We start from the raw sequence: 108,639 nt of genomic DNA, 5'->3' as shown, positions 1-108,639 counted from the left end.
TTATGGCTAGGGGGTCATTGCGACTTACCAAACCATGGCAAACTCCGAATACCAGTACGTACTATCCGGGAGACACACGGCGGGTGCTAACGTCCGTCGTGAAAAGGGAAACAACCCAGACCCACAGCTAAGGTCCCAAATTCATCGCTAAGTGGTGAACGATGTGGAAAGGCACAGACAGCCAGGAGGTTGGCTTAGAAGCAGCCACCCTTTAAAGAAAGCGTAATAGCTCACTGGTCGAGTCGGTCTGCGCGGAAGATTTAACGGGGCTAAGCGATGAACCGAAGCTTGGGGTGCATACTTTGTATGCGCGGTAGAGGAGCGTTCCGTAAGCCGATGAAGGTGGATTGAGAAGTCTGCTGGAGGTATCGGAAGTGCGAATGCTGACATGAGTAACGATAATGCGGGTGAAAAGCCCGCACGCCGAAAGCCCAAGGTTTCCTTGCGCAACGTTAATCGACGCAGGGTGAGTCGGCCCCTAAGGCGAGGCAGAAATGCGTAGTCGATGGGAAGCAGGTTAATATTCCTGCACCTCGCGTAAGTGCGATGGAGGGACGGAGAAGGTTAGGCAGGCCAGGCGTTGGTTGTCCTGGTGAGAGAGTTGAGGCGGTCCCCTTAGGCAAATCCGGGGGGGCAACGTTGAGACTAAGGACCGGCCCATTAGGGCTAGGCTGCTGATATCACGCTTCCAGGAAAAGCTCCTAAGCTTCAGCTTACGCAGACCGTACCGTAAACCGACACAGGTGGGCAGGATGAGAATTCTCAGGCGCTTGAGAGAACTCGGGTGAAGGAACTAGGCAAAATAGCACCGTAACTTCGGGAGAAGGTGCGCCCTCCATGGTTAATAGCTGAGGGGGGCCGCAGTGACCAGGCCGCTGCGACTGTTTATCAAAAACACAGCACTCTGCAAACACGAAAGTGGACGTATAGGGTGTGACGCCTGCCCGGTGCTGGAAGGTTAATTGATGGGGTTAGCCGCAAGGCGAAGCTCTTGATCGAAGCCCCAGTAAACGGCGGCCGTAACTATAACGGTCCTAAGGTAGCGAAATTCCTTGTCGGGTAAGTTCCGACCTGCACGAATGGCGTAACGACAGCGGCGCTGTCTCCACCCGAGACTCAGTGAAATTGAAATCGCTGTGAAGATGCAGCGTTCCCGCGGCAAGACGGAAAGACCCCGTGAACCTTTACTATAGCTTTACATTGAACGTTGAGTTCGTCTGTGTAGGATAGGTGGGAGGCTATGAAACTGTGGCGCTAGCTGCAGTGGAGCCATCCTTGAAATACCACCCTGTCGTGCTTGACGTTCTAACCTGGGCCCGTTATCCGGGTCGGGGACCATGTATGGTGGGTAGTTTGACTGGGGCGGTCTCCTCCCAAAGTGTAACGGAGGAGCACGAAGGTACGCTCAGCGCGGTCGGACATCGCGCACTGTGTGCAAAGGCATAAGCGTGCTTGACTGCAAGATCGACGGATCAAGCAGGTACGAAAGTAGGTCTTAGTGATCCGGTGGTTCTGTATGGAAGGGCCATCGCTCAACGGATAAAAGGTACTCCGGGGATAACAGGCTGATACCGCCCAAGAGTTCATATCGACGGCGGTGTTTGGCACCTCGATGTCGGCTCATCACATCCTGGGGCTGTAGTCGGTCCCAAGGGTATGGCTGTTCGCCATTTAAAGTGGTACGCGAGCTGGGTTCAGAACGTCGTGAGACAGTTCGGTCCCTATCTGTCGTGGGCGTTGGAGATTTGAGAGGGGCTGCTCCTAGTACGAGAGGACCGGAGTGGACGAACCTCTGGTGTTCCGGTTGTCACGCCAGTGGCACTGCCGGGTAGCTATGTTCGGAAGCGATAACCGCTGAAAGCATCTAAGCGGGAAGCGCGCCTCAAGATGAGATCTCCCGGGAGCTCGACTCCCCTAAAGGAACCATCAAGACTAGGTGGTTGATAGGCAGGGTGTGTAAGTGCGGCAACGCATTGAGCTAACCTGTACTAATGATCCGTGTGGCTTGACCATATAACCTCAAGTGGCCTTGGACTCGACGACGCGTCGACACTCCAAACCAACACTGACTCGCTACATTCCAATCTATTCGCCGACAACGGGCACCAGTCCGTTGAAAGCAAACCAACGTGAGCGTGAGCGCAACTCAATCGATCGAGACCTGCGACCCTCCACCCTCTCCCTGGTGATAATAGCTGTGTGGAACCACCCGATCCCATCCCGAACTCGGAAGTGAAACGCACATGCGCCGATGGTAGTGTGGCTTAAGCCATGCAAGAGTAGGTCATCGCCAGGGGCTTTTCCCAGAAGGCCGGATCCCAAGGATCCGGCCTTCTTCTTTTGCACCGTCGAAAACATCATCGACGGCTGCGCCCCGAGAGTTTCTTCAGTGCACGCGTCTGTATCGAGACGCGCTCATCGCCTGTGCGGCGACGGAAAATAAAACGATTTCCCCTGGTCGCAGAGGCGACTGCAGGCCGGGGTTTCATCAGCGCCGTAACGGCCCGCGCCCCAGGCGCCACGGCGCGGCCGGTTACGCCGGCGTAGCGAATCGGACGACACTGGCACGACGCAACCCGTTATAGCGCCACTCGCTTACCGTTTGCTCGAACCAAGGCGCGAGACCAGCGCCCTCTTTTTCTCCACCCAAGAAACTTCGAACCTCGACAATTCCCCTGCGCGGGCGGTTCCGCGCGGGAATACGAGAACGAAGGGGTGTTCGAATGGAAAGAAGAAAGTTCATAGGCGTGCCGCTGGCTATGACCGCGGCCGCGGCGACGGCGGCATTGACTAGCGGCGCCTCGGTGGCCCAGCAGAGCTCGTTGGTCGATGCCAAGGACGTGGGTTACTCGCCTGTCGACGGTGGCACGGTCGCGCGCTCGGTCCAGAACAAGCTGCGCGAGGGCTTGAGCGTCAAGGATTTCGGCGCGATCGGCGACGGCGTCGCCGACGATTCGGGCGCGTTCGCGCAGGCGGCCGCGGCGGTGGGCCAGGTCTACGTGCCGGTCGGGGACTATGCGGTGACGGCCGAACCTGCGTTGGGCAAGTTCTACGGTCCTGGCCGGGTCAGGATCGGTTCGGCGCGAGCGTATGTACATCCGCTGCCGGGACCGGTCAACGAGATCCATGCCGACGTGTTCGGGCTTGCGGCCAACGAGTACGCCGACTCGGCCGCGGCGCTGCAGGCCGCGGTGGATTACGCCAACGATCGCGCGATCGCGTTGGCGCTGCCGGCCGGGCGCCGCATCCGCGTCGACGCCACCGTGGTGGTCAAGCTCGCGGCGGCCGCCGTCGGCGATCCGGCGCGTCGCTTCCTGCTCAAGGGCAACAACTGCGAAATCATGGCCAATGTCGCCGGACCGGCGCTGCATCTGGCGCCGCAGTGCCCGGTCGGCGGCGTGCCCGGTCTGGAGGTCGGCTACTTCCAGGTCGACAATCTGCGCTTCAACGGCTACTTCGCCAACGAGAGCGGCCTGGCCGGTCGTTGCGCGATCAAGATCGGCGAGATCGGCAAGAAATTCGCCGGCTTCCAGAAGTGCCAACTGCGCGATGTGTTCGCGCTCGGCTTTAACGCGCCGACGATCAAGCTCACCGGCGCCTTGACCCGGATGGTCAATTTCGACCGGGTCGTGGTCAACGACGGCGGCCTGGAGATCGTCGCCAACGAGGATGCATCGTTCATCGGCGATCTGGACTTCAACAACTGCCAATTCGGCGGAACGGCCGCGAACCCGCCGATCAGGATCGAGTCCGCCGGCGCGGGCGCGAGCAGCGAAATCCGCGGGGTGCGCTTCTACGGCTCGGTGATCTACGGCCCGGGCACGTTGCTGTACGCGCATCGCAAGGGTCGCATCGGCGATATCTGGTTCAACTCGATGCAGTGGGAAGGCAACAGCAACCCGGTCGGTGCCCATGCGCTGTGGATCGCCCTGGACAACAACGCCGACCTGTTCCAGGTCTTCATCAACGATCCCTACGTCGTCGGCTTCAACGGCAACGCCATGCTGTTCGAGCGCTTCGGCGCGGCGACCGTCAAGGCGGTGTCGGTGCGCGGGGCGAAGATCAACGAGATCATGACCGCGCAGTACCGCCCGATCGTGCTGACCCAGTTCGACAACACGTCGATCCTGGATTGCGATTTCTTCGGCCAGATCGCCGCGGATTCCTGCGTTTCGGTCTACAACGCGAGCAACGTGGCGATCAGCCGTTGCCGCTCGACGCCGAACGCGGCGACGCCGTACTTCGCCGAAATCAGCGGCAGCTCGAACCGGGTGTTGCTGGCCAACAACATCGCCGATACCCGGACCGACTTCGTCGCCAACACGGCCAGCGGCAGCGTGGTGACCGACAACAACATCAACTTCTGACCGCAGCGGCCGCGCCGGGCGGGAGCCGCCCGGCGCGTGTCGCCCGGTCCGGACGCGGTTCGGCCCGCGCGCTCGGAACGTCGTCGCCAGCACGCCGCGGTGCGCTTTCCGAGTCTGGCGCGTGCCGCCCGATTCGAGCGGGGCTTGGCCCGCGTGCTCAGGCTCGCATGCGGGGCGTCATCATCGGCATGCCGCGATACGCTTTCTTACCGCGGCGCGTGTCGCCGTACCCGACCGCGGTTCGGCCCGCGCGCTCAGGCCTGCGCCCGGAACGTTACGACCAGCACGTCGCGATGCGCTTCGCGCGAGGGATCTTGCGGCGTCACCGCGGTGACGCCGTGGAATACCCGCGCGTCGTCGACCAGGGCGGCGTCGAGCGGGGCGGTCAGGGTGAAGCTGCCGAGTTCGGTGCCGTCGCGGTCGTGGATGGTGGTGGTGCCGCTGACGATGTTGTGGCGGTCGATGAGCAGGACCAGCACGTAGTCGACGCCGTCGCGGTGCACGCCTTCGGGCGTCGGCTGGCCTTCGCGATCGGGGCCGGCCTCGATGCGGAACTGGTGCAGTTCGATGCGCCAGGCCGCGGTGCGCGGCGCCAGCGTGGAGAAGAAGTCGCGGCAGAAGCCGAGCACAGTGCCCAGGCTGGCGCCGTCGGCGATGTCCTGGCGCAGCGGTTCGAACCAGCGCTCGATATCGCCCTGCAGGGCGTTGTAGTTCAACGCCTGGTAATGCGGCTGGTGCGGTTGGCGTTCGATCGTGCCGTCGCGTCCGGCATGGAAGACGGCGTGGCGGCGACGGCGATGGCGGCCGACCTGGGCCAGGTAGGCGTCGGGCGCGAGGTCGTTCCAGCTCGCGGCGAACGCGTCCCAGTCGTCGAGCGAGCCGTGTTGCAGCAGGTGGGCGCGCATGTCGGCGCCGGCGACGAAACGGAAACCGCTGTCGCGGATGGAACGGGCGAAGTCTTCGTGATCGGACGGGGGCAGGGCGGACATGACGGGCTCGGTGCGTGGAGCGGCGCGCGGTTGCGCGAACGAAAGGCGGCTCAGAGCGCGGCTGGCGGCAGCTGGCGCGCGAGGGGACGGGCGAATGCGCGCCATCGCCATCGCCATCGGATCGGGCCGCCCCGGGCGCCGCTTGCCGCAACGCTCATCGTCGTGCGCTCCCGTCGCGGCTCAGATCGTGGCCAGCGCCGCCAACACCAGCAGCGCGACCGTGCAGGCGAAGCCGCCGGCCCAGACCGCGCTGCGCAGCGAGGCCTTGCCGGCGATGTAGAACACGCCGTGCAGGACGCGGAAGGCGATGAACGCCAGCGCGAGCACGTCGATCCAGCCGGTGTCCACGCCGGCCATCTGCGCGCCGAGCACGCCGGCGGCGAAGGCCGGGAAGGCTTCGAAGGCGTTGAGGTGGGCGGCGTACGCGGCCTTGGAGCGCGGATTGTCCTGGCGCGCCTGCCAGCCGCGCGGGTCGCGGTTGTCGTAGCGCTGGCCGTTGGCCTTGGCCAGCGAGGTCCACAGGTAGGGCAGCAGTGCCGCGGCCAGCAGGCACCAGTAGGCGATGGTCATCGACATGGGCCTTCCTTGCGGCCGGGCCGCGCGACTGCGGCCACACCAGCCTAGCGGAAAAAACGACGGCGCCCAGAGGCGCCGTCGTCGGATCGCTTTGCGGTCGCGGGCGGCCGGAGCGCCGTGCAGCCGGCTCGGCGGACTGCTGCCGGGCACGACGGGTCATGTCGAACCGCGGGCCCGCTGCGATTCGCATTGCGACCGCCGACGGCAGGACCGTCGAGGCCGCTGGCCCGGCTGGTTTCCAGCCCGGCGCAACGCGCCACGACGGTCCGCCGGACGACGGCGGCTTACTTCTTCGCCGGCGCCATCAGCTTGTCGTGGGCGGCGCGGAAGGCGTTGCCCTGGTACCAGTTCGGCCACTGCTCGTTGCCGGCCAGGACCTTGCCGACGCCGTACAGCGCGTCGAGGTCCTGGACTACGCCGTCGAGCTTCCAGTTCGGATCGAACTGGTCGGCCGGCTTGTGATAGCGGTTGTCGCGGTAATCGACCTGGGCCTTCTGCCCGGCTTCCACGCCGCCGTTGATCAGGTCGTCGCCGCCTTTGGCGTACAGCGCCGGCACGCCGGCCTTGGCGAAGTTGAAGTGGTCGGAGCGGAAGTAGAAGCCGTCCTGCGGCGTGCCCTCGGCATGCAGCACGCGGCCCTGGCCGTCGGCGACGGTCTTGAGGATGTCCTCGAGCTCCGAGCTGCCGTAGCCGACCACGGTCATGTCGCGGGCCTTGCCGATGATCGGCATGGCGTCGAGGTTGATGACGGCGACGGTCTTGTTCAGCGGCACGGTCGGGTGGGCGACGTAGTACTTGGAGCCGAGCAGGCCCGACTCTTCCAGCGTCACCGCCAGGAACAGCAGCGAGCGGTCCGGCGGCGGGGTCTGCTTGCTGAAGGCCTCGGCGATCTCGAGGATGCCGGCCACGCCGGAAGCGTTGTCGACCGCGCCGTTGTAGATCGTGTCGTGGCCCTCGCCCTTCGCCGCCGCCGCGTGGCCTTCGTGGCCGCCTTCTTCGGCGTGGTGCCCCAGGTGGTCCCAGTGCGCCATGTAGACGATCGCTTCGTCCGGGCGCTTGGCGCCGTCGAGCCGGGCGATCACGTTGCGCGAGGACTTCTCGCTGATCTTGCTCTTCAGGTCCACCGAGGCCTTGGCCTGCAGGGGAATGGCCTTGAAGCCGCGCTTGCCGGCGGCCTGGTAGAGCTGGTCGAGATCCTGGCCGAGGTCGGCGAACAACGTGCGCGCGGTGTCGGCGGTGATCCAGCCCTGCACCGGCAGGCGCGGTTCCGGATCGTCCTTGGCCGGCAGGTCGAACTGCGCGCCGGACCAGGAGTTCTTGACCACGTCCCAGCCGTACGAGGCGCCGGCGGCGTCGTGCACGATCAGCGCGGCCTTGGCGCCCTGGCGCGCGGCCTCTTCGAACTTGTAGGTCCAGCGGCCGTAGTAGGTCATCCGCTTGCCCTCGAACAAGGTCGCGTCCTGGCCGTGGAAGCCCGGGTCGTTGACGAACATCACCACCGTCTTGCCCTTGACGTCGACGCCGGCGTAGTCGTTCCACTGCTGCTCCGGCGCGTTGACGCCGTAGCCGACGAACACCAGGTCGCTGGCGTCGACCTTCACTTCCGCCTGGCCGGTGCGGGTGCCCACGACCATGTCGGCGCCGAACTTGAGCTCGCGCGTCTGTCCCTTGACGTCGAGCTTGAGCGTCGTGCCTTCGTCGGCGGTGGTTTCCACCATCGGCACGGTCTGGAAATAGCTGTCGCCGTTGCCCGGCTTCAGGCCGAGGCGCTTGAACTGCGCCTCCAGGTACTGGACGGTCTTGTCCTCGCCGGCGCTGCCGGGGGCGCGGCCCTCGAACTCGTCGGAGGCCAGCACCTTGACGTGTTGGGCGAAGTCGGCGGCGTTGATGGCCGCGTCGAAGGCGTGGTCGCCGGCGGGCGCGGCCGCGGCGGGGGCGGCCGGATCGGACGCCGGTTGCGCCGAGGCGGCGCCGTCGGCGGGCGTTTGCTTGCAGGCGCTCAGCGCAAGCGTCGCGACGACCAGCGAGGTCGCGGCGAAGAGCGGACTATTTCGGGACAAGGTCTGGAACCTCCAAGGGCGGCCAGCGGCCGGGGCGTGGGGGAGGTCCATTCTAGGTGCAGGCCCGGGCCGCGGCGGGCCGGGCCGGCTTGACCGATCCGGGCGCTTCGCCGGGCGGCGCGCCGGGGCGCGCGGCGGTAAAGCCCCCGCGGCGGGCGCCCTTCACGGCCAGGAGAAGGCGGCGCCCGCGGCGGAGGCGGAGGACCGCGATTACTGCGCCGGCGGGGTCGCGCTGCTGAAGGCGATGGCGGTGGCGCCGCGGATCGCGCCGGTCTTGGCGCTGGCGTGCACGTACAGCTTGACCGGGCGCTCGAACACCAGCGGGCCGTCCACGCGCGCGTTTGGGCCGACGATCACGATCGGATCGCGCTTTTGGAAGGTGAAGTTGCCGGTCGGCTTGGTGTACTTGATGCCGCCGGTGACGTGCGAATCGACGCCGACGGTGACGTCGCCGTTGACCGTCTCGATGCCGCCGGCCAGTTCGGTGGCGACCAGGCCGATTGAGCCGTTGACGGTCTCCACGTCGCCGCGCACGCGGCCGCCGCGGTCGACGAAGACGCCGCCGTTGACGGTCTCGATGCCGTCGCTGGCGGTGAGCTTGGTGCCGGCGCGGATGCTGCCGTTGACCGTCTCCAGGCGGCCGGTCTGGGCGCCGTTGCCGACGTTGATGCTGCCGTTGACGGTCTGCGCGTCCTGGACGGCGGCGTTGTCGCCGACGCGGATGCTGCCGTTGACGGTTTCCACGTCGCCGCGGCGCTGGCCGGCCTCGACGGTGATGCTGCCGTTGACCTTGCTGACGTCGTCGTCGGCCAGGGCCGCGGTCGAGGACAGGGCGATGAGGACGGACAGGCAGGCGGACAGCTGGGTGCGGGTCATGGCGGGTTCCGTTGTTCGGGTGGGCATGGCTTGTGATGCGGCGGACGCGCGGACGGTTTACGCCGCGGCGAAAAAATCCTCGGGGCGGTCGCCGCGGGGCGCCATCGTCGCCGTCGCGTCGTCGTCGTCGCGGTTTGCGCCGCCGTTCCCCGGGGCTTCATCGCCCGCTTCGCTACAATCGCCCAATCCGCGCGCCGCGGCGCCCGTCCTTAGTCATTCCGCCCTTCGTCATAGGAAACGCCCACGTGTCTGCGACCTCCCGCCCCAAGCCCGTAGTGCTGCTGATCCTCGACGGCTGGGGCCACCGCGACGACCCGGCCGACAACGCCCTGGCCCAGGCCGACCTGCCGAACTGGCGCGCGCTGCTGGCCAGCCAGGCGCACACCCTGATCCATACCGAGGGCCGCCACGTCGGCCTGCCCGACGGGCAGATGGGCAATTCCGAGGTCGGCCACATGAACCTCGGCGCCGGCCGCATCGTCTACCAGGACCTGACCCGCATCGACGCGGCGGTCGAGGACGGCAGCTTCTTCGCCAACCAGGAACTGCGCGCCGCCTGCGCCGCGGCCCAGGCCGCCGGCGCGACCTTGCACCTGCTGGGCCTGCTCTCGCCCGGCGGCGTGCACAGCCACGAGCGGCACCTCTTCGCGATGATCGAATTGGCCCGCCGCGAAGGCGTGGCGAAGGTCGCCGTGCACGCCTTCCTCGACGGCCGCGACATGCCGCCGAAGTCGGCCGCGCCGAGCCTGCAGCGCCTGCAGCAGGCCTGCGACGAGGCCGGCAACGCGCATATCGCCAGCATCGGCGGCCGCTACTACGCGATGGACCGCGACAAGCGCTGGGACCGCCAGCTGCGCGCCTGGGATGCGATCGTCGAAGCGCGCGGCGAACAGCATGCCGCGACCGCGCTGGAAGGCCTCGAAGCGGCCTACGCGCGCGGCGAGACCGACGAATTCGTCGCCCCCACCGTGATCGGCGACGCCCGGCCGATGGCCGACGGCGACGCGGTGGTGTTCATGAACTTCCGCGCCGACCGCGCGCGCCAGCTCACCGCCGCGTTCGTGGATCCGAACTTCGACGGCTACCAGGCGCGCACGCCGAAGCTGTCGCGCTTCGTCTGCCTGACCGAATACGACGCCAAGCTGCCGGCGCCGGTCGCGTTCGGCCCCGACGATCTGCGCAATACGCTCGGCGAATTGCTGGCCGAGCATGGCCTGAGCCAGCTGCGCATCGCCGAAACCGAGAAGTACGCCCACGTCACCTTCTTCTTCAGCGGCGGCCGCGAGGAGCCCTACGCCGGCGAAACCCGCGTCCTGGTGCCGAGCCCGAAGGTCGCCACCTACGACCTGCAGCCGGAAATGAGCTGCCCGGAAGTGACCGCCAAGCTGGTCGAGACGATCCGCGCGCAGGCGGTGGACGTGGCGATCTGCAACATCGCCAACCCCGACATGGTCGGCCACACCGGCGACCTGCAGGCCGCGATCCTGGCCGCGCAGGCGGTCGACAAGGCCATCGGCGCGATCGCCGCGGCGGTGCAGGAGGTGCACGGCGCGCTGCTGATCACCGCCGACCACGGCAACCTGGAGATGATGCGCGACGCCTCGACCGGGCAGCCGCATACCGCCCACACCGTCGGCCCGGTGCCGCTGGTGTACGTCGGCCCGCGCAAGGCGGCGCTGCGGTCCGGCGGCGCGCTGCGCGACGTCGCGCCGACCATCCTGGATCTGCTCGGGCTGCCGCAGCCCGAGGAGATGACCGGCCGCAGCCTGCTGGAGGGCTGATGCGTATCGCGTGCGCGTGGATGTTGGCGCTGCTGGCGGCGCTGCCGTTGGCGGCGCCGCCGGCGCGCGCCGCGGCGCAGCAGGGCAGCAGCCGCGAGACCGAGCGCAAGCTCGAGAAGATCAAGACCGAGTTGAAGTCGGTCGCGGCCGAGCGGCGCAAGCTGGAAGGACAGCGCGGCGATGCGGCGCAGAAGCTGCGCGCGGCCGACGAACAGGTCGGCCGTTCCAACCGGGTGCTGCGCGACACCGAGACGCGGCTGGCGCGCGAGCACGCCGCGCTCAAGCAGACCCAGGACCAGCGCGATTCGCTCAAGAAGAATCTCGGCGCGCGCCGCAAGGAGCTGGAACAACTGCTGCGCGCCGCCTACGCGCAGGGCAACGATGCGCCGCTCAAGGCGCTGCTGTCGCAGGACCGGGTCGCCGACAGCGGCCGCATCCTGACCTATCACGGCTATCTGCAGCGCGACCGCGCGCGCCGCATCGACGAACTGACCGCGCAGCTGCGCGAGCTGGACCGGCTCGAACGCGAGATCGTCGAGCGCCGCGCCAGCCTCGACAGCACCCGCAAGCAACAGCGCGCGCAGCTGGGCCAGCTCGAGAAGGACCGCAAGGACCGCGCCGTCCTGGTCGCCCAGATCAACGAAAAATACGAAGACCGCAGCACCCGCGAGCGCGAGCTCGGCCGCGACGCCAAGGGGCTCGAGCAATTGTTGGCCAAGCTGCGCGCGGCCGCCGCGCGCGCCGAGGCCCAGCGCCGCGCCGCGGCCAAGGCCCGCGCCGAACGCGAAGCGCGCGAGGCGCGCGCGCCGCCGCCCGCGGCGGCGGCCAAGGGCAAGCCCGCGCCGGTGCGCAAGCCGCCGGTCGCGGTCGCCAGCGCGCCCGCGCCGCAGGTCGGCGGCCTGGGCTGGCCGGTGTCGGGCGCGTTGCTGGCCGGCTTCGGCGGCACCATGCCCGACGGCCGCAGCAGCGAGGGCCTGCTGATCGGCGCGCCGGCCGGCGCCACGGTCAAGGCGGTCGGCGACGGCACCGTGGTCTATTCGGAATGGATGACCGGCTACGGCCTGTTGCTGATCGTCGACCACGGCAACGGCTACATGAGTCTGTACGCCAACAACGACGCCCTGCTCAAGGACGCCGGGGCGACGGTCAAGAAGGGCGACGCCGTCGCCACCGTCGGCAGTTCCGGCGGCCACGGCCGGCCGGCGCTGTATTTCGAATTGCGCCGCGGCGGGCAGCCGGTGAACCCGGGCGTGTGGCTGCGGCGTTGAGGCGCGCGGGTCGCTTGGCGGCGTGAGCGTCGTCGCGGCTTCGGTGCAGTGGCGTGGGCGGCGGTTTGCGCGGTCGGCGCGGCCCGGAACGTAGTGCGCGCCGCGGCGGACAGGCCGCGCGGGCCGGCAGCGGCGCGAGGGGCGCGGGTTTTAACGAAAGCTTGCAAGCGCCCCGCTTAACGTGCGCAGATAATCGACCGAACCCTGGCCGCCTCGCGCGGTCCGACTGCCACGGGCCGCCGCACGCGGTCCAACCGCCATCCGCTTCGGAGCGTCGTGCATGTCCCTGCGTCACCCCCTGCGTAGTCTGCTTCCGCTCGCCCTGGCGCTGGGCGCCGTGCCGGCCCTGGCCCAGCAGCCCGCGCCGCCCGCGCAGGCGACCCCGCCCGCCGCGCCGGTGCAGGCGCCGCCCGCCGCGTCCCAGCCCGCGCCCGCCGCCGACGATGCGGACGATGCCGACGCGCAGGACGACGGCCAGGCCACGCCGCCGGCGCAGGCGCCGGGCAAGCGCAGCGCCAAGGCCGGCAAGGACGACAGCGATTCGAAGGTGCCGATCGACGAGATCCGCCGCTACGTCGCGGTCTACAACGCGGTCAAGCAGGCGTATGTCGAACCCGTCGACGACGCCAAGCTGATGCATTCGGCGATCCGCGGCCTGCTGTTCGACCTCGACCCGCACAGCGTCTATTTCGACAAGGCCGACGCCGAGAACTTCGACGAACAATCGCGCGGCAACTACGACGGCATCGGCGTGGAGCTGCTGCGCCAGCCCGACGGCACGCTGCGGGTGATCTCGCCGATCGACGACACCCCGGCCGCGCGTGCCGGGATCAAGGCCGGCGACCTGATCACCGCGATCGACGGCAAGCCGTTCAAGGTCGACGAAGGCGACAGTTCCGGCCCGCTGCGCGGCGCGCCGGGCTCCAAGGTCGTGCTGACCATCGTGCGCGAGGGCCGCGACAAGCCCTTCGACGTGACCGTGGCGCGCGAGACCATCCGCGTGGCCAGCGTCAAGAGCCGCATGCTCGAGCCGGGCTACGGCTACCTGCGGGTGAGCGCGTTCCAGGCCGACACCGCGGCCGATTTCGAAACCCAGCTGCGCAAGCTCAAGGAGCAGTCCGGCGGCAAGCTGCGCGGGCTGGTGCTGGACCTGCGCAGCAATCCCGGCGGCCTGCTGACCTCGGCGGTGCAGATCGCCGACGACCTGCTCGAGCGCGGCAAGATCGTCAGCACCCGCGGCCGCATCGCCATCAGCGATGCCGAATTCAGCGCCACCCCGGGCGACCTGCTCGACGGCGCGCCGCTGATGGTGCTGGTCGACGCCGGTTCGGCCAGCGCCTCGGAAGTGCTGGCCGGCGCGTTGCGCGACAACGGCCGCGGCCGGGTGATCGGCAGCCGCACCTTCGGCAAGGGCTCGGTGCAGACGGTGTTGCCGCTGGACAACGGCGACTCGGTCAAGCTCACCACCGCGCGTTATTACACGCCCAGCGGCAAGTCGATCCAGGCGCTGGGCATCGTGCCCGACGTGACCCTGCGCGCGCCCAAGGACGACAAGAGCGACCGTCCCAGCTACACCGAGGCGGCCTTGCCCGGCCACCTGCACGGCGACGAAGAAGGCCAGCCCGGCAGCAACGCCGGCGAGGTGCTCGACGGCGACGGCCCGATCGCTTCGGCGCTGGCGGAGTTGAAGACGCCCGGCGCGACCAAGGCGGCGCAGTCGGCGAAGAAGCCGGCGCCCGCGGCCAAGCGCTGAACGAGGCCGCCATCGGCTCGAAAAAACGCCCGGCCTGCGCCGGGCGTTTTTTGTTGGCGGCTGCAGCTTTTGTGGGAGGGACTTTAGTCCCGATGCCTTTGTTTCAGCTCGAAGCGATCGGGCACAAGAGCGTCGGGACTGAAGTCCCTCCCACAGAAGCTGCTGCCGCAAAAGCCATGGACTTCAATGCGACAGCCGAGTTCGCGGCTCACTCGACCGGATCGAAGAACGCGCGCAGCAACCGGTAATGCTCGTCGCCGGGGTCGTCGCGGAAGCGCCGGTACTCGCGATAGCGCAGGTGCGCGTCCGACAGCCCGCGCTTGCGCAGGATCGCGCGCGCGGCGGTTTCGACCTCCTCGCCGTCGCCGTGCTGCCAGAAGCGCACTTCCTGCTCGACGAACGGAATCTGCAGTTCGATCCGGAACGGCATCTCGCGGCCGTAGTCCTCGTCCCAGTTGGCCTCGGCCAGGCCGGTCCATCGCAGCGCGAAGCGGCGGCCGTCGCGCGCGCCCAGGCTCAGCTCGCTCAGCGGCAGGCTCAGGTGCGAGCACAGGTACAAGGTCGGCAGGCTGTCGCCCTGGTCTTCGTCGTCCTGCCAGCGGAAGCGGCAGCGTTGCTGTTCCAGCTCGCGCCAGTCGCCGATGCGCAGCGGCAGCGATTCGTCGTAGAAGCGCGGCGCCAGTTCCTGCGCGAACTCACCGTCGCCGAAGCGGTGCGGGCGACCGTCCACGGCGATCGACCAACGCGGCTCGCCGTCGGCGTCCTCGTACAGCCAACCGTGCAGCTGCGCGCGTTCGACCGGGATGCGCAGGTCCTTGAGTTCGATCAGGCCTTCGCGTCGATCCATCGCGCCGATGTCCATGAGCGCCGGATCCGTCGCGTCAACGCGGCTTGGCCGGCAGCGGGAACGGCGTCACCACGCGCTCGCCCGAGGCCGCGTCGCGGATCGCCGACTGGCCCTTCCGCTCGACTTCCTCGATCCGCACGATGCTCTGCATCGGCAAGTGCAGCACGCGGGTGTTGCCGAACTCGTCGCGCAAGCGCTCTTCGGTCGGGTCGACCACCAGTCCGTCGTGCAGGTCGAACACCAGCTCGCTGACCTCGGTGAAGCCCCACAGCGCGCCCGCGCCGATCTTGCGCGCGTACAGCTCGTAGATCTTGCCGGCGTTGAGGAAGGTGACTTTGTAGAGCGTGGACATGGCGGGCGCGGAATGAAGGGAAAGAGGGCGGCGGGCGATCGAAAGCGCCTGGACCTGTGTCGAGCGTGGGGTTCGCCGGCCGCCAACGCAAGGGCGCAACCCGGCCCGCGTCATGCGATTCCCGGCTGCGGCGCCGGACTCAATACCCGCGCTTGCGCCGCAACCGCCGCGCGATGCCCGCGCGCGCGATCAGCGCGAACGCGCCGCCGAAGGCGAAGCCGGCCAGGTGCGCCGACCAGGCCACCGCGCCGAACGCCGGGCCGATGAAGGTGAACACCACTTGCAGCAGCGCCCACACCCCGATCAGCAGCGGCGCGGGCACTTTGACGAACTGCAGGAACAGGCCCAGCGGCACCACCACGCCGAGCTTGGCGCCGGGGAACAGCGCCAGATAGGCGCCGATCAGCGCCGACACCGCGCCGCTGGCGCCGATGATCAGCCGGTCCGGGGTGGCGATGGCGATCACCGCGGCGAGGTTGGCCACCGCGCCGCCGCACAGGAACAGCGCCAGCAGCCGCCAAGGTCCCATCGCCCGCTCGGCCGGCAGGCCGAAGATCAGCAGGAACACCAGGTTGCCGAGCAGGTGCGCCCAGTCGGCATGCAGGAACAAGGCGCTGAACAGCCGCAGCAGGCTGCCCTCGCGGACCGCGTCCCACCACGCTTCCGGCGAAGACAGGCCGCCGGACAGCGCGCCCCATTCCAGCATCAGCCGGCGCTGCTCCGGGTCGGGCAGGACCACGGCCGAAACGATGAAGCAGATCCACAGCAGCGCGAACAACAACGGGGTCGCCCAACGCAGGCGGGCGCGTTCGCGCGAGGGAATGGCGACGAACACGGCGTCAGCTCCGCGAGACCGCGGCCGCAGTTGCCCTATTCAGGCAAGAAGTCGGCGTAAGTGTCTGTAGGGACTGCGATTGCGACATCGGTACGAGACGAATTTGCCCGGTTGGGCGTATTGTTAGCGTTCGGTTAACGGCCGCGCTATAGTGCATACGGCGTCGTACGTCGGGAGGGGTTTCCGGCGGCATCGCAGTCCGCACAGCGGGGCGATGCACACGGCCGCGACAGACGAAAAAATACTCCAACGGAGAATACACGCATGCAACCCTCACACCGCACCATCCGCCTGACCGCGATCGCATTGGGCGTGGCCGGCGTCATCAGCTTCGGCTCGGCCGGCGCCACCGGTTTCCAGATTCGCGAGAACAGCGTCAAGAACCAGGGCCGCGCCTTTGCCGGCAGCGCCGTTTCGGAGAAGGACGCGTCGGTCGTCTCGAACAACCCGGCGGCGATGGTGAACCTGGACTCGACCACGATCCGTGGCGACGTCACCGCGATCGACCTGACCGCCAAATTCACCGGCAACGGCACCGCCGCGGCCGGCACCCCGCTCGCCCGTCCGATGACCGGCGGCAACGGCGGCGACCCGGGCGACGTGACCCCGGTCCCGGCGCTGTCGATCGTGGTCCCGCTGTCGGGCTCGTTCGAGAAGCTCACCCTGGGCGCCCAGCTCAGCGCGCCGTTCGGCCTGAAGACCGAATACGACCCGAACTGGATCGGCCGCTACAGCGCCATCGAGTCGGAAGTGAAGACCATCGACCTGACCCTGTCGGCCGCGGTCAAGCTGACCGACCGCTTCTCGGTCGGCGCCGGCTTCGTCTACGAGCGCGCCGAGGCGACGCTGACCAACGCCGTCGACTTCGGCGGCCTGATCTGCCGCATGCGCCCGGCCGCCTGCGCGGTGCCGAATACCCCGTACGGCCCGCAGCGCGCCGACGGCCTGGCCAAGGTCAAGGGCGACGACACCGGCATCGGCTGGATCCTGGGCTTCCAGTGGAAGCCGACCGACCGCCTGGCGATCGGTTACTCGCACCGCTCCGAGATCGACCACGACCTGGAAGGCACGGTGACCTTCACCAAGCCGGCCTCGGTCGCTCCGCTGCTGGCCAACACCGTGTACAACACGGCGCCGGGCGGCGCGGCGCTGACCACGCCGAGCACCGACACGCTGAGCGTGTCCTACGCCTTCTCCGACCAGTTCCGCATGATGTTCGATGCGCAGAAGACAGATTGGCACTCGCTGCAGACCGTGGAAATCAAGCGTTTCGACGGCATCGACATCAGCAAGGAAGAGTTCCAGTGGGAAGACACGATGATGTACGCGCTGGGCGCCGAATACGATCTCAATGATCGTTTCACCCTGCGCGGCGGCATCGCCAAGGACGAAACCCCGACCAACGACACCCACCGCACTCCGCGTCTGCCCGACAACGACCGTACCCTGTACTCGGTCGGCCTGACCTGGAACGCGAACGAGCACCTGAGCGTGGACGCCGCGTTCACCCGCATCCAGATCGACAGCCCGGACGTGGACATCGTCTCCACCAGCGGCTCGACCCTGGTCGGCAAGTTCAAGGGCCACGCCAACCTGTTCGGCGTCTCGGCGCAGTACAAGTTCTGATCGCCTAGCGATCCGGATGCAGTCGCGAAAGCCCCGCTTCGGCGGGGCTTTCTTTTTGCCCGTTCGCCGGCCAGGACTTGACCAATTAATTTAGGAGTCCTAATAATATCGCCATGAGCGATCCCGCTTTCCATCTGCGCCAGACCGCCCTGGGCCTGGAGCGCCTGGGCGGCCTGATGCGCGCGCAGCAGTGGCGCGAGCCGGACGCGTACGCGCTGCATCCGGCCCAGCGCGCGCTGCTGGAGCTGCTGGGCGAGGACAAGCGCGGTTGGCGGGTCGGCGAGCTGGCGCAGCGCCTGGGCGTGTCGGCGGCCAGCGCCAGCGACACCATCGCCGCGTTGCAGGCGCGCGAACTGGTGCGGCGCGAGCGCGATCCCGACGACGGCCGCGCGGTGCGCGTGCATCCGAGCCGGCGCGGGCTGGCCTGGCTGCGCCGCAGCCGCGCCCGCGGCGGGCTCGGCGAGCGCTTGCTGGCGACGTTGGCGCCGGACGAACTGGCGGCGTTCTCGCGTTCGCTGCAGTTGTTGATCCTGCAGGCCCAACGCGAGGGGTTGGCGACCGGGCTGCGCACCTGCGCCGGCTGCGAGTTCTTCCGTCCGTTCGAAGGAGGCGGCGACGCCCCGCATTATTGCGCCCTGGTCGGCGCCGCGTTCGGCGACGCGCAGTTGCGCGTGGATTGCGCCGAACACCGGCCGCGCGCCGCGGATGCGCGCGCCGGCGCGCTGGATGCGGTGGCCGCGCGGTTCCGCGCCGGCGCCGGCGATCGCCGCGACACGACATCGCGCCGCGGCCCCGCGCCGAAGCGCACGCATTCCGCAGCCGCGGAATAGGCGGGCGGCGGCCGACTGGCATCGGCGCGCCGCCCTTCCTCTCACCACCCGTCTAAGAGCAAGCAAGAGGAGATTCCAGTATGCGTCAGAAAGCCGTGTTCTTTCATGCCGGTTGCCCGGTGTGCGTGGCCGCCGAACAGCAGGTCGCCGAAGCCATCGACCGCGCGCGTTTCGAGGTCGAGGTCGTGCACCTGGGCGAGGCCTCGGCGCGGATCGCCGAGGCCCGCGCGGCCGGGGTGATCTCGGTGCCGGCCCTGGTCCTGCAGGAGCAGGTCTTCCACATCAACTTCGGCGCGGCCTTGTCCGACCTGGGTTGAGTCCGACCGCGCCGGCCGCGCGCGCGCGGCCGGCGCCTGGGGGAGACCGCGATGGGATCGAACGAGGCGGCAACGACGGTGACCGCGCTGCTGCGCGGTCGCGCCGTCGCCTACAGCCGGCCGGGCAGCGTCAGCGCGATCGACAAGCGGCCGCTGCGCGGCCTGGTGCGGATCGGCGAACTCGGCCTGGACGGCGACGAGCAGGGCGACCTGCGCGTGCACGGCGGGCCGGACAAGGCCGTGCACCACTATCCGCGCGAGCACTACCGGCGTTGGCGCGACGAGATCGGCGCGCATGCGCTGTTCGACGCGCCCGGCGCGTTCGGCGAGAACCTCAGCAGCGAAGGCCTGGACGAGGCCGCGGTGTGCCTGGGCGATCGCTACCGCTTCGGTGAGGTCCTGCTCGAAGTGAGCCAGGCGCGGCAGCCGTGCTGGAAGCTCAACGACCGCTTCGGCGTCGCCGACATGGCGCGGCGGATGCAGGCCAACGGCCGCACCGGCTGGTACTACCGGGTGATCGAAGCCGGCCGGGCCGAGGCCGGCGAACGCTTGCATCTGATCGCGCGGCCGTGGCCGCGGTGGTCGCTGCAGCGCATCGCGACGATGCTGTTCGTGCGCACGCTCGACCGCGAAGAACTGCAGGCCGCGCTGGCCTTGCCGCTGGTGCCGTCGTGGCGCAAGCTGGTCGAAGCCCGGCTCGCGCGCGGCCAGGTCGAGGATTGGAGCAAGCGGATCGACGGGCCATCGCGCAGCTGATCGCCGCCGCGGCGCGCACCCGTCCACCAGCGAAGGTACCAGTAAACGAATGGAAACGATCCGGTTCGCCGCCGAGGAAAAGGCGCTGTTGGTCGCGCGGTTGCAGCGTTACTTCAGCGAAGAGCTCAAGCAATCGATCGGGCGCTTCGATGCGGAGTTCATGCTCGACTTCATTTCCGAGGAACTCGGCGCGTACTACTACAACCGCGGCGTCGCCGATGCGCAGGCGGTGCTGGCGGCGAAGGTCGAGGACCTGGCCGATGCGGTGTGGCAGCTGGAGCGGCCGACCGAATTCAAGCGCTGAGGTTCGGCCTCGTCCGAGAAAAAATATCGGGCCTGAAGGCCCTCCCACAACAGCGTAAGCCGCGACGGGGCGCTGTCGTGGGAGGGCCTTCAAGCCCGACGCTTTCCGCTCCCGGCGACGGACTAACCGACCCGCCCACGCGGTTTCGCCGTAACCGCGAAGCAGGCCCGCACCGGCGAACTCACGATCAGCACCGCCTCCTGCTTGAACCGTCGCTTGTACTCGTCGGCGATCTCGACCACGCGCTTGCGTTCCTCGGCGGTGTCCGCATGGATCACGTCGATCGCGCGCGAATCTTCCTGCTCGACCTGTCCGCTGTCGCCGCGCCACTGGCCCTTGGCCTGGTAGACGGTGAGCCCGGCGGGGAAGCGCGGGGTGACGACTTCGGCCAGGAACGACTGCCACTGCGCTTCGCCGACCGGGCCGTCGGGACTGTTCATGCCGAACAGCACCCGGTCCTGGCGGCGTTCGGCGCAGGCCGAGGGATCGCCGGGCTTGACCGGCAGCGGCGCCAGCGAGGCGCAGGCGCTGAGCGCGCACAGGGCGATGGCGAGCGAGAAGGGGCGGAGCATCGGCGATCGTCCGAAGAGGCGGCAGGCGCCAGCGTACTGCGCGGGAGCCCGGGGCATGTTGCGACTGCGGTCGAGGGTTTGCGGTGAGGGTGCGATTCGGCCGATACAAAAGCATCGGGCCTGAAGGCCCTCCCACAACAGCCCGGGCCTTGCGGCGACCGCTGTCGTGGGAGGGCCTTCAGGCCCGACGCTTTCCGCTCCGACGCGGCCGAACTGCGCGCAAACAAAAGGCGCGGCCGCCGCGGCGGCCGCGCCTTCGTCGCATCGCCCGATCAGTCGCCCAGCGTCAGCAACGAAGCGTTGCCGCCGGCCGCGGTGGTGTTGACGGTGACGGTCTTCTCGGTAGTGAAGCGCGGCAGGTAGTGCGGGCCGCCGGCCTTGGGACCGGTGCCGGACAGGTTCTGGCCGCCGAAGGGCTGCACGCCGACCACTGCGCCGATCTGGTTGCGGTTGACATAGCAGTTGCCGACCTTGACCCGGGTGCTGATGCGCTCGATGGTCTCGTCGATGCGCGAGTGGATGCCCAGGGTCAGGCCGTAGCCGGTGGCGTTGATCGCGTCGATCACCGCGTCGAGCTGGTCGGCCTTCCAGCGGATCACGTGCAGCACCGGGCCGAACACTTCCTTGTGCAGCTGGCCGAGCGACTTCAGCGCGTAGGCGCGCGGGGCGAAGAAGCTGCCGTTCGCGGCGTCGGCGTCGAGCGCGACTTCGGCGATCTTGGTCGCTTCGCCGTCCATGCGCGCGGCGTGCTCGCGCAGCATCTTCAGCGCGTCCTCGTCGATCACCGGGCCGACGTCGGTCGATAGCAGGCCGGGGTCGCCGACCTTCAGCTCGGCCATCGCGCCGGCGAGCATGTGGGTGACCTTGTCGGCGATGTCGTCCTGCACGAACAGCACGCGCGCGGCCGAGCAGCGCTGGCCGGCCGAGGTGAAGGCCGAGCCGATCGCGTCCTTGACCAGTTGTTCGGGCAGCGAGGACGAGTCGGCGATCAGCGCGTTCTGGCCGCCGGTCTCGGCGATCAGCACGCCGATGGCGGCGTCGCGCGCGGCCAGCGCGCGGTTGATCGCGCGCGCGGTGTCGGTCGAACCGGTGAAGGCGACGCCGGCGACGCGCGGATCGCGGGTCAGCGCGGCGCCGACGGTGGCGCCGTCGCCGGGCAGGAACTGCAGCACCGCTTCGGGAACGCCGGCTTCGTGCAGCAGCTTGACCGCGTAGTAGCCGATCAGGTTGGTCTGCTCGGCCGGCTTGGCGATGACGCTGTTGCCGGCGGCCAGGGCGGCGGAGATCTGGCCGAGGAAGATCGCCAGCGGGAAGTTCCACGGGCTGATGCAGACGAACACGCCGCGGCCGGACAGGTGCAGGGTGTTGGATTCGCCGGTCGGGCCCGGCAGCGCTTCGGGCGCGAACAGCTTGCGCGCCTGGGCGCCGTAGTAGCGCAGGAAGTCGACCGCTTCGCGCACTTCGGCGACGCCGTCGGGGATGGTCTTGCCGGCTTCCTTGGTGCACAGCGCGATGTATTGCGGCATGCGCTCTTCGAGCAGGTTGGCGGCGTGTTCGAGGATCGCGGCGCGGCTCGCGGCCGGAGTCGCGTCCCAGCCTTCCTGCGCGGCGACCGCGTTCTTCAGCGCTTGCTCGACCGCGGCGCTGTCGGCGGGCTTCCACTGGCCGACGATCTCGCGGCGGTCGGCCGGGTTGGTCACGGCGATGTCGGCGCCGCCGACCGACGCGCCCGGCACCAGCGGCGCGGCGCGCCAGTCGGTACGGGCGGCGGCGTTGACGTCGGCGGCGAGGGACTGCAGTTGCTGATCGTTGGCGAGGTTGACGCCCATGGAATTGGTCCTGTCGTAGCCGAAGCTGCGGTAGAGATCGGCCGGAAGCGGAATGCGCGGATGCGGGATGCTGGCGAAGCCGGACACCGTTTCGACCGGATCCTGGATCAGGTCGTCGATGGCGATGTCCTCGTCGGTGATGCGGTTGACGAAGCTGGAGTTGGCGCCGTTCTCGAGCAGGCGCCGCACCAGGTACGGCAGCAGGTCTTCGTGCGAGCCGACCGGCGCGTACACGCGGCACGGCGCGTTCAAGCGGTCGGCCGGGATCACTTCGGCGTAGAGGTCGTCGCCCATGCCGTGCAGCTTCTGGAACTCGAAGTGCTTTTCGCGGCCCATCGCCTTGGCGCGCTGGTGGATGGTGGCGATGGTCTGGGCGTTGTGGGTGGCGAACATCGGATAGATCGCATCCGAGGCCTCCAACATGCGCCGCGCGTTGGCCAGGTACGACACGTCGGTGTTCGGCTTGCGGGTGAACACCGGATAGCCGAGCTGGCCGTCGACCTGGGCGCGCTTGACCTCGCTGTCCCAGTACGCGCCCTTGACCAGGCGCACCGGGATGCGGCGGCCGACCCGGCGGGCGAGGTCGGCGATGAAGGCGATCGCCTCGGGCGCGCGCTTCTGGTACGCCTGGATCGCAAGGCCGTAGCCTTCCCAGCCGTCCAGCGAGGCGTCGCTGTAAGCCGCGGCGATCACGTCCAGCGACAGCTCCAGGCGGTCGGCTTCCTCGGCGTCGATGGTGAAGCCGATGCCGTAGCCCTTGGCCAGCTGGGCCAGTTCCAGCACGCGCGGGGTCAGCTCGGCGAACACGCGCTCGCGCTTGGCGTGCTCGTAGCGCGGGTGCAGCGCGGAGAGCTTGACCGAGATCGACGGGGTGGCGAACACGTCGGCATTTTTAAAATTGCCGCTCTTGCCTATGGCGTGGATCGCGTCGCGGTAGGCCTGCAGGTAGCGCAGCGCGTCCTTGGTGGTCAGCGCGCCTTCGCCGAGCATGTCGAACGAGTAGCGGTAGTTGCCGTTGTCGCCCTTCTTCGAGCGCGCCAGCGCCTCGCCGATGCTGCGGCCCATGACGAACTGGTGGCCCATGATGCGCATGGCCTGGCGCACCGCCAGCCGGATCACCGGCTCGCCGACGCGGCCGATCAGGCGCTTGAAGGCGTTGTGGACGTCGCGCTTGGTGTCGTCGGCGAGGTCGACCAGGGTGCCGGTCAGCATCAGGCCCCAGGTCGAGGCGTTGACCAGCACCGAATCGGACTGGCCCAGGTGGCGCTTCCAGTCGGCCTCGCCCAATTTGTCGCGGATCAGCTTGTCCGCGGTCTCCTGGTCCGGAATGCGCAGCAGCGCCTCGGCCACGCACATCAGCAGCACGCCTTCCTCGCTGCCGAGATCGTACTGGCGCATGAAGGCTTCGATCGCGCCTTGGTCCTGGGCGCGGGCGCGGACCCGGCGGACCAGGTCGGCGGCGGTGGCCTGGGCGGCGGCGCGGTCGGCCTCGGGCAGGCGCGCCAGCTCGAGCAGGCCGCGCACGTGCTGCGCTTCGTCGCGGACCCAGCCTTCGGTGAGCGCGGCGCGCGGGCCGGCCGGCGGCGCCGGCAGTTCGGGGCTGATCATCGCCGACAGCGGCTGGGCGCCGGGGCGCGGCGGCGGGCCGTCGCTGGCGACGGCGGAGGGAGCGTTGGTGGACATCGGACCCGGGACAGGGGTGGGAAGTCCGCCATTTTAGAGCTTTCTCTCGACCGCAATCTGCCCTTTTTCGGCTGGATCGCAGGCCTCGTACACCATCCGCCGGGGTAGGGCGGCCGGCCCCCGCGCGGGCCCGGAGCGCTCGCGCGGACAGGCGAACCGGCCGTTCCGGCAAGGCCTGCGGCGGCGCCGCGGACTTGCCTGTGCAACCCGCAATCGATGCGCTAACTTGCATCGGTCACGTTTGCGACGCAGGCCCGCGCCGCGCTCCCGGCCGCTCCTGCGCGATGCAAACCCGCGCCGGCGCTGGCTCTGCGCGATTTTCGCGGCGCGGCGCACGCGGCAAGTGGCGGGTTGCCGCAGGGCGGGGCCGCCGCTACCATTTCTCGGTTATCCGTAGCGCCGATCCGGCGTGATGGGCCCGGCAGGGCTCGCCAGCCACCTCGCAGTGCCCGCATGGTCCGCGCGCCCCTTCCAGGGCGCCGCCGGTGCCGGGGACGGGGGCAGCCCGCGGAGCGCGCGTTAGATCACCACACTGATTTATTCGGGGCTCGAACTGATGAAAGCCGGTCGTTTCAAGCAGTGGGCAGCGGGCGTCGCCGCAATGGCGTTGCCGGTCCTCGCGTTCGCGCAGGCGGCCGATCCCAAGCCGTGGCAATTGAATATGGGCAAGGGCGTCACCGCCCAGTCGATGAACGCCCACTCCGCGCACATGCTGGCGCTGTGGATCTGCGTGGTGATCGGCATCCTGGTCTTCGGCGCGATGGCCGTGGCCATGTTCAAGTTCCGCAAGTCCAAGGGCGCCGTGCCCGACAAGGACTTCGTCCACAGCACCAAGCTGGAGATCGTCTGGACGGTCGTGCCGGTGGCGCTGCTGGTGCTGATGGCGTTCCCGGCCACCAGCAAGCTGATCAACATGTACGACACCCGCGACTCGGCGATGACGGTGAAGATCACCGGCATCCAGTGGCTGTGGAAGTACGAGTACCTCGGCGAGGGCGTGGCCATCACCAGCCGCCTGGACCGCAAGAGCGACCAGCTGCGCCAGAGCGGCAAGCACGTCACCGCCGCCGACCACGAGCACTACCTGCTCGACGTCGACAACGTGCTGGTGCTGCCGACCGACACCAAGATCCGCTTCGTGATCACCGCCGACGACGTCATCCACGCCTGGTGGGTCCCGGCGCTGGGCTGGAAGCAGGACGCGATCCCGGGCATCGTCAACGAGGCCTGGACCGACATCAAGGAGCCGGGCATCTACCGCGGCCAGTGCGCCGAGCTGTGCGGCAAGGACCACGGCTTCATGCCGATCGTCGTGCGCGCGGTGCCCAAGGCCGAGTACCAGCAGTGGCTGGCCGAGCAGAAGGCCAAGAACGCCCCGGCGCCGGCTCCGGCCGCAGCGCCCGCGGCCGCTCCCGCTCCCGCCGCTCCCGCCGCCGCCCAGGCCCAGCCTGCCGGCACTGCCAGTTCCGATGCCCCGGCCGCCGCCCCGAAGGGCGCCGCGACCGCCGGTTGATCGTCCGCATTTCTCAGAGGTAGGTCATGGCAGCCACGCACCCCGTCGCCGATCACCACGATCATCACGATGATCACGCCCACCAGCAGGGCTTCATCGAGCGTTGGTTCTTCTCGACCAACCACAAGGACATCGGCACGCTGTATCTGATCTTCAGCTTCGTGATGTTCATCATCGGCGCCGCCATGTCGGTGGTGATCCGAGCGGAGCTGGCCGAACCGGGCCTGCAGTTCGTCAAGCCCGAGTTCTTCAACCAGATGACCACCATGCACGCGCTGGTGATGATCTTCGGCGGCGTGATGCCGGCCTTCGTCGGCCTGGCCAACTGGATGATCCCGCTGCAGATCGGCGCGCCGGACATGGCGCTGCCGCGCATGAACAACTGGTCGTTCTGGATCCTGCCGTTCGCCTTCAGCCTGCTGCTGATGACCCTGTTCCTGCCGGGCGGCGCGCCGGCCGGCGGCTGGACCCTGTACCCGCCGCTGTCGCTGCAGGGCGGCTCCAACGTCGCCTTCGCGATCTTCGCGATCCACATGATGGGCATCAGCTCGATCATGGGCGCGATCAACGTCATCGCCACCATCCTCAACATGCGCGCCCCGGGCGTGGACCTGCTGAAGATGCCGATCTTCTGCTGGACCTGGCTGATCACCGCGTTCTTGCTGATCGCGGTGATGCCGGTGCTGGCTGGCGCGGTGACGATGCTGCTGACCGACAAGTTCTTCGCCACCTCGTTCTTCAACGCGGCCGGCGGCGGCGACCCGGTGATGTTCCAGCACATCTTCTGGTTCTTCGGGCACCCCGAGGTCTACATCATGATCCTGCCGGCGTTCGGCGTGGTCTCGGAGATCATCCCGACCTTCGCCCGCAAGCCGCTGTTCGGCTACCAGGCCATGGTGTACGCGACCGCCTCGATCGCCTTCCTCTCGTTCATCGTGTGGGCGCACCACATGTTCACCGTCGGCATGCCGCTCGGTGGCGAGATCTACTTCATGTTCGCGACGATGCTGATCGCGGTGCCGACCGGCGTGAAGGTGTTCAACTGGGTCACCACGATGTGGCGCGGCTCGATGACCTTCGAAGCGCCGATGCTGTGGGCGGTGGCCTTCGTCATCCTGTTCACCATCGGCGGCTTCTCGGGCCTGATGCTGGCGATCGTCCCGGCCGACTTCCAGTACCACGACACCTACTTCGTGGTCGCCCACTTCCACTACGTGCTGGTCACCGGCGCGCTGTTCTCGATCATCGCCGCGGTCTACTTCTGGTGGCCGAAGTGGACCGGCCGCATGTACAGCGAGGGCCTGGCCAAGTTCCACTTCTGGTGGACGATGATCTTCGTCAACCTGCTGTTCTTCCCGCAGCACTTCCTGGGCCTGGCCGGCATGCCGCGCCGCATCCCGGACTACAACGTGGTGTTCGCGGACTGGAACCTGATCAGCTCGATCGGCGCGTTCGGCATGTTCCTGACGCCGTTCATGATGGCCGGCATCCTGCTGCTGTCGAAGAAGTCCGGCGCCAAGGCCGAAGCGCGCGCCTGGGAAGGCGCCCGCGGCCTGGAGTGGACGGTGCCGAGCCCGGCCCCGCACCACACCTTCGGTACTCCGCCGGTGATCCGCGACGGCGACCTGGCCCACGGCGACATCACTCATTGATCGCGGCATCCGGCGCGGCGGTCTGACGATCGCCGCGCCGGCACCGACGGGAGGCCGAACATGACCCCGATCCAGGAACCGCAGGACCTCGCCCAGCGCCGCGCGGCTGCGCGGCGGACCGCGTTGTGGTTCGGCGCGGCCGCGGTCGCGGTGTACGTGTTGTTCATCCTCAGCGGCGTGTTCGGAGCCGGCCAGTGAGCGCCGCCCGCGACCCGCGCGAGTCGCCGCCGCAGGACCTCGCCGAGACCCGCCGGCAGGCCTCGCCGAAGATGGTCAAGCTCATGGTCGGCGTGGCCCTGGGCGCGTTCGCCTTCACCTTCGCCCTGGTGCCGCTGTACCGCATCGCCTGCGAGAAGGTGTTCGGCATCCGCCTGGAGCGCGGCGTCGCCGAAGCCGACGTCGGCGGCCGCGCGGTCGGCGACCGCATCGTCACCGTGCAGTTCGACGGCAGCGTCAATTCCAAGCTGCCGTGGGAATTCCGCCCGCACGTGATCAGCATGAAGGTGCGCCCGGGCGAGCAGTACGAAACCACCTACTACGCGCGCAACACCAGCGATGCGGCCATCGTCGGCAGCGCCTCGCCGTCGGTGGCGCCGGCGCGCGCGTCGGGCTATTTCAACAAGACCGAATGCTTCTGCTTCACCGCGCAAACGCTGCAGGCCGGCGAGTCGCGCGAGATGCCGGTGCGCTTCATCGTCGATCCGAACCTCCCGGAAGGCGTCGAGACGCTCACCCTGTCCTACACTTTCTTCAAGAACGACGTGCTCACCGCACGGCTGCAGCAAGGCGCGGTCTCCAAGACCCCGTCCTCGCCGCTGGCCGCGCCTTGAGTTGGCTTCGCACCACCTGACTACGGAATGCCGCCATGGGCCAAGCGCACTCGCCAGACGCCAACATCTACTACGTCCCGCATAGCAGCCGCTGGCCGTTCCTCGGTTCGATCGGGCTGTTCACCCTGATGATCGGCGTGGCCAGCTGGCTCAACGAAGTCAGCTGGGGCAAGCCCACCTTCTTCGTCGGCGTGGCGATGATGATCGCGGTGCTGTTCGGCTGGTTCGGCGACGTGGTCAAGGAGTCGGTGCGCGGCAACTACAACAAGCAGGTCGACGTCTCGTTCCGGATGGGGATGATCTGGTTCATCTTCTCCGAGGTGATGTTCTTCGCCGCGTTCTTCGGCGCGCTGTTCTACGCCCGCCAGCTCGCGCTGCCGTGGCTGGGCGGCGAAGGCGACGGCGTGATGACCAACAGCCTGTTGTGGCCGGAATTCAGCGCGGCCTGGCCGAGCTCGGGCCCGGCCGGCGTCGGCGGCCACTTCCAGACCATCCCGGCCTGGGGCCTGCCGCTGCTCAACACCCTGATCCTGCTGACCTCCGGCAGCACCGTCACCGCCGCGCACCACGCGCTCAAGAGCGGCCACCGCAAGTCGCTGCTGTTCTGGCTCGGCGCGACCGTGCTGCTGGGCTGCGTGTTCCTGTTCTTCCAGGCCGAGGAATACATCCACGCCTACAAGGAACTGAACCTGACCCTGGGCTCGGGCATCTACGGCTCGACCTTCTTCATGCTCACCGGCTTCCACGGCGCGCACGTGACCCTGGGCACGATCATGCTCGCGGTGATCTGGTTCCGCTGCCTGAAGGGCCACTTCGACAAGGACAACCACTTCGCGTTCGAAGCGGTGGCCTGGTACTGGCACTTCGTCGACGTGGTGTGGCTGGGCCTGTTCCTGTTCGTCTACGTGCTGTAAGCGCGGGCGACGCCATCGCAGCGAAAGGCCGGCCCGGTGGCCGGCCTTTCGTTTTGCAGGGCTCGGGCGGTTTCGGCCCGCTCTTGTGGGAGGGCCTTCAGGCCCGAGGCTTTCCGCCCAAGTCGCGGCGAACTGAAACAAGAGCTTCGGGCCTGAAGGCCCTCCCACAACAGCTTCGCCGGGCCTTGCAGCAGGGGGCCGGGCACGCAGCGACCGGCCGCCGCATCGCGGCGGCGCCCCGAACGGGCGACAATAGCGGTTTCCAGGACGCCGGCCGCGGCGCCCGGCCGGATCAGCCCGGATTCGAGCCCACGCCGTGCGGCGTGATCCAGCCCATCCAGATCGACACCGCCACGATCAGGATCAGTGCGACGGACAGCACGATGCGGCGGGTCAGGGCGTTGACCGTGCGTTTGCTCTGACCCTTGTCCACCAGCATGTAGTAGAGGCCCGCTCCCAGGTTCCACAGGATGACCGCCAGGAACGCCACCACCAGCAGGACTTTCAGTTCTTGGCTCATCGAAGCCTCGTGCGGCGCGCGCGTGGGTGCGAAAGCGGGATTATCGCAGCACGCCGGGAGCTTGGGGTGAGCCGCCGCGGCAACCTGTTGCTGGGTTGGACGCTGGCGCTTGCGGCGATCGCGCTGTTCGCCAACCTCGGCCTGTGGCAGGCGCGGCGCGCGGTGGAGAAGCAGGCCATGCTCGACGCCGCCGCGCGCGTGCTCGGCGAGCGCGTGCCGCAGCCGCTGTCGGTCGCCGACGATCCGCACCGCGCGCGCGACTACGACTGGGCCGCGGGCCTGGGCCGTTTCGACGAACGCGGGCCGCTGCTGCTCGACAACCAGCAGCGCGGCGGCCGCGCCGGCGTGCGCGTCTACCGGATCTTCGTGCCGCGCGCCGGCCTGCCGCTGCTGGTCGACCTGGGCTGGCTGCCGCTGGGCGGTGAGCGCAAGCTGCCGGTGGTGCCGCGCCCGGACGGCGAACTGGCCCTGCGCGGCCTGCTCAGCGCGCCGCCGTCGGTCGGCATCGCGCTCGGCCCCGGCCTCGGCCGCGAGGGCGAAGGCTGGCTGCTGACCCGCGTGGACACCCGCGCGATCGCCGCCGCGACCGGCCTGTCGGCGCCGCTGGCGCCGCGCGTGCTGCGCCTGGACCCGGACCTGACGCTGGGTTACGAGCGCGACCTGGAGCTGCTCAGCAACACCTTGCCGCCGGACAAGCACCGCGGCTATTCCCTGCAATGGTTCGCACTCGCCGCGGCGGTGTTGGCCACTGCGTTGATCCTGACTTTCCGGCGTCCGCGCCGCGGAACCGACCGATGACCGAACCCCTGCCTCCCGCGAACGAGCCCGCCGCGCGCGTCTCCGACGCCCAGCGCAACCGCAACCGCCTGACCTTGCTGCTGATCGCCGCGTTCTTCTTCGTGCCGATGCTGGTGGCCGGGGTCATGCGCTTCACCGACCGCCACCCGGCGATCAACCGCCAGCACGGCGAGCTGCTCGAACCCAAGCCGGACCTGCGCGAGCTGGCGCCGAGCCTGATCGACGGCAAGCCCTATCCGTGGAACCCGGGCGCCCGGGTCTGGCGCATCCTGATCGCGCCCAAGCCGGATTGCGCGCAGGAGTGCGTCGCGTTGTCGCACGAGCTGGACACGGTCTGGCAGCTGTTCGGCAAGGACGCCGACCAGGTCGACCTGCTGTGGCTCGGCGAGCCGCCGGCCGGCGCCGCGCGTCCGGCGTCGTTGCGCGTGCTCGGCCCCGCGCCGCAACTGCGCGAACGCCTGCCGCGGCTGGACGACCCGGCCGGGACCCCGGTCTATGTGGTCGACCCGAACGGCTTCGTGATTCTGCGCTACGCTCCCGGCTTCCAACCCGGCGGGCTGCGCACCGACCTGAGCCGGCTGCTGAAACTGATGTGACGACGGGCCGGCGCGGCCCGCGGCGGGCGCCCGGCGCCGCCGTCCCGCGCACGCCGCCGCAAGCGAGACCAAGCCAAAGCAATGAGCGTATCCAGCCTCACCGGCCTGAGCAGTTCCGGCCTGTACAAGAATTTCCACCGCATCGCCTGGCTGGCGGTGGCGCTGGCCCTGTGCGTGATCGTGTTCGGCGCGTTCGTGCGCTTGTCCAACGCCGGCCTGAGCTGCCCCGACTGGCCGACCTGCTACGGCCGCGCCGCGTGGCCCTCGCACGCCGACGACGCGGTCGATCACGTCGCCACCCAGATCCGCCCGGTCGAGGTGCACAAGGCCTGGCGCGAGCAGTTCCACCGCATGATCGCCGGCCTGCTCGGCGTGCTGGTGCTGACCCTGGCGCTGGTGTCGGCGCGCCGGCGCAGCAAGGGCATGGCGCAGATCGCGCTGGCCTCGCTGCTGGTCGCCATCGCCATTCCGCTGTACATGAAGGGCCAGCACGTCGCCGCGTCGGCGCTGGCGATCGTCGGCGAAGCGATCCTGATCGCCGCGGCCGCGCGCTGGAGCAACACCGACCTGTCGCGGGTCTCGGCGATCACCCTGGCGGTGATCATCTTCCAGGCCCTGCTCGGCATGTGGACGGTGACCTGGCTGCTGAAGCCCATCGTGGTGATGGCGCACCTGCTCGGCGGATTGCTGACGTTCTCGCTGCTGGTCTGGATCGCGTGGCGCGCGACCAACCAGCCGATCCGCCTGGCCGACGCGCCGCGCCTGCGCGGCTGGATCGCGCTGGGCATCGCCGTGCTCGGCGTGCAGATCGCGCTCGGCGGTTGGACCAGCGCGAACTACGCGGCGCTGGCCTGCGGCAACGACTTCCCGACCTGCGTCGGCCAGTGGTGGCCGCGCCACGACTTCGGCGAGGCCTTCGTGCTGTGGCGCGGCATCGGCGTGGACTACGAAGGCGGCATCCTCGACGGCGAGGCGCGCATCGCGATCCAGCTCGCCCACCGGATCATGGCCGGCGTGGTGTTCGTCTACCTCGCGGCGCTGACGGTCGCGCTGCTGCGCACGCCGGGCCTGCGCGGCTGGGCGACGCTGCTGGGCGCGCTGTTGCTGCTGCAGGTCGGCCTGGGCATCGCCAACGTCAAACTCGGCCTGCCGCTGGCGGTCGCGGTGGCGCACAACGGCGGCGCCGCGCTGCTGCTGTTCGCCCTGGTCTCGCTGCTCGCGCGCCTGCGCACGCCGGAGCCGTGATGAGCGCCGCGCCGCGACCCACCGCCAAGCAGTACTGGGACCTGACCAAGCCGCGCGTGGTCGCGCTGATCGTGTTCACCGCCATCGTCGGCATGTTCATGGCGGTGCCGGGCTGGCCGCCGCTGCGCGAGTCGGTGCTGGGCTTCCTCGGCATCTGGCTGGCCGCCTCGTCGGCGGCGGCGATCAACCAACTGCTGGATTCGCGCATCGACGCCAAGATGGCGCGCACCTCGTGGCGGCCGATCGTCGCCGGGCAGGTCACGCCGCGCCAGGCGCTGGTGTTCGCGCTGTCGCTGGCGGCGGCGTCGATGGCGATCCTGGTGCTGTGGGTCAACGCGATCACCGCGCTGCTGACCTTCGCCTCGCTGATCGGCTACGCGGTGGTCTACACCGTCTACCTCAAGCGCGCCACGCCGCAGAACATCGTCATCGGCGGCATCGCCGGCGCGGCGCCGCCGCTGCTGGGCTGGGCCGCGGTCACCGGCATGCAGGGCGAGTGGGACTGGGCGCATGCGCTGCTGCTGGTGCTGATCATCTTCGTCTGGACCCCGCCGCATTTCTGGGCGCTGGCGATCTTCCGCCGTGCCGACTACGCCCGCGCGATGGTGCCGATGCTGCCGGTCACCCACGGCGTGCAGTACACCCGCTGGCAGATCCTGTTCTACACCGTGTTGCTGGTCGCGGTGACGGTGCTGCCGTGGGCGGCGGGCATGAGCGGGCTGTTCTATCTCGGTGGCGCGTTGGTGCTCGGGGCGATGTTCCTGTACTACGCCTGGAAACTGATGGACCCGCCGGACGAGCTGTACGCGATGAAGGTGTTCAACTACTCCATCGTCTACCTGATGGCGCTGTTTGCGTTCCTGCTGGCCGATCACTGGCTGCTGCCCGCGCTGCAGCCGGCGGCGGCGTTCGAGCTGCGCGCGGTCGGCTGAGCCGCGCAACCCTTCGCGGCGCGGCCGCATCCAACGGACTCGTTTTCGTTGGAGAGCCCCGTGGTCCATTCGTTCCGCCTGCGCTGGCTCGTCGTCGGCGCGCTCTTCGCCGCGATGGGCGCGGCCGCCGATCCTCGCGCCACGCCGCCGGCGGACGGGCCCGCGCGCACCATCGAGTTCCGCGACGGCCGCTGGTTCGACGGCGAGGGCTTTCGCGCCGGCACTTGGTACTCGGTCGACGGCGCGCTGACCCGCACGCGGCCGGCGCGGGTGGACCGGGTGGTCGATCTCGACGGCGGCTACGCCACCCCGCCGCTGGCCGAGGGCCACAACCACGATCTGCAGAACGCCTGGGGCGCGCGCCGCTTCCGCGAGCGCTATGTCGAAGGCGGCGTGCAGTACGCGGCGATGCTGTGCGGCGATCCGGGCGGCACCGCCGAGGCGAAGCAGGCGCTCGGCGCGGACGCGCCGCTGGACGTGCTTTACGCCAGCGCCTGCATTTCCAGTTCCGACGGCCATCCGCTGGCGATGGCGCGGCGCGATCCTGACGGCAGCCTGCGCCCGGTCGAAGACGTGCACGACCACGACTACCTGGTGATGGACTCGCGCGACGACATCGAGCGCAAGTGGCCGCGGGTGCGCGCGGCGCGGCCGGACCTGATCAAGGCCGTGCTGGTCCACAGCGAGCGACCCGAGCGCCGCGGCGACGCGCGCTACTTCGGCATGAACGGCCTGCGTCCGGAGTTGCTGGCGCCGCTGGTCGAGCGCGCCCATGCCGACGGCCTGCGCGTGGTCGCGCACGTCGAGTCGGCCGCCGATTTCCGCGTCGCGGTCGAGGCCGGCGTGGACATGATCGGGCATCTGCCGGGCTATCAGATCTGGGAAGGCCGCGGCGAAGCCGATTACCGCCTCGACGATGCCTCCATCGCCCTGGCCGCGCGGCGCGGAATCGCGCTGATCGCCACCGCCGGCGCCGCGCAGCTGGTCGCCGGCGATGATGCCGGCAAACTCGAACGCGTGCGCGCGCTGCAGCGCGACAACCTGCGCCGCCTGCTCGCCGCCGGCGTGCCGCTGGCGTTGGGCAGCGACCGCTTCGACGCGACCGTGCGCGCGGAGATCGAGTACCTGTCCGCGCTGAAGCTGATGCCGCCGGCGCGGCTGTGGCGCGCCGCGGTGGAGTACACGCCGTCGCTGCTGTTCCCGCAGCGACGGATCGGCCGCATCGCCGAAGGCTTCGAGGCGAACTTTATCGTCCTCGATGCGGACCCGCTGCGCGCGCCGCAGGCGCTCGACCGCATCCGCTTGAAAGTACGGCGCGGCGCGCTCTACTGAGCCGGCCCGCACTGGCGGAGCGCGGCCCGGGCGTGCCTATACTCGCCGCACTGTTCAGCCGATGGGGAGATCGGTGCCGATGATGCGACACAAGAATTCGAAGGCGCCGCGCGCGGCGCGGACCGGACTGGCGCTGGCTTGTGCGGCGCTGACGCTGGCTTCGCCGGCGCTGGCGCAGCAGGCGCCGGACACGCTGGTGGTCACCGCGGCGCGGCTGTTCGACGCGAGCAACGGCCGCTTGATCGAGAACCCGCAGATCGTGATCCATGACGGCCGCATCAGCGCGGTCGGCCGCGCCGGCGACGCCGCGCCCGAGGGCGCGCGCCGCCTCGACCTGCCCGGCATGACCGTGCTGCCGGGCCTGATCGACATGCACGTGCACCTGGATTCGGACCCGAGTTACGGCGGCTACACCGGCCTGCAGTTCAACGACCGCTTCTGGTCGGTGCTGGCGGTCAAGCATGCGCAGCAGACCTTGCAGGCCGGCTTCACCACCGTGCGCAACGTCGGCGCCGACGCCTGGAACGACGTCGGCCTGCGCCAGGCCATCGACGAAGGCAAGCTGGCCGGCCCGCGCATCGTCACCGCCGCGTATTCCTTCGGCGCCACCGGCGGCCATTGCGACTCGACCTATTTCCCGCCGTCGATGGCGCAGAAGAACCCATACAACGCCGATTCGGCCGCCGAAGCGCGCAAGAGCGTGCGCGAGCTGCGCAAGTACGGCGCGCAGGTGATCAAGATCTGCGCCACCGGCGGCGTGTTCTCGCGCAACACCGAGCCCGGCCAGCAGCAGATGAGCTTCGAGGAAATGAAGGCGGTGGCCGACGAGGCGCACCAGTGGGGCCTGCGCGTGGCCGCGCACGCGCACGGCGCGGCCGGCATCCGCGACGCGATCCGCGCCGGCGTCGACACCATCGAGCACGCCAGCCTCATCGACGAGGAAGGCATCCGCCTGGCCAAGCAGCACGGCGCGTGGCTGTCGATGGACATCTTCAATACCGACTACACCCAGGCCGAGGGCAAGAAGAACGGCGTGCTCGAAGACAACCTGCGCAAGGACCGCGAAGTCGGCGACATCCAGCGCGAGAACTTCCGCCGCGCGCATGCGGCCGGAGTGAAGATGGTCTACGGCACCGACGCCGGCGTGTACCCGCACGGGCTCAACGGCAAGCAGTTCGCGGTGATGACGCGCTACGGCATGAGCCCGGCGCAGGCGATCCGCGCCGCCACCTTCGACGCGGCGCAGGCGCTGGGCCGCAAGGACGTGGGCCTGGTCGAGACCGGCCGCTGGGGCGACCTGATCGCGGTCGCCGGCGACCCGACCCAGGACGTGCGCCTGCTCGAGTCGGTGCCGGTGGTGATCAAGGGCGGCGAGGTGGTGAAGGACGCGCGCTGAGCGAGGGGCGGACGGTGCGTGCTGCCGGGAGGCTGCGTCTTTTCGCCAACCTCCGTCATTCCGGCGAAAGCCGGAACCCATTTTGATCGTGCCGGTGCCGGTGCCGGTGCCGTTGTCGTTGCTGTTGCTCGTGCTCGCCTTTGAGCCCGATGCAGTCGTCCCGCAGCCCCGGAGGGCGTGCGCATGGATGCGCACGCGCGCCATGGGGCAGGATGCCCCTTATGGCGCGGCCCCGCGCCTCTTTCGAGCCCTAGTGGCTCTTGATCCGAAAAAGATAAGGCCTTTTCTTTGGTTACTTTCTTTGTGGCTTAAGACAAAGAAAGTGACCCGGCCGCTTGCGGACGGAAGCTCTTGATGATCGCTTGTCGTCATAAGTACGCACACGCAAAGACGAACCCCACCGCGGCACGCCACCTGTAGGAGCGGCGCAAGCCGCGACCGCGCCACCGCAAGCACAGTGAAAGTTTCGTCGTAGTTGCATTGTCGCGGTCGCGGCTCGCGCCGCTCCTACAGTCGGATACGCAACCCCTCGCCCGTCATTCCGGCGAAAGCCGGAACCCATGTTGGCTTTGCTGCTGCTTTCGCCGTTATCGATGTGTCGCGCGACGAAAAGCCACCATCAAAAGCTTTCGTCCGCAAGCGGCCGAGCTACTTTCTTTTGTCAGCGCGACAAAAGAAAGTAGCCAAAGAAAAACGCTTATTTAAGGTCACAAGCCACTAGGTCCAGCACCCGACGCGGGGATGCGCCGTAAGGGGCATCCATGCCCCTACGGCGCACGCGCGCATCCATGCGCGCGCCCTCCGGGTCTGCAAGCATGCGCGGGAATTCAGGGGCAAGCACAATCGACGGCAACGGCAACGGCAACGGCAACGGCAACGGCTATGAATCGTACGCTCCCGCCAAGGCCGAAGCCACTCGCGACACGCGCACCGCCGCTGCACACCGCTCAGTCCGCCGCCTGCTCCAACTCCGCCCGCCCCGCCGCCTTGCGCGCGTACCGCTGCGCCAACTGCGCGCACACGATCAGCTGGATCTGGTGGAAGATCATCACCGGCAGCACGATCGCCCCGAGCGCGCCGGTCGCGAACAGGATCTTGGCCATCGGCACGCCCGTCGCCAGGCTCTTCTTCGAACCGCAGAACACGATGGCGATTTCGTCCTCGCGCGAAAAACCGAGCTTGCGCGCGGCGAACGTCGTCGCCGCCATCACCACCGCCAGCAGCAGCGCGCACACCGCGATCACGACATACAGCGCCAGCAGCGGCGTGCTCTGCCATAGGCCGCTGTTCATCGACACGGAGAACGCGGTGTAGACCACCAGCAGCACCGTGCCCTGGTCGGTGTAGCGCAGCACCGCGCGCTGGCGCTCGACCCAACCGCCGATCCAGCGCCGCAGCAGGTGGCCGGCCACGAACGGCACCAGCAACTGCAGCATGATCTTGCCGATCGCCTCGGTCGGGTCGGCCATGCCGCCGTGGGCGCCGGCCAGCGCGCTCAGCAACAGCGGGGTCAGGAGCACGCCGAGCAGGCTCGACGCCGAGGCGCTGCACACCGCCGCCGGCACGTTGCCGCCGGCCATCGAGGTGAAGGCGATCGAGGACTGCACGGTCGAGGGCAGGGTGCACAGGAACAGCAGCCCCAGGTACAGCTCGGGCGTCAGCAGGTGGCCGGACAGTGGCTTGAGCGCCAGGCCGAGCAGCGGGAACAGGATGAAGGTGCTGGCGAAGATCACCAGGTGCAGGCGCCAGTGCAGCATGCCGGCGAGGATCGCCTCGCGCGACAGGCGCGCGCCGTGCAGGAAGAACAGCGCGGCGATGGCGAGGTCGGTGAAGTCGTCCATCCACTGCGCGGGCGCGCCCTGCAGCGGGAATTTCCAGGCCAGCGCGACCGTGGCCAGCAGGGCCAGGGTGAAGGTGTCCACGCGCAGTCGCTTGAGCCAGCTCATCGAGGTCCTCGTGGTGCGGGAATCGTGGCTGCGGCCATTGTGGACGCTGCGCTCGGCGCCGGCCATGCGCGACGTGGCGGATGCGGCCGGGCCTCCAGGCGCGCTGTCGCGGGCGGCCCATCAAGCCCGATGCCCCTTCGTTCCGGGCCGTGGCGCTCGATCTGTGAGAAGGCCCTCAGGCCCGATGCCCCTTCCTTCCAGGCCACAGCGCCAGCTCTGTGGGAGGGCCTTCAGGCCCGACGCTTTTGTTTCAGGCCGCAGCGATCGGGCACAAAAGCATCGGGCCTGAAGGCCCTCCCACCCGAAGCGGGCGCTGCCGTCAGCCGCTCAGCAGGGCCGCACGCGCTCGGCGATCTCCGCCGCGCTGTCGGGGGTGACGTACCACTTGCCCGGCTCTTCGTACTCGAAGTCGATCGCCACTTCGGCCGCTTCGCGGTTGATGCGGATGATGCACACCCGCCACGGCGCCTTGCCCTGCACCTGGGTGACCCGGCGCAGTTCTTCCAGGCGGTTCTCGACCTGCACGCCCGACGGGGTCAGCGGCTCGCCGGCCTGGCCCTTGTCGTAGCGGAAGCCGTTGAGCCGGCTGATGCCGTCGCCGTACCAGGCGATCAACGCGTAGCCGTCCCAGGGGCGCTCGCCGGCCTTGGGATCGGTGACGATCAGGCGCGCGATCTCGCCGAGCAATTCGTCTCTGTTCATGTCGTGCTTGAGGTCCTTGCGGTCAGCTGGCCGCGATCAGGCCGTCCATCTCGCCCGTGTCGATGCGGTCGTAGCTCTGGCCGGCGCGGTTGTCGAAGCTCACGCGCTGATCGTAAACCCTGTGGCCGTCGGCCGGGTCCAGGACCTCATAGGAAATGCGAACCCGGTCCGGTCGGTCGGCTTCGCGCGGGCTCAGGTCGATGCTGACGCGCACGTCCATGCCCTTGTCGATCCACGCCGCCCATTCGTTCTCCAGGGTCTTGTAGGCGCCCATGTTGAAGTTGCCGTTCTGCGGGAACAGGTTCTTCAAGCCCTGATCGGTGACGAAGCGGTGGCCGAGCAGGTGGCCGCCCTGGTCGCCGTCGACGCCGCGGTCGGCGGCCGTGCGCTGGGCGGCGGTCTCCGCGTCGCTGCGGTCGATCTCGCTGAACACGGTGCGCAGGGTGCCCTCGGCGTGCAGCGGGCGGCCCTGGTCGTCGACGGTCCAGGTGGCGTCGTTGATCTCGCCGCCGTCGGGGTTGGTCACGCTGGCGGAGACCTCGCGGGTCTGGCCCGGCTCGGCGCGATCGACCGGCGCGTCGTCGGCCGACAGGCCCAGCGCGCGTTGGATCCCGTCGACGAAGCGCGCGACCGGCCCGTCTTCGCGCGGCAACGCCGCGTAGGCCTCGCGCAGTTCCGGCCCGCCGCGACGTTCGACCGCTTCGGCGATGGTGTCGCGGCCGAACGCGGATTCGAGCTTGCGCAACTGCGGCGCGTCGAGCTTGCCGGCCAGTTCGTTGGCCAGCGATTCGCGCTCGGCCAGCGGCAGCGCGGCGACCTCGTCGCCCAACGCCTGCACGCCGTCGCGGTCGAGCGCATCGACCTGGGCGCGCGCCAGCGGCGCGGGTGCGTCGCGCAACGCCTGCGGCAGCGCCGCGGGCGGCGGCAACGGCGCCGGGCGGGCGGGGAGGCCGGCGTGGATCGGGTCGCTCATGACGTGCCTGTTCGCTGCGCTGGATGCACAACACGTTAGCCAGAAATGCGCCCGGTCCCCAGTGGGGAAAACCCCAGAGAATTGTTTCGCTTCAATGACTTCCGGCGGCCGGACTAGGGTTGTCCCCAGCCTCGCGCCACCGGCCCCGGGCGGCGGCCGTCAGTCCTGCCCGACCTTCGATTCCGGCGCGATCAGATGCTGCCGCCAGAACTGCATCATCGCCGCGCCGAAGTAATCCGAGTTGGCCTTCTTGTGGAAGCCGTGGCCCTCGTCGTCGAACATCAGGAACCACACCGGCTGGCCGTTGGCGCGCACCGCCTTCACGATCTGCTCGGCCTCGGTGTAGGGCACGCGCGGATCGTTCTTGCCCTGCGCGACGAACAGCGGCGAGCGGATCTTGCCGGCGTTCTTCAACGGCGAGATGCGGTCGAACACCGCCTTCATCGCCGGAATGCGTTCGTCGCCGTACTCGGCGCGGCGCAGGTCGCGGCGATAGCTTTCGGTGTTGTTGAGGAAGGTGCTGAAGTCGGAGATGCCGACCACGTCGACGCCGGCGCGGATACGGTCGCTGTAGTGCATCAGCGAGGCCAGCACCATGTAGCCGCCGTAGCTGCCGCCGTACACGCCGACGCGGCTGGCGTCGAGCTCGGGCTGCTTGCCGATCCAGTCCAGCAGCGCGCCGATGTCCTTGACCGAATCCTCGCGCTTCTCCGCGTTGTCCAGGCCCAGATAGGTGCGGCCGTAACCGGCCGAGCCGCGCACGTTCGGCACCAGCACCGCCACGCCGAGCTCGTTGGCGAGGAACTGCGCGGTGGGATTGAAGGTCGGCTGCGATTGCGCCTCGGGGCCGCCGTGGATCTGGATCACCACCGGCATCGCGATCTTGCGTGGGCCGCCGGCGGGCCGGTAGTAGAACGCCGGGATCGTGCGCGGCTTGCCGTCGACCTTGTCGAAGGTGGGATAGCGCACCAGCGTCGGCGCGACGAACTTCGACGAATCCAGGCCGCCGACTTCGCTGCGGGTCCAGCGGGTCAGCCGGCGCGGTTCCAGATCGATCACGTAGACGTCGCTGGGCGAGGTCGACGAATTGATCGACAGGGCGACGCGCTTGCCGTCGGGCGAGAACGCGGCGCGGCCGATCGCCCCGACCGGCAACTCCGGCAGCGCGATCTCTTCGTGCCCCGGCAACGACAACACGTGCAGCTTGCCGATGCCGTCCTCGTTGCTGACGTAGAGCAGGCGCGCGCCGTCGTCGGACAATTCGATCTGATCGACGTCCCAGGGAATCTTCGCGCTGAGCACGTCGAACTTGCCGCTGGCCGGCTCGTGCCGGCGCAGGGTGCGGAACTCCTGCGGCTTGCCGCCGACGATCTCGTCGGACACGTAATACACCGCGCGGCCGTCGCGCGAGAAGCGGAAGTCGCTGATCGAAGCCTTGCCGCCGTCGACCGGGAACAAGGTCAGCTTGCCGCTGGCCAGATCGACCAGGCCCGGATACGACTCGCTGGCCGAAACGTACTTGAGCACCAGCAACTGCTTGCCGTCGGGCGAGAAATCCTGCGCGCTCCACTGGCCGCCCTCGGTCACCACCGTGCGCGCCTTGCCGTTGGGGAAGTCCGTCACCCACACGTCGGTGTCGCGGCCGTTGCGCAGCGTGCTGCTGTACGCGAGCTGCTTGCCGTCGTGGGCGAACAGCGGCGCCTGGTTGCGCGACTTGCCGTCGGTCAGCAGGCGGGTCTGGCGCGTGGCCAGGTCGAACCAGTGCAGCTGCCAGAACTCGTTGCCGCCGACGTCCTTGCCGAACACGAAGCCGTCGGCGGCGCCCGGCGCGACGGTCAGGCTGTTGACCGGCTCGGGATAGAAGGTGAGTTGCTCGCGCATGCCCAGCGGCGCGCACACGCGGTGGGCCTGGGCGGTCTCGGCGAAGCGGGTGGAGACCAGCACGCAGCCGTCGCGGGTCCAGCCGGCGAAGCTGGCGCCGCGGGTGTTCTGGTAGCGGTTGAGGTCTTCGATCAGCTGCGCCGGCAGCGACGGGACGTTTTCGCTGGTGCGGTTGCCCTGGTGCAGGCGTTCGACCGCGCCCGGCTGCGCCTGCGCGGCGCCGGCGCAGGCCAGCGCCAGCAAGGTGGTGGTCAGGACTCGGCGCAACCGCATCGGCGTTCTCCCGGGAGGCCGCGCGGCGCGCGCGCAGGCAGGTGCGCGCCGCGGACGCGGCGCAGGAAGCCCGAGCTTAGCGCGCCGCAGCGGCCGCGATCCCTCCCGAAAGTCACGCAGCGCGCCGGCCGCCGTTACGCCTAGAGTGCGTTGTCTGCAATCGTGCCCGATCGCACGACGGCTCGAACGGTCGGTCGAACGATCGGGTCGGCGGGCGCCGTCGCCTTCGTTGGTACCGTCCCGCCGTCGCGGCAGCGGCCGTGCGGATGCCTGTGCGCCGCGACGTTTGCGGCGCGGCGCGCGGGCGCCCGTTTTCGAATCCGGCTACGCGCCGCGCGCGTCGCCGCAGCCATATCGCCATGAAGGGGGAATCGCAATGACCGATCGCAGGAGTTTTCTGATCCAGACCGCACTGGCCGGCGCCGGCGCGCTCGTCGCCGGCGCCGCCGGCCCGCTGCGCGCGGCCACGGCCGCCGCCGAACCGCGCTGGGCGCCGTTCGCCGAGGCCATGGTGGTCGACGCCTGCGGCTTCCTCGGCGACGACGAGGCCAAGGTCGGCGACCCGCTGACGCCCAGGCTCATCGCCGACGCGCGCGCCAGCGGCCTGCGCGTGCTGCAGACCACGGTCGGCCCGGTCGCCCAGTACGAGGGCGCGTTCGAAGCCACCGTGCGCGACATCGCCGCGTGGGAGGACGAGATCGCGCGCCGTCCAGACGTGTTCCTGGCGGTGCGCAGCGGCGCCGACCTGGAGCGCGCGCGGCGCGAGAAGAAGCTTGGCGTGGTCTACCAGTTCCAGGACAGCGCGCCGATCGGCGAGAAACTCGAACGCATCGACGATTACCACCGGCTCGGCCTGCGCACGGTGCAGCTGACCTACAACGTGCGCAACCTCGCCGGCGACGGCTGCCTGGAGCCCGGCGACGCCGGCCTGAGCAAATTCGGCCACAGCCTCATCGAGCGGCTCAACCAGCGCCGGATCCTGGTCGACCTGGCCCACAGCGGCCGCCGCACCGCGCTGGAAGCGATCGCCGCGTCGAAGTCGCCAGTGCTGATCAGCCACACCGGCTGCGCGGCCCTGGTCGAGCGCCCGCGCAACAAGACCGACGCCGAACTGCGCGCCTGCGCGCAGCGCGGCGGCGTGATCGGCATCTACCTGATGCCGTTCCTGCGCGAGACCGGACAACCCGGCGCGGCCGACGTGATCCGTCACCTCGAACACGCGATCCAGGTCTGCGGCGAGGACCATGTCGGCATCGGCACCGACAATCTGGTTTCGGCGGTGAAGCTGACCGAGGCCTACAAGCGCGACCACGCCGAATCGATCCGCGAACGGCGCAAGCTCGGCATCTCCGCGCCGGGCGAGGCCGAGGACGTCTACCTCTACGTCGAAGGCCTCAACGCCCCGAGCCGGTTCGAGACCCTGGCGGCGCTGCTGTCGGCGCGCGGCCACAGCGATGCGCGGATCGGCAAGATCCTCGGCGGCAATTTCGCCCGGGTCATGGCCGAGGTGTGGGGGTGATTCGCGCTGTGGCTACAGGCGGCGGCCGCAGCATGAAGCCCGACCTGTAGGAGCTGTGCAAGCTGCGACCGCGGGGTAGCCGTTTGCGTCGCAAGCGAGGTGTCGCGGTCGCGGCTCGCGCCGCTCCTACAAGTGGCGGCCTTAGCCCGAAGTTCGACTGTAGGAGCTGGGCAAGCTGCGACCGCGGGGTAGCCGTTCGCGTCGCAAGCGCAGTGTCGCGGTCGCGGCTCGCGCCGCTCCTACAAGAAGCGGCCGCAGCACGAAGCGCGACCTGCGCGCGCCCGCTAGGTCGCCGCGCGCAGTTGCAGCAGCGCCAGCAACTCGCGCTTCTGCTCGTCGCCCAGTCCGAACTCGCGCTGCAGCGCCTGCAGTTCCTCCAGCCGCTGCACCACGGTCTGCTTTTCCAACTGCCCGACCGCGTCGAGGAATTCGCGCTGCAGGTAGTCCTCGTTGCCGGGCAGACTCTGGCTGGCGAGCTTCTGCAGCGCGCCGATCTGGTCGTGTTCGGCGAAATGCTCCAGCAGCGCGCCGGTGGTGATTTCCGGCCGCGTCTGCACCACTTTGACGATCGCCGCCAGCAGGTCCACACCCGGCTGGTTGAGCCCTTCGAAGGTGTACTTCGGCGGCTCGGAGCCGGCCAGCGGCTGCAGTGCGGCGGCCAACGACGGCTTCTGCAACAGCAGCGCGATCGCGCTGCGCACCAGCGAGCGCTTGGGCGTCGCAGCCGGCCGCTGCGCCGCGCTCGCGCGCTGCGCCGGCACGTGGGTCTGCGCCGACGCCGCGCGCGCGCCGACGCCGGTCAGCTCGGTCAGGCGCTGCTTCATCAGATCGGCGAAGGCGCCTTCGGGAATCTGCGCCAGCAGCGGCTTGGCGCGTTCGGCCAGGCGGCCCTTGCCTTCGAGCGTGTGCAGGTTGACGTCGGCGGCGAGGCTGTCGAACAGGAACTGCGATAGCGGCATCGCCTCCTGCAAGCGGCGGCCGAAGCCGTCCGCGCCTTCGCTGCGCACCAGCGTGTCCGGGTCCTCGCCCTCGGGCAGGAACAGGAAGAACGCCTGGCGCCCATCCTTCATCCGCGGCAGCACCGATTCCACCGCCTTCCACGCTGCGCCGCGCCCAGCGCGGTCGCCGTCGAAGCAGAAGTAGACGTCGGCAGCGTTGCGGAACAGCAGCTCGGCGTGGTCGGGCGTGGTCGCGGTGCCGAGCGTGGCCACCGCGGTGTCGACGCCGTGCTGGAACAGCGCGATCACGTCCATGTAGCCCTCGACCACGACCAGTCGCGGGATCTTGTTGTGGGTCTGGCGCACCTGCCACAGCCCGTACAGCTCGCGGCCCTTGTGGAACAGCGGCGTTTCCGGCGAATTGAGGTACTTCGGCCCGTCGTCCTTGTCGAGCACGCGGCCGCCGAAGGCGATGACCCGGCCGCGGCGGTCGTGGATCGGGAACATCACCCGGTCGCGGAACTTGTCGTAGACGCGGCCGCTGTCGTTCTTCGACAGCAGGCCGGCGCGGTCGAGCAGCTTGAGCCGGCGCTCGTCGGTGCCGAGCGCGTCGCGCAGGCCGTTGAAGCCGTCGGGCGCGTAGCCGATGCCGAAGCGGTCGCGGATGTCGATGCTGACGCCGCGGTTGTCCAGGTAGCCCTGGGCCTTGCCGCTGGTCGCGTACTGGCGCAGGAAGAAACGCTGCGCCGCTTCCAGCGCGTGGACCAGGTCCTGGGTGTCGGAATTCTCGTTGCGCGCGCGGGTGTCGCGCGGCACTTCCACGCCCACGCGCTTGGCCAGCTCGTCGACCGCGTCGAGGAACTCGAGGCGGTCGTAGTTCATCAGGAAGCTGATCGCGGTGCCGTGCGCGCCGCAGCCGAAGCAGTGATAGAACTGCTTGGTCGGCGAGACCCAGAACGACGGCGAGCGCTCGTCGTGGAACGGGCAGCGCGCCGAGTATTCCTTGCCCTGGCGCTTCAACGGCACGCGCGCGCCGATCACCTCGACGATGTCGGTGCGGGCGAGGAGGTCGTCGATGAAGGCGTCGGGGATGCGGGCCATGCGTGAGCCGCCCGGTGGGGCGGCGCGGTCTCGAAACGGAGCGGCGACTAGGATGCCATGGGCGGGGCGCAACGGCCGCGACCGCGACGGGCGGTTGCGGCGCCGGCGCGGCTCAGCCCGCGTCCAGTCCCGCCGCCGCGCGTTCGTCGGCCAGCCGGCGCCGGACCCGCGCGTGCTCGTCGAGCATCGCGGTGATCAGTGCGCCGACCAGGAACACCACCGCGCAGTAGTACATCCACACCAGCATGACCACCAGCCCGCCGGCCGGCCCGTAGGCGGTGCCGAGGCTGGCCTGGCCGAGGTACAGGCCGATCGCGCTGCGCCCGAGCATGAACATGCCGGCGGTCAGGGCGCCGCCGAACAGCGCGCGCCGGCGCGTCACCGGCCGGTCCGGCAGCCAGCGGTACATCGCCGCGAACACCGCCGCGTACAGCAAGAACGAGAACCCCGCCGCGAACGCCGGCAGCAGGTCCGGCACGTAGGCGATCAGCAACTGCAGCGCCGCCTGCGCCGCCATCGACACCACCAGCAGGAAGCCCACGCTGATGACCATGCCGAACGAGAGCAGGCGCTTGCGCAGCCACACCGCCAGCCCGCCCAGGCGTTTGGCGTCGCTGCGGAACACCCGGTTGAGCGCGGCCTGCAACTGGCCGAACACGGCCGAGGCGCCGACCAGCAGCGCCAGCGTGCCCAGCATCGCCGCCATCGAGCCGGTGCCGGGCCGATGCTGGGCGTTGGCGACGATCAGCCGTGCGGTGTTCTCGACCTCGTTGCCGGCCAGCAGGCCCATCTGGCGGAAGAACTCCTCCTGCGCCGACGGATACAGCGCGGTGCTCAGCCACAGCACCATCAGCACGAGCGGCGCCAGCGACAGCAGGGTGTAGAACGACAGCGCCGCGGCCAGGGCGAGGATGTCGTAGTCGACGAAGCGCTGGACGAACTTGCCGGGCCAGCTCTGCTCCAGCCGCGCCTGCAGCGAGTGGACGCGCTGCATCGCGTCGTGGGCGAGCCCGGCTGCGGCCGAGCGCCCGCCGGCGTCGCCGGACGACGGCGGGCGCGGGGCCGGGGCCGGTTCGGCGGTTGCGATGGTCTCGCGCGCGTCCGCCTGCGCGTCGGAGTCCGGCACTGGGCGGCTGGCGCCCGCATCGGTGGAGCGGGGCAGGGCGTCGTCGGGGCGTCGGGGATCGGTCGAGGGCATGCGGCGAACGGAACCGGGCGGCGTCGCGTTCAGTATCCGACAAGCCGGTTAGGCGCGTGTTGGCATGGCGTTAGAGCGGGGCGGCGGGCCGGCCCGGTTTCGCCTGCGGTGCGGTATCGCGGTCGCGGCTCGTGCCGCTCCTGCAGTCGCAAGCGAAACCCGCCGCAGCTCCCTGTAGGAGCGGCGCGAGCCGCGATCGCTACCCCGCCGCGACCGCGCAACCCGCCGCGAGCCGTCGCGAGCCGTGTTTTCCGCGAACAAAAAAGCCGGCGCGACACGAGGCCACACCGGCTCAGCTTGTCTCGACACCAAAACCGACCGCCGCGCACGCGCGCGGCGCGGGGGCGATCAGCCCGCCAGGCGCTTCTTGGCCAGCGCCGAGACCTGGCCCATGTCGGCCTTGCCGCCGAGCTTGGCCTTGAGCGGGCCCATCAGCTTGCCCAGATCGGCCGGGCCGGTCGCGCCGACTTCGGCGATGGTCGCCTCCAGCACTTCGAGGATCTCGGCCTCGCCCATCTTGGCCGGCAGGTAGCGGTCGATCACCACCATCTCGTCGCGCTCGATCTGGGCGAGGTCGTCGCGCTGGGCGGCTTCGTACTGGGTCACCGAGTCGCGGCGCTGCTTGACCATCTTGTCGAGCACCGCGATCACGGCGTCGTCGTCGAGCTCGATGCGCTCGTCGACTTCCTTCTGCTTGATCGCGGCGTTGATCAGGCGGATCACGCCGAGGGAATGCTTGTCGCCGCTCTTCATCGCGGCCTTCATGTCTTCGGTGAGGCGTTGCTTGAGGCTCATGGGACGAATCCGGGAAGGGGGAAAGGGGAGGCAGGCGCGGGCCGGGCACCGGCTCCGGAAAAACCGGACCGGCTGCGCATTTCGGGCCGCTGTTCGCCGAACCGCAAACGCAACGAGCCGGCAGCGCACGAGGCGCAGCCGGCTCGAAGGTCGATCGATCCTCGCAGGCGCCGGCCGCGAAGCCGGTGCAGCGCGGAAAGCGCGATCAGTACAGGCGCTGACGCTTGGTCACATCGCGCGAAGCGCGACGGGCCTGGCGCTTCACCGCGGCAGCGGCCTTGCGCTTGCGTTCCTGCGTCGGCTTTTCGTAGAACTCGCGCTTGCGGGTCTCGGCCAGGACGCCGGCCTTCTCGCAGGTGCGCTTGAAGCGGCGCAGGGCAAACTCGAAAGGCTCGTTTTCGCGGACTTTGACGCTGGGCATACGTTTTCTCGTTAAGGGACCAGCCCGGGCAGGCCGGGAGAAGAGCCGCGCATTATAGCGGTGCTCGTACGGAAGGTGCAACATAGGCGGTATGAACGCGACATTCTCCCAGAAATCGGCCGCCGTGCCAGCCCCTGCAACCCTCCGCGCCGGTCGGGAAGGGCTGCGGCCATGAAGGTCCTGGGCATCGAAACCAGCTGCGACGAGACCGGGGTGGCCGTCTACGACACCGACGCCGGACTGCGCGCCCACGCCCTGTACAGCCAGATCGCCCTGCACGCCGAGTACGGCGGGGTGGTGCCCGAGCTGGCCAGCCGCGACCATGTGCGCAAGCTGCTGCCGCTGATCCGCCAGACCCTGGCCGAGGCCGGCCTGCGCACCGACGAACTCGACGGGGTGGCCTACACCGCCGGTCCCGGCCTGGTCGGCGCGCTGCTGGTCGGCGCCGGCGTCGCCCGCGCCCTGGCCTGGGCCCTGGACGTGCCGGCGATCGGCGTGCACCACATGGAAGGGCACCTGCTGGCGCCGCTGATGGAGGACGACCCGCTCGGCCGGCCCGAGCCGCCGTTCGTGGCCCTGCTGGTGTCCGGCGGGCATACCCAGCTGGTCGCGGTCGACCGCATCGGCCAGTACCGGCTGCTCGGCGAGACCCTCGACGACGCCGCCGGCGAGGCCTTCGACAAGACCGCCAAGCTGATGGGCCTGCCGTATCCGGGCGGCCCGCAGCTCGCGGCGCAGGCCGAACTCGGCACGCCCGGCCGGTTCAAGTTCGCCCGCCCGATGACCGACCGGCCGGGCCTGGACTTCAGCTTCAGCGGCCTCAAGACCCAGGTGCTGCTGGCCTGGCAGAACAGCGACAAGACCGAGCAGACCCGCGCCGACATCGCCCGCGCGTTCGAGGACGCGGTGGTCGACACGTTGGCGATCAAATGCGAGCGCGCGTTGGATGCGGCCGGCTGCGACACCCTGGTGGTGGCCGGCGGCGTCGGCGCCAACCAGCGCCTGCGCGCCAGGCTGGCGGCGATGGCCGCCAAGCGCGGCGGCCGGGTCGCGTTCCCGCGGCCGATGTTCTGCACCGACAACGGCGCGATGATCGCCTACGCCGGCGCGCTGCGCTTGCAGGCGGGGCAGCGCGCGGATGCGTCGGTGCGGGTGACGCCGCGGTGGGACATGGCGTTGCTGGACGCGGTCTGATCGCGGCGATGAGGCATTCGTCGTCCGCGTAGTGTCGCGGTCGCGGCTCGCGCGCTCCTACAAGAAGCCTGCGCGGGAGCGGCGCGAGCCGCTCCCGCGACAATGCGGCCACGACGTCTTCTTCTTTCCGTTTCCTCGGCGACAAGCCGCGCCGCACTCGGTTACATTGCGCCGCATCGCCGTCTGCCAGGCATCGCGCACACGCTCATGGACCACGTATTCATCGAAGGCCTGGAAATCGAGGCCGTCATCGGCATCTACGACTGGGAGCGCGAGATCCGCCAGCCGCTCGTGTTCGATCTGGAGATGGCTTTCGACAACGCCGTGCCGGCCGCCAGCGACGCGATCGAGCACACCCTCGACTACGCCGCGGTGTGCGCGCGCATCACCGCGTTCGTCGCCGATTCGCGCTTCGGCCTGGTCGAGACCCTGGCCGAGCGGGTCGCGGCGATCGTGATCGAGGAATTCGGCGTGCGCCGGGTCGCGCTCAAGCTGACCAAGCCCGGCGCGATCCGCAACGCGCGCGGCGTCGGCGTGCGCATCGTGCGCGAGGCCACGGCTCGGCCGTAACGAACGCCGGCGCGGCGACAGGCGTGGTCGCCTGCCGCGCCGATTCCTGCGGTCCCCTTCGCCGTTCCCGCCCCGCGCGCGGCGCGCATCGCCACTTGCGCGACGCCGGCGCAGCGCCGACGATGCGCGGTCATCCAGCCCTGGGGAGAGGCCGATGTTCGACAAGATCAAGCGCAGCTGGCGGTTGGCCAAGGCCAGCGCGTCGGTGCTCAATTCCGACCGCGAGCTGCTGGTGTTCCCGGTGATCTCGGCCGCCTGCGTGCTGGTGGTGCTGGGCACCTTCCTGGTCCCGGCGCTGGCGCTGGGCGTGTTCGAGGAAGGCTACAGCGTCGGCGCGGCGCTGTATGCGTTCGCGTTCTACTTCTGCCAGTACTTCGTGATCGTGTTCTGCAACTGCGCGCTGGTCAGCGCGGCGATGATCCGGCTGGAAGGCGGCGACCCGACCCTGCGCGACGGCCTGCGCGCGGCGACCGCGCGGATCGGCGCGATCGCCGGCTACGCGGCCATCGCCGCCACCGTCGGCATGCTGCTCAACGCGCTCAAGGACCGCGACAACAACATCATCGTGCGCCTGATCGGCGGCGCGCTCGGCGCGGCCTGGACCATGGCCACCTTCCTGGTGGTGCCGGTGCTGGTCGCCGAGGACGTCGGTCCGGTCGACGCGGTCAAGCGCTCGGTGGCGATGTTCAAGCGCACCTGGGGCGAAAGCGCGGCGGGCATGGTCGGCATCGGCCTGGCCTGCGGCATGGCGATGGTGGCGCTGGCGCTGGGCGGCTTCGGCCTGGCCTGGTTGCTGGGCCAGATGTCGTCGGCGCTGGCGGTGCTGATCGGCGCGCTCACGGTGCTGGCCCTGCTCGGGCTGGCGGTGTACCAGAGCGCGCTCGGCGGGGTGTACTCGGCCGCGCTGTATCGCTACGCCGCCGACGGCGAAGTGCCGGCGGGGTTCGAAGGTTTGTCGCTGGAGTCGGCGCGCGTTTGAGCGCAGCCGCTGCGCAAGACGACGAAGGCCGCGTGCGAGCGCGGCCTTCGTCGTTTGCGACGCCGGGCCGGCGTTCTCAGCCCAAGGCCTGCGACAGCTGCGGCCGTTCGCCGAAGCCGACCACGATGCGGCCGGCGTCGCCGGCGGCGTCCGGGTAGAACCACACCAGCACGCGCTCGCCGGCGCGCGGCAGCGCGCGCGGGTCGAAGTCGCCGATCTTGGCCACCCGGCGCTCGGCGCCGTCGTGGTCGTTGAAGCGCACCACCACGCGCACCCGCGACGGGTTGTAGACCTCGGTGCCGACGTGCTCGGTGTGGACCACGGTGCCGGCCACGCGCACGCCGTGGGCGAGCAGGTCGCGGATGCGCCGGCTGCGCTCGCGATAGCGGCGCAGGCACACCAGCGCGCCCAGCGCCAGCAGCAGCGCGATCAGCGCGCTTGCCGCGGGCAGCGAGCGCGGCGCATCGCCGAACAGCCACTGCGGCCAGCCGGCGGCCAGGCCGGTCAGCGCCGCCTGCGGATGCCAGGGCCAGGCGCGGGCGAGGGCGAAGCCGGCGGCGAGCGCGGCCGCGGCCAGGGCCAGACTGGCCTGCAGCGCCACCGCCAGGCCGAAGCGCGCGCCGAAGCCGGCGTTGACGAACACGCCGAAGATGATCCCGCCGAAGCCGCCGGCCAGCAGCGACCACAGCAGGGCCTGCAGCGGCGCGCCCGGAGCGATCGCGTCCGGCGGCTGGGCCAGCGCGCCGGCCAGGCTGTAGCCGCACAGGACCCAGCCGGTGGCGCAGGCCGCGCTCAGCAGCCACAGTCCCAGTGGCAAACGGTCCGGCGGCGGCAGCAGACGGCTGTGCGCGTTGGCGAGGGCGGGCTTGCTCATGCCATGGCTTCCTTGTCGGTCGAGAACCGAGGGGCCATGTTGCATTCGGCGGGTAAAGAAAGTGTGCGTTAAATCACAAATTTTCGTGGGCTGGCATGCCCGCTTGCAGTGGTAAATCGCGTTTTAGGCTGATCTTGGGCTGTTCAGCCGTGCCGAGACCGGCTTCGGCGCGGCGGCGCGCCGCCCCTGTTCAGGCGGTCGTCGCGCTCAGCGTCGGGCCAATCGCTCCTCGATCCCGGCGTCTTCCTCGCTGCCGAAGCCGACCACGATCCGGTCTTCGTCGCCCGGCGCTTCGCGCAGGAACCAGACCTGGATCGGGTCGCCCACGCGCGGCAGCCGGGCCGGATCGAACGGGCCGATCTTGGTGGCCCAGCGCCCGGTGCCGAGGCGGTCGCCGAAACCGGCGACGCGGCGACTATGCCGGCGGCCGCGCGGACCGCCGTGTGTGCGATCCGGCGAGCGGTCGCGCGACAGCGCCGCCCGGGTCCGCACACCCGCGCTGCTTTATCCTGATCGCCCGCTTCGCCACCGCCTCGCCCGTGACCGCTCTCGACCTGCCGCTTCCCGATCCCGACGCGCTTGCCCACACCGCGCGCCTGTCCCGCCTGATCCACGAACAGATCGCCGCCGCCGGCGGCGCGATCGCTTTCTCGCGCTTCATGGAGCTGGCGCTGTACGCGCCGGGCCTGGGCTACTACAGCGCCGGCGCCAGCAAGTTCGGCGGCGAAGGCGACTTCGTCACCGCGCCGGAACTGGGGCCAATCTTCGCCGCCTGCACGGCCCAGGCGCTGGCGCCGGCGCTGCAGCAGATCGGCCCGCAGGCGCGCCTGCTCGAACTCGGCGGCGGCACCGGCGCGTTCGCCGAAGTCGCGCTCAAGCGCATGCTCGAGCTGGACGCGTTGCCCGACCGCTACGCCATCCTCGAACCCAGCGCGCAGCTGCGCGAGCGCCAGCGCGAGCGGTTGATGCAGCGGCTGGCGCCGCCGTTGTTCGAACTGGTGGAGTGGCTCGACGGCCCGTTCGGCGACGAGTGGGAAGGCGTGGTGTTCGCCAACGAGGTGATCGACGCGCTGCCGACGCCGCGCTTCGGCATCCGCGACGGCGAAGTCTACGAGGAGCACGTGACCAGCGACGGCGAGCGCTTCGCGCGCGAGCTGCGCCCGGCCGACAGTTTCCTCGCCAACGCGGTGGGCCACATCGAACGCGGGCTGGAGCGGCGCTTCGCCGACGGCTATCGCTCCGAGGTGCTGCCGCAGCTGCCGTACTGGATCCAGGCCGTCTCCGGTGGATTGCGCCGCGGCGCGCTGCTGTTCGCCGACTACGGCTATGCGCGCGGCGAGTTCTACGCGCCCGAGCGCGACGACGGCACGCTGCGCGCCTACTACCGCCATCGCGTGCATGGCGAACCGCTGCTGTGGCCGGGCCTGCAGGACATCACCGCGTCGGTGGACTTCACCGCGCTGGCCGAAGCCGGCGTCGCCGCCGGTTTCGATCTCGCCGGTTATTGCTCGCAGGCCAGCTTCCTGCTCGGCAACGGCCTGGACGGCGTGCTCAAGCGGATCGAATCCATCGCCGACCCGGTCGAGAAGCAGCGCCGCCTCAACGAGGTGAAGAAGCTGACCTTGCCCAGCGAAATGGGCGAGCGTTTCCAGGTCATGGGCCTGCAGAAGGACGTGGAGCTGGGCGTGGCGTTCATGGTCGGCGACCTGAGCCATCGCCTGTGAGCGCGGCCAGGACCCTGCGCGAGTTCCGCCGCCCGGCGCTGTGGATCGCGCTGTGGCTGGCGATGATCGCGGCGGTGATCGCGACCTGCCTGATGCCGGCCCAGGACCTGCCGCCGGCGCCGTTCGATGCCTTCGACAAGGTCGAGCACTTCACCGCCTACCTGCTGCTGTCGTTGTACGCCGGCATGCTGTTCGCGCGGGTGCGCGCGCAGGCGCTGGCCGCGGCGGGACTGATCGCGCTCGGCATCGCGCTGGAGTTCGCCCAGGCCAACCTCACCGATTCGCGCAGCGGCGACGCCGCCGATGCCCTGGCCAACGGCCTGGGCGCGCTGGCCGGCTTGTGGTTGTCGCGCACGCCGGTCGCGTTGTGGCTGCAGCGGCTGGACCGCGCGCTGGCGCGAGGCTGAGGCGCCGGATCGCGACGTCCGCGATCCTCGTAGGTGCCGCCCTCGTAAGTGCCGCCGCGATCGCGTCGCGGCCATATCGCCGATGACGGCAACGCGCCGCTGCATGCGCGCATCGCTTGCGACCGGCACGCTTCATCGAATTCAGCGGCGCGCCGATGCCGTGCGCTTTCCGCGCTCGCGCGTGCCGCCGCGCACGCGATTCGGTGACGCCGAACGCATTCAGGTCTGAACGCCGCATTAGCCCGTTCGTCGTAGTAGGAAAACCGTCACAAAGGCAAAGTCGGCACAGTCACGCGGCGTATTGCGAAAAGGTTAAGAACCCGTGAGGCTCCAGCGCGGGCCACGGGCGCCCCTCACCTTCGCAAGGAACCGACTCATGTCTTCGACCCCGCATCGCCACCGACTGGCGCTGGCCGTAGCCGCCGCCATGGCCGCGACCGCCTTCGTTCCCGCCGCATTCGCGCAAGCGTCGGCGCCGCAAGCGCCCGCGTCGGGCACGCGCGAGGCGACCACGCTCGATGCGGTGCAGGTGACCGGTTCGCGCGCGCGCGGCCGCGCCGCCGAGGACACCGCGGCGCCGGTGGACGTGATCGGCAAGGAAGAACTGAACGCGACCGGCGCCACCGAGATCGGCCAGATCCTGCAGATGCTGGAGCCCTCGTTCAATTTCTCGCGCACCTTCGTCAGCGACGGCACCGACATCCTGCGCCCGGCCACGCTGCGCTCGCTCGGCCCCGATCAGGTGCTGGTGCTGGTCAACGGCAAGCGTCGCCACCAGCAGGCGCTGGTCAACGTGCAGCAGACCATCGGCCGCGGCTCGGCCGGCACCGACATCAACGCGATCCCGCTGTCGGCGATCGAGCGCATCGAAGTGCTGCGCGACGGCGCCGCCGCGCAGTACGGCTCGGACGCGATCTCCGGCGTCATCAACATCATCCTCAAGAAGCAGACCGAGGAAACCCAGCTGTCGCTGCAGGCCGGCCAGAACTACGCTGGCGACGGCGAGAACTACTCGGCCTCGGTCAACACCGGCGTCAAGCTCGGCAGCGACGGCTTCCTCAACCTGTCGTTCGAATACCGCGACCGCAGCGCGACCAACCGCGCCGGCCCCGACAGCCTGCGGGTGAATCCGCCGCGAGTGACCCAGCGCCTCGGCGACGCCGACGCGACCGACGCGTATTTCTGGTTCAACGGCGGCCTGCCGGTCGGCCGCGGCGAGCTGTACTGGTTCGGCGGCCTGTCCAAGCGCAAGGGCGATTCCTACGGCTTCTTCCGCAGCCCCGGCGACAACCGCACGGTGCCGGCGCTGTATCCCGACGGCTTCCTGCCGAACATCCGCACCAAGGTCGACGACACCTCGCTCGCGGTCGGCTACAAGGCGCCGATCAACGACAACTGGGATTGGGACGTGTCGATCAACCGCGGCCGCAGCAAGTTCGGCTTCGAGGAAGCCGACTCGGTCAACGTCAGCTGGTGGTACGAGCCCAAGCCCGGCGGCGGCATCTACGCCGAATCGCCGACCAGCGCCGACACCGGCACGCTGCAGTTCGACCAGACCACGTTCAACCTGGATTTCCGCGGCACGCTCAAGGGCTTCAACGACCGCCCGCTGTACCTGGGCACCGGCGTGGAATACCGCAAGGACGAGTACCAGATCCGCGCCGGCGCGCCGGTGACCTACACCTACGGCCGCACCAACAACCGCAACATCAACATCGTCGGCCAGGCCGGAGAGACCGCGCAGCCGGGCATGCAGGGCTTCCCGGGCTTCTCGCCGAACGAGGCGGTCGACGACGGCCGCCACAACTACGCCGCCTACGTCGATCTGGAAACCAACCTCAGCGATCGCTTCCTGCTCGGCGCGGCGGTGCGCTACGAGGACTACTCCGACTTTGGCCAGACCACCACCGGCAAGCTGTCGGCGCGCTTCGACGCCAGCGAGCAGTTCGCGCTTCGCGGCACGGTGTCCACCGGCTTCCGCGCGCCGGGCGTGCAGCAGCTGTTCTACAGCCAGCGCTCGACCAACCTCAACGCCGCTGGCGAGCTCACCGACACCCTCACCGCGCGCCAGGACAGCGCGGTGACGCGCGCGTTCGGCATCGAACCGCTGAAGGAAGAAACCTCCAAGAGCGGTTCGGTCGGTTTCGTGCTCAAGCCCAACGACCGCTTCTCGCTGACGATGGACGTGTTCCGCATCGACATCGACGACCGCATCATCTTCTCCAGCAACATCCAACCCGAATCGGTCGGCAACAACGGCCAGCCGTGCGCGCCGGGCAACGGCAACTGCCCGATCCGCGCGATCCTCGACCCGATCGGCGTCGGCCAGGTGCTGTTCTTCACCAACGCCATCGACACCCGCACCACCGGCGTGGACCTGGTCGCCAACCACAACACCGAGTTCGCCAGCGGCGCCAAGCTCAACCTGACCGCGCTGGTGCACTTCAACAAGACCGAGGTCAAGGACCGCCGCTCGCAGTCGGCGATCCTGCCGCCGAACGTGCTGTTCGACGACACCCAGGTGACCCTGATCGAGAAGGGCCAGCCGCGCCAGCACCACGTGCTGCAGGGCGTGTACGAGACCGGCCCGTGGGAACTGACCGCGCGCGCCAACTACTACGGCCCGGTCACCGGCGAGGGCTTCACCCCCGGGGTCAAGCAGACCTGGAGCGGCAAGTGGCTGGCCGACCTGTCGGTGCGCTACAAGTTCAGCGACCAGCTGGCGCTGACCGTCGGCGGCAACAACCTCTTCGACACGTATCCGGACAAGTGGGATCGGGTCCGCGGCGCGCCGTTCCCCGAAATGGGCTTCAAGTACGGCTGGGAAACCTTGCCGTTCGGCATGAACGGCGGCAGCTACTACGCGCGCCTGGACTACCGCTTCTGATCGTCGCAAGCGATCGCGCGAAGACGCCGCCCGGGTCCGGCCGGGCGGCGGTCGCGGCGCGCAGGGTGCCGCGGCCGGGCCGGACCCGCGTTGCAGCGCTCGGTTCGGGCCTGGGCCGAACCGCGATGGCCGCGGCTTGACGCCGCCGCCGGGGGGGAGAAGACTGGCGGCACCAGCGTAGCGACAGGGACTGTCATGGGCAGGATATGGATCGTGGTGGGCGACACCACCACCGGCGGCGGCAGCGTAGTGTCCGGCTCGCCTTTTACCGACATCGACGGCAAGCCGGTCGCGCGCATCGGCGACAGCGTGGTGTGCCTGCGCCACGGCCCGACCGTGATCGTCAGCGGCGACTCCAGCATGATCGTCGACGGCCAGCCGGTCGCCCGGCATGGCGATGGCTTGGCGTGCACGTGCAGTTTGGTGGCGGTGCAGCAGGCGCATGTGCATATCGCCAGCGGCGGGGCGGGCGGTGCGGCGTCTGCGGCCGCGGCATCGACCGTGGCGGCGGCCCAGGAAGACGAAGAGGTCGCCGGGCACGACTACGATCAACATTTCCTGCTCGTCGACGAAGCCGGTGGCGAGCCGCTCAAGGACTGGCCCTATCTGATCGAGCTGCCCTCGGGCAAGAAGATCGAAGGCCGGACCGATGCGGAAGGGAAAACGCGCAAGATCAGCAGCCAGGAGGCGGAGCTGGCGACGCTGAGCGTGTTGGAGCCGGAGCCGCCGAGCCTGGACGCCAACTGGGACGACCGCTCGTGACATATCCGAAATTCAAGAAAGCCACCATCCTCAAGGCCCAGGGCGCGAAGCTGACGCCAAAAGCGCAGACCGCGCCGGTCAAGGTCGCGGTCGATCCGGCGGCGCGTTTGCGCGAAATACGCAAGTTGGTCGCGGACAACAACAAGTCGGATGTGGACGACGATCTGATCATCTGCCAGATCTACATGGAATCGCGCTTCGTCAAGGATCCGGTCAATCAAGCCGGAAGCTCCGCGAAAGGCCTGATGCAGTTGCTGAAAGTCGCGGTGCGCGAAATCTACCGGGTGCGCGATCTTGCGTTGCCGAAAGACAAGCGCACGCCGGAGAAGGAACTGTACAAGCAGGCCGATACGTTCCACGCCAGCGGCGCGCTCGCGGACGAGGCGACCAATATCGCGATGGGAACCGAATATCTGCAGATGCTGATAAACGTGCAGAAAAAGAAGAAGGCCGCCGATCCCATCGCCGAGGCGTACAAGGAGTATCGCGACAAGGACAACGGGATCTATTACAAAAAGATCTCGGACGCGGCCGCGTTGCTGAAGAAGAATCCCGAGTCGATGCAGGTGCTGTTGGATATGGTCGCGAAAGCGAAGAAGAAATAACGATGAGAACCTTCCCGATGGTTGTGCTGCTACTGCTGTCGGCCGCGGCGCACGCGGGCGGGGCGCCGTTTTCGTGCGAGCTGGGAACCGCCAGGGACAAGCGTCCGGTCGTGGTGAACGCGCAGGATGTCGAGTCGGGCGCGGCGACCTACTTCCTGCGTTATGGCGGCAAGCCCGCGCAGCCGGTGATCCGCGACATCGAACACTCGCGCGGGCTGGATGCGCGGTTGAGCTGCTTAGGCGGCAAGCGGCGCGCGATGCTGCTGTTCGGCGAATTCGGCGCCGGTTATCCGCACGGCGTGGTGCTGAGCTACAACCCGGCCACCGCGGCGTTCGAGCGCATCGATTTCGCCGAACGCGCGCTGCCGTCTCGGATCTATCTGGGCGAGCGGGGCAGCCTGGTGGTGATTCCGACCGGCGGTCGCGGCGAAACCGATGCCCGCTATGTGGTCTATCGGTATGCCGCTGGCAAGGGACAGGACGAAGAAAGCGAAGCGACGGACGAACTGCCCGCCGCTGCCGGTTACACCGTGATTACGCTGAATCGATGATCGCGTCTGTCGGCGCGTCGGGCTTTGTGCGCTTGGTCTTCGACGCTACGCCGTTCCGCAGGCCGGACTCGATCGGCTGGCCGCCGCGCCAACAGCCAACCGCTTAGTCCGACATGTGACGAGCGCGCGGTCGAGATGAGCGTTCAGACCGAAGGCGAATCCTGCGCCCCCTCGCGCCGCAACGACGCGATCGCCTCGATCCGCGCCCGCCGCATCGCTTCGCCGACGGCCGGACCGCTCAGGCCCGGCTTCAGGTCGCCGGCGCGCACCTTCAGGCCGGCGTGCAGCGCGTCGACCAGCGCCTGCCGCGAGGGGTAGGCGCTGTCCTCCAGCCCCAGTCGGCCGCGCTTGTCGGCCTCGCACACCAGCGCCATCTGTTCGATCCGCCTGGGGTTGCGCCAGCCGTCGCAGCGCGCGATCAGCTCGTAGACGCTGCGCGGACGCATTTCGGCCAGGCGGTGCACGTTGAGGTGTTCGCGGCACACCGCTTCGGCCAGCAGGCGGTGGTCGGTCGGCACCTTGAGCCGCGCGCACAGCTCGGCCAGCGGTTGCAGGCCGTTGTGCTCGTGGTTGTGGTGGCGCGGCAGCAGGTCGGCCGGGGTGCGCGCCTTGCCGAGGTCGTGGGTCAGCGCGGCGAAGCCGATCAGGTCGTCGCCGGGCGCGAGCCGCGCGGCCATGTCCACGACCATCTCGGTGTGGATGCCGGTGTCGACTTCGGGATGGTATTCGGGCCGCTGCGGCACGCCGTACAGCGCGTCGACTTCCGGCAGCACCACGGCGAGCGCGCCGGCCTCGTGCAGGGTGCGCAGGAACGCCGAGGGCGTGGCGCAGGCCAGCGCGCGGCGGGTTTCCTGCCACACGCGCTCGGGCACGAGGTCGGCGAGTTCGCCGGATTCGGCCATGCGCCGCATCAGCGCCATCGTTTCCGGCGCGACGACGAAACCGTGCGCGGCGAAGCGGGCCATGAAACGCGCCGCGCGCAGCACCCGCAGCGGGTCCTCGACGAAGGCCTCGCCGACGTGGCGCAGCACTCTGGCTTCGAGGTCGCGCGCGCCGCCGTAGGGATCGACCAGGCGGCCGTCGCTCTCGTCGCGGGCGATGGCGTTGATGGTGAAGTCGCGCCGGCCCAGGTCGTCTTCCAGGCTTACCGACGGATCGGCATCGACGACGAAGCCGCGGTAGCCGCGACCGGATTTGCGCTCGGTACGCGCCAGCGCGTACTCCTCGCCGGTGTCCGGATGCAGGAACACCGGGAAGTCCTTGCCCACCGCCTTGAAGCCGGCGGCCAGCATCGCTTCGGGCGTTTCGCCGACGACGACGTAGTCGCGATCGCCCGCCGGCAGGCCGAGCAGGCTGTCGCGGACCGCGCCGCCGACCAGATAAGTCTTCATTTTGGGAGTTCGGAATTCGGTGTGGGTCGAAGCGATTGCATTGCCGGTTTGCCGGGGTGGGACTGCACTGAGCGCTGCGATGCGCGAGGAGGCTGCGCGCCGTCGCGGTCGATGGTTTCGCTTTGGCGGAACCCTGGCCGCGAACTGCGCAGCCTCAGCGCGGCGCCAGCAGCGCGATGATGTCTTCCGCGCCGGCGCTGCGGCCGAGGCGGCGCGCGATCGGATTGGGCTGGCCCGACACCCACAGCCGCAGTTCGGCTTCCAGGTCGAAATGGCCGGCGGTTTCCAGCGAGAACATGACGATGCTGCGGTAGGGCAGGCTCAGGAACTCGGTCTTGCGTCCGGTCACGCCCTGCTTGTCGACCAGGATCAGGCGGCGGTCGGTGAACACGATCAAATCGCGGATCTCGCCGAAGGCGCGCACGACGGTTTCGCCGGGCGCGAGCAGCGGGGCGAAGTCGTCGTTGACCTTGTCGGCGGATTTGCTGCCGGCGTGGCCGAGCAGGGTGTCGAGCAGGCCCATGGCGGTGTCCTTTCGCGGGAGGTGTATCGCGCATCCTAGCGCAGCGGCCGCGGCCCCTGTAGGAGCGGCGCGAGCCGCGACTGCGGCAACGCAACTGCGCCGAACCTTTCGCAATGGTTGCGATGCCGCGGTCGCGGCTTGCGCCGCTCCTACAGGTCAGGCCGCGAGGATTTCGGGCAGGCGCGGCAGCACCGGGGTCGGTTCGACGCCGAGCTTGAGCAATCCGTTCTCGACGCTGGTCGAGTCGCTCTGCAGCGAGCGCCAGTTGTCGCGGCTGATCGGCTTGCCCGGCAGGTGTTCGCCGATCTCGGCCTGCAACTTGCCCAGCGCGTCGGGCAAGGGCACCACCGCGCGCCAGCGGCCGCGGGCGCGCGCGCCGGCGCGCACGATCTCGGCCAGGGTCATCACGTCCGGGCCGACCAGGTTGTAGCTGCGCTGCACGTGCGCGTCGTCGGCCAGGGCGTTGACGAAGGCCTGGGTCACATCGCCGACCCACACCGGCTGGAAACGCGCGTGGGCGCGGCCGATCGGCAGCATCGGCGCGTAGCGCAGCAGCGCGTCGAAACGGCAGAACAGGCCGTCGCCGGGGCCGGCGATCACCGAGGGGCGGAACAAGGTCCAGTCGAGCTTGGACGCGCGCACCTTCTGTTCGGCGCGGCCGCGCGCTTGCAGGTAGTGGCTGTGGCCGGTGCCGGCGTTGAGCGCGCTCATCTGCAGCAGCCGTCGCACGTCCATGTCGCGCATGGCTTCGAGCAGCGCCTCCAGCAGTTCGACGTAGACGTGCTCGAAGCCGCGCCCGCTGTCGCCCTGCTCGTTGAGGATGCCGACCAGATTGACCACCGCGTCGACGTCGTCGAGCACCGCGCGCAGGAAATCCGGGTTGGCCACGTCGCCTTCGATGATGCTGGCGTCGCGGCTGAGTTTCTTCTTCTTCGACGGATCGACGCCGCGGCTGAGCACGGTGACGCGGTAGCGCTGGTCCAGCAGATGCGCGACCAGGTGGCGGCCGACGAAGCCGGTGCCGCCCAGGACCAGGACGTGGGGACGCGCCATGGCCGAACCCTTACTCGGTTTCCGCCGGCAGCGGCGCGCTGGCCGTCGCGGCGGCGGCCGGACAGGCGAAGGACTTGCGCCTGGCCTGGGTCGCGCCGCGCAGGCGGTCGCTGACGCTGAGCGCGTCGCCGTTCATGCGCCAGTCGTAGAGCACGCTGAAGGCGAGCACGCGGGCGACGTACTCGCGGGTTTCCTTGTAGCTGATGGTCTCGATCCAGAAGTCCGGGTCCATCCCCGGCCGCTGCGACTGCCAGCGCGCCAGCGGCGCCGGGCCGGCGTTGTAGCCGGCCATGGCGAAGTACGGCTGGCCGCCGTACTTGTCGTGCAGCTGTCGCAGGTAGGCGGTGCCCAGGACGATGTTGGTGTCGGAGTCGTACAGGCTGGCCGCGCCGCCCCATGGCAGGCCGAGGCTCTTGGCCACCTGCGCGCCGGTGCCGGGCAGCACCTGCATCAGGCCCATGGCGTTGGCGCCGGAGCGCGCGGTCGGGTTGAATACGCTCTCGGCGCGGATCTCGGCGGCGACCCAGGCCGGGTCGAGCCCGTTCTTGGCCGATTCGCGGCGGATCGTGTCGGCGTGGTGCAGCGGGAAGCGCAGGTAGTACAGGCGCTGTTCCTGCGGGGTCTTGTTGAGCGAGAACACCGCGCGGTCGAACCAGTTGTAGCCCTGCGCGACCTCGATGGCGAGGCGCCGCTGGGTGTCGTCGAAGCGGCTCAGCGCATCGTCCCACTCGCGGATCGCCCACGGCGTGCGCTCGATCTGGAACAGGCCCATCGCCCGCACCAGCGCCGGGTCGCGCGCGACCTGCGCGCGCGCGGCCGGCGCGTCGGCCGGTTGCAGCGGGCACAGCGTGTACGGCGCGCCGAGCCGGTCGGCGGACAAAAAGCCGTGGAAGTCGGCGTTCTTGGCCGCTTCGCGATACAGCCGGGTCGCGGTCGCCTTGTCGCCGGCGCGCTCGGACAGGCGCGCTTCGAAGTATTCCCAGCGCGATTCGCCGCGCTGCTTGGCGCCCATCTTGCGGATCGCCGCCAGCGCCGCGTTCCAGTCCGAACGCGCCATCGCCTCGCGCGCGCGCCATTCGTGCAGGCGTTCGTCGTAGGCGATGTCGGGCACGGCGTTGAGCCGGCGCGCGGATTCGGCGTCGTAGGAGGCCACCGACCACAGCGCGGTCTGGTACAGCACGCGGCCGCGGTCTTCGTCGCTGAAGTTCAGCGCGTTGGCGTACTTGGGCAACTGTGCTTCGGCGCTGGCCGGCTGGGCCTTGGCGAGCTTGGCCAGGCCGTGGCTGGCGATCTTGCGGCTGCGGTCGGTCTTGGGCCAGGCCAGCGCGCGTTCGTTGACGTTGTCCAGGAACGCCGCGTAGTCGTTGGCTTGCGCGAGTTGATCCGCCGGCAAGCCGCGCGCCGCCGCGCGCATCACCGCCGGCTGCCATTCGGCGGCGGCGGCTTCGATGCGTTCCCAGCGCAGTTCCGGGCTCAGCCCGCCCTGCGCGGCCAGCACCGCGAACGGCGCGTCGCAGGCGTCGGGCAGCGACTTGCCACTGCTGCGCCAAATGGCTTGTGCGTCCTTCGTCCATTGCGCGTCGGCGCGGCCGAGCGCCTGGCGCGCGCTCAATTCGGCGCAGCGCAGTTGCGCGCCGCGTTCCTTGCCGCTGCGGTTGAACGGGGTCCATGCGGCGAGGAAGGCGTTCCAGTCCTGGCGGCGCGCGGTCGCGGCCAGCCAGATCTCGCGGAACGCCTCGCCGGAGGCTTCGTTGCCGCGGCGGGCGAGGAAGTCGCGGGCCTGGCCGTTGTCGAGGCTGTCGATGTTGCGGCGGAGCGCGGCGTACTCGACCCAGCCGTACAGCGGATGGCGGGCGATGTCGGCGTATTGGCCGGCATCGAAGCCGCCGCGTTCGGCCGCTTCCAGCGCGGCGCGCACGCGCGGCAGCTGGGCGTCGGCGGTCGGCGCCGGCGGCGCGCGCAGCGACGGCGGCTTGGCCGCGGGCTGCGCCGGCGTGGACGCCGTGGTCTGGGCGCAGGCGGTGGTGGCGATGGCCGCGATCAGCGCGGCGGCGAGCAGGGGGAAGGGGCGCGGGAGCATCGCCGGACTATAGCCGAGCGCGTATGAATGTCTTATGTGAACGCAGCGTGGATGACGGCGAAGCGCGAACGCGGTCGCGGCGTGGCGGTGGTGGGACGACTGTAGGAGCGACGCGAGTCGCGACTGCGACAACGCAGGTACGACGCAGGTGTCGACGCAGTTGCGTTTTCGCAGTCACGACTCGCGTCGCTCCTACAGTCGGAGCCATCGGCTATCCAGCGCGCGAACGGGCGTGCAGAATCGAGCCTTCGTATCGGAGACACCGCGCATGGCGATCTGGCTGGTCTTCCTGGTCCTCGGCGCCATCGCCGGCGTGCTCGCCGGTTTGCTCGGCGTCGGCGGCGGGCTGGTGCTGGTCGCGGCGCTGGCGTGGATCGCGCCGGCGTTCGGCATTCCGCAGGAAGCGGCGATGCACACCGCGCTGGCCAGTTCGCTGGCCAGCATCGTGCTGACCGCGACCGCGTCGGCGCGCGCCCATGCCAAGCGCGGCAGCGTGCTGTGGCCGACGGTGCGCTGGATGGTGCCGGGCCTGATCGTCGGCGGCTGGCTCGGCAGTTGGGTCGCGGTGCGCATCGACGGCGAATGGCTGCGCTGGATCGTCGCCGGCTATTGCCTCATCGCCGCCGCGCAGTTGTTGTTCGGCAAGCCGCGCGCGGCGCTCGGCGAGGACGCGCCGGCGCCGCAGGGCGCGGCGATGTCGGGCGCGGGCGTGGGCATCGGCGCGGTCTCGGCGGTGGTCGGCATCGGCGGCGGCAGCATGACCGTGCCGCTGCTGGTCTGGCGCGGAGTCGCGCCGGTGCGCGCGGTCGGCACATCCTCGGCCTGCGGCGTGGCGATCGGCCTGGCCAGCGCGATCGGCTATGCCTTCAATGCGCCGCCCGGCGCGCTGCCGCACTACGCGATCGGCTATGTCTACCTGCCGGCGGCGATCGGCGTCGCCCTCGCCTCGGTGCTCGCGGCTCCGTATGGCACGCGTTTGGCGCATCGCCTGCATGGCGACACCTTGAAGCGGGTGTTCGCGACGTTCCTGTTTCTGGTCGCGCTGAGCCTGTTGCTCGGCGGCTGAATCCGCAAAGCCGATCACGTTTCCGCGGCATCGCGCCGCAACCCCTCGCAATCGCCCGGCGCCCGGCCTGAATGGGCGGCGAGGGTATGCCGCATCCGGTGTTTGTCCGAGGCCTCGCGACAGGCCGAACAAAACTGCGACCGGTTTGGCAAGTACTCCTATTTTGCGCCTTGTGGCGGATTCACGGATTGTTTACAACCTCTCGGATGCCTCCGGCACGGTCCGGCCGGCACGCCAATAGCCAACAGAGCTAGCCAAGCCAATTACGAGGGAGAGAGTAGATGAAGCCGTCGCGTCGCCATGTCCTGGCGAAAGCCATCCAATTGTCCCTGCTGGTCGCGCTGCCCGGCGTCGCCGCCGCGCAGGACGCCGCCCCCGCCAAGGACCCCACCACGCTCGACTCGGTCCAGGTCACCGGCACCCGCATCAAGAAGGCCGAGATCGAAAGCCAGGTCCCGGTCCAGACCCTCAGCCGCGACGACATCGAACGCACCGGCCTGACCTCGCTCGGCGACATCGTGCAGGAACTCACCGGCGCCGGCTCCGCGCTCAACACCAAGTTCAATTCCTCGGGCAACTTCGGCTTCTCGCCCAACGGCGACGGCATCGGCGCGGGCTCGGCCCAGGTCGACCTGCGCCACCTCGGTCCCAAGCGCGTGCTGGTCCTGGTCGACGGCATGCGTTGGGTCAACGAATCCTCGGCCTCGGGCGTGGGCGCGGCGACCGACCTCAACACCATCCCGCTGGCCATCGTCGAGCGCATCGAAGTGCTCGAAGACGGCGCGTCCTCGCTGTACGGCTCCGACGCCATCGCCGGCGTGGTCAACATCATCACCCGCCGCAACTTCGACGGCGGCCAGATCAGCCTCAACTACGGCCAGTACGGCAAGGGCGACGGCGAGCTGCAGGGCGTCGATCTGGCGTGGGGCTACAACACCGACCGCGCCAACCTGTTCCTCGGCTTGAGCTACGTCGACCAGGATCCGGTGTTCTCGCGCGACCGCAAGGTCTCGCGCGTGCCGGTGCCGGGCCTGGGCGTGGAGACCGGCAGCTCGGCCACGCCGAACGGCCGCTTCATCTTCACCGACCCGCGTTGCCCGGCGGTCGACAGCGACGACGATCCGTCCACGCCGCCGGTCAACATGTGCAACATCACCACGCCCAACGGCTCCAGCTTCCCCAACGGCGTGCGTTTCCCGCAGGACTTCATTCCGTTCGGCGGCGCCAACCGCTACAACTTCGCCGCCGAGAACATGCTGCTGACGCCGTCCAAGCGCACCGGCGCGTTCGGCCAGTTCCGCTACCACTTCAGCGACAACGTGCAGGGTTATTTGAAGGCCCTGTACAACCGCCGCGAGTCGGTCAACCAAGCCGCGCCCGAGCCGATCTTCCTCGGCCTGGACGCCGGCACCGGCAACCCGTGGTCCGAGCGCATCACCATCTCGCGCCTGAACCCGTACAACCCCTTCGGCATCGACCTGACCTCCGAGGGCGCCAACCCGAACCTGATCACGCTCGCGCGGCGTCCGGTCGAGGGCGGCCCGCGCATCTTCGAACAGCAGGTCGACACCCAGTACGTGGCCGGCGGCCTGGAAGGCAGCTTCGACGCGGGCGACCGCACCTTCTTCTGGGACGTCAACGCCGCCTACAGCCGCAACAAGGCCGACCAAACCAACCGCGGCAGCTACAACATCCGCAACATCAACATCGCCCTCGGCGATCCGGCGGTGTGCGCCGCGACCCCGGGCTGCGTGCCGCTGAACCTGTTCGGCGGCCCGGGCACGATCACCCCGCAGATGCTCAGCTGGATCAGCCCGATCATCCGCGACCGCAGCGAGCAGAAGCTCAAGACCTTCACCGCGAACTTCTCCGGCGACCTGTTCAACCTGTGGGCGGGCCCGCTGTCGTTCGCGGCCGGTTACGAGTACCGCAAGTACGAAGGTTCCTACTCGCCCGATCCGATCACCGTCGCCGGCTACTACAACGGCACCCAGTCGCTGCCGACCCGCGGCACGTACGACGTCAACGAGGCCTATGTCGAGTTGAACCTGCCGCTGATCAAGGAAGGTTCGTTCGGCAAGAGCCTGGACCTGAGCCTGGCCGGCCGCTATTCGGACTACTCGACCTTCGGCGGCCAGTTCACGCCCAAGTACGGCCTGCGCTGGCAGGTCGCCGACGAGTTCCTGCTGCGCACCACCTACGCCGAAGGCTTCCGCGCGCCGTCGATCGGCGAACTGTACGGCTCGGCCAGCCGCGCCGACCTGCAGCTCAGCGATCCCTGCCTGATCTCGATCACCGGCTCGCCGCCGACCGGCAACCGCGCCAACTGCGCCGCGCTCGGCGTGCCGGCCGGCGCCGCCCAGGCCAACAGCCAGATCTCGGTGCAGACCGGCGGCAACGCGGACCTGGAACCGGAAACCGCGCGCAGCTTCACCGCCGGCTTCGTCTACAGCCCGGCCTGGGCCGCGGATTCGGCGTGGTCGGACAAGTTCGACTTCGAGGTCACCTACTACCGCCACTCGCTGGAAGGCGCGGTGCAGGCGATCGATGCGCAGACCCAGCTCAACCTGTGCGTGCAGACCCTCGACCCGCTGTACTGCAACGGCATCACCCGTTCCAGCGTCGGCGGCATCTCCAGCTTCGAAAACAAGCTGACCAACCTGGGTTCGATCAAGACCTCCGGCTGGGATGTGGACTTCTTCTGGACCCTGCCGGAAAGCTCGCTCGGCCAGTTCAAGCTGGCCTGGCAGAACACCTGGGTGACCCAGTACGACGCGGTCGGCGCCGCCGGCCAGTTGCAGCCGCGCCGCCCGGGCGTGGAAGTCAACGACAGCGCGATTCCGGAGTGGAGCTCGAACGCGACCCTGTCGTGGAAGCGCAACGCCTGGACCGGTTCGTGGACCGTGCGCCACATCTCCGAACTGACCGAGACCTGCCAGGCCTCGGCGCTGGAGTCGCCGTACTGCGACAACTCCGTGACCGGCGCGAACAAGCTCTCGCCGACCACGTACCACGACATCCAGCTGGGCTACCACTTCGAACTGTTGAAGGGCCTGCAGGTCACCGGCGGCGTCAACAACCTGTTCGACAAGGACCCGCCGGTGTGCCTGTCGTGCTCGCTCAACGGCTACGACGCGTCCACCTACGACATCCCGGGCGGGCGTTTCTTCTACGTGCGCGCGGATCTGCGGTTCTGATCCCGGGGTAAGCCGTCAACGAAAAGAAACGGCCGGCGCTGCGAGGCGCCGGCCGTTTTCGTTTTGGGGATTGGATGCGTGGCTTCGATGCGGGATTCGTCGTTGTCGCGTTCTCGCGGTCGCAGCTTGCGCAGCTCCTACAGTCTGAAACGAAACCGGCCGTAGCCCCTGTAGGAGCTGCGCAAGCTGCGACCGCGCCAACGCAACCGCGACGAACCCGGCTATCGCCCGCGCACCGACGCATGCCGGATCACCTCCAGCGCCTGTTCCGCGTCGCAGGCGTACAAGCCCGCGCCCCACGCCGCGTTCTGTTCCACGCAGGCCCAGCCGCGATCCTCGATATAGCCCACGTCGATCACGCACGCGCGCGGCAAGGCCACGCGCGGATCGTCGAGCATGCGCTGCAGGAACGCGGTGGCCTGCGCGTCTTCTTCGTCGCTGCTGGCGAAGCCGCTGTCGCGCGCCAGCTCGCCTTCGCGCGAATACAGCGACCAGGTGCGCAGGCGGCGATCGAGCACGAAGCAACGCAGTTCGCAGCGCCAGCGCACCACGTCGGCGACCAGCACCGGCATGTCCTCGTCGTAGCCCAACGGCAACTCGGCGCCGGTATAGACGCGGGCCGGGAAGCTCTTGTCGTTGGGCGGTTTGACGAAGGCCGGCGCGGTGCGCGCGCGCTGCGCGCCGAGCGTGCTCAAACCGATCTCGCGCAGGCGGTATTCCGGCGGCAGCACCGGCAGCCAGTCTTCGGGCGGATTGTCCAGGCGCAGGCCGAGCGCCGCGCCGATTTGCGGCGCGAACAGCGCTTCGCCGTAGAACACCGCGTCGTCGAGATCGCGCAGGCGATCGGGCACGCGCCAGCCCGGCAGGCGCTCGATCGACCAGCCCTGGCGCGAGGCGGCCTTCCACAAGGCCTGGGCGTCGTCGGTGTGGCGGGGCGTGAGGATCAGCGTGGGCATGGCGTGGCGGCGGTGGGAATGCCGGTGCAGCGTCGGTGAAAGGGTGGGGTGCGTCAACGGCCGGAAGCGGCGTCGATCGGGGGATGAGCGGCGCTGGATGATCGTGTGCGTTGCGGCGTTTCCAACGTCGCGGGTGGCCTACGCGTCGTTCCGGCGAAAGCCGTAATCTATTCTGCCGTTGCCGTTGCCGTTGCCGTTGCCGTAGTTGTTGTTGCTTGTGCTCGCCGCCCAATCCGATGCGAATGTTTCGTAGCCCCGAAGGGCGTGCGCATGGATGCGCACGCGCGCCATGGGACAGGATGTCCCTTATGGCGCGGCCCCGCGCAAGGTGCTGGACCTAGTGGCTTTTGACTTAAAACAAGCGTTTTTCTTTGGCTGCTGGTCTCTAACCTCAAGTGCATCACCTCAGTGAGGCACTGTGAATGGGCCAGCAGTATTCACATCTGAGCGCAGAAGAGCGCGGGGCCATCATGGTCTTGATCGCCCAAGGGGCGAGCGGACGGCAAATCGCCCAGACGTTGGGTCGGGCGCAAAGCACAATTGCTCGCGAGTTGCGCCGTAATGGGTTTCGGTCCCATTCGGGGCCGCCGCTGCGCGGACGCCCCCGTTTCGACCCTGGCTACGATGCGACCCGGGCGGGCCGGCGGGCCCAGCGACTGCGGCGACGGGCGCGGGTGCGCCGCAAGCTGCGACGCGACACCGTGCTGTGGCGACGCGTGCGCTATTGGCTGGAACGGTGCTGGTCGCCGCAACAGATTGCCGACAAACTGCGGGATCTGTACCCGGACCGGCCCTGGCTGCGCGTGTCGCACGAAACGATCTATACCGCGATTTATGCGATGCCGCGCGGCGAATTGCGCCGCCAGGTGACCCGTCTGCTGCGACAGGGGCGCAAGTCCGGCCGCCGCACGCGCCAGGGAAGCGACGCCCGCGGCCATCTGCCGGATCTGCCCAACATCCGCCTGCGGCCGCCGGCCGCGCATGAGCGCCTGATGCCGGGGCATTGGGAGGGCGACCTGATCGTGGGCGCGCACAACCGCTCGGCGATTGGGGTATTGGTCTGCCGCCGCACCTTGTACGTCAAGCTCGCCGACGCGACCGCGCACACGGTGCTGGAGGCCTTCAGCTCGGCGTTCGAAGGTGTGCCGGAAAGTTTGAAGAAGACCTTGACCTACGACCAGGGCAAGGAAATGGCATCGCATCGGCAGTTGAGCGAACGCACTGGTTTAGCGATCTACTTCGCCGCCCCCCATAGCCCGTGGCAACGCGGAACCTGCGAAAACACCAACGGCTTGTTGCGGCAATACTTTCCCAAGGGCACTGATTTGTCGGTGCACTCTGCGCAGCGCCTCAAAGAGGTGGCGTGGGAAATGAACAACCGCCCCCGCCGTAGCCTGGGCAGGCGCTCGCCCGTCGAGGTGCTCTATGAGGAACTCAAAAACCCGCGGGCGCAGGGTGATGCACTTGGACATTGACTCCGCCAACCAAAGAAAAGGCCTCTTCTTTTTCGGATCAAGAGCCACTAGGGCTCATCGTGGCGCGGGGCCGCGCCATAAGGGGCATCCTGCCCCATGGCGCGCGTGCGCATCCATGCGCACGCCCTCCGGGGCTGCGGAACATGGGCTTCGCGTGGGGTTGCGTCCGAGCGAATGGCAACGGCAATTGCAACAGCAGCAGCAAAAGCAAAATGGATTCCAGCTTTCGCTGGAATGACGGCATTGGGGATGACGGCGCAGAAGGTCGGCGTCGTTAGCGGCGCGGAAGTGGCTGCGTTGAAAGGGCGTGAGCCGTGAAGCGGTGCGCGTCGAGGAGGGGCGGTGCGCCGGCTTGCGCGTTCGGTCGGGATATGCCGCGGCCTCCGCCGAGCTCAGCGCAACGCGTCGTCCGGCACGTCCAGCTCCAGCGACAGCGCCAGATGATCGGACTGCGCCGCCGGCATCGCCTTGGCGGCGATGTAGCCCAGGCCGTCGCCGAGCAGGATGTGGTCGATCGCGCGCTGCGGGCGCCAGCTGGGGAAGGTCGGCAGGATGTCGGCCGGACGTTGCAGCCGGGTGTCGCGGAACAGCGCCTGCATCTCCGGGCTGTCGGCGGAACAGTTGAAGTCGCCCATCAGCACCGCGTGCGGATGGTCGTGCAGCAGTTCGGCGATGAAGGCCAGCTGCGAGGCGCGCGAGCCGGCGCCGAGGGAGAGGTGGGCGACGGCGACGGTGAGGCCGTCGTCGCCGTTGCCGTAATGCGCGACCAGCACGCCGCGGCCGGCGATGCGCCCGGGCAGCGGGTGGTCGACCACTTCGCGCGGCTCCAGCCGGCTCAGCAGGCCGTTGGCGCTGGAGGCGACGTTGCCGACGCGCCGGTTCGGCTGGTGGCTCCAGTAATCGAAGCCGGCGCGCTGGGCGAGGTAATGCGTTTGATTGGTGAAGCCCGAACGCAGGCTGCCCGGGTCGCTCTCGTTGAGGCCGACGATGTCGTGCTCGCCGGCCAGCTGGGCGATGGTGTCCAGGCTGCCGCGCTTGTTGCCCGCGGGCAGCACGTGCGACCAGCTGCGCGTCGCGTAATCGCTGTAGCGACGCGTGCTGGAACCGGCCTGGATGTTGGCGCTGAGCAGGCGCAGCCGGCGAGTGGTCATGCCCGGTACGAGCGCGGTCGGGGCCGGCCGATCAGTTCTTGACCGGCGCCGCGGCCGGAGCCGGGGCCGCGCCGGCCATCGCCGCGCGCTCGCGCGCGACCAGGTGGTCGGCGATGCGCAGGTAGTCCTCGAAGCCCTTGCCCTTGACCAGGTACTTGCCGTTGATCACCAGGCTCGGGCTGGCGTCGACGCCCGAGCGCGCCATGAACTGCTCGGCGCGCTTGCCCTTGGCGGTGATGGCGAAGCTGTTCATGGTGCCGATGAAGTCGGCCGGCTTGACCCCGTACTTGGCGTAGAACTCGCCGAAGGTCTGGTCGTTGACGGTGCGGTAGTCGATCGACTGGTCGATGTGCACGGCGCGGAACATCGCTTCGTGGGTCTTGTCGACCAGGCCCAGGGTCTGGGCGGCGTAGAAGGCCTTCTCGAACGGGATCGGGTTGGCGCCGAACGGACCGGCGATCGGGGTGAACTTGACGTCGGCGGTCTGCTTCTTGCGCCACTCGACCAGCAGCGGCTCGAACTGGGCGCAGTGCGGGCAGGTGTAGCTGAAGATCTCGGCGACTTCGATCTTGCCCGGGGCCGGATCGAACGGCTGGCCGCCCGGGATTTCCTGGTAGTCGGTGCCGGCGACCGGCGCCGGACCGGCCGGCGGGGTCGCGGTGGCGGCCGGAGCGATGGCCGGATCGGCCTGGGCCGGCGCCGCGGTTTCGCCGGCGGCCGGCGCGGCGGGCGCGCCCTCGGCCGGGGCGGCGGCCGGGGCGGTTTCGGTGGCGGCGGGCGCGGCCGGGGCGGCTGTCTCGGCCGGCGCCTCGGTCTTGCCGCACGCGGCCAGCGCGATCAGCGCGCCGAGCAGCAGCGGATAGCGGGACAGGGTGGCGATACGCGAATTCATCGTGATCTCCGCAACAACTTCGGGAAAAAGGCGGGTGCGGCGGCGAAAGGCCGTCCGCGACGGCCCGCCAGCATAGCGGGCGGGCGACTTAACGGGGAGTGTAGAGGGGGCGGGAACGGGGCCTGCGCGAGCGCGGCGCACGGGACGCGGCCGGCGCGCGCGATGGCCCGTTCCGATTCCCGCCCGGGCGCCTCAGCGCTTGGCCTTGGCCCGCTCGCGCGCGATCAGGTGATCGGCCACGCGCAGCATGTCGTCGAACCCCTTCTGGGTGGTGATGCGGTACTTGCCGGCGACCACCATGCCGGGGGTGCCCTCGATGCCGGAGGCCATGATGAAGTCGGTGGCGCGCTTCATCGTTTGCTCGGTGGTCTTGCCGGTCATGGTCGCGGCGAAGGTGCCGGCGTCGGCGCCGTACTTGGCGTAGAAGCCGGCGATCTCCTGCGCGCTGGCGTTCTGGATCGGCAGGCTCTTGTCCTCGTGCAGGGCCTTGAACACCGCTTCGTGGGTCTTGGGCAGCAGCTTGAGCGACTGCGCGGTGTAGAAGGCCTGCGCGTACGGGGTCCAGTAGCCGCCCCACGGCGCGGCCAGCGGCACGAAGTTCACGTCGGCCGGCAGGGTCGCCTTCCACTTCGAGATCAGCGGCTCGAAGTGGGCGCAGTGCGGGCAGGTGTAGCCGAACACTTCGACCACCTCGATCTTGCCGGCCGGGGTCGAGAACGGCTTGCCGCCCGGGATTTCGACATAGTCCACGCCCGGCTCGGGCGCGGGGCCGGTCGCGGCCTTGGGCGCGGCGAGGCTGGCGAAGGGAAGGGCGGCGAGCAGCAGCAGGGTGGCGAGGCGTCGGTTCATCGGAAAGGGGTCTCGTCGGAAAGGGCCGGCTGCGCGTCGCGCCGGTGGGGGCGGGCTTGGGGAACGTCGCCGCCAAGGATAACGGCCGGCGCGGGCGGCCTGCAGTCTGCTATGGGACCGGACGGTGTCGTGTGAGTTCCGCGTCGGGACTCGATGTGAAGTGCGTCACTTTTACGCAGGGTGGGGCTTCTTGTAGGAGCGGCGCGAGCCGCGACCGCGGGGTGGCCGGTCGCGGCGAGAATCCGCGGGCCGTTACGCGGGGCCGGTGGCTTTCGTCGTCGTTGCGGTGTCGCGGTCGCGGCTTGCGCCGCTCCTACAGGGGGGCGATGTGGGATTCGCGGTGGGTGAAACGAAAGCACCGGAGTTACGTGGGCCGGGTCGGTTTCGTCGTCGTTGCGGTGTCGCGGTCGCGGCTTGCGCCGCTCCTACAGGGAGGGCGATGCGGATTCGCGGCGGGCGGAAACGAAAACGCCGGCGCGGGGCCGGCGTTTTCGGGTGCTTCGCGCTGCGCTCAGCCCTTGGCGGGCGCGGCCGGCGCGGCGGCCGGCTTGGGCGCTTCGGCCGGCGCCGCCGGCTGGGCCGGGGCGGGCGCGGCGGCGGGCTTGGCCGCCGGGGCCGGGGCGCCGGCGGCGGCGATATCGTCGGCGCGTTCGTGCAGGCCCTGCAGGTAGCTGGCGAGCGAACCGATCTCTTCGTCGGTGAGCTGCTTGGCCACGCCGGCCATCACGTTGAACAGGTGCGGATCGCGCTGGGTGGTGGTGCCGGCGCGATATTCCTCCAGGCGGCGCTGCGAGTAGGCGGCCTGCTGGCCGGCCAGGTGCGGGTAGGCCGGGCCGGGGTTGCCGGCGCCGCCGGGGCCGTGGCAGGCCATGCAGGCGGGGATGCCGCGCGCCTTGTCGCCGCGGCGGAACAGGTCCTCGCCGACCTGGTAGAACTTCTTGTCCTTGTTCGGGCCGGAGGCGATGACGGTGTCGTCGGCCACGCCGGCGCCGGACTTCTGGGTCGCGAAGTAGGCGCCCAGGTCGCGCGCGTCCTGCTCGCTGAGCGCGTCGGCGAAGGGCTTCATCGCCGCGGACATGCCGGTGTTGCGCTCGCCGCTCTTGAACAGGGCGATCTGGTGGGCGATGTAGCGCTCGCTCTGGCCGGCCAGGCGCGGGTACTGCGGATCGGTCGGGTTGCCGTCCAGGCCGTGGCAGGCGGCGCAGGTGCCGGCCTTGGTGGCGCCGGCCTTGACGTCGCCCCACTTGCTTTGCGGCCCGGCGTTCAACGGCGCCGTCTGCACCGGTTCCTTGTCCGGGATCGGCGTGACCGTGGTCTGGGCATACGCGACGGCGGCAACCGCAAAGACGGCGAGACCGACGAGGCTCAGGACGCGGGCTTGGCTCATGTAGCTGGGCTCCGAACTGCTTGGCTTTCTGGGTGGCGGGCTTGCTGGAAGGCGGGCGTGCGGTACGGCAGGGCGGTACGGCAAAAGCGGGTCGCGACTCGGTCGTGCTGTGGCCGGTCGTGCCGGGCGCCGGAACCTTGGAATTATCATCGCCGGCCCGGACGGGGTCAACGCGGGTTCAGGTGCGCGCGGTCGCCGAATGCGGTTTTGCGCCCGCGGCGGGGCCTGCCCGCGCGATCCCGATCCTACGTGCGATCCTATGGGCATGAGCAATCCCCTCGCCCGCGCCCGTTACCTGTTGTCGGCGCACAACGTCAAGCAATTGCCGCCCGACGGCGGTTTCGAGGTGGCCTTCGCCGGCCGCTCCAACGCCGGCAAGTCCAGCGCCCTCAATGCCCTGTGCCAGCAGAACGCGCTGGCGCGCGTATCCAAGACGCCCGGCCGCACCCAGCAGCTGGTGTTCTTCGACGTCAGCCCGCTGCACCGCGGCCCCGAGCCGGCGCCGGAGCCGGACCGTTTCCTGGTCGACCTGCCCGGCTACGGCTACGCCAAGGTGCCGCAGGACCTGCAGGCGCACTGGCAGGCCTTCCTCGACCGCTATTTCCAGACCCGCCAGGCGCTGCGCGGGCTGGTGGTGGTGATGGACATCCGCCACCCACTGAAGGATTACGACCGGCAGATGATCGCCTACGCGGTGAACCGCGGCCTGCCGGCGCATGCGCTGCTGACCAAGGCCGACAAGTTCGGCCGCGGCCAGCAGCAGCAGGCTTTGATGGCCGTGCGCAAGGACCTGCACGCCAGCTACGGCGACACGGTCAGCGTGCAGACCTTCTCCGGCGAGTCCAAGCAGGGCGTCGACGAGGCGCGCGCGGTGGTCGGCGGCTGGCTGGAGCTGGGTTAGGCCTGTTGAAGAGGGCCGGGGCCGGCTCTGGTGGGAGGGACTTCAGTCCCGATACTTCGGGACCTGATGAGGCCGATCTTGCTGGTGGGGCGCTCGGTGACCTGAGCCGAAAGCGTCGGGACTGAAGTCCCTCCCACAAAATCTCCGCCCACGGCCGTCCCCGTTGTTGGCCGCCCGCCCCCCATCGTTCGCGTTACCTCCTGGGTATACCGCCAGGAGCCCGCCCGCCATGGACGCGATCGCCGATCCCCGCACCATCCTCGCCGCCGGCGCCTACGGCACCGCGCTGCTGTTCTTCGTCTACGGCGGCTACGTGCTGCAGAAGGCGCGCAGCGCCGAACAGAGCCGCAACGTGCGCTGGTACCTGGGCATCGGCGCGGTGGTGGCGCTGGCGATGATCGGTTTCGACGCGTTCAAGCAGCAGCTCGGCGGCGAACGCGTCGCGCCGGGCGTATTCCTGACCTTCTCGCCGAAGTTCTCCGCGGTCGGCCTGCCCGAGCCGGCGGTGGAATACCGCGGCCAGGCGCTGGCGCTGAGCGCGCCGATCCAGGTCAGCGACCAGAGCAGCATCAACATTTCGGTCGACGCGATCCTGGAGAAGGTCAAAGGGCTGCAGCAGGACAACCGGCAGCTGCAAAGCGCGCTGGGCAGCGCCGCGCTCGCCAGCCAGCCGAAGGAGCTGGCCGAGCGCATCGCCGCGGCCGACAGCGCTGGGCAGGACCCGTGCGCGCGCGGCGGCGATGCGACCCTGTGCGGCTGGAAGCAGCTGTCCGCCGGCCAGCTGGCGCGCGCGGAAACGACGTTGCTGCAGGCGGCGAAGGACGCGCCGGCCGCCGACAACCGCGCCAAGGGCGCGGCGCTGAGCGGGCTGGGCGAGATCTACGTCGGCCAGGGGCGCATCGACGAGGCCAAGGTGCAGCTGCGCAAGGCGGCCGAGCTCGGCAACGACGGGGCGAAGAAGCGGCTTGCGACGTTGAACCGCCAGCCGCAGCGTTGATCCGGTCGCCCCTGTAGGAGCGGCGTGAGCCGCGACCGCGACAACTCGACTACGACGAAACTTGCGACGTGGCTGAATTGTCGCGGTCGCGGCTCGCGCCGCTCCCACAGGGAGCGACCGCGAAGCGCATCGCGCGCGTGGGCGCGCCGGCTAGCCCGCCGGCCGCGCCGCATAGGCGCCGTGCCCCGGCAGCCGCAGGCGGCCGCCTTCGACCGCGCCCGACGGCAGGCCGTGGCCGGGATCGGCGATCCAGCCGGTGCGTTCGCCCAGCTCCAGCATCGCTTCGCCGGGGCCGAGGTTGAACGCCATCAGCACCGCGTCCGGGCCTTCGCCGCGCACGAACGCGATCACCGGTTCGGCGCTGGGCAGGAACGCGATCGCGCCGTCGAGCAGCGCGCGATGGCGCTTGCGCCAGCCGATGAACCGGCGGAAGCCGTTGAGCGGCGAGGCCGGATCGTCCTGCTGCGCGGCGACGTTGAGCGCGCGATGCTCGGCCGGGATCGGCAGCCACGGCCGGCCGCGGCTGAAGCCGGCGCCGTCGCCGGCATCGGCGCCGGCGTCCCACGGCAGCGGCGTGCGGCAGCCGTCGCGGCCCTTGAAGTTCGGCCAGAAGGTCTTGCCGTACGGGTCCTGCAGCGCTTCGAACGGCACCTCGGCCTCGGCCAGGCCGAGTTCCTCGCCCTGGTACACGCACACCGAGCCGCGCAGCGAGCACGCCAGCGCGCTTACGAGTGTGGCGAAATGCTTCGGCGCCTCGCCGCGGCCCCAGCGCGTGACCACGCGCTGCACGTCGTGGTTGGAGATCGCCCAGCACGGCCAGCCTTCGCGCATGCTCGCTTCCACCCGCTGCACCGTGCCGCGGATGTGTTCGACGTTGTAGTCGTCGGTCAGCAGCTCGAAGCTGTAGCCCATGTGCAGGCGGCCGGCGCGGGTGTATTCGTCCATCGTCGCCAGCGAGTCTTCCGAGGAGATCTCGCCCAGCGCCACAGCGCCCGGGTAGCGGTCCAGCAGCGCGCGCAGCTCGCCGAGAAACGCCAGGTTCTCAGGCTGGGTGTTGTTGTAGTGGTGGTACTGGAACGCGTAGGGATTGTCCGGGCTGAAGCCGCGGCCCACGCGCTGCGCCGCCGGCTTGGGCGGGTTGTCGCGCAGTCGCGCGTCGTGGAAGCAGAAGTTGATCGCGTCCAGGCGCAGGCCGTCGACGCCGCGTTCGAGCCAGAAGCGCACGTTGTCGAGCACCGCCGCGCGCACGTCGGGGTTGTGGAAATTCAGGTCCGGCTGGGCCGAAAGGAAGTTGTGCAGGTAGTACTGCTGCCGGCGCGGTTCCCAGCGCCAGGCCACGCCGCCGAACAGCGACATCCAGTTGTTCGGCGCGGTGCCGTCCTCGCGCGCGTCGGCCCACACGTACCAGTCGGAAAATTCGTTGTCGCGGCTCTCGCGGCTGCGCTTGAACCACTCGTGCTCGTTGGATGTGTGGCTGAGCACCTGGTCGATCATCACCTTCAGGCCCAGCGCGTGCGCCTTGGCCAGCAGGCGGTCGAAGTCGCCGATGTCGCCGAACAGCGGATCGACCGCGCGGTAGTCGGCGATGTCGTAGCCGAAGTCGGCCATCGGCGATTTGAAGAACGGCGAGATCCAGATCGCGTCCACGCCGAGGTCGGCGATGTAGCCGAGCTTGTCGACGATGCCGGGCAGGTCGCCGACGCCGTCGCCGTCGAGGTCGCGGAAGCTGCGCGGATACACCTGGTAGATCACCGCGCCGCGCCACCACGAGGGATCGCGTTGCGCGGGCTGGGAGGATGCGACGGCGGACAAGTGCGGCCCCTGTGTTTTCGTGTGGTGCGGCGCGCGACGGCGCTGCGTTGCGGCGATGCGCGCCAGCTTACCGCCGCCGCCCGCGGCGGCCGCCGCGCCTGCATACGTATTCATGGCGCAAGCGCGGGCGGAACTGCGACATGAATGCGACTGCATCCCATGAATACGTATGCAGAACCCGCTGCAAGCCGTAAGGCATGCCTAACATGCGCCCAGACCGCGGCCCCGATGCCGCGGCGGACGCAGCGCGCCGGCAGTGCGCGCGCGGCCACAGAACACAACGCTCTGGAGGGGAGCCATGTCGCATTCCACGCCGGCCGCACGCAGGCCGAAGCAACTCGACCGCCATCTGTTGACCCTGGCCCTGGCATCGCTGGGCCTGTGCGGCTTCGCACCGGCCTGGGCCGCGGACGCGCCCGCGCCGCAGGACGCCGCGCCCGCCGCCGCGCAGGCCGCGCACGAGCTCGACGCCGTGCAGGTCACCGGCAACCGCCGCGTGCAGTCGATCCAGAAATACGCCGGCACCATCCAGTCCTTCAGCGGCGAGGACATCGCCAAGCTCGGCATCAACACCGACTTCCGCAACCTGCAGGCGGTGGTGCCGGGACTGCAGATCACCAAGCAGGAAGGCAAGTACGAGATCTTCCTGCGCGGCATCGGCGCGGCCGACTCGGACTTCTCGTCCGACCCGTCGGTGGCGACCTACTACAACGGCATCTACCTGCCGCGCCCGCGCTCGATCGGCCCGATGTTCTTCGACGTCGACCGGATCGAGGTCAACAAGGGCCCGCAGGGCACGGTGCGCGGCCGCAACGCGACCGGCGGCTCGATCAACGTGATCTCCAAGCGGCCCGAGCTCGGCGTGACCAGCGGCGGGCTCAAGGTCGGCGCCGGCAACTACGACTACACCAACGCCGAGGGCGTGCTGAACCTGCCGATCGGCGAGACCTTCGCCCTGCGCGCGGCCTTGTTCGACGAGGAGCGCTCGTCCTACATCAGCAACGGCTATCCCAAGTCGCTGTTCGACGCCGAAGGCCCGAGCGCGCTCGACAACCAGGCCGCGCGGCTGTCGGCGCTGTGGCAGCCCAACGACAAATTCTCCGCCTACGTGATGCTGGACAAGGTCACCGAGCGCGGCACCGGCGACCCGGGCCTGTTCGCCGAGCGCGGCCTCGCCGCGGGCTACGACATCAAGGACCTGGACGACCCGTTCAAGCAGTACTTCCGCACCCAGGGCAAGACCACCAACGACATCGAAGGCATCGCCGCGACCTTCACCTACGCGTTCAACGACGCGGTGTCGGTGGAGTTCAACACCTCCTACCGCAAGTACGACTTCTACAACCGCAACGCCTCGCGCGAATGGCAGCTCGGCCCGGTGTATCCGGGTTCGGAGCGCGAAGCCTATTTCAATCCCGAGCGGCTGGACTGGTACGACACCTTCTACCAGGCCGACAAGTCGTCCTCGCGCATCAACGAGCTGCGCTTCTTCGGCGACACCGGCAAGCTGATCTGGTCGGCGGGACTGTTCAACTACGAAGAGAAGTACGACTACGTCTCCTGGGACGTCGGCAACGGCTACTTCGGCGATTGCGACTGGTGGCGGCCGGGCACGGTCTGCGGCTATCAGGACGGCCTCGGCGGCGAGAACCGCGGCGACGGTTCCAAGGTCGAGTCCAACGCGGTCTACGGCGATTTCAGCTTCGCCGCGACCGATTCGATGCGCCTGATCGGCGGCATCCGCTACACCCGCGACAAGAAGATCGCGCGCGAATCCAACGTCAAGTACCAGTTCGTGATTCCCGAGGAACTGTTCCAGCAGTTCACCGGCCAGCCGATCAACACCGCGACCAATCCCTACGTCACCGGCCTGGTGCTGGGTTCGCCGGGCTTCCAGCTGGCCGGCCCGGGCCGCCGCCGCGGCGGCGACCCGAGCATCTGCACCGGCTGGACGCCGGCCGATCTGCAATGCGGCCCGGGCGGCAACACCCTCGACTACTTCCTCGGCGGCTTCCAGAACTTCGGCGGCAACGACAACTGGGCGCAGTTCCTGCAGCAGAACCGCGACCAGATCCAGGTGATCGCGCGCTCGGACTTCCCTGGCGGCCGCAGCCAGGACGTGTACAAGGACAACTACGTCGACTGGCGCGTGGGCTTCGAGTACGACCTCAGCGCGAAGGTGATGCTGTACGGCACGGTGTCGACCGGCACCCGCGCCGGCGGCATCAACCGTCCGCTGGCGCTCAACGACGGCAGCGCCTTGGCGCCGAGCTTCGCGCCGGAAGAGCTGACCGCGTACGAAGCCGGCATCAAGGGCGACTACCTCTGGGGCGAGACCCCGGTGCGCCTGAATGCGTCGGTGTTCTACTACGACTACAAGGACAAGGTGCTGCAGAACCTGATCGACGTGCCGGCGCCGACCCCGACCAATCCCAACGCGACCAGCCGCCAGGTGTTCAACGACAACGCGGCGAACGCGAGCGTGCTGGGGCTGGAGCTGGAAGGCAGGGTCGGCCTGCCGCACGGCTTCGACCTGGGCTACAACTTCACCTACCTCGATGCCACGTTCGACGATTCCAACGTGCTCGATACGCGTTCCGGCGGCCTCGGCCTGATCGTGCCGCTGGACGGCAACCGCCTGCCGAACACGTCCAAGTACAACGCCAACGTCAGCCTGTCGCAGACCGTCGACATCGGCCGCGGCGCGCTGAACTCGTTCGACTGGACGATCAACCTGACCTACCGCTCCGACTACTACCTGACCGCGTTCAACAGCCGCGGCTTCGGCCTGGATGCGAACGGCAAGGTGATCGAGATCCCGCTCAAGGACATGCCGTTCAACAACGGCTCCAACCCGGCCGCCGGCGGCGGCCCGGCCAATGGGCTGGCGATGCGCGACGACGTGGACGGGTTCTTCACCGTCAACGTCTCGGCCGGGTTGAACTTCGGCAGCGACAATCAATTCCGCATCGACGGTTTCGTGTCCAACCTCACCGACGAGGTGTACTCGGGCAAGGGCTTCGTCAACAACTCGACCAACATCCGTTACTTGAACACGCCGCGGATGTACGGCATCCGCTTCGCTTCGCAGTTCTGATCGCCGCGCGGCCCCGCGTCCGCCATGGACGCGGGGCCGCAGCCGTCGTCGCCTGCGGGGCGACGCGGCGGCGGGCGCGCCGCGTTGCGGCCGCCATCCCGCGTCGCCGCGCGCGCCCCGTGCCAGACTTCCCGCCATGACCGACCGCCCCGACGCGCCGACCCGCAAGCCGCAGCTGACGTTCTGGCAGATCTGGAACATGTGCTTCGGCTTCCTCGGCATCCAGTTCGGCTTCGCCCTGCAGAACGCCAACGTCAGCCGCATCTTCCAGACCCTGGGCGCGTCGATCGACGACATCCCGATGCTGTGGATCGCCGCGCCGCTGACCGGGCTGATCGTGCAGCCCATCGTCGGCTACCTGTCCGACCGCACCTGGACCGGCCTCGGCCGGCGCCGCCCGTATTTCCTGATCGGCGCGATCCTGGCCACGCTGGCGCTGATCGCGATGCCGAACTCGCCGACGCTGTGGATCGCCGCCGGCCTGCTGTGGATGCTCGACGCCTCGATCAACATCTCGATGGAGCCGTTCCGCGCGTTCGTCGGCGACCAGCTGCCGCAGCAGCAGCGTCCCGCCGGTTACGCGATGCAGAGCTTCTTCATCGGCGTCGGCTCGGTGGTGGCGAGCCTGCTGCCGTACCTGCTCGCGCACCTGGGCGTCGGCAACACCGCCGCCGCCGGCGCGGTGCCCGACACGGTGCGCTATTCGTTCTACTTCGGCGGCGCGGTGCTGCTGCTGTCGGTCGGCTGGACCGTGCTGCGCACGCGCGAGTACCCGCCGCAGCAGTTGCAGGCCTTCGACGAGGCGCCGGCGGCCAAGGCCGCGCCCGAGCGCGACCGGGTCCGCTGCCTGCTGTTCGGCGCATCGTGGGTGGTGGTTGGCGGAATCTGCGCGACCGCGATCTCCATGCTCAGGCTCGACCGCCAGCTGTACGTGCTGGCGGCGCTGATCGCCGCGTTCGGCCTGGCCTTGCTGGTGCGCGGGGCGATCCGCGACGAGCACGGTTTCGCCCGGGTGATGGACGACGTCGGCGCGATGCCGTCGACGATGGCGCGGTTGGCGGTGGTCCAGTTCTTCTCCTGGTTCGCCCTGTTCGCGATGTGGATCTACACCACGCCGGCGGTCACCCAGTTGCATTACCACACCAGCGACACCGCCTCGGCCGCCTACAACGAAGGCGCCAACTGGGTCGGCGTGCTGTTCGCCGCCTACAACGGCTTCGCCGCGCTGGCGGCGATCGCGATCGCGCCGATGGCGCGGCGCTGGGGCCTGCGCCGCAGCCATGTGTTCAACCTCGCGCTCGGCGGCGCCGGGCTGATCTCGGTGGCGCTGCTGCGCGATCCGCAGATGCTGCTGCTGTCGATGGTCGGCGTCGGCTTCGCCTGGGCCTCGATCCTGTCGCTGCCGTACGCGCTGCTGTCCGACAGCGTGCCGGCGGCGAAGATGGGCGTGTTCATGGGTATCTTCAATTTCTTCATCGTCATCCCGCAGTTGGTCGCGGCGAGCCTGCTCGGGTTCCTGATCAAGCACCTGTTCGGCGGCCAGCCGGCGGCGGCGCTGGCGATCGGCGGGGTCAGCCTGTTCGTCGCCGGCGCCTGCACGCTGTGGGTGCGCGAGCCGGCGCCGCGGGTGCGCGCGTGAGGGCGCTGCTGCTGGCCGCGCTGAGCCTCGCGCTGGCGGCGTGCGCGCACGGCGGCGGCGGCGCGCGCGAGGCGGCGCCGCAACGCGATTACTACGGCACCCTGGAGCCGATGGCGAGCGAGGCGGTGTACTTCGTCGTCACCGACCGCTTCGTCAACGGCGACACCGGCAACGACCAGCGCGAGCAGGGCGGGCCGGACCCGGACACGCGCAGCTTCGACCGGCCGGTGCCCGGCGCGCCCGCGGGCGAGAGCGACAACATTGGCTACCTCGGCGGCGACTTCAAAGGCCTGCTCGACAATGCCGGCTACATCCGCGACATGGGCTTCGGCGCGGTGTGGCTGACCCCCATCGTCGACAATCCCGACGAGGCCTTCACCGGCGGCGATGCGGTGACCTGGGGCGGCGCGTTCCAGGACCGCGGCAAGACCGGTTACCACGGCTATTGGGGCGTGGACTTCTATCGCCTCGACGAACACTTGCCGAGCCCGGGACTCGACTTCGCCGGACTGACCCGCGGGCTGAAGCGGCACGGGCTCAAGACCGTGCTCGACATCGTCGCCAACCACGGCTCGCCGTCGTTCACGATGCGCAAGCCGCAGCCCAAGTACGGGCGGATCTATCGCGACGGCGAGTTGGTAGCCGATCACCAGAACCTGGCGCCGGAACGACTCGATCCCGCGCACAACCCGCTGCATCGCTTCTTCCACAACGAACGCGACCTGGTCCAGCTGTCGAACATCGACGACACCAATCCGGCGGTGATGGACTATTTCGTCGGCGCTTACTCGCAGTGGCTCGACCAGGGCGCCGACGCGTTCCGCATCGACACCATCCGCCACATGCCGCTGGCGTTCTGGCGCGAATTCGCCGCGCGCATGCGCGCAAAACGGCCGGGATTGTTCATGTTCGGCGAGGCCTTCGACTACAAGCCGGAGAACATCGCGCCGTTCACCTGGGCCGGCAACGGCGGCGTCAGCGTGCTGGATTTTCCGCTCAAGGAGCGGCTGGCCGAGGTGTTCGGCAAGCCCCGCGCCGACTATGCGCGGCTGGAGGAGCGGTTGTACCTGCAAGGCGGGCCGTACGCGAACCCGTACGAGCTGATGACCTTCTACGACAACCACGACATGCCGCGCCTGGACGCCAGCGACGACGGCTTCATCGACGCGCACAACTGGCTGTTCACCGCGCGCGGCATTCCGGTGATCTATTACGGCTCCGAGATCGGGTTCGAGCGCGGGCGCGCCGAGCATGCCGGCAATCGCAACTACTTCGGCCAGGCACGCGTGGACGCGGCGCGCTCGCATCCGATCCGCGTCGCGCTCAAGCGCATCGCCACGGTGCGGCGGGACTCGCCGGCGCTGCAGCGCGGTCTGCAGTTGAACGTATCGCTGCAGGGCGACCGCGCCGCGTTCTATCGCGTGTATGAACACGCGGGCGTCGCCCAGATCGCGCTGGTGCTGCTCAACAAGGGCGATGCGCCGGCGCCGTTCGCGGTCGGCGAATACCTGCAGGCCGGCCGCTGGCGCGCGGCGCTGGGCGGTGGCGAGGTCGCGGTCGGCGAGGGCGGCACGCTGCGCGCATCGGTGCCGGCGCATGGCGTGGAGGTGTATCTGCTCGATGCGCCGGCGCGACGCGCGGACCTGGTCGCGGCGCTGGACCAGGCGATGGCGCGGGCCCGCAAGCCCTGAACATCGCTTCGGCGGCCTTCCCTGTAGGAGCGGCGCGAGCCGCGACCAACCGAAGCCACGCAGCCCCGCCGCAGCTCCCCAAAGCCCAGATCCCCCAATCCCCAGCCCCCCAACCCGTCATTCCGGCGAAAGCCGGAATCCATTTTGACTTTGCGCTTCGGTCGGCTGGGCGAGAGCGGCGGCAACGGCAAAATGGATTCCGGCTTTCGCCGGAATGACGGTGCGAGGGGCGATACGACGTGAGGCGACGCGATACGGGGCCTACCGACCCTTCAACCGCCGCAAGACTTGCGCACCACCAACGTCGTCGGCAAGCGCTGGCTCGCGGCATCCTCGCCGCGGATCAACCGCATCAACGCCTCGACCAGCAATTCGCCCGCCTGCTTGGTGTCCTGGAACACCGTCGTCAGCGGCGGATGCGCGAACCGCGCCATCGGCAGGTCGTCGAAGCCGATCACCGACACGTCCTCGGGCACGCGCAGCCCGCGCTCGGTCAGCGCGCGCATCGCGCCGATCGCGATCAGGTCGCTGGCGGCGAACACCGCATCGAACGGCAGGCCGCGCGCCAGCAGTTCCAGCGCAGCAGCGTGGCCGGCGTCCTCCGCACTTTCCGCATCGACCTGCAGCGCGCGGTCCAGCGCCAGCCCGGCGTCGTTCAAGGCCTGCTCGCAGCCGAGGAAGCGGTCGAGGAATTCGGGGTAGTGGCTGGACGCGTCGCCGAGGAACGCCACCCGCCGCCGTCCGAGCGCGACCAGGTGGGCGCCGGCCTGGCGCCCGCCGCCGAGGTTCTCGCAGCCGATCGACAGCCCCGGCTGGTCCGGCAGCACCGCGCCCCAGCGCACGAAGCGGGTGCCCTGTTCGACCAGCCGCTGCAGCTTGCCCTGGTAGGCCAGGTAATCGCCGTAGCCGAGCAGGATCAGGCCGTCGGCCTTCATGCTGTCCTCGTAGTCGGCGGCCCAGTCGTCGGAGAGTTGCTGGAACGAGATCAGCAGGTCCTGGCCGTGGCGCGCGCAGGCGCGGGTGATCGAGCCGAGCATCGACAGGAAGAACGGGTTGATGTGCGACTCGTCCGGAGTCGGGTCCTCGAACAGCAGCAGCGCCAGCGTGCCCGAGCGCTGCCGGCGCAGGCTGGAGGCGTGGCGGTCGACCTTGTAGTTGAGCTCGCGCACCACCGCCTCGACCCGCTTGCGCGTCTCGGCGTTGACCAGCGGACTGCCGCTGAGCACGCGCGAGACCGTGGCCTGGGAGACGCCGGCCAGGTGGGCGATGTCGACCGAGGTGGCTTTGGTCTTTTTGCGCATGGCGGGAGTGTAGCGGGGACCGGGGACCCGGGACCGGGGACCCGGGCAAGAGCAAAAGCGTTGTCCGCGGCTTTACCCGGTCCCGGGTCCCGGGTCCCCCGATCAACCCTGCTCCAGCCGCGGATCCATCCACCCCCGCAGCGCATCCACCAGCACATTGATCGCCACGATCAACGCCCCGATCGCCAGCACCACGCCCAGCACCAGGGTGTAATCGCGGTTCAACGCGCCCTGGACGAAATAACGCCCCATGCCGGGGATGCCGAACACCTGCTCGACCACCGCCGAACCGGTGACCACGTTGATCAGCGCCGGCGACAGCCACGCCGCCACCGGCAACAGCGCCGGCTTGAGCGCGTGGGCGAACAGCAGCCGGGTTTCCGACAGGCCGCGCGCGCGCGCGGCGCGCAGGTAGTCGGCCGACAGCGTGTCCAGCAGCGAGGCGCGGGTCAGCCGCGCGCAATAGGCGATGTTGGGCAGGGCCAGCGCGATCACCGGCAGCACCACGTTGTCCCACTCGCCCCAGCCGCCGGCCGGCAGCCAGTGCAGGGTCACCGCGAACAGCAGCACCAGCAGCGGCGCGACCACGAACTTCGGGATCGCCAGGCCGAGCCCGGCCAGCAGCATCAGCGCGCGGTCGGTCCAGCCGCCGGCGCGCAGCGCCGCCCACGCGCCCAGGCCCACGCCGAACAGCAAGGCCAGCAGCAGCGCCAGGCCGCCGTTGAGCGCCGACACCGGCAGCGCGTTGGCGATCAGCTGGTTGACGGTGTAGTCGGGGTACTGGAACGAGGGCCCCAGGTCGCCGCGCAGCGCGTCGCCGAACCAGCCCAGGTATTGCAGGAGCAGCGGTTGGTCGAGCCGGTACTGCGCATCGAGCACCGCCTGCACTTCCGGCGGCGCCGCCTTCTCGGTGTCGAACGGGCCGCCTGGCGCGGCGCGCAGCAGGACGAAGCACAGCGTGCCGAGCAGCCACAGGGTGATCGCCGCTTCCAGCAGGCGGGCGCCCAGGCGCAGCAGTCGCGGCGCCGCGCGCATCAGACCTGTACGCCGAACAATCGGCCGACCGCGGTCGCCGCGGCCATCGCCATCGCGCCCCAGAACGTCACCCGCAGCGCGCCGCGCAGCATCCGCGCGCCGCCGGCCCAGGCCGCGAGCGCGCCGGACACCGACAGCGCGACCAGGGTGGTCGCGATCGCCACCGGCTGCACGTGTGGGTGCGGCGCCAGCACCACCGCGGCGATCGGCAGCGCCGCGCCGCTGACGAAGGCGCAGGCCGAGGCCAGCGCCGCCTGCACCGGCCGCGCGCGCAGGGTGTCGGTGATGCCGAGTTCGTCGCGCGCGTGGCTGGCGAGCGCGTCGTGCGCGGTGAGCTGGCGCGCGACTTCCCGCGCCAGATCCGGGGTCAGCCCGCGTTGCATGTAGATGCGCGCCAGCTCTTCGAGTTCGCCGTGCGGGTCCTCGGCCAGTTCGCGTTTTTCCACCGCGATGTCGGCGCGCTCGGTGTCGGCCTGCGAGCGCACCGACACGTATTCGCCCGCGGCCATCGACATCGCCCCGGCCACGGTGCCGGCGATGCCGGAGGTGAGGATGGCCGCCGCGTCCGCGCCGCTGGCGGCGACGCCGACCACCAGCCCGGCGACCGAGACGATGCCGTCGTTGGCGCCGAGCACGGCCGCGCGCAGCCAGCCCACGCGCTCGGAGCGGTGCGCTTCGGAATGGCGGCTGCGCGCGTGCGGCGTGGGCTTGGCGGCGCGCGCGTTCATGGCGACAGGCTCAGCCAGCGGCTGGCGTGGCGGTCCAGCGCATTGGCCTGGAACCCGCGCACGCGCCGCGAGACCAGGTGCTTGGAGGTGTAGAAGTACAAGGGGATCGCCGCGTTGTCGTTGAGCAGGCGCTGCTCGGCCGCGCGCAGCCAGGCGTTGCGCGCCGCTTCGGTGGCCGCCGCGTCGGCGCGGGCGAGGCGCTCGCGATAGCCGGCGTCGTCGTAGCCCATCCAGTTCAGCGGGCCGTCGTTGGCGAACGCGGCGAGGAAGTTGCGCGCGTCGGGCAGATCGCCGATCCAGCCGCCGCGGAACGCCTGGGTGATCGCGCGCTGCTTGCGGTTCTGCACGAACACTTTCCATTCTTCGTTGCGCAGGCGCACCTGCACGCCGAGGGTCTGCTTCCACATCGCCGCCACCGCCAGCGACAGGCGCCGGTGCGGGGTGGAGGTGTTGTAGCGCAGCTCCAGCACCAACGGACGTTCGGGCGAGTAACCCGCGTGGCGGTACAAGGCGCGCGCATGCGCCTCGCGTTGCGCCTGCGTCCACGATGCCCACGGCATCGCCGCTGGCGCGTAACCGGCGATGCCCGGCGGCACGATGCCGTAGGCCGGGGTTTCGCCGAGGCCGGTGACGTAGCGGGTGAGTTTGTCGCGGTCGATCGCCAGGGTCAGCGCGCGCCGCAGCGCCAGCGCCTGTTCGGCGCAGCGCGCACTGGCGCAGGCCGGACGGAACGGCGGCTGGGTGGTGTTCAAGCCGAGCCAGAACGCGCCCAGGTACGGCGACAGCCGCAGCTGCTCGCCGAAGCGCGAGCGCAGCGCCGGCAGCGGCTGCGGCGGCACCACCTCGGTGATGTCCAGGTCGCCGGCGGCGAAACGCTGCAGTTCGGCGGCGGCGTCCTCGGTGACGTGGAAGCGCACCCGCGGCAAGGCGACGCGGGCGGCGTCGTGGAATTGCGGGTTCTTCTCGACGACCAGATTCGCCTGCGGCGTCCAGCGGGCGAGGCGGTAGGCGCCGTTGGACACCAGCCGGCCCGGCTGGGTGTGCTGCGCGCCGTGCCGTTCGACCGCGGGCAGGTAGACCGGAAACGCGATCGGCAGGGTCAGCAGCGCCGGCAGCGAGGCGCTGCGGGTGAGCCGGAACACCACCGTGCGCGGGTCCGGCGCGCCGACCCCGAGCCGTTCGGGCGCGAGCTTGCCGGCCTGCACCGCCTGGGCGCCGTCGAGCGCGTCGAACAGTTCGCCGAACGGCGCCGCGGTGGCCGGGGCGAAGGCGCGGCGGAAGCTGGCGACCACCTGCGCCGCATCGAGCGCTTCGCCGTTGCTCCAGCGCAGGCCCGGGCGCAGGACGAAGGTCCAGGTGCGGCCGTCGGCCGAGACCGTCCAGCGCTCGGCGATGCCCGGCACCAGCCGGCCCTGCGCGTCCTCGGTCACCAGCCCTTCGTACAGGTCGCGCAGCACGTTGCCGCAGGCGACTTCCTGGCAGCGGTGCGCGTCCAGCGTGCTCGGCTCGGGCCCGTTGCCGCGTTCCAGCTGCGCGGTCGCGTCCCGCGCCGCCTGGGCAGGCACGGCCGGCGCCGCCAGCGCCAGTAGCAGGGCCGAACCATAGCGTTGCAGGACGGACGTTGTTCGCGCCAAGACGGGCTCTACACTGCCTGGGGTCTTGCGATTGTAGGCGAGCTGCCGCATATCCAGACCTCAGATTGCTGCAAGGTAGGACCGTGGCGCCGCGCCGGGTTCCCCGTGGGGGAGGCCGGCCGCGGGCGCTGGCCGCGCTTCGGCGCGGCGGGCCGCGCGGTCCCGACGACGAACAATGAGTTTGCGAAGCGAGGTGGATGTGTCCGGACCCAGCCAGGTGAACGATCTCGAGATTCCCGACGTCAAGGGCGGCGGCCGCGCCGTGCTGATCGACTACCTGGCTTCGGGCGCGCGCCCGGAGTCGGACTGGAAGATCGGCACCGAGCACGAGAAGTTCGGCTTCCGCACCGACGACCTGCGTCCGCCGACCTTCGACGGCGAGCGCGGCATCGAGGCGCTGCTCAAGGGCCTGACCCAGTTCGGCTGGGCGCCGGTGGAGGAGAACGGCCGCACGATCGCGCTGACCCGCGACCAGGCCTCGGTCTCGCTGGAGCCGGCCGGCCAGTTGGAGCTGTCCGGCGCGCCGCTGGCGACGCTGCACGACACCTGCGTGGAAGCGGCCACCCACCTGCGCGAAGTGCGCACCGTGGCCGAGCCGATGGGCCTGGGTTTCCTCGGCATGGGCTTCCAGCCCAAGTGGCGGCGCGAGGACATGCCGTGGATGCCCAAGGGCCGCTACAAGATCATGCGCGAGTACATGCCCAAGGTCGGCCAGCTCGGCCTGGACATGATGACCCGCACCAGCACCGTGCAGGTCAACCTGGACGTGCTCGACGAAGCGGACATGGTCAAGAAGTTCCGCGTGTCGCTGGCGCTGCAGCCGATCGCGACCGCGCTGTTCGCCGATTCGCCGTTCCTGGAAGGCCAGCCCAACGGCTACCTGTCCTACCGCTCGCACATCTGGACCGATACCGATCCGGACCGCACCGGCCTGCTCGACTTCGTGTTCGAGGACGGCTTCGGTTACGAGCGCTACGTCGACTACCTGCTCGACGTGCCGATGTACTTCGTCTACCGCGACGGCCGCTACCTCGACGCCAGCGGCCAGTCGTTCCGCGACTTCATGGACGCGAAGCTGCCGGTGTACCCGGACCAGCGCCCGACCCTGAAGGACTGGGCCGACCACAGCACCACCGCGTTCCCGGAAGTGCGGCTGAAGAAGTACCTGGAGATGCGCGGCGCCGACTCGGGCCCGTGGAACCGGATCTGCGCGCTGTCGGCGTTCTGGGTCGGCCTGCTGTACGACGCGCAGGCGCTGGATGCGGCCTGGGACCTGGTGCTGGACTTCACCCCGGCCGAACGCCACGCGCTGCGCGACGGCGTGCCGCGGCACGGGCTGCATCTGCCGTTCCGCGACGGCAAGGTGCTGGAACTGGCGCGGCGCGCGCTGGAGATTTCGGCGCACGGCCTGCGCCGGCGCGCGCGCCTGAACCAGAACGGCGCGGACGAGTCGATCTACCTGGAACCGCTGATGGAGTTCGTGGCGATGGGCAAGAGCCCGGCCGAGCGCAAGCTCGAGCTGTTCCACGGCGAGTGGGGCGGGAACGTGGACCGGGTGTTCAAGGAATTCGCGTACTGAGGTCGCGGCTGCGCGCGCGTGCGTGAGCCGCGCGTGCGGGTGTCGATTCGGGGTGTCGCCTTCGTCGTGGCTGCGTTGTCGCGGTCGCGGCTCGCGCCGCTCCTACAGTCGGATACGAAGCGACGGTACCCCCCTGTAGGAGCGGCGCAAGCCGCGACCGCGCCATGACGACTACCGCGCGACCGGCCCCTGCGCCGTCCGCGAGAATCTCCATCGCCGCCGCCGCGCGCGCAACAAAAAAGCGGGCCGCCCTCGCAGGCGCCCGCTTCTCGCGCAGCCAACGCCGCGGCGCAGCCGCCGCGGCATCGCGATCGACGGCTTACTTCGCCGCCGTCTTCTTCGCCACCTTCTTGACCGCCTTCTTCGGCGCGGTCTTGGTCGCCGTGGTCTTGCTCGCGGCCGGCTTGGCCGCCACGGTCTTGGCCGCCGCCTTCTTGACGACCTTCTTCGCCGCCTTCTTGGCCGGCGCCTTCTTGGCCGCGGCCTTCTTCGCCGGCGCCTCGCCGTCGGCGCTCTTGGCCGTCTTCTTGGCGGCCGACTTCTTCGCCGCCGGTTCCTTCTTGGCCGCGGTCTTCTTGCCGAAGCGGCCGCGCACCGGCTTGCCGGTCTCTTCCAGCAGCTTGGTCACTTCCTCGAAGGTCAGCGAGGCCGGCTCGCGGTCCTTGGGGATGCGGCCGTTGAGCTTGCCGTCGCTGATGTACGGACCGAAGCGGCCGTTGAGCACCTGGATGTCGCTGCCGTCGAACTGCTTGATGATGCGGTTGCGCGCGATCTCTTCCTTCTCCTCGATCAGGAACACCGCGCGCGCCAGGTCGATGGTGTACGGATCGTCTTCCTTCTTCAGCGAGGCGTAGGTGCTGCCGAGCTTGGCGAACGGACCGAAGCGGCCGATGCCGACGCTGACTTCCTCGCCGTTGTGCTGGCCGAGCTTGCGCGGCAGCTTGAACAGCTCCAGCGCCTCGTCGAGCGCGATGGTGTGCATGCTCTGGCCCGGACGCAGCGAAGCGAAGGTCGGCTTCTCCTCGTCCTCGGCGGTGCCGATCTGCGCGTACGGCCCGTAGCGGCCCAGGCGCACGCTGACCGGCTTGCCGCTCTTGGGATCGGTGCCGAGCTCGCGCGCGCCGGTGGCCTCGCTGCGGTCGACCGATTCCTTCTTCTCTTCGACCAACTGCTTGAACGGCGCCCAGAACCGCTCCATCAGCGGCACCCATTCCTCTTCGCCGCGCGACACCGCGTCCAGCTCGTCCTCGAGCTTGGCGGTGAAGTCGTAGTCGACGTACTGGGTGAAGTGGCCGGACAGGAACTTGGACACCGCGCGGCCGACGTCGGTCGGACGGAAGCGGCGGCTGTCGAGTTCGACGTACTTGCGGAACAGCAGGGTCTGGATGATCGAGGCGTAGGTCGAGGGACGGCCGATGCCGTATTCCTCCAGCGCCTTGACCAGCGAGGCTTCCGAGTAGCGCGGCGGCGGCTCGGTGAAGTGCTGGTCGGCGTGGATGCGGTCGAGCGGGATGCGGTCGCCGGTCTTCATCGGCGGCAGCTTGCGGCCTTCGTCCTCGTCCTCGGCGGCCTTGGCGTCCTTGCCTTCCTCGTACACGGCGAGGAAGCCCGGATCGATCACGGTGGTGCCCGACGCGCGGAAGCTGTGGTCGGCGCCGGCGGCGAGGTCGATGCTGACGGTGTTGAGCGTGGCCGGCACCATCTGGCAGGCCACCGCGCGCTTCCAGATCAGCTCGTACAGGCGGCGGGCGTCGTCGTCGAGGTAGCGCGCCATCTGCGCCGGCGTGCGCAGCGCGGCGGTCGGGCGGATCGCTTCGTGCGCTTCCTGCGCGTTCTTGGACTTGGTCTGGTAGGCGTTGGGCTTGTCCGGCAGCGCCTTGGTGCCGTAGTCGCGCGCGATCACGTCGCGGATCTCGGCCACCGCGTCCTGCGACAGGTTGACCGAGTCGGTACGCATGTAGCTGATCAGGCCGACCGTGCCCTCGTCGCCCAGCGCCACGCCTTCGTACAGCTTCTGCGCCACGCGCATGGTCCGCGAGGTGGTGAAGCCGAGCTTGCGCGAGGCTTCCTGCTGCAGGGTCGAGGTGGTGAACGGCGGCGCCGGGCGGCGCTTGCGTTCCTTGCTGGTGACGTCGGTGACGTGCAGGAAGCCGTTGGCCGCGGCGACCAGGCGCTTGCGCGCGGCCTCGGCGGTCTCGCCGTCGGTGATGGTGAACTGCTCGAACTTCTTGCCGTCGAGCTTGTTGAGCCGGGCGGTGAAGGCCTGCTGCGGATGCGCGCATTCGGCTTCGACGGTCCAGTACTCGCGCGCGACGAAGGCTTCGATCTCTTCCTCGCGCTCGACGATCATGCGCAGCGCCGGCGACTGCACGCGGCCGGCGGACAGGCCGCGCTGGACCTTGCGCCACAGCACCGGCGAGAGGTTGAAGCCGACCAGGTAGTCGAGCGCGCGGCGCGCCTGCTGGGCGTCGACCAGGGGCGCGGCGATGTCGCGCGTCTGGTTCATCGCCTCCTTGATCGCGCGCGGGGTGATCTCGGTGAACACCACCCGGCGCAGCGGCTTGTCTTCGAGCAGGCCGCGCTCGCGCAGGATCTCGGCGATGTGCCAGCTGATCGCCTCGCCTTCGCGGTCCGGGTCGGTCGCCAGGAACAGGTTGTCGGCGCTGCGCGCGGCCTTGGCGATGGCATCGACGTGTTTCTCGTTCTTCTCGATGACCGCGTATTCCATCGCGAAGTGGTTGTCCGGATCGACCGCGCCTTCCTTCGGCACCAGGTCGCGGACGTGGCCGTAGGAGGCCAGGACGGTGAAGTCCTTGCCGAGGTACTTGTTGATCGTCTTGGCCTTTGCGGGCGATTCGACGATGAGGAGGTTCTTCGCCATGGGGACTCCGCAGGCCCGGGGCGGGGCGCTGCTCGACTGCTCGTTCTCGGTGGGGGCGGCGACGCGGGCCGGGGCCGGCGTGGCGAGGGGTTAAGAAGGCGACGCCCGCGACGTTCGGCCGCGGGCGTTCAGGTTTCCTTTTTCTAGTGGAATCACGCGGCGGCCACGGCTGTCAAGCTCGGCGCTGCGGCCGCGGCGATCCGGGCGCCCTAAAGTGGCATCGAAATGCCTCAAGGACACGTGACGAAGTGTGCCCCGTTCAGCCCGGGGCGGCTGTGACCGCGGCCGCGGCCGTTCAGGCCCGGTCGTCGGTGGGCGGGGGTGGCGGGCCGGGGCATTCAGCGCAGGCCGAACACGAGCGCGCCGACGATGAAGCCGATCACGCCCAGCCAGATCAGGCCGCCGAGCACCAGCACGACCCAGGTCACCACCCCCAGCTCGTCGCGCTGCAGCTCGGGACGGGCGGTGTAGGCCCAGCGGTCGACCACCTGGGTGCGCGCGAGCAGGTCGTGCAGGCCGCGCTTGCGCTCGGTGAAGGCCGCCATCAGGAAGCCCACGCCGAGGGTCAGCCAGCTCGCGATCGAGGCGGCCCAGCGCGCGAGCGCGCGGCCGCGGCCCAGGCGCGCGCCGTCGGCGTCGACGACCTTGATCCCGACCGCCAGCTTGCCCAGCGTCGCCTGCATCGACGACGACTCCATGCCGGCGTAGTAGCAGGCGCTGATCAGGACGTAGCTGAGCGTGCTGATGGCGGTGACGACGGCCGACAGCGTTGCGCCGCCTTCCAGCCAGCGCCCGCTGTCGCCGGCGATGCCGACCATGAACACGCCGATGAACAGCACCGTGGCGACGGCGTAGTAGAGGGTGCCGACCAGGGTCGAATCGATCAGGTAGGCGGCGAAGCGGCGCCAGAAGCCGGCCGCGACCACCGGCTGGCCCAGCACCACCTGGCTGTTCTCGGCCACCGCGGCGCGCGGGGCGGCGTAGGGCGAATCCGCGCCGGGGGCATCGGCGATGGGCGCGGTGGACGCGCCGGCGGCGGTGGCCGCGGTGGCCTGGGCCATGGCATCGCCGGGGAGGCCGGTGTCGGCAGCGGCGGCGAGTCCGGCGTCCGCGGGCGAACGCCGCGCTTCGGCCTCGGCCTGGGCGGCCGCGACCGCGGCGGCGGTGCGCCCGGCGCTGGCCTGTTCGGCGTGCTCAGGATCGGCGAGCGGCGCGAAGCCCGGCGCGGCGATCAGTTCCGCGGCCAGCTCGCGCCACGGCCGCCACTGGTCCAGGTCGTCGCGCCAGACCAGCGTGTCCGGGCCCAGTTCGCCGCGGTCGTGCAGGGCGGCCATCGCCGCCGCATCCAGCGGCCCGTGCCGGTTGCGTTCTTCGTCGCTGTAGTACCACTGGGCCATCGCGGCGTCCGTTTGCCTGGTCAGATCGGCGCACATGATGCCATCGGTGCGCCGGACCATCATGGCGGCGCGTGGCCGTTGGCCGCGGCCGGCGCTGCGCGGATGCGCGGCGCCGGCGGGTTGGCGGCCTATTGCGGCCTATTGGCGGCAGGATTGCGGCACCAGCACCGGCTTGTCGATGTCGGTGCTGCAGGTCCATTCGTGGCTGTTCGGATCGAACGAGAGCCACAGCTTGCGGCCGTCCAGGTGGCGATTGTCGAAGCCGCGCAGTTCGAGCTGGATCGCGCACTGGCCGCTGTCCTTGAACCGGCCGAATTCGACCGAGGCCAGCTGCGGGCCGGCGTAGTCGGCGGCCGGGCGGAAGCCCGGGCTGGCGTTGTTGGGGCAGCCCTCGTGTTCGAGGTAGTGCTCGGCGACCTGGAGCTTGTAGCTGCCGGCCTCGGCCATGACCCCGGCGAGCTTGGCCCGGTGGGTGTAGTCCTGGTAGGCGGGCAGGGCGATCGCGGCGAGGATGCCGAGCACCGGGATCGCCAGCACCGCCACCACGATCAGCGCGATCAGGCAGCCCGACATGCCGCGCTTGGGCGGCGGCGCGGCCTGCTGGCGGCGGGCGACGTGGGCCGGGGCGTAGTCGGCGGGGCTGACGCTGCGCTGCGGTTGCGCGGGCGCGGCATCGGCGGGCTGGGGCGCGGACGCGCCGATGGGCGCCTGCGCGGCCGGCTGCGGCGTTTCGGCGGCGGCCACGGCGGCACTGAAGTCGGCGCGGCCTTGCGGCGCGGGGGCGGCGACCGGTGAAGCTGTCGCGGCAGGAGAGGCTGGCGCAGCAGGCGCGGCAGGCGCAGCGGCGGGCGCCGGCGCGGAGTCGGTCGGGGCCGGCGCGGCGCCTGGCGCGTTTGGCGTTGCGGCGGCGAGCGGCGCTTGCGTCGCAGCGATCGGCGTCGCGGCCGCGCCGGGCGGCAACGGCGGCGGCGCGTCGGCCAAACCGAGTTCGTCCTCGACCTGCTGCAGCGGCAGCCATCCGCTCAGCCCCGCCCGCCAGACCAGCGTGTCGCGTCGCACGCGGCCGGCGCGGACGTGTTCGCGCAGTGCATCGGCGTCGATCGGCCCGACCCGGCCCTGCGACGGTTCGTGGTAGTACCAGTGCGTCATTCCATCCCCCCAAAGCCGCGGCCGGCGTTGCGGCGGCCGCGGGCGTCCCTGTCCGTGAAAGCGAGGCCGCGGCGTGTCCGCCGCAGCATCGCGCAATGGCGCGGCGCGCGTGCTTCGGGCGCGCGCGAGCCGCATGAAACTACCACGCAGCGCACAAAACGCTACTGGCGCGACGCTGGCGATCTACGGGCGACGACGGACGGGCGCCGCCGCGGCCATGGACGGGCGCGCACGCTCGCGCCGCTGCGACGAAGCGGCAGTCGGGGACAGGGACAGGAAACGTGTGGGGCGCCCGCAGCGGGGCGGCGACGCGAGACCTGACGCAGCCCAGGGCCGCGTCGGAGGGGGCGAAACGACGCCGCGGACGGCGCCGCAGCCGGTTCAGTGCACCGGCTCGGGCTCGTCCTCGAACATCTGGGTTTCCATCCAGGCGTAGGCCGCCTCGGAACCGGGCTGGTTGAACAGCACCATCAGCACGACCCACTTGAGGTCGTCCAGGTCCAGTTCGTCCTGGTCCAGCGCCATCGCGCGGTCGAGCACCAGTTCGCGCTGGTCCGCGTCGAGGATGCCGTGTTGTTCCAGGAACAGCAGGAAGCCGCGGCACTCGACATCGAGCTTGTCGAGTTCCGGCCCGAAGTAGATCCGGGTCGGCCCGCCCGCGTTGGGACGGCTGACGCTGGGCCGCTGCTGGGCCAACGCGTCGAGCCATTCGATGGCTTTGTTGATTTCGGCGGGGCTGAAACCGGCCTGGCCCAATTCTTCGAACAGGGGGCCGCTGCGGAGCGAATCGCGGTCGCGGACCAGGTCCGCATCGTCGGTGAAGTAATGCTCGAACAGGTACAGCAGGACGTCCAGGATGCTCTCTTTCATTTCCCTCGGCCTGCGCCGCATGCGGCGCGGTGGGCAGAACTTGCTGATTGGCCGGGTGAACTGCCGGTGGGTGACACCGATTCGAGTTCAGCGGTTACGGAAGTAACGGCCGTGCTGCGCCGCGACGCGACCCTCAAGCTCCATGACCAGCAGCATGGAGGACAGTTCCGCAGTCGTCAATCCAGTACGGTGGACCAGTTCATCCATACCGGTTGGGTCGAAACCCAGCGCATTCCACAAGGACTGGTAGTCCGGATCGGCGAAATCGGCCTGGGCCGGGGCTGGATCGGCGTCTCCTGAGACGGGACCGGAACCATCCTGACCGGCCTGTATGACCGCCGCGTGGCCACCGTCAATGGGGGCGCCCAGGCGCCGACGCAAGCCGTCGGCGAGTTCGGCCGCGACCGGGGCCAGCGCGGCGGCGACCTCGGCCGCGCTTTCCACCAGCCCGGCGCCCTCGCGGATCAGCCGGTGGCAGCCGCGCGCGAGCGGGTTGTGGATTGAGCCGGGCACGGCGAACACCTCGCGCCCGCACTCGGCGGCCAGGCGCGCGGTAATCAGCGCGCCCGAGCGCTCCGCCGCCTCGACCACCAGGGTGCCCAGGCTGAGCCCGGCGACGATGCGGTTGCGCGCCGGGAAGTGCGCCGGGCGCGCCTGGGTGCCCGGCGGGTACTCGCTGGCCACGGCGCCTTCGGCGGCGATCCGCGCCAGCAGGTCGGCATGGCGGCGCGGGTAGGCCAGGTCGGGGCCGGTGCCGAGCACGGCCACGGTGAGCCCGCCGGCGTCCAGCGCGGCGCGGTGCGCGGTCGCGTCGATGCCGGCGGCCAGGCCGCTGGTCACCGCCAGCCCGCTGCGGGCCAGGGCGCGGGCGAAGTCGGCGGCGTTGCCGCTGCCGGCCGGGGTCGGCGAGCGGCTGCCGACCACCGCCACCGCCGGGTGCCACAGCAGGCCGGGCTCGCCGGCCACGAACAGCGCCAGCGGCGGGTTCGGCGCGCGCCGCAGCAGGGCGGGGTAATCCGGGTCGGTCCAGGCGATCAGCTGGCGGCCGGGTTGGGCCAGCCAGTCGAGCAGGCGGCGGTCGGCGTCGTCGGCCCAGCCGGCCTCGCGCCACAACGCCTCGCCGGCCGGCGTGCGCAGGCGCGCGACCTGCGCGGACGACAGCGCGGCCTGGTTCCAGGCGGACGGCCCCGCGGCCAGCGCCGCCGCGGCGCTGCCGCACGCGTCCAGCAGCGCGCGCCGCGCCGCGCTGGAACCGCCGGCGGCGAGCAGGCGCAGCAGGGCCAGGGCGTCGGTTTCGCTGCGGACGGGTGCGCCGGAGCGGTCGACGACGGTGCGCGCCGCCGCGGCCGGCGCCGCGTCGATGGCGGCTTCGGCGGGTGGCGCAGGCGACCGCGGTTCGCCGGGCGGCTCCGCGCGCAGGCGCGGATCGGGGGTCGGGTTCGGGGTCGAGTTCAGGTTCGGGTTCGGGTCGGAGGCGTCGGGCATGCCCCAGCCTAGCCCGCAAACGACGACGGCGCCCGCAGGCGCCGTCGCGTGTATCGGTAGGAAAAGCCCGCGTCGGGCCCGCTACCGTGGACTCAGTACGGCGAGTCCGGATGCTTGAGCTCGAAGCCGACCTTGGTCGGGCGCACGCCGTCCATGATCAGCGCGTAGCTGACCTTGTCGAAGGTGCGGAACACCATCGCGTGGCCGGCGAATTCGTCCGGCAGGCGCACGCGCGAGTTCTTGCCGACGGTGGTTTCGTCGCGGTCCGGGCCGACCTTGACCCGGTCCACCGCGCGGCTGCCCACGCGCCAGGTCGAGAACACGGTGCCGTTGTCGATGCCGTCGCGGGCGCCGACCGACAGCGCGATCACGTCGCGCGGGCCGCCGTTCCGGATCAGGTCGGCCACCGCCAGCACCTGCGCGCGACCGTAGTCGAACTGGGCCTTGGGCGGATGCGGGAAGAACTGCAGGTCGTAGGGCTGGGCTTCGACCGGGATCAGGCGGTCGCCGACGCGGATCTCGCGGCCGGTGTCGTCGATCACCAGGGTCGAGGCCTGCATGCCGCTGACGGCGCCGCGGCTCAGGGTGCCGGTGGAGATCTGCATCAGCTCGTAGCCGAGCAGCTCGCGGCCCTTGTCGGGCACCACCACGTCGGTCCAGATCGCTTCGAAGTCGACCGTGCGCTTGCCGCGGAAGTCGAGGTCGGCGGCGCGCATGATGTCGCAGCAGGCCACGCGGTCCAGGCGGGTGTAGCGCTGGGTCGGACGGACCACGGCGTAACGGGTGCCCGGGCTCGCCTCGGGCAGGCCCTTGATGTAGGCCACCTGGCCCTGGGTCACGCGCAGGCGGTCTTCTTCCAGGCCGACCACGTAGGGCAGGTCCTCGAACTTGTCGACCACGCGCAGGTTCTTCAGGAACGGTTCGATTTCCGACAGCGGCACGCCGGTGATCGCCGCTTCCTGGCGCGGGCCCGGCTGGACCTGGGCCTGGGCCACGCGGTCCAGGTAGGCCAGCGAGATGACGTCGCCGGGATAGATGAGGTGCGGATTCTTGATCTGCGGATTGGCCTGCCAGATCTCCGGCCACAGCCACGGCTTCTTGAGGAAGCGCGCGGAAATGTCCCACAGGGTGTCGCCCCGCTTGACCACGTAGGTCGAGGGGTGGTCGCCACGCAGTTCCGCCGCGATGGCGTACGTGGCAACAGTCAGCAACGCAGCGGCGAAAACCGCGCGAATCGGTTTAAACATGGCGGCCATCTACCTGATTCCCCTTCCAGGTTTGCCCTTTGCGGGCACCCGGACTATAGCCCAGAAGTCGCGCAACACTATCAGGCATTGACCGGCTATGGACGGCCTGTAATGGGGGTACAATGCAACGAAAACTTGCGTATGTGACCCACGCCCCCATTTTAGGTGCCCTATGGCCCTGTTACCGATCTTAGAGTTCCCCGACCCGCGACTGCGCACCAAGGCGGCCGCGGTCGATCCCGCGCGCGTCACCGAACCCGCGTTCCAGCAGTTGCTCGACGACATGTTCCAGACCATGTACGAGTGCCCGGGCATCGGCCTGGCCGCGAGCCAGGTCGACGTGCACCAGCGCTTCATGGTGATCGACGTGTCGGAGGACAAAAACCAGCCGCTGGTGTTCGTCAATCCCGAAATCCTCGAGCGCTCCGGCGAGCAGGTCTATCAGGAAGGCTGCCTGTCGGTGCCCGGCATCTTCGCCGACGTGACCCGCGCCAACGCCATCACCGTGCGCGCGGTCGGCCGCGACGGCCAGCCGTTCGAGCTCAGCGCCGACGGCCTGCTGGCGGTGTGCATCCAGCACGAGATGGATCACCTCGAAGGCAAGCTGTTCGTCGACTACCTCTCGCCGCTCAAGCGCGAGATGGTGCGCAAGAAGCTGGCCAAGCAGAAGCGGCTGTCGGCGTAACCGCCGGGCGCCGGACATAGGGAATGGGGCATCGGGGCCCGCGTTCGCGCAGCCTCGGCCCCGTTCCCTTTTCTGTTTTTGCGCGCCTGCGCGGCCCGGTTCGCTAAGCTCCGGGCCGCTGCCGTCCTACTCCCCATTCCCGAGTTCCCAGTCCCGCCCCAATGCGCATCGTCTTCGCCGGCACCCCCGAATTCGCCGTTCCCGCCCTGCGCGCCGCCGCGCAGTACAACGAAGTGGTGGCCGTCTACACCCAGCCCGACCGTCCGGCCGGGCGCGGGCGCGAGATGGCGCTGTCGCCGGTCAAGCGCGAGGCTTTGCTGCGCGGCATCCCGGTGCTGCAGCCGGAGAACTTCAAGCAGGCGGTCTCGCGCAAGGCGCTGCGCGCGCTGGAGCCGGACCTGATGGTCGTGGTCGCCTACGGCCTGATCCTGCCGCAGTCGGTGCTCGATATTCCCGTGCACGGGTGCTGGAACCTGCATGCCTCGCTGCTGCCGCGCTGGCGCGGCGCGGCGCCGATCCAGCGCGCGATCGAGGCCGGCGACGACGAGACCGGCGTGTGCCTGATGCGCATGGAAAAGGGCCTGGACACCGGGCCGGTGCTGCTCGCCAACGACACCGAAATCGGCGCGAACGAAACCGGCGGCCAACTGCACGACCGCCTCGCCGACATCGGCGCGCAGGTGCTGCGCGACGGCCTGGGCCTGTTGCGGGTGGGCTTGGTGCCGCAGCCGTATCCCCAGCCGGAGCAGGGCGTGACCTACGCGCACAAGCTCGACAAGGCCGAGGCGCGGCTGGACTGGAACCGGCCCGCGACCGAGCTGGCCAACAAGGTGCGCGCGTTCAATCCCTGGCCGATGGCCGACGCCCTGCTCGCCGGCGAGCGCGTGCGCGTGCACGGCGCGGTGGCGCTGCCGCTGGCGCACGGCGCCGAGCCCGGCACGGTGCTGCTGGCCGGGCGCGACGGCATCGACGTGGCCTGCGGCGACGGCGCGCTGCGCATCCGCGTATTGCAGCGCGAAGGCGGCAAGGCGATCACCGCCGCAGATTATTTGAACGGCCGCCGCGACCTGGCGACGGTGCGCTGAGATGAGCGAACGCCGCGATCCGCCGAAGCCCGGCTCGTCCAAGCCGGCCGCACCGCTCGACGGCGAGGCGCGCCCCACGGCCGGACGGCTGCGCAAGCTGGATTCGCTGGACGCCGCGCGCTACGCGCCGGCGCCCGAGCGGCCCGCCGCCGCGCCGGGACGTAGCGGCGAGCAGGACCCGCAGCGCACGTCGGCGGCCCGGCGCGAGCGTCGCGAACGCGCGGCGGCGCGCGAGGTCGCCGGTCGCGAGCGCAATCCGCGCGGCGATGGCGCGCGTGGCGCCGGCCCGCGCAGCAACGGCCTGCGTGGCGATGGCCCACGCAGCAACGACGCGCGCGGCGACGGCGCACGCAGCGACAACCGCCACAGCCCAGGCGCACGCGGCAGCGGCCCGCGCAGCGCTGCGCGCTCGCCCGGTCCGCGCGACGCCGCGCCTCGCGGCGACGGCGACGGCCGCAGCGCCGGCGAACGTCGCCGCGATGGCGCCGCAGGCCCAGGCGCCGCACGCACCGGCGATAAGCCGAGGCCGCCCGGCGCACGCGATCGGGACCGCGAACCCGGCGCCGAACCGTACGCGCGTTTCCGCACCGAACACTCGGCCGCGCCGCCGCTGCCCGCCGACGACGGCCACCCCGGCGCGCGCGTGCGCGCGATCGCCGCGCGTACGCTCGACGCGGTGCTGCATCGCGGCCGTTCGCTCAAGGCCGAACTGGCCACGGCCTTGCCGGCGCTGGCCGATTCGCGCGACCGCGCCCTGGTCGAGGCGATCTGCTTCGCCGTGCTGCGCCAACCCTTGCGCATGGAGGCGGCGCTGAACGAATGGATGCCGCGCCCGCTGCCGCCGCGCGACAGCGAACTGCGCGCGTTGCTGCTGGCCGGTCTGGCCCAACTCGATCCGATGCAGTTGCCCGCGCACGCCGCGCTCGACGCCACCGTGCAGGCCGCGCGCCTGCTCGGCCGCGCGCATCAGGCCGGGCTGGTCAACGCGCTGCTGCGCCGCGCCCAGCGCGACGGCCTGCCGGCGGTCGACCCGCGCCATTCGCATTGGCCGAGCTGGCTGCGCGGAATGCTGCGCAAGGATTGGCCCGAGCGCTACGACGCGATCCTCGCGCAAAGCGCGGTCGAACCGCCGATGTGGCTGCGGGTCAACCGCGCCCAGGACGCCCGCGACAATTACATGCAGCGTCTGGCCGAGGCCGGCATCGCCGCGTCCGCGTCCGACGGCCTCGCCGACGCGTTGCGCCTCGACGAACCGCGGGCCGTCGCCGCGCTGCCCGGCTTCGCCGACGGCGCGGTCTCGGTGCAGGACGCCAGCGCCCAGCGCGTGGCCGATGCGCTGGCGCCGGCGCCCGGCGCGCGCGTGCTCGACGCCTGCGCCGCGCCCGGCGGCAAGAGCGCGCACCTGCTCGAACGCGACGGCTCGCTGCGGCTGACCGCGCTGGACGTCGACGCCGCGCGCCTGCAGCGGGTGCGCGCGACCCTGGCGCGCGCCGGCTTCGCCGACGGCCGCGCGCAACTGCAGGCGGCCGACGCCGCCGACCTGGACGCGTGGTGGGACGGCGCGCCGTTCGACGCGGTCCTGCTCGACGCGCCGTGCTCGGCCACCGGCATCGTCCGCCGCCAGCCCGACGTGGTGCTGCACCGACGCGAATCCGACATCGCCGCGCTTAGCCTCGTACAGGCGCGACTGCTGGACGCGCTGTGGCGCACGCTCGCGCCCGGCGGCGTCCTGGTCTACGCCACTTGCTCGATCCTCAAGGCCGAGAACGAAGACCAGGTGCGTGCGTTCCTGGCCCGCACCGACGACGCCCGCATCGACCCGCTCGGCCCGGCCTTCGGCCACGACCGCGAGGTCGGCCGCCAGCGCCTGCCCGGCGAGGACGGCGGCGACGGCTTCTTCTACGCACGGCTGCGCCGGGCCGGATAGCCGTCGGGCGCCGCCGGGTTCGTCGCCGGCGCCGCGCTGCGATCGCGTCGCCGCGATCGCGGGTCGGTCGTCGCGGAGCCGGCGGGACGGATGGACGCGGCGACGAGCCTGCGTCCTGACGTAAGCGGCCGGTCGGGGTCTGGTTCATCCGGGCCCGGCTCGCCGCGACCCGTCCCGACGCGGTCGGCCGGCGACGTCCGCGGCCGGCGTGCGGACGCGGCATGAGCCGAAAGTGAGCGGCGGCGCAGTTGCGCGACCAGCCCTCTCCACCCGTCACTTTCCGCTGCGTATCATTCCCCGCATGTTCAAGCATCCCTTGTCCCGCCACGCGTGGCTGTTCTGGGTCGCGGCCTGGCTGGTGCTCGGAGCCGGCCTCGGCCTGCGCGATCCCTGGCCCGCCGACGAGCCGCGCTTCGCCCTGGTGGCCAAGCAGATGGTCGAGACCGGCCAGTGGCTGTTCCCGCACCGCGGCGTCGAGCTGTATTCGGACAAGCCGCCGTTGTTCATGTGGACCGAAGCGGTCTCCTACCTGATCACCGGCAACTGGCGCGTGGCGTTCCTGCTGCCGTCGCTGCTGGCGGCGCTGGGCACGCTGTGGTGCGTGGTCGACCTCGGCCGGCGCCTGTGGACCACGCGCGTGGGCTATTACGCCGGCTGGGCGCTGCTGACCACGCTGCACTTCGCCTACCAGGCCAAGAAGGCGCAGATCGACCCGTCGGTGGTGTTCTGGATCACCTTCGCCAACTACGGCCTGCTGCGCCACCTGCTGACCGGGCCGGCGTGGCGCTGGTGGGCGCTGGGCTGGTTCGCCGCCGGCATCGGCGTGATCACCAAGGGCGTGGGCGCGATCGCCCTGCTGATGCTGCTGCCTCTGGCGCTGGCGGCGTTGCTGCGGCCGCTGCAGGCGCGGCTGGCGCCGGACGGGTTCGGCGCGCGCGCGCTGGCCTGGGTGCGCATGCCGGTGCGGGTCGGGGTCGGCGACCCGCGCTTCTGGCTGGGGCCGCTGGCGTTCGCGGTCGCGGTGTCGCTGTGGCTGGCGCCGATGGTGCTGGTCGCGACCCAGGCCGGCGATCCGGGCTACCAGGTCTATCTCAACGACATCCTGTTCCGCCAGACCGCCGGCCGCTACGCCAAGTCCTGGGACCATCCGCAACCGGTCTGGTACCACCTGGGCGTGATGTTCTCGATGTGGCTGCCGCTGATGCTGGCGCTGCCGTGGGCGCTGCGCGCCTGGGGCCGGCGCCTGGGCCGGGCGGACGCGCGCTACCTGCTGCCGCTGGCGTGGTGGGCGCTGGTGATCGTGTTCTTCTCGATCCCCAGCGGCAAACGCGACGTCTACATCCTGCCGGCGCTGCCGATGGCCTGCCTGATGTTCGCGCCGCTGCTGCCCGGGATCCTGCGCCGGGCGTGGCCGCGGCGCATCGCGCTGGGCTTCACCGTGGCGCTGGTCGCGGCGATGCTCGGGGTCGGCCTGTCGATGTGGTTCGGCGATCCCAAGTTCGAAGCCCGGCTGATCGCCGAGCGCGGCTTCACCGACCACGGCCGCGCGCTCGCCGCCGGGGTGACCGCGATCGGCGCCTGGGGCGCGGCCTGCCTGTTGTGGTCGGGCCGGCGCCGGCCGGTGCGGGCGATGGTGGCGACGCTGTGCGGGGTGTGGGTGTGCTACGGCTTGCTGATCACGCCGGTGCTCAACGATTCGTCCTCCGCGCGCGGAGTCATGACCCGCGCGGCGCAGCGCATCGGCGCCGACGTCGAGCTGGGCCTGGTCGCGTGGAAAGAGCAGAACCTGCTGATGTCGCAGTCCAGGACCGTCAACTTCGGTTTCCGCATGGGCTGGCAGAAGCAGCTCGAACTCGGCCTGGCCTGGCAGGCGCGGGCGCCGGACGCGCGCGTGCTGTTCGTGCAGGCGCCGGCGGTGCCCGATTGCGTGGACCGCGGCAAGGCCGAGATGATCGGCCGTTCCAACCGCCGCGAGTGGTGGCTGGTGCCGTACGCCGCGCGCACCGGCTGCCCGGCCGCGCCGCCGTTGCCGCGCAACGAAGACGACCACGAGTACGATTGAGCGTGCCCGCAACGCCTCCCCCGCATTCTCCCGCGCCGCTCGCCGCGCCGCCCGCCGGCGACGCGCCCGGCTTCGCCGCGCCGCGCGAGCGGCTGGCGCAGCGCCTGCTGCAGGTCGGACTATTCCTCCTGCCGGCGTTGCTGCTGTCCACGTCGTGGGGCCTGGGCCCGTTCGCCGCGTTCGCGCTGCTGGCCTTCGCCCTGGCGCCGCCGGTGTTCGCGCGCGGCTGGCGCGACGCCCGCCGCGAGTTGCGCTGGCTGCTGGCGATGGCGGTGCTGGCCGCGGCGGTGGTGCTGTTCTCCAAGTTCCATTTCGACGTGCGCTGGCGCGAGGCCGACAACCGCCTGCGGCTGCTGACCGCGCCGTTCTTCGCCACCTTGGTGTATGCGTGGCGGCCGTCGCGGCGCTGGCTGTGGGCCGGCGCGCTGGCCGGCCTGGCCGGCGCGTTCGCGCTGGCGTTGTTCCAGGTCGCCGGCGGCACCGAGCGCGCGCTGGGCTGGACCGCCAACGCGATCGTGTTCGCCGATGCCCTGATCGCGCTGATCGTGATCGCGGTGTTCGCCCGGCCCTCGGGCGAATTGCTGTGGACCTCGCTGGCCTGCGCCCTCGGCGTGGGCGCGGTGGTGCTCAGCGGCAGCCGCGGGGTGTGGCCGGGGCTGGCGATCGTGCTGCTGGTGGCGCTGATCGTCAGCGGCGGCCGCGCGCGCAAGCTGTCCTGGGCGGTGTTGGCGGCGATGGCGCTGGCGGTGGTGGCGAGCCACTGGATCCCGCCGCTGGCGCAGCTCACCCGGATGCAGGAACTGGCCTCGGACATGGACAAGGTCAAGCGCGGCGGCGACCACGAGTCCTCGCTCGGCGCGCGCGTGACCTTGCTGGAACTGGCCGGCGACACCTTCGTCGAGCATCCGCTGACCGGCGTCGGCGTCGGCCGCTTCGAGACCGTGGTGATGGCGACTCCGCAATGCGCGCCGCCGGCGCCGCGGGTCGGCTTCTGCAAGCTCGGCCATGCACACAGCGACGCCTTCGAATGGGCCGCGACCATGGGCGTGCCGGGGGTGCTGGCGCTGCTGGCGATCTATCTGGTGCCGCTGGCGCTGTTCGCGCGGCTGTTGCGCGCGCAGACGGTCGCGCGCGCGCGCAGCAGCGCGCTGGCCGGGCTGGTGCTGGTGCTGGTGTACATCGCCTGCGGGCTGACCCAGTCGATGTTCGCCCACCAACTGGTCGCCTCGTTCTACGCGGTCGCGATCGGCCTGTTGTACGGCTTCGCCTTGCTCGAACGCGAGCGGCCGCCGCAGTGAGCGGCGCCGGCCGCGCCGTCACGCCTCAGGGCTTGCCGTCGCCCGCGCCGCGCTCGGGCGTGACCACCGGCTGACCGTTGCTGAGCATCCACAGCATGATGGTCTTCTGCCGCACGTAGTTGGCGCGCACGTAGGCGTAGACCAGCCCGTGCCAGCCGTCGCGGAAGCCGCCGCGCAGCAGATAGCCGCGCCAGAACCGCCACGCCGGCGCCAACACCAGCTTGGCCAGGGTCGCGCGCTTGCCGCGCGCGTGTTCGTGCTCGGCCATCATCCGCGCGTAGCGCTCGGTCTTGGCCAGCTGTTGCTGCAGCGAGCGGTAGGGATAGTGGATCAGGTCGCCGCGCAGCGTCGCCACCGCGCCGTCGACGCTGGCGGCCTCGTGTACCTCGCGCTGGCCGCGCCAGCCGCCGCGGCGGCGGTCGAACAGGCGCAGCACCCGGTCGGGATAGGCGTTGCCGTGGCGCAGGAAACGGCCGAAATAGTCGGACAGCCGGGCGAAGCGGTAGCCGGCGGCCGCGTCGAAGCCGCGGTCGCGCGCGGCCAGGATCGAGGCACGCAGTTCGTCGCCGACGCGTTCGTCGGCGTCCAGGCACAGCACCCAGTCGTGCGCGGCCTGCTCGACGGCGAACTGCTTCTGGCTGCGGAAGCCGTCGAAGCGGCGTTGCAGCACGCGCGCGCCGGCGGCCTCGGCGAGGGCGACGGTGGCGTCGGCGGAGTGCGAATCCACCACCACGATCTCGTCGCAGAACGCCAGCGAGGCCAGGCAGTCGACGATCCGGTCGGCCTCGTCGAAAGCGATGATGCAGGCCGACAGCCTGGGGCGGGCGGCGTCGTTGGGCGCGGGCGTGTCGATGGCGGCGGTCCGGGTGCGGCGACGGCGCTCAGGATACCCCGCGGCGGTACGGCGAGGAGCGAGCGCAGAGGAGCGAGGAGTGAGCTAAAGCGGGGGCGCTCCTGCTCATCGCTCGCTCCTCTACACTCACTTCTCGCTCTCAACGGCCGCCGTCATGTCCGATTACCTGCTCTTCGCCACCGAACGCTACGCGCTGCCGATCCTGCAGCCGCTGGCGCAGGCGCTGCACGAAGCCGGGCACACGGCCCATGCGTGGTTCGCCGACGGCGCCGCCGGCGCCGCGCTGCCGGCGCCGGTGCGCATGCTCGAACCCGGCCGCGCCGGCCTGCGCGCGGCGGTGGCGCTGAAGCCGCGCGCGGTGTTCAGCGCGGCCAACTGGGTGCCGCCGTTCGTGGCCGGCGCCAAGGTCCAGCTGTTCCATGGGTTCAACGTGGAAAAGCGCGCCGATGCGCGCGGCCACTTCCGCGTGCGCGGGCTGTTCGACCTGTACTGCACCCAGGGCCCGGCCACCACCGCGCCGTTCCGCGAACTGGCCGCGCGGGCCGGGCATTTCGCCGTGGTCGAGACCGGCTGGCCCAAGCTCGACCCGCTGTTCCGCGACGACGACGGCGCGTCCGCCGCCTTGCGCGCGCCGGCCGGCGCGCGGCCGGTGGCGATGTTCGCCTCGACCTTCACCGAGCGCCTGAGCGCGGCGCCGCACTTGTTCGAGGCGATCGCCGCGCAGGTCGCGCGCGGCGATCGCTATTGGCTGCTGACCCTGCATCCCAAGTGCGCGCCGGACCTGTTCGAACGCTACCGCGCGCTGGCCGGCCCGAACGCGGCGTTCGTCGAGACCGAGCAACTGATCGCCGCGCAGCGCGCGGCCGACGTGCTGGTCGCCGACACCACTTCGGTGGTGTCGGAGTTCGTGGTCCAGCGCAAGCCGGTGGCGACCTTCCGTAATCGCGCGCCGAAGCCGCACATGATCGATTTCGCCGATCCGGCGCAACTGGAGCAAGCGCTGGCGCAAGCGTTCGCGCCGACGCCGCAGTTGCAGGCGGCGATCGACGCGTACGCCGACGCGATCCACCCGTACCGCGACGGCTTGTCGTCGCAGCGGGTGATCGCGGCGACCGGCGACTTGCTCGACGGCACGCTGGGCAGATTGCGCGGCAAGCCGCTGTCGTCGTGGTGGCGCGGGCTGCAGATCCGGCGCGATTTGGGGTATTGGGGGCCGGGCGCCTGAGGCGCGGCGCGGGAAGCGCGTCGCCGTCGCGAGTATGCGGCGGCGCTGGTGCGTTCGCCGTAGTCGAATCGTCGCGGTCGCGGCTCGCGCCGCTCCTACAGGGGCTGCGGCCGGTTTCGTTTCCGACTGTAGGAGCGGCGCGAGCCGCGACCGCGCCGCCTCATTGACGACGCCACTTACTCGCCCCGCCGTTCCTGCGAACGCCGGAATCCATCTCGATCGTGCTGTTGCCGTTCGCTCGGACGCAACCCCACGAAAAGCACACGTCCCGCAGCCCCGGAGGGCGTGCGCATGGATGCGCACGCGCGCCATGGGGCATGGATGCCCCTTATGGCGCGGCCCCGCGCCCCTTTCGAGCCATAGTGGCTCTTGATCCGAAAAAATAAGGCCTT

Annotated in this window: 90 protein-coding genes, 2 rRNA genes and 1 pseudogene (1 of these 93 only partly in view); 50 read left to right on the top strand and 43 right to left on the bottom strand. The window is 69.9% G+C overall.

The genetic code is table 11. The features are described 5' to 3' along the window. The 3 genes from RDV84_RS05280 to RDV84_RS05270 all read left to right on the top strand — a co-directional run. Positions 1–2,013 (top strand): 23S ribosomal RNA (locus tag RDV84_RS05280); it begins 851 nt to the left of the window's first position. Positions 2,014–2,181: 168 nt separating this feature from the next. Beyond that, a 5S ribosomal RNA gene (rrf, locus tag RDV84_RS05275) occupies positions 2,182–2,296 on the top strand. Positions 2,297–2,747: 451 nt separating this feature from the next. Continuing rightward, on the top strand, positions 2,748–4,367 hold the full coding sequence (locus RDV84_RS05270; protein ID WP_309152697.1) for a hypothetical protein: 1,620 nt from the start codon (positions 2,748–2,750) through the stop codon (positions 4,365–4,367). A gap of 254 nt (positions 4,368–4,621) precedes the next feature. On the opposite strand, the gene RDV84_RS05265 is transcribed toward RDV84_RS05270, so the two are convergent. The 4 genes from RDV84_RS05265 to RDV84_RS05250 all read right to left on the bottom strand — a co-directional run bounded on the left by RDV84_RS05265 (position 4,622) and on the right by RDV84_RS05250 (position 8,868). Then, positions 4,622–5,356, bottom strand: coding sequence for a 2OG-Fe dioxygenase family protein (locus RDV84_RS05265; protein ID WP_309152696.1), 735 nt, complete (start codon positions 5,354–5,356; stop codon positions 4,622–4,624). A gap of 180 nt (positions 5,357–5,536) precedes the next feature. Beyond that, positions 5,537–5,932 carry an MAPEG family protein gene (locus tag RDV84_RS05260; protein WP_197414804.1) on the bottom strand — a complete coding sequence of 132 codons (396 nt, stop codon included), beginning with the start codon at positions 5,930–5,932 and terminating at the stop codon, positions 5,537–5,539. Positions 5,933–6,216: 284 nt separating this feature from the next. Further along, the gene (locus RDV84_RS05255; RefSeq protein WP_309152695.1) at positions 6,217–7,992 is read right to left on the bottom strand and encodes a M28 family metallopeptidase; all 1,776 of its coding nucleotides are present in this window, start codon (positions 7,990–7,992) and stop codon (positions 6,217–6,219) included. Between the two features lie 210 nt (positions 7,993–8,202). Beyond that, positions 8,203–8,868 carry a DUF4097 family beta strand repeat-containing protein gene (locus tag RDV84_RS05250; RefSeq protein WP_309152694.1) on the bottom strand — a complete coding sequence of 222 codons (666 nt, stop codon included), beginning with the start codon at positions 8,866–8,868 and terminating at the stop codon, positions 8,203–8,205. Positions 8,869–9,113: 245 nt separating this feature from the next. Here RDV84_RS05250 and gpmI point away from each other — a divergent pair, with 245 nt between their 5' ends. The 4 genes from gpmI to RDV84_RS25855 all read left to right on the top strand — a co-directional run bounded on the left by gpmI (position 9,114) and on the right by RDV84_RS25855 (position 13,918). Further along, entirely contained in the window at positions 9,114–10,649 is a 1,536-nt protein-coding gene (gene gpmI / locus RDV84_RS05245; RefSeq protein ID WP_309152693.1) for a 2,3-bisphosphoglycerate-independent phosphoglycerate mutase, read from the top strand. After that, positions 10,649–11,917, top strand: coding sequence for a murein hydrolase activator EnvC family protein (locus RDV84_RS05240; RefSeq protein WP_309152692.1), 1,269 nt, complete (start codon positions 10,649–10,651; stop codon positions 11,915–11,917). Before gpmI ends, RDV84_RS05240 begins: the two co-directional genes overlap by 1 nt. Before the next feature lie 280 nt (positions 11,918–12,197). Then, positions 12,198–13,670 (top strand): S41 family peptidase, encoded by a 1,473-nt coding sequence (locus RDV84_RS05235; RefSeq protein WP_250448089.1) that lies wholly within the window; start codon positions 12,198–12,200, stop codon positions 13,668–13,670. 92 nt (positions 13,671–13,762) lie between these two features. Next, a complete protein-coding gene (locus RDV84_RS25855) occupies positions 13,763–13,918 on the top strand; it encodes a DUF6053 domain-containing protein (RefSeq protein WP_425606307.1) in 156 nt (51 codons plus the stop codon). Here the strand turns inward: RDV84_RS25855 and RDV84_RS05230 are convergent. From RDV84_RS05230 to RDV84_RS05220, 3 genes are all read right to left on the bottom strand, one after another. Next, entirely contained in the window at positions 13,879–14,532 is a 654-nt protein-coding gene (locus tag RDV84_RS05230) for a hypothetical protein (RefSeq protein WP_309152691.1), read from the bottom strand. The two genes, RDV84_RS25855 and RDV84_RS05230, sit on opposite strands and share 40 nt — an antisense overlap. 19 nt (positions 14,533–14,551) lie before the next feature. Continuing rightward, positions 14,552–14,869: a DUF1820 family protein gene (locus RDV84_RS05225; protein WP_078999842.1), complete on the bottom strand. Its 318-nt coding sequence runs from the start codon at positions 14,867–14,869 to the stop codon at positions 14,552–14,554. A 139-nt stretch (positions 14,870–15,008) separates the two neighbouring features. After that, the gene (locus RDV84_RS05220) at positions 15,009–15,704 is read right to left on the bottom strand and encodes a rhomboid family intramembrane serine protease (RefSeq protein WP_057945921.1); all 696 of its coding nucleotides are present in this window, start codon (positions 15,702–15,704) and stop codon (positions 15,009–15,011) included. Between the two features lie 264 nt (positions 15,705–15,968). Here RDV84_RS05220 and RDV84_RS05215 point away from each other — a divergent pair, with 264 nt between their 5' ends. From RDV84_RS05215 to RDV84_RS05195, 5 genes are all read left to right on the top strand, one after another. Next, positions 15,969–17,330 (top strand): OmpP1/FadL family transporter, encoded by a 1,362-nt coding sequence (locus RDV84_RS05215; RefSeq protein WP_057945922.1) that lies wholly within the window; start codon positions 15,969–15,971, stop codon positions 17,328–17,330. 113 nt (positions 17,331–17,443) lie between these two features. Further along, entirely contained in the window at positions 17,444–18,160 is a 717-nt protein-coding gene (locus tag RDV84_RS05210) for a MarR family winged helix-turn-helix transcriptional regulator (RefSeq protein ID WP_057945923.1), read from the top strand. An 80-nt stretch (positions 18,161–18,240) separates the two neighbouring features. Continuing rightward, positions 18,241–18,477: a thioredoxin family protein gene (locus RDV84_RS05205; RefSeq protein ID WP_250448081.1), complete on the top strand. Its 237-nt coding sequence runs from the start codon at positions 18,241–18,243 to the stop codon at positions 18,475–18,477. Positions 18,478–18,528: 51 nt separating this feature from the next. Next, positions 18,529–19,233 carry an MOSC domain-containing protein gene (locus RDV84_RS05200; protein WP_309152690.1) on the top strand — a complete coding sequence of 235 codons (705 nt, stop codon included), beginning with the start codon at positions 18,529–18,531 and terminating at the stop codon, positions 19,231–19,233. 49 nt (positions 19,234–19,282) lie between these two features. Then, positions 19,283–19,537 (top strand): DUF2164 domain-containing protein, encoded by a 255-nt coding sequence (locus tag RDV84_RS05195; RefSeq protein ID WP_057945926.1) that lies wholly within the window; start codon positions 19,283–19,285, stop codon positions 19,535–19,537. Positions 19,538–19,659: 122 nt separating this feature from the next. Here the strand turns inward: RDV84_RS05195 and RDV84_RS05190 are convergent, their stop codons facing one another. Beyond that, positions 19,660–20,109 (bottom strand): DUF3574 domain-containing protein, encoded by a 450-nt coding sequence (locus RDV84_RS05190; protein WP_250448076.1) that lies wholly within the window; start codon positions 20,107–20,109, stop codon positions 19,660–19,662. Between the two features lie 272 nt (positions 20,110–20,381). Continuing rightward, positions 20,382–23,546 (bottom strand): bifunctional proline dehydrogenase/L-glutamate gamma-semialdehyde dehydrogenase PutA, encoded by a 3,165-nt coding sequence (putA, locus tag RDV84_RS05185; RefSeq protein ID WP_309153691.1) that lies wholly within the window; start codon positions 23,544–23,546, stop codon positions 20,382–20,384. A 631-nt stretch (positions 23,547–24,177) separates the two neighbouring features. On the opposite strand from putA, the gene coxB reads away from it, so the two are divergent. The 5 genes from coxB to RDV84_RS05160 all read left to right on the top strand — a co-directional run bounded on the left by coxB (position 24,178) and on the right by RDV84_RS05160 (position 28,530). Beyond that, on the top strand, positions 24,178–25,134 hold the full coding sequence (coxB, locus tag RDV84_RS05180; RefSeq protein WP_078999652.1) for a cytochrome c oxidase subunit II: 957 nt from the start codon (positions 24,178–24,180) through the stop codon (positions 25,132–25,134). Positions 25,135–25,160: 26 nt separating this feature from the next. Continuing rightward, a complete protein-coding gene (gene ctaD / locus RDV84_RS05175; protein ID WP_057945929.1) occupies positions 25,161–26,786 on the top strand; it encodes a cytochrome c oxidase subunit I in 1,626 nt (541 codons plus the stop codon). Positions 26,787–26,846: 60 nt separating this feature from the next. After that, complete coding sequence (locus tag RDV84_RS05170) at positions 26,847–26,984, top strand: hypothetical protein (RefSeq protein WP_175429089.1); 138 nt, start codon at positions 26,847–26,849, stop codon at positions 26,982–26,984. Between the two features lie 71 nt (positions 26,985–27,055). After that, positions 27,056–27,616: a cytochrome c oxidase assembly protein gene (locus RDV84_RS05165; RefSeq protein WP_057949897.1), complete on the top strand. Its 561-nt coding sequence runs from the start codon at positions 27,056–27,058 to the stop codon at positions 27,614–27,616. A gap of 35 nt (positions 27,617–27,651) precedes the next feature. After that, positions 27,652–28,530, top strand: a complete 879-nt coding sequence (locus RDV84_RS05160; protein ID WP_057945930.1) for a cytochrome c oxidase subunit 3 — start codon at positions 27,652–27,654, stop codon at positions 28,528–28,530. An 84-nt stretch (positions 28,531–28,614) separates the two neighbouring features. Here RDV84_RS05160 and RDV84_RS25845 read toward each other — a convergent pair. Both RDV84_RS25845 and RDV84_RS05155 read right to left on the bottom strand, forming a co-directional pair. Then, positions 28,615–28,698: pseudogene (locus RDV84_RS25845) on the bottom strand (DUF6053 domain-containing protein); the annotation flags it as partial. 124 nt (positions 28,699–28,822) lie between these two features. After that, positions 28,823–29,050 (bottom strand): twin transmembrane helix small protein, encoded by a 228-nt coding sequence (locus tag RDV84_RS05155; protein ID WP_057945931.1) that lies wholly within the window; start codon positions 29,048–29,050, stop codon positions 28,823–28,825. Positions 29,051–29,116: 66 nt separating this feature from the next. On the opposite strand from RDV84_RS05155, the gene RDV84_RS05150 reads away from it, so the two are divergent. The 6 genes from RDV84_RS05150 (at position 29,117) to RDV84_RS05125 (ending at position 35,349) form a co-directional block, all read left to right on the top strand. Next, on the top strand, positions 29,117–29,848 hold the full coding sequence (locus tag RDV84_RS05150) for an SURF1 family protein (RefSeq protein WP_309152689.1): 732 nt from the start codon (positions 29,117–29,119) through the stop codon (positions 29,846–29,848). 107 nt (positions 29,849–29,955) lie between these two features. Then, positions 29,956–30,444: a hypothetical protein gene (locus RDV84_RS05145; protein ID WP_309153690.1), complete on the top strand. Its 489-nt coding sequence runs from the start codon at positions 29,956–29,958 to the stop codon at positions 30,442–30,444. An 81-nt stretch (positions 30,445–30,525) separates the two neighbouring features. Continuing rightward, on the top strand, positions 30,526–31,689 hold the full coding sequence (locus RDV84_RS05140) for a COX15/CtaA family protein (protein ID WP_078999654.1): 1,164 nt from the start codon (positions 30,526–30,528) through the stop codon (positions 31,687–31,689). Further along, entirely contained in the window at positions 31,689–32,621 is a 933-nt protein-coding gene (locus RDV84_RS05135) for a heme o synthase (RefSeq protein ID WP_057945934.1), read from the top strand. The genes RDV84_RS05140 and RDV84_RS05135 overlap by 1 nt, the downstream gene beginning before the upstream one ends. A 60-nt stretch (positions 32,622–32,681) precedes the next feature. Continuing rightward, a complete protein-coding gene (locus tag RDV84_RS05130) occupies positions 32,682–33,953 on the top strand; it encodes an amidohydrolase family protein (protein ID WP_309152688.1) in 1,272 nt (423 codons plus the stop codon). Between the two features lie 82 nt (positions 33,954–34,035). Then, positions 34,036–35,349, top strand: a complete 1,314-nt coding sequence (locus RDV84_RS05125) for a Xaa-Pro dipeptidase (protein WP_309152687.1) — start codon at positions 34,036–34,038, stop codon at positions 35,347–35,349. Positions 35,350–36,296: 947 nt separating this feature from the next. On the opposite strand, the gene RDV84_RS05120 is transcribed toward RDV84_RS05125, so the two are convergent. Further along, a complete protein-coding gene (locus tag RDV84_RS05120) occupies positions 36,297–37,295 on the bottom strand; it encodes a bile acid:sodium symporter family protein (RefSeq protein WP_309152686.1) in 999 nt (332 codons plus the stop codon). A 218-nt stretch (positions 37,296–37,513) separates the two neighbouring features. Here RDV84_RS05120 and RDV84_RS25840 point away from each other — a divergent pair, with 218 nt between their 5' ends. After that, a complete protein-coding gene (locus RDV84_RS25840; protein ID WP_425606308.1) occupies positions 37,514–37,672 on the top strand; it encodes a DUF6053 domain-containing protein in 159 nt (52 codons plus the stop codon). Here RDV84_RS25840 and RDV84_RS05115 read toward each other — a convergent pair. The 3 genes from RDV84_RS05115 to RDV84_RS05105 form a co-directional block, all read right to left on the bottom strand. After that, complete coding sequence (locus RDV84_RS05115) at positions 37,623–37,997, bottom strand: hypothetical protein (protein ID WP_123645736.1); 375 nt, start codon at positions 37,995–37,997, stop codon at positions 37,623–37,625. The two genes, RDV84_RS25840 and RDV84_RS05115, sit on opposite strands and share 50 nt — an antisense overlap. Positions 37,998–38,019: 22 nt before the next feature. Beyond that, positions 38,020–38,970 carry a DNA/RNA non-specific endonuclease gene (locus tag RDV84_RS05110; protein WP_309152685.1) on the bottom strand — a complete coding sequence of 317 codons (951 nt, stop codon included), beginning with the start codon at positions 38,968–38,970 and terminating at the stop codon, positions 38,020–38,022. A gap of 159 nt (positions 38,971–39,129) precedes the next feature. Beyond that, positions 39,130–41,124, bottom strand: a complete 1,995-nt coding sequence (locus tag RDV84_RS05105) for a S9 family peptidase (RefSeq protein ID WP_309152684.1) — start codon at positions 41,122–41,124, stop codon at positions 39,130–39,132. Positions 41,125–41,500: 376 nt separating this feature from the next. Here RDV84_RS05105 and RDV84_RS05100 point away from each other — a divergent pair, with 376 nt between their 5' ends. Next, positions 41,501–42,643 (top strand): dipeptidase, encoded by a 1,143-nt coding sequence (locus tag RDV84_RS05100; protein WP_078998709.1) that lies wholly within the window; start codon positions 41,501–41,503, stop codon positions 42,641–42,643. Between the two features lie 284 nt (positions 42,644–42,927). Here the strand turns inward: RDV84_RS05100 and dnaG are convergent, their stop codons facing one another. From dnaG to rpsU, 4 genes are all read right to left on the bottom strand, one after another. Beyond that, a complete protein-coding gene (gene dnaG, locus RDV84_RS05095) occupies positions 42,928–44,682 on the bottom strand; it encodes a DNA primase (protein ID WP_057945941.1) in 1,755 nt (584 codons plus the stop codon). Positions 44,683–44,794: 112 nt separating this feature from the next. Further along, a complete protein-coding gene (locus RDV84_RS05090) occupies positions 44,795–45,676 on the bottom strand; it encodes a YihY/virulence factor BrkB family protein (RefSeq protein WP_057949900.1) in 882 nt (293 codons plus the stop codon). Positions 45,677–46,228: 552 nt separating this feature from the next. Continuing rightward, positions 46,229–46,675, bottom strand: a complete 447-nt coding sequence (locus RDV84_RS05085; protein ID WP_057945942.1) for a GatB/YqeY domain-containing protein — start codon at positions 46,673–46,675, stop codon at positions 46,229–46,231. 205 nt (positions 46,676–46,880) lie between these two features. Further along, entirely contained in the window at positions 46,881–47,096 is a 216-nt protein-coding gene (rpsU, locus tag RDV84_RS05080; RefSeq protein ID WP_031371286.1) for a 30S ribosomal protein S21, read from the bottom strand. Positions 47,097–47,267: 171 nt separating this feature from the next. On the opposite strand from rpsU, the gene tsaD reads away from it, so the two are divergent. The 3 genes from tsaD to RDV84_RS05065 all read left to right on the top strand — a co-directional run bounded on the left by tsaD (position 47,268) and on the right by RDV84_RS05065 (position 49,839). Further along, a complete protein-coding gene (tsaD, locus tag RDV84_RS05075) occupies positions 47,268–48,290 on the top strand; it encodes a tRNA (adenosine(37)-N6)-threonylcarbamoyltransferase complex transferase subunit TsaD (protein ID WP_057945943.1) in 1,023 nt (340 codons plus the stop codon). A gap of 207 nt (positions 48,291–48,497) precedes the next feature. Continuing rightward, positions 48,498–48,860: a dihydroneopterin aldolase gene (gene folB / locus RDV84_RS05070; protein WP_309152682.1), complete on the top strand. Its 363-nt coding sequence runs from the start codon at positions 48,498–48,500 to the stop codon at positions 48,858–48,860. A 154-nt stretch (positions 48,861–49,014) separates the two neighbouring features. Further along, a complete protein-coding gene (locus tag RDV84_RS05065) occupies positions 49,015–49,839 on the top strand; it encodes a DUF6159 family protein (protein WP_309152681.1) in 825 nt (274 codons plus the stop codon). 76 nt (positions 49,840–49,915) lie between these two features. Here RDV84_RS05065 and RDV84_RS05060 read toward each other — a convergent pair whose 3' ends face one another. Together RDV84_RS05060 and RDV84_RS05055 are read right to left on the bottom strand one after the other, a co-directional pair. Beyond that, entirely contained in the window at positions 49,916–50,713 is a 798-nt protein-coding gene (locus RDV84_RS05060; protein WP_309152680.1) for a DUF3592 domain-containing protein, read from the bottom strand. 207 nt (positions 50,714–50,920) lie between these two features. Then, the gene (locus tag RDV84_RS05055; RefSeq protein WP_309153781.1) at positions 50,921–51,205 is read right to left on the bottom strand and encodes a hypothetical protein; all 285 of its coding nucleotides are present in this window, start codon (positions 51,203–51,205) and stop codon (positions 50,921–50,923) included. Between the two features lie 47 nt (positions 51,206–51,252). Between RDV84_RS05055 and RDV84_RS05050 the strand changes: the two genes are divergently transcribed. From RDV84_RS05050 to RDV84_RS05020, 7 genes are all read left to right on the top strand, one after another. After that, positions 51,253–52,437, top strand: a complete 1,185-nt coding sequence (locus RDV84_RS05050) for a class I SAM-dependent methyltransferase (RefSeq protein WP_425606309.1) — start codon at positions 51,253–51,255, stop codon at positions 52,435–52,437. Further along, positions 52,434–52,844 (top strand): VanZ family protein, encoded by a 411-nt coding sequence (locus tag RDV84_RS05045; protein ID WP_057945949.1) that lies wholly within the window; start codon positions 52,434–52,436, stop codon positions 52,842–52,844. The genes RDV84_RS05050 and RDV84_RS05045 overlap by 4 nt, the downstream gene beginning before the upstream one ends. Before the next feature lie 103 nt (positions 52,845–52,947). After that, positions 52,948–53,073 (top strand): hypothetical protein, encoded by a 126-nt coding sequence (locus RDV84_RS05040; protein WP_284499518.1) that lies wholly within the window; start codon positions 52,948–52,950, stop codon positions 53,071–53,073. A 147-nt stretch (positions 53,074–53,220) separates the two neighbouring features. Next, on the top strand, positions 53,221–55,731 hold the full coding sequence (locus tag RDV84_RS05035; RefSeq protein ID WP_250448049.1) for a TonB-dependent receptor plug domain-containing protein: 2,511 nt from the start codon (positions 53,221–53,223) through the stop codon (positions 55,729–55,731). 216 nt (positions 55,732–55,947) lie between these two features. Continuing rightward, the gene (locus RDV84_RS05030) at positions 55,948–56,493 is read left to right on the top strand and encodes a PAAR domain-containing protein (RefSeq protein ID WP_231783927.1); all 546 of its coding nucleotides are present in this window, start codon (positions 55,948–55,950) and stop codon (positions 56,491–56,493) included. Continuing rightward, positions 56,490–57,098 (top strand): transglycosylase SLT domain-containing protein, encoded by a 609-nt coding sequence (locus RDV84_RS05025; protein ID WP_057945950.1) that lies wholly within the window; start codon positions 56,490–56,492, stop codon positions 57,096–57,098. The genes RDV84_RS05030 and RDV84_RS05025 overlap by 4 nt, the downstream gene beginning before the upstream one ends. Before the next feature lie 2 nt (positions 57,099–57,100). Next, positions 57,101–57,649 carry a hypothetical protein gene (locus RDV84_RS05020; RefSeq protein WP_309152679.1) on the top strand — a complete coding sequence of 183 codons (549 nt, stop codon included), beginning with the start codon at positions 57,101–57,103 and terminating at the stop codon, positions 57,647–57,649. A gap of 143 nt (positions 57,650–57,792) precedes the next feature. Here RDV84_RS05020 and RDV84_RS05015 read toward each other — a convergent pair whose 3' ends face one another. The 4 genes from RDV84_RS05015 to RDV84_RS05000 all read right to left on the bottom strand — a co-directional run bounded on the left by RDV84_RS05015 (position 57,793) and on the right by RDV84_RS05000 (position 62,696). Beyond that, complete coding sequence (locus RDV84_RS05015) at positions 57,793–59,040, bottom strand: multifunctional CCA addition/repair protein (RefSeq protein WP_309152678.1); 1,248 nt, start codon at positions 59,038–59,040, stop codon at positions 57,793–57,795. Between the two features lie 154 nt (positions 59,041–59,194). Next, a complete protein-coding gene (locus tag RDV84_RS05010; RefSeq protein WP_057945953.1) occupies positions 59,195–59,563 on the bottom strand; it encodes a PH domain-containing protein in 369 nt (122 codons plus the stop codon). A 156-nt stretch (positions 59,564–59,719) separates the two neighbouring features. Beyond that, positions 59,720–60,616 (bottom strand): complex I NDUFA9 subunit family protein, encoded by an 897-nt coding sequence (locus RDV84_RS05005; RefSeq protein WP_309152677.1) that lies wholly within the window; start codon positions 60,614–60,616, stop codon positions 59,720–59,722. 10 nt (positions 60,617–60,626) lie between these two features. Next, positions 60,627–62,696 carry a lytic transglycosylase domain-containing protein gene (locus tag RDV84_RS05000; protein WP_309152676.1) on the bottom strand — a complete coding sequence of 690 codons (2,070 nt, stop codon included), beginning with the start codon at positions 62,694–62,696 and terminating at the stop codon, positions 60,627–60,629. Positions 62,697–62,964: 268 nt separating this feature from the next. Between RDV84_RS05000 and RDV84_RS04995 the strand changes: the two genes are divergently transcribed. Together RDV84_RS04995 and RDV84_RS04990 are read left to right on the top strand one after the other, a co-directional pair. Beyond that, positions 62,965–63,762 carry a sulfite exporter TauE/SafE family protein gene (locus RDV84_RS04995; RefSeq protein WP_309152675.1) on the top strand — a complete coding sequence of 266 codons (798 nt, stop codon included), beginning with the start codon at positions 62,965–62,967 and terminating at the stop codon, positions 63,760–63,762. A 281-nt stretch (positions 63,763–64,043) separates the two neighbouring features. After that, positions 64,044–66,959, top strand: a complete 2,916-nt coding sequence (locus RDV84_RS04990) for a TonB-dependent receptor (protein ID WP_078998737.1) — start codon at positions 64,044–64,046, stop codon at positions 66,957–66,959. 221 nt (positions 66,960–67,180) lie between these two features. Here the strand turns inward: RDV84_RS04990 and RDV84_RS04985 are convergent, their stop codons facing one another. After that, the gene (locus RDV84_RS04985; protein WP_309152674.1) at positions 67,181–67,915 is read right to left on the bottom strand and encodes an ATP-grasp domain-containing protein; all 735 of its coding nucleotides are present in this window, start codon (positions 67,913–67,915) and stop codon (positions 67,181–67,183) included. Positions 67,916–68,337: 422 nt separating this feature from the next. Here RDV84_RS04985 and RDV84_RS04980 point away from each other — a divergent pair, with 422 nt between their 5' ends. Continuing rightward, a complete protein-coding gene (locus RDV84_RS04980; protein ID WP_309152673.1) occupies positions 68,338–69,390 on the top strand; it encodes an IS30 family transposase in 1,053 nt (350 codons plus the stop codon). Between the two features lie 392 nt (positions 69,391–69,782). Here RDV84_RS04980 and RDV84_RS04975 read toward each other — a convergent pair whose 3' ends face one another. The 4 genes from RDV84_RS04975 to RDV84_RS04960 all read right to left on the bottom strand — a co-directional run bounded on the left by RDV84_RS04975 (position 69,783) and on the right by RDV84_RS04960 (position 73,669). Continuing rightward, positions 69,783–70,541 carry an endonuclease/exonuclease/phosphatase family protein gene (locus tag RDV84_RS04975; protein WP_057945958.1) on the bottom strand — a complete coding sequence of 253 codons (759 nt, stop codon included), beginning with the start codon at positions 70,539–70,541 and terminating at the stop codon, positions 69,783–69,785. Between the two features lie 31 nt (positions 70,542–70,572). Then, positions 70,573–71,433, bottom strand: a complete 861-nt coding sequence (locus RDV84_RS04970) for a thiol:disulfide interchange protein DsbA/DsbL (protein WP_309152672.1) — start codon at positions 71,431–71,433, stop codon at positions 70,573–70,575. A 192-nt stretch (positions 71,434–71,625) separates the two neighbouring features. Next, positions 71,626–72,282, bottom strand: a complete 657-nt coding sequence (locus RDV84_RS04965; protein WP_079000000.1) for a thiol:disulfide interchange protein DsbA/DsbL — start codon at positions 72,280–72,282, stop codon at positions 71,626–71,628. Between the two features lie 511 nt (positions 72,283–72,793). Beyond that, a complete protein-coding gene (locus tag RDV84_RS04960; RefSeq protein ID WP_078998212.1) occupies positions 72,794–73,669 on the bottom strand; it encodes a c-type cytochrome in 876 nt (291 codons plus the stop codon). 265 nt (positions 73,670–73,934) lie between these two features. Between RDV84_RS04960 and yihA the strand changes: the two genes are divergently transcribed. Further along, a complete protein-coding gene (gene yihA, locus RDV84_RS04955; RefSeq protein ID WP_057949903.1) occupies positions 73,935–74,570 on the top strand; it encodes a ribosome biogenesis GTP-binding protein YihA/YsxC in 636 nt (211 codons plus the stop codon). Here yihA and RDV84_RS27285 read toward each other — a convergent pair. Next, the gene (locus RDV84_RS27285) at positions 74,567–74,755 is read right to left on the bottom strand and encodes a DUF6053 domain-containing protein (RefSeq protein WP_486624515.1); all 189 of its coding nucleotides are present in this window, start codon (positions 74,753–74,755) and stop codon (positions 74,567–74,569) included. The genes yihA and RDV84_RS27285 overlap by 4 nt on opposite strands. Before the next feature lie 44 nt (positions 74,756–74,799). On the opposite strand from RDV84_RS27285, the gene RDV84_RS04950 reads away from it, so the two are divergent. Continuing rightward, on the top strand, positions 74,800–75,567 hold the full coding sequence (locus tag RDV84_RS04950; protein WP_250448034.1) for a hypothetical protein: 768 nt from the start codon (positions 74,800–74,802) through the stop codon (positions 75,565–75,567). Between the two features lie 150 nt (positions 75,568–75,717). Here the strand turns inward: RDV84_RS04950 and RDV84_RS04945 are convergent, their stop codons facing one another. Continuing rightward, positions 75,718–77,379: an alpha-amylase family glycosyl hydrolase gene (locus RDV84_RS04945; RefSeq protein ID WP_309152671.1), complete on the bottom strand. Its 1,662-nt coding sequence runs from the start codon at positions 77,377–77,379 to the stop codon at positions 75,718–75,720. A 298-nt stretch (positions 77,380–77,677) separates the two neighbouring features. Between RDV84_RS04945 and RDV84_RS04940 the strand changes: the two genes are divergently transcribed. From RDV84_RS04940 to RDV84_RS04930, 3 genes are all read left to right on the top strand, one after another. Beyond that, positions 77,678–80,476: a TonB-dependent receptor gene (locus RDV84_RS04940; protein WP_309152670.1), complete on the top strand. Its 2,799-nt coding sequence runs from the start codon at positions 77,678–77,680 to the stop codon at positions 80,474–80,476. Between the two features lie 136 nt (positions 80,477–80,612). Further along, a complete protein-coding gene (locus RDV84_RS04935; protein WP_309152669.1) occupies positions 80,613–82,115 on the top strand; it encodes an MFS transporter in 1,503 nt (500 codons plus the stop codon). Further along, a complete protein-coding gene (locus tag RDV84_RS04930) occupies positions 82,112–83,806 on the top strand; it encodes an alpha-amylase family glycosyl hydrolase (RefSeq protein ID WP_309152668.1) in 1,695 nt (564 codons plus the stop codon). Before RDV84_RS04935 ends, RDV84_RS04930 begins: the two co-directional genes overlap by 4 nt. A 272-nt stretch (positions 83,807–84,078) precedes the next feature. On the opposite strand, the gene RDV84_RS04925 is transcribed toward RDV84_RS04930, so the two are convergent. The 4 genes from RDV84_RS04925 to RDV84_RS04910 form a co-directional block, all read right to left on the bottom strand. Further along, a complete protein-coding gene (locus RDV84_RS04925) occupies positions 84,079–85,107 on the bottom strand; it encodes a LacI family DNA-binding transcriptional regulator (protein ID WP_057945967.1) in 1,029 nt (342 codons plus the stop codon). A 102-nt stretch (positions 85,108–85,209) separates the two neighbouring features. Then, the gene (locus tag RDV84_RS04920) at positions 85,210–86,142 is read right to left on the bottom strand and encodes an ABC transporter permease subunit (protein WP_309152667.1); all 933 of its coding nucleotides are present in this window, start codon (positions 86,140–86,142) and stop codon (positions 85,210–85,212) included. Next, entirely contained in the window at positions 86,142–86,870 is a 729-nt protein-coding gene (locus RDV84_RS04915; protein WP_309152666.1) for a VIT1/CCC1 transporter family protein, read from the bottom strand. Before RDV84_RS04915 ends, RDV84_RS04920 begins: the two co-directional genes overlap by 1 nt. Continuing rightward, the gene (locus RDV84_RS04910) at positions 86,867–88,435 is read right to left on the bottom strand and encodes a peptide ABC transporter substrate-binding protein (RefSeq protein WP_309152665.1); all 1,569 of its coding nucleotides are present in this window, start codon (positions 88,433–88,435) and stop codon (positions 86,867–86,869) included. The genes RDV84_RS04915 and RDV84_RS04910 overlap by 4 nt, the downstream gene beginning before the upstream one ends. Before the next feature lie 268 nt (positions 88,436–88,703). On the opposite strand from RDV84_RS04910, the gene RDV84_RS04905 reads away from it, so the two are divergent. Next, positions 88,704–90,083, top strand: a complete 1,380-nt coding sequence (locus tag RDV84_RS04905; RefSeq protein ID WP_078998230.1) for a glutamate--cysteine ligase — start codon at positions 88,704–88,706, stop codon at positions 90,081–90,083. A gap of 319 nt (positions 90,084–90,402) precedes the next feature. On the opposite strand, the gene RDV84_RS04900 is transcribed toward RDV84_RS04905, so the two are convergent. From RDV84_RS04900 to RDV84_RS04875, 6 genes are all read right to left on the bottom strand, one after another. Further along, positions 90,403–92,964 (bottom strand): DNA topoisomerase I, encoded by a 2,562-nt coding sequence (locus RDV84_RS04900; protein ID WP_309152664.1) that lies wholly within the window; start codon positions 92,962–92,964, stop codon positions 90,403–90,405. 338 nt (positions 92,965–93,302) lie between these two features. After that, complete coding sequence (locus tag RDV84_RS04895; RefSeq protein WP_309152663.1) at positions 93,303–94,397, bottom strand: RDD family protein; 1,095 nt, start codon at positions 94,395–94,397, stop codon at positions 93,303–93,305. 102 nt (positions 94,398–94,499) lie between these two features. Beyond that, entirely contained in the window at positions 94,500–95,510 is a 1,011-nt protein-coding gene (locus RDV84_RS04890) for a GYF domain-containing protein (RefSeq protein ID WP_309152662.1), read from the bottom strand. 381 nt (positions 95,511–95,891) lie between these two features. After that, the gene (locus RDV84_RS04885; RefSeq protein ID WP_309152661.1) at positions 95,892–96,380 is read right to left on the bottom strand and encodes a DUF494 family protein; all 489 of its coding nucleotides are present in this window, start codon (positions 96,378–96,380) and stop codon (positions 95,892–95,894) included. 87 nt (positions 96,381–96,467) lie between these two features. After that, positions 96,468–97,865 carry a DNA-processing protein DprA gene (gene dprA, locus RDV84_RS04880; RefSeq protein ID WP_309152660.1) on the bottom strand — a complete coding sequence of 466 codons (1,398 nt, stop codon included), beginning with the start codon at positions 97,863–97,865 and terminating at the stop codon, positions 96,468–96,470. 92 nt (positions 97,866–97,957) lie between these two features. Next, positions 97,958–99,112 (bottom strand): LysM peptidoglycan-binding domain-containing protein, encoded by a 1,155-nt coding sequence (locus RDV84_RS04875; protein WP_057949907.1) that lies wholly within the window; start codon positions 99,110–99,112, stop codon positions 97,958–97,960. Between the two features lie 172 nt (positions 99,113–99,284). Here RDV84_RS04875 and def point away from each other — a divergent pair, with 172 nt between their 5' ends. The 5 genes from def (at position 99,285) to RDV84_RS04850 (ending at position 106,169) form a co-directional block, all read left to right on the top strand. Further along, positions 99,285–99,797, top strand: a complete 513-nt coding sequence (def, locus tag RDV84_RS04870; protein WP_057945975.1) for a peptide deformylase — start codon at positions 99,285–99,287, stop codon at positions 99,795–99,797. Positions 99,798–99,958: 161 nt separating this feature from the next. Continuing rightward, on the top strand, positions 99,959–100,882 hold the full coding sequence (gene fmt / locus RDV84_RS04865) for a methionyl-tRNA formyltransferase (RefSeq protein WP_078998224.1): 924 nt from the start codon (positions 99,959–99,961) through the stop codon (positions 100,880–100,882). Positions 100,883–101,492: 610 nt separating this feature from the next. Beyond that, positions 101,493–102,809 (top strand): 16S rRNA (cytosine(967)-C(5))-methyltransferase RsmB, encoded by a 1,317-nt coding sequence (gene rsmB / locus RDV84_RS04860; protein WP_309153688.1) that lies wholly within the window; start codon positions 101,493–101,495, stop codon positions 102,807–102,809. 301 nt (positions 102,810–103,110) lie between these two features. Then, a complete protein-coding gene (locus RDV84_RS04855) occupies positions 103,111–104,871 on the top strand; it encodes an ArnT family glycosyltransferase (RefSeq protein ID WP_309152659.1) in 1,761 nt (586 codons plus the stop codon). Positions 104,872–104,873: 2 nt separating this feature from the next. Continuing rightward, positions 104,874–106,169 carry an O-antigen ligase family protein gene (locus RDV84_RS04850; RefSeq protein ID WP_309153687.1) on the top strand — a complete coding sequence of 432 codons (1,296 nt, stop codon included), beginning with the start codon at positions 104,874–104,876 and terminating at the stop codon, positions 106,167–106,169. A gap of 25 nt (positions 106,170–106,194) precedes the next feature. Here RDV84_RS04850 and RDV84_RS04845 read toward each other — a convergent pair whose 3' ends face one another. Then, the gene (locus RDV84_RS04845) at positions 106,195–107,022 is read right to left on the bottom strand and encodes a glycosyltransferase family 2 protein (protein WP_309153686.1); all 828 of its coding nucleotides are present in this window, start codon (positions 107,020–107,022) and stop codon (positions 106,195–106,197) included. Positions 107,023–107,176: 154 nt separating this feature from the next. Between RDV84_RS04845 and RDV84_RS04840 the strand changes: the two genes are divergently transcribed. Continuing rightward, entirely contained in the window at positions 107,177–108,247 is a 1,071-nt protein-coding gene (locus RDV84_RS04840; RefSeq protein ID WP_309152658.1) for a CDP-glycerol glycerophosphotransferase family protein, read from the top strand. Positions 108,248–108,639 lie beyond the last annotated feature (392 nt).

This window comes from Lysobacter yananisis (assembly GCF_031199375.1).
Classification (GTDB): domain Bacteria; phylum Pseudomonadota; class Gammaproteobacteria; order Xanthomonadales; family Xanthomonadaceae; genus Lysobacter; species Lysobacter yananisis.
This window is presented reverse-complemented; position numbering and strand designations above follow the sequence as displayed.

Bases quoted from the DNA above. Each gene is read 5' to 3' on its own strand.
- RDV84_RS05125 (WP_309152687.1), top strand. From the start codon at position 34,036: ATGCGACACAAGAATTCGAAGGCGCCGCGCGCGGCGCGGACCGGACTG.
- RDV84_RS04935 (WP_309152669.1), top strand. From the start codon at position 80,613: ATGACCGACCGCCCCGACGCGCCGACCCGCAAGCCGCAGCTGACGTTC.
- RDV84_RS05230 (WP_309152691.1), bottom strand. From the start codon at position 14,532: ATGGACATCGGCGCGATGGATCGACGCGAAGGCCTGATCGAACTCAAG.
- RDV84_RS05225 (WP_078999842.1), bottom strand. From the start codon at position 14,869: ATGTCCACGCTCTACAAAGTCACCTTCCTCAACGCCGGCAAGATCTAC.
- RDV84_RS05195 (WP_057945926.1), top strand. From the start codon at position 19,283: ATGGAAACGATCCGGTTCGCCGCCGAGGAAAAGGCGCTGTTGGTCGCG.
- RDV84_RS05145 (WP_309153690.1), top strand. From the start codon at position 29,956: ATGCTGGTGGCCGGGGTCATGCGCTTCACCGACCGCCACCCGGCGATC.
- RDV84_RS04995 (WP_309152675.1), top strand. From the start codon at position 62,965: ATGGCGATCTGGCTGGTCTTCCTGGTCCTCGGCGCCATCGCCGGCGTG.
- RDV84_RS05265 (WP_309152696.1), bottom strand. From the start codon at position 5,356: ATGTCCGCCCTGCCCCCGTCCGATCACGAAGACTTCGCCCGTTCCATC.
- RDV84_RS05040 (WP_284499518.1), top strand. From the start codon at position 52,948: ATGCGCGCATCGCTTGCGACCGGCACGCTTCATCGAATTCAGCGGCGC.
- RDV84_RS05090 (WP_057949900.1), bottom strand. From the start codon at position 45,676: ATGCAGCGCGTCCACTCGCTGCAGGCGCGGCTGGAGCAGAGCTGGCCC.
- RDV84_RS05170 (WP_175429089.1), top strand. From the start codon at position 26,847: ATGACCCCGATCCAGGAACCGCAGGACCTCGCCCAGCGCCGCGCGGCT.
- RDV84_RS04885 (WP_309152661.1), bottom strand. From the start codon at position 96,380: ATGAAAGAGAGCATCCTGGACGTCCTGCTGTACCTGTTCGAGCATTAC.
- RDV84_RS05110 (WP_309152685.1), bottom strand. From the start codon at position 38,970: ATGAGCGACCCGATCCACGCCGGCCTCCCCGCCCGCCCGGCGCCGTTG.
- putA (WP_309153691.1), bottom strand. From the start codon at position 23,546: ATGATCAGCCCCGAACTGCCGGCGCCGCCGGCCGGCCCGCGCGCCGCG.
- RDV84_RS04990 (WP_078998737.1), top strand. From the start codon at position 64,044: ATGAAGCCGTCGCGTCGCCATGTCCTGGCGAAAGCCATCCAATTGTCC.
- ctaD (WP_057945929.1), top strand. From the start codon at position 25,161: ATGGCAGCCACGCACCCCGTCGCCGATCACCACGATCATCACGATGAT.
- RDV84_RS05160 (WP_057945930.1), top strand. From the start codon at position 27,652: ATGGGCCAAGCGCACTCGCCAGACGCCAACATCTACTACGTCCCGCAT.
- RDV84_RS04960 (WP_078998212.1), bottom strand. From the start codon at position 73,669: ATGAGCCAAGCCCGCGTCCTGAGCCTCGTCGGTCTCGCCGTCTTTGCG.
- RDV84_RS04950 (WP_250448034.1), top strand. From the start codon at position 74,800: ATGGACGCGATCGCCGATCCCCGCACCATCCTCGCCGCCGGCGCCTAC.
- RDV84_RS25855 (WP_425606307.1), top strand. From the start codon at position 13,763: ATGCCTTTGTTTCAGCTCGAAGCGATCGGGCACAAGAGCGTCGGGACT.
- yihA (WP_057949903.1), top strand. From the start codon at position 73,935: ATGAGCAATCCCCTCGCCCGCGCCCGTTACCTGTTGTCGGCGCACAAC.
- RDV84_RS04875 (WP_057949907.1), bottom strand. From the start codon at position 99,112: ATGTTTAAACCGATTCGCGCGGTTTTCGCCGCTGCGTTGCTGACTGTT.
- dprA (WP_309152660.1), bottom strand. From the start codon at position 97,865: ATGCCCGACGCCTCCGACCCGAACCCGAACCTGAACTCGACCCCGAAC.
- fmt (WP_078998224.1), top strand. From the start codon at position 99,959: ATGCGCATCGTCTTCGCCGGCACCCCCGAATTCGCCGTTCCCGCCCTG.
- RDV84_RS05065 (WP_309152681.1), top strand. From the start codon at position 49,015: ATGTTCGACAAGATCAAGCGCAGCTGGCGGTTGGCCAAGGCCAGCGCG.
- folB (WP_309152682.1), top strand. From the start codon at position 48,498: ATGGACCACGTATTCATCGAAGGCCTGGAAATCGAGGCCGTCATCGGC.
- RDV84_RS05205 (WP_250448081.1), top strand. From the start codon at position 18,241: ATGCGTCAGAAAGCCGTGTTCTTTCATGCCGGTTGCCCGGTGTGCGTG.
- RDV84_RS05240 (WP_309152692.1), top strand. From the start codon at position 10,649: ATGCGTATCGCGTGCGCGTGGATGTTGGCGCTGCTGGCGGCGCTGCCG.
- RDV84_RS05140 (WP_078999654.1), top strand. From the start codon at position 30,526: ATGAGCGTATCCAGCCTCACCGGCCTGAGCAGTTCCGGCCTGTACAAG.
- RDV84_RS04855 (WP_309152659.1), top strand. From the start codon at position 103,111: ATGTTCAAGCATCCCTTGTCCCGCCACGCGTGGCTGTTCTGGGTCGCG.
- RDV84_RS04890 (WP_309152662.1), bottom strand. From the start codon at position 95,510: ATGACGCACTGGTACTACCACGAACCGTCGCAGGGCCGGGTCGGGCCG.
- RDV84_RS05010 (WP_057945953.1), bottom strand. From the start codon at position 59,563: ATGGGCCTGCTCGACACCCTGCTCGGCCACGCCGGCAGCAAATCCGCC.
- rpsU (WP_031371286.1), bottom strand. From the start codon at position 47,096: ATGCCCAGCGTCAAAGTCCGCGAAAACGAGCCTTTCGAGTTTGCCCTG.
- RDV84_RS05190 (WP_250448076.1), bottom strand. From the start codon at position 20,109: ATGCTCCGCCCCTTCTCGCTCGCCATCGCCCTGTGCGCGCTCAGCGCC.
- RDV84_RS05105 (WP_309152684.1), bottom strand. From the start codon at position 41,124: ATGCGGTTGCGCCGAGTCCTGACCACCACCTTGCTGGCGCTGGCCTGC.
- RDV84_RS05200 (WP_309152690.1), top strand. From the start codon at position 18,529: ATGGGATCGAACGAGGCGGCAACGACGGTGACCGCGCTGCTGCGCGGT.
- dnaG (WP_057945941.1), bottom strand. From the start codon at position 44,682: ATGGCCCGCATCCCCGACGCCTTCATCGACGACCTCCTCGCCCGCACC.
- RDV84_RS05210 (WP_057945923.1), top strand. From the start codon at position 17,444: ATGAGCGATCCCGCTTTCCATCTGCGCCAGACCGCCCTGGGCCTGGAG.
- RDV84_RS05235 (WP_250448089.1), top strand. From the start codon at position 12,198: ATGTCCCTGCGTCACCCCCTGCGTAGTCTGCTTCCGCTCGCCCTGGCG.
- RDV84_RS05005 (WP_309152677.1), bottom strand. From the start codon at position 60,616: ATGGCGCGTCCCCACGTCCTGGTCCTGGGCGGCACCGGCTTCGTCGGC.
- RDV84_RS04895 (WP_309152663.1), bottom strand. From the start codon at position 94,397: ATGTGCGCCGATCTGACCAGGCAAACGGACGCCGCGATGGCCCAGTGG.
- RDV84_RS27285 (WP_486624515.1), bottom strand. From the start codon at position 74,755: ATGGGGGGCGGGCGGCCAACAACGGGGACGGCCGTGGGCGGAGATTTT.
- RDV84_RS05060 (WP_309152680.1), bottom strand. From the start codon at position 50,713: ATGAGCAAGCCCGCCCTCGCCAACGCGCACAGCCGTCTGCTGCCGCCG.
- RDV84_RS05155 (WP_057945931.1), bottom strand. From the start codon at position 29,050: ATGAGCCAAGAACTGAAAGTCCTGCTGGTGGTGGCGTTCCTGGCGGTC.
- RDV84_RS04900 (WP_309152664.1), bottom strand. From the start codon at position 92,964: ATGGCGAAGAACCTCCTCATCGTCGAATCGCCCGCAAAGGCCAAGACG.
- RDV84_RS05085 (WP_057945942.1), bottom strand. From the start codon at position 46,675: ATGAGCCTCAAGCAACGCCTCACCGAAGACATGAAGGCCGCGATGAAG.
- RDV84_RS05250 (WP_309152694.1), bottom strand. From the start codon at position 8,868: ATGACCCGCACCCAGCTGTCCGCCTGCCTGTCCGTCCTCATCGCCCTG.
- RDV84_RS04925 (WP_057945967.1), bottom strand. From the start codon at position 85,107: ATGCGCAAAAAGACCAAAGCCACCTCGGTCGACATCGCCCACCTGGCC.
- RDV84_RS05135 (WP_057945934.1), top strand. From the start codon at position 31,689: ATGAGCGCCGCGCCGCGACCCACCGCCAAGCAGTACTGGGACCTGACC.
- coxB (WP_078999652.1), top strand. From the start codon at position 24,178: ATGAAAGCCGGTCGTTTCAAGCAGTGGGCAGCGGGCGTCGCCGCAATG.
- RDV84_RS04975 (WP_057945958.1), bottom strand. From the start codon at position 70,541: ATGACCACTCGCCGGCTGCGCCTGCTCAGCGCCAACATCCAGGCCGGT.
- RDV84_RS05000 (WP_309152676.1), bottom strand. From the start codon at position 62,696: ATGCTCCCGCGCCCCTTCCCCCTGCTCGCCGCCGCGCTGATCGCGGCC.
- RDV84_RS04920 (WP_309152667.1), bottom strand. From the start codon at position 86,142: ATGCGCGCGGCGCCGCGACTGCTGCGCCTGGGCGCCCGCCTGCTGGAA.
- def (WP_057945975.1), top strand. From the start codon at position 99,285: ATGGCCCTGTTACCGATCTTAGAGTTCCCCGACCCGCGACTGCGCACC.
- RDV84_RS04970 (WP_309152672.1), bottom strand. From the start codon at position 71,433: ATGAATTCGCGTATCGCCACCCTGTCCCGCTATCCGCTGCTGCTCGGC.
- RDV84_RS04940 (WP_309152670.1), top strand. From the start codon at position 77,678: ATGTCGCATTCCACGCCGGCCGCACGCAGGCCGAAGCAACTCGACCGC.
- RDV84_RS04980 (WP_309152673.1), top strand. From the start codon at position 68,338: ATGGGCCAGCAGTATTCACATCTGAGCGCAGAAGAGCGCGGGGCCATC.
- RDV84_RS04985 (WP_309152674.1), bottom strand. From the start codon at position 67,915: ATGCCCACGCTGATCCTCACGCCCCGCCACACCGACGACGCCCAGGCC.
- RDV84_RS05020 (WP_309152679.1), top strand. From the start codon at position 57,101: ATGAGAACCTTCCCGATGGTTGTGCTGCTACTGCTGTCGGCCGCGGCG.
- RDV84_RS04915 (WP_309152666.1), bottom strand. From the start codon at position 86,870: ATGAACGCGCGCGCCGCCAAGCCCACGCCGCACGCGCGCAGCCGCCAT.
- RDV84_RS05015 (WP_309152678.1), bottom strand. From the start codon at position 59,040: ATGAAGACTTATCTGGTCGGCGGCGCGGTCCGCGACAGCCTGCTCGGC.
- RDV84_RS05215 (WP_057945922.1), top strand. From the start codon at position 15,969: ATGCAACCCTCACACCGCACCATCCGCCTGACCGCGATCGCATTGGGC.
- tsaD (WP_057945943.1), top strand. From the start codon at position 47,268: ATGAAGGTCCTGGGCATCGAAACCAGCTGCGACGAGACCGGGGTGGCC.
- RDV84_RS05120 (WP_309152686.1), bottom strand. From the start codon at position 37,295: ATGAGCTGGCTCAAGCGACTGCGCGTGGACACCTTCACCCTGGCCCTG.
- RDV84_RS05165 (WP_057949897.1), top strand. From the start codon at position 27,056: ATGGTCAAGCTCATGGTCGGCGTGGCCCTGGGCGCGTTCGCCTTCACC.
- RDV84_RS05100 (WP_078998709.1), top strand. From the start codon at position 41,501: ATGACCGATCGCAGGAGTTTTCTGATCCAGACCGCACTGGCCGGCGCC.
- RDV84_RS05035 (WP_250448049.1), top strand. From the start codon at position 53,221: ATGTCTTCGACCCCGCATCGCCACCGACTGGCGCTGGCCGTAGCCGCC.
- RDV84_RS05115 (WP_123645736.1), bottom strand. From the start codon at position 37,997: ATGAACAGAGACGAATTGCTCGGCGAGATCGCGCGCCTGATCGTCACC.
- RDV84_RS04965 (WP_079000000.1), bottom strand. From the start codon at position 72,282: ATGAACCGACGCCTCGCCACCCTGCTGCTGCTCGCCGCCCTTCCCTTC.
- RDV84_RS04840 (WP_309152658.1), top strand. From the start codon at position 107,177: ATGTCCGATTACCTGCTCTTCGCCACCGAACGCTACGCGCTGCCGATC.
- RDV84_RS05260 (WP_197414804.1), bottom strand. From the start codon at position 5,932: ATGTCGATGACCATCGCCTACTGGTGCCTGCTGGCCGCGGCACTGCTG.